109 protein-coding genes, 3 pseudogenes and 1 riboswitch (1 of these 113 cut by a window edge) are annotated in these 114,376 nt (G+C 69.5%); of the genes and pseudogenes, 54 read left to right on the top strand and 58 right to left on the bottom strand.

The features are described 5' to 3' along the window. The 6 genes from aroB to IE307_RS39490 all read right to left on the bottom strand — a co-directional run. Nucleotides 1-716 carry the 5' portion of a 3-dehydroquinate synthase gene (aroB, locus tag IE307_RS39515; RefSeq protein WP_191304596.1) on the bottom strand. The gene continues 394 nt to the left of window position 1, outside the view, so the window shows 716 of its 1,110 coding nt (coding positions 1-716); its start codon is at nt 714-716; the stop codon falls past the left edge of the window. Beyond that, the gene (locus tag IE307_RS39510) at nt 713-1,219 is read right to left on the bottom strand and encodes a shikimate kinase (RefSeq protein WP_191304595.1); all 507 of its coding nucleotides are present in this window, start codon (nt 1,217-1,219) and stop codon (nt 713-715) included. Before IE307_RS39510 ends, aroB begins: the two co-directional genes overlap by 4 nt. Next, on the bottom strand, nt 1,216-2,415 hold the full coding sequence (gene aroC, locus IE307_RS39505; protein WP_191304594.1) for a chorismate synthase: 1,200 nt from the start codon (nt 2,413-2,415) through the stop codon (nt 1,216-1,218). The genes IE307_RS39510 and aroC overlap by 4 nt, the downstream gene beginning before the upstream one ends. 13 nt (nt 2,416-2,428) lie before the next feature. Continuing rightward, nucleotides 2,429-2,881: a prepilin peptidase gene (locus IE307_RS39500; RefSeq protein ID WP_191304593.1), complete on the bottom strand. Its 453-nt coding sequence runs from the start codon at nt 2,879-2,881 to the stop codon at nt 2,429-2,431. Between the two features lie 86 nt (nt 2,882-2,967). After that, on the bottom strand, nt 2,968-3,423 hold the full coding sequence (locus tag IE307_RS39495; RefSeq protein WP_191304592.1) for a PTS sugar transporter subunit IIA: 456 nt from the start codon (nt 3,421-3,423) through the stop codon (nt 2,968-2,970). Then, nucleotides 3,420-3,656 carry a PTS sugar transporter subunit IIB gene (locus IE307_RS39490; protein WP_030481793.1) on the bottom strand — a complete coding sequence of 79 codons (237 nt, stop codon included), beginning with the start codon at nt 3,654-3,656 and terminating at the stop codon, nt 3,420-3,422. The genes IE307_RS39495 and IE307_RS39490 overlap by 4 nt, the downstream gene beginning before the upstream one ends. A 111-nt stretch (nt 3,657-3,767) precedes the next feature. On the opposite strand from IE307_RS39490, the gene IE307_RS39485 reads away from it, so the two are divergent. From IE307_RS39485 to IE307_RS39475, 3 genes are read left to right on the top strand one after another with little or no spacing between them, the layout of a single operon-like run. After that, nucleotides 3,768-4,523, top strand: coding sequence for a GntR family transcriptional regulator (locus tag IE307_RS39485; protein WP_191304591.1), 756 nt, complete (start codon nt 3,768-3,770; stop codon nt 4,521-4,523). Then, nucleotides 4,520-5,800 (top strand): PTS transporter subunit EIIC, encoded by a 1,281-nt coding sequence (locus IE307_RS39480; RefSeq protein WP_191304590.1) that lies wholly within the window; start codon nt 4,520-4,522, stop codon nt 5,798-5,800. The genes IE307_RS39485 and IE307_RS39480 overlap by 4 nt, the downstream gene beginning before the upstream one ends. A gap of 30 nt (nt 5,801-5,830) precedes the next feature. Then, nucleotides 5,831-6,097, top strand: a complete 267-nt coding sequence (locus tag IE307_RS39475; RefSeq protein WP_191304629.1) for an HPr family phosphocarrier protein — start codon at nt 5,831-5,833, stop codon at nt 6,095-6,097. A 198-nt stretch (nt 6,098-6,295) separates the two neighbouring features. Here IE307_RS39475 and IE307_RS47145 read toward each other — a convergent pair. Continuing rightward, a pseudogene (locus IE307_RS47145) lies at nt 6,296-6,628 on the bottom strand (phosphatase PAP2 family protein); the annotation flags it as partial. Nucleotides 6,629-6,889: 261 nt separating this feature from the next. On the opposite strand from IE307_RS47145, the gene IE307_RS39470 reads away from it, so the two are divergent. The 3 genes from IE307_RS39470 to IE307_RS39460 are packed head-to-tail and all read left to right on the top strand — an operon-like array spanning nt 6,890 to nt 9,299. Further along, nucleotides 6,890-7,564 (top strand): response regulator, encoded by a 675-nt coding sequence (locus IE307_RS39470; protein ID WP_191304589.1) that lies wholly within the window; start codon nt 6,890-6,892, stop codon nt 7,562-7,564. Next, complete coding sequence (locus tag IE307_RS39465; protein WP_191304588.1) at nt 7,561-8,907, top strand: ATP-binding protein; 1,347 nt, start codon at nt 7,561-7,563, stop codon at nt 8,905-8,907. Before IE307_RS39470 ends, IE307_RS39465 begins: the two co-directional genes overlap by 4 nt. Beyond that, nucleotides 8,904-9,299, top strand: a complete 396-nt coding sequence (locus IE307_RS39460; RefSeq protein ID WP_191304587.1) for a hypothetical protein — start codon at nt 8,904-8,906, stop codon at nt 9,297-9,299. Before IE307_RS39465 ends, IE307_RS39460 begins: the two co-directional genes overlap by 4 nt. On the opposite strand, the gene IE307_RS39455 is transcribed toward IE307_RS39460, so the two are convergent. From IE307_RS39455 to IE307_RS39420, 8 genes are all read right to left on the bottom strand, one after another. Next, entirely contained in the window at nt 9,296-9,796 is a 501-nt protein-coding gene (locus IE307_RS39455; protein ID WP_191304586.1) for a DUF6985 domain-containing protein, read from the bottom strand. The two genes, IE307_RS39460 and IE307_RS39455, sit on opposite strands and share 4 nt — an antisense overlap. A 230-nt stretch (nt 9,797-10,026) precedes the next feature. Continuing rightward, nucleotides 10,027-10,842 (bottom strand): shikimate dehydrogenase, encoded by an 816-nt coding sequence (locus IE307_RS39450; protein WP_229905521.1) that lies wholly within the window; start codon nt 10,840-10,842, stop codon nt 10,027-10,029. Continuing rightward, nucleotides 10,842-12,074, bottom strand: coding sequence for an endolytic transglycosylase MltG (gene mltG, locus IE307_RS39445; RefSeq protein WP_191304585.1), 1,233 nt, complete (start codon nt 12,072-12,074; stop codon nt 10,842-10,844). The genes IE307_RS39450 and mltG overlap by 1 nt, the downstream gene beginning before the upstream one ends. After that, a complete protein-coding gene (gene ruvX, locus IE307_RS39440) occupies nt 12,071-12,559 on the bottom strand; it encodes a Holliday junction resolvase RuvX (RefSeq protein WP_191304584.1) in 489 nt (162 codons plus the stop codon). Before ruvX ends, mltG begins: the two co-directional genes overlap by 4 nt. Continuing rightward, complete coding sequence (alaS, locus tag IE307_RS39435; RefSeq protein WP_191304583.1) at nt 12,546-15,215, bottom strand: alanine--tRNA ligase; 2,670 nt, start codon at nt 15,213-15,215, stop codon at nt 12,546-12,548. The genes ruvX and alaS overlap by 14 nt, the downstream gene beginning before the upstream one ends. A gap of 38 nt (nt 15,216-15,253) precedes the next feature. Beyond that, nucleotides 15,254-15,541, bottom strand: coding sequence for a hypothetical protein (locus tag IE307_RS39430; protein ID WP_191304582.1), 288 nt, complete (start codon nt 15,539-15,541; stop codon nt 15,254-15,256). Next, on the bottom strand, nt 15,538-15,930 hold the full coding sequence (locus IE307_RS39425) for a DUF948 domain-containing protein (protein WP_191304581.1): 393 nt from the start codon (nt 15,928-15,930) through the stop codon (nt 15,538-15,540). The genes IE307_RS39430 and IE307_RS39425 overlap by 4 nt, the downstream gene beginning before the upstream one ends. 93 nt (nt 15,931-16,023) lie before the next feature. Next, nucleotides 16,024-16,518, bottom strand: a complete 495-nt coding sequence (locus IE307_RS39420; protein WP_191304580.1) for a DinB family protein — start codon at nt 16,516-16,518, stop codon at nt 16,024-16,026. Between the two features lie 130 nt (nt 16,519-16,648). On the opposite strand from IE307_RS39420, the gene IE307_RS39415 reads away from it, so the two are divergent. Beyond that, nucleotides 16,649-17,227, top strand: coding sequence for a GNAT family N-acetyltransferase (locus IE307_RS39415; RefSeq protein WP_191304579.1), 579 nt, complete (start codon nt 16,649-16,651; stop codon nt 17,225-17,227). On the opposite strand, the gene IE307_RS39410 is transcribed toward IE307_RS39415, so the two are convergent. From IE307_RS39410 to IE307_RS39400, 3 genes are read right to left on the bottom strand one after another with little or no spacing between them, the layout of a single operon-like run. Continuing rightward, a complete protein-coding gene (locus IE307_RS39410) occupies nt 17,224-17,859 on the bottom strand; it encodes a maleylpyruvate isomerase N-terminal domain-containing protein (protein ID WP_191304578.1) in 636 nt (211 codons plus the stop codon). The genes IE307_RS39415 and IE307_RS39410 overlap by 4 nt on opposite strands. A gap of 19 nt (nt 17,860-17,878) precedes the next feature. Continuing rightward, on the bottom strand, nt 17,879-18,265 hold the full coding sequence (locus IE307_RS39405) for a RidA family protein (protein ID WP_191304577.1): 387 nt from the start codon (nt 18,263-18,265) through the stop codon (nt 17,879-17,881). Between the two features lie 30 nt (nt 18,266-18,295). Next, nucleotides 18,296-19,645, bottom strand: a complete 1,350-nt coding sequence (locus IE307_RS39400) for a replication-associated recombination protein A (RefSeq protein WP_191304576.1) — start codon at nt 19,643-19,645, stop codon at nt 18,296-18,298. Nucleotides 19,646-19,682: 37 nt separating this feature from the next. On the opposite strand from IE307_RS39400, the gene IE307_RS39395 reads away from it, so the two are divergent. The 6 genes from IE307_RS39395 to IE307_RS39370 all read left to right on the top strand — a co-directional run bounded on the left by IE307_RS39395 (nt 19,683) and on the right by IE307_RS39370 (nt 25,206). Then, nucleotides 19,683-20,261, top strand: coding sequence for a uridine kinase family protein (locus IE307_RS39395; protein ID WP_229905520.1), 579 nt, complete (start codon nt 19,683-19,685; stop codon nt 20,259-20,261). A 70-nt stretch (nt 20,262-20,331) separates the two neighbouring features. Next, nucleotides 20,332-21,342: a DUF7847 domain-containing protein gene (locus IE307_RS39390; RefSeq protein WP_229905519.1), complete on the top strand. Its 1,011-nt coding sequence runs from the start codon at nt 20,332-20,334 to the stop codon at nt 21,340-21,342. Continuing rightward, nucleotides 21,329-21,928 carry a DUF4129 domain-containing protein gene (locus tag IE307_RS39385; RefSeq protein ID WP_191304574.1) on the top strand — a complete coding sequence of 200 codons (600 nt, stop codon included), beginning with the start codon at nt 21,329-21,331 and terminating at the stop codon, nt 21,926-21,928. The genes IE307_RS39390 and IE307_RS39385 overlap by 14 nt, the downstream gene beginning before the upstream one ends. Then, a complete protein-coding gene (locus IE307_RS39380; RefSeq protein ID WP_191304573.1) occupies nt 21,925-22,956 on the top strand; it encodes a DUF4350 domain-containing protein in 1,032 nt (343 codons plus the stop codon). The genes IE307_RS39385 and IE307_RS39380 overlap by 4 nt, the downstream gene beginning before the upstream one ends. Beyond that, nucleotides 22,953-23,915 (top strand): AAA family ATPase, encoded by a 963-nt coding sequence (locus IE307_RS39375; protein WP_191304572.1) that lies wholly within the window; start codon nt 22,953-22,955, stop codon nt 23,913-23,915. Before IE307_RS39380 ends, IE307_RS39375 begins: the two co-directional genes overlap by 4 nt. 1 nt (nt 23,916) lies before the next feature. After that, a complete protein-coding gene (locus IE307_RS39370; RefSeq protein WP_191304571.1) occupies nt 23,917-25,206 on the top strand; it encodes a DUF58 domain-containing protein in 1,290 nt (429 codons plus the stop codon). 155 nt (nt 25,207-25,361) lie between these two features. Here IE307_RS39370 and IE307_RS39365 read toward each other — a convergent pair whose 3' ends face one another. Continuing rightward, nucleotides 25,362-26,369 (bottom strand): stage II sporulation protein M, encoded by a 1,008-nt coding sequence (locus IE307_RS39365; protein WP_191304570.1) that lies wholly within the window; start codon nt 26,367-26,369, stop codon nt 25,362-25,364. A gap of 19 nt (nt 26,370-26,388) precedes the next feature. On the opposite strand from IE307_RS39365, the gene IE307_RS39360 reads away from it, so the two are divergent. Beyond that, on the top strand, nt 26,389-27,117 hold the full coding sequence (locus tag IE307_RS39360; RefSeq protein WP_191304569.1) for an RDD family protein: 729 nt from the start codon (nt 26,389-26,391) through the stop codon (nt 27,115-27,117). Here the strand turns inward: IE307_RS39360 and IE307_RS39355 are convergent. After that, the gene (locus IE307_RS39355; RefSeq protein ID WP_191304568.1) at nt 27,114-28,013 is read right to left on the bottom strand and encodes a phosphotransferase; all 900 of its coding nucleotides are present in this window, start codon (nt 28,011-28,013) and stop codon (nt 27,114-27,116) included. The two genes, IE307_RS39360 and IE307_RS39355, sit on opposite strands and share 4 nt — an antisense overlap. Then, nucleotides 28,013-28,429 carry a nuclear transport factor 2 family protein gene (locus IE307_RS39350; RefSeq protein WP_191304567.1) on the bottom strand — a complete coding sequence of 139 codons (417 nt, stop codon included), beginning with the start codon at nt 28,427-28,429 and terminating at the stop codon, nt 28,013-28,015. The genes IE307_RS39355 and IE307_RS39350 overlap by 1 nt, the downstream gene beginning before the upstream one ends. 74 nt (nt 28,430-28,503) lie before the next feature. On the opposite strand from IE307_RS39350, the gene IE307_RS39345 reads away from it, so the two are divergent. Next, entirely contained in the window at nt 28,504-29,019 is a 516-nt protein-coding gene (locus IE307_RS39345) for a TetR/AcrR family transcriptional regulator (RefSeq protein ID WP_229905518.1), read from the top strand. Here IE307_RS39345 and IE307_RS47140 read toward each other — a convergent pair. The 4 genes and pseudogenes from IE307_RS47140 to IE307_RS39330 form a co-directional block, all read right to left on the bottom strand. Beyond that, nucleotides 28,998-29,786: an energy-coupling factor ABC transporter ATP-binding protein gene (locus IE307_RS47140; RefSeq protein ID WP_229905527.1), complete on the bottom strand. Its 789-nt coding sequence runs from the start codon at nt 29,784-29,786 to the stop codon at nt 28,998-29,000. The two genes, IE307_RS39345 and IE307_RS47140, sit on opposite strands and share 22 nt — an antisense overlap. Further along, nucleotides 29,775-30,368 (bottom strand): annotated as a pseudogene (cbiQ, locus tag IE307_RS47135) (cobalt ECF transporter T component CbiQ); the annotation flags it as partial. The pseudogene cbiQ and the gene IE307_RS47140, both read right to left, overlap by 12 nt. A gap of 41 nt (nt 30,369-30,409) precedes the next feature. Continuing rightward, a complete protein-coding gene (locus tag IE307_RS39335) occupies nt 30,410-30,694 on the bottom strand; it encodes a PDGLE domain-containing protein (protein ID WP_191304564.1) in 285 nt (94 codons plus the stop codon). After that, nucleotides 30,691-31,377 (bottom strand): energy-coupling factor ABC transporter permease, encoded by a 687-nt coding sequence (locus IE307_RS39330; RefSeq protein ID WP_191304563.1) that lies wholly within the window; start codon nt 31,375-31,377, stop codon nt 30,691-30,693. The genes IE307_RS39335 and IE307_RS39330 overlap by 4 nt, the downstream gene beginning before the upstream one ends. Before the next feature lie 206 nt (nt 31,378-31,583). On the opposite strand from IE307_RS39330, the gene IE307_RS39325 reads away from it, so the two are divergent. After that, entirely contained in the window at nt 31,584-33,782 is a 2,199-nt protein-coding gene (locus IE307_RS39325) for a glycosyl hydrolase family 95 catalytic domain-containing protein (protein WP_229905517.1), read from the top strand. Between the two features lie 51 nt (nt 33,783-33,833). Continuing rightward, nucleotides 33,834-35,183: a pyridoxal phosphate-dependent decarboxylase family protein gene (locus IE307_RS39320; RefSeq protein ID WP_191304561.1), complete on the top strand. Its 1,350-nt coding sequence runs from the start codon at nt 33,834-33,836 to the stop codon at nt 35,181-35,183. A gap of 586 nt (nt 35,184-35,769) precedes the next feature. Here the strand turns inward: IE307_RS39320 and IE307_RS39315 are convergent. Next, on the bottom strand, nt 35,770-36,450 hold the full coding sequence (locus IE307_RS39315) for a MarR family winged helix-turn-helix transcriptional regulator (protein ID WP_229905516.1): 681 nt from the start codon (nt 36,448-36,450) through the stop codon (nt 35,770-35,772). A 196-nt stretch (nt 36,451-36,646) separates the two neighbouring features. Here IE307_RS39315 and IE307_RS39310 point away from each other — a divergent pair, with 196 nt between their 5' ends. The 7 genes from IE307_RS39310 to IE307_RS39280 all read left to right on the top strand — a co-directional run bounded on the left by IE307_RS39310 (nt 36,647) and on the right by IE307_RS39280 (nt 45,457). Then, nucleotides 36,647-37,996 carry a glutamine synthetase family protein gene (locus IE307_RS39310; protein WP_191304560.1) on the top strand — a complete coding sequence of 450 codons (1,350 nt, stop codon included), beginning with the start codon at nt 36,647-36,649 and terminating at the stop codon, nt 37,994-37,996. Between the two features lie 10 nt (nt 37,997-38,006). Further along, nucleotides 38,007-40,493 carry a DEAD/DEAH box helicase gene (locus tag IE307_RS39305; protein ID WP_191304559.1) on the top strand — a complete coding sequence of 829 codons (2,487 nt, stop codon included), beginning with the start codon at nt 38,007-38,009 and terminating at the stop codon, nt 40,491-40,493. Nucleotides 40,494-40,704: 211 nt separating this feature from the next. Beyond that, nucleotides 40,705-40,992, top strand: a complete 288-nt coding sequence (locus IE307_RS39300) for a hypothetical protein (RefSeq protein ID WP_191304558.1) — start codon at nt 40,705-40,707, stop codon at nt 40,990-40,992. Between the two features lie 245 nt (nt 40,993-41,237). Next, entirely contained in the window at nt 41,238-42,131 is an 894-nt protein-coding gene (locus IE307_RS39295) for a LytR/AlgR family response regulator transcription factor (RefSeq protein ID WP_191304557.1), read from the top strand. After that, on the top strand, nt 42,128-42,529 hold the full coding sequence (locus IE307_RS39290; RefSeq protein WP_191304556.1) for a DUF485 domain-containing protein: 402 nt from the start codon (nt 42,128-42,130) through the stop codon (nt 42,527-42,529). The genes IE307_RS39295 and IE307_RS39290 overlap by 4 nt, the downstream gene beginning before the upstream one ends. After that, nucleotides 42,526-44,268 (top strand): sodium/solute symporter, encoded by a 1,743-nt coding sequence (locus IE307_RS39285; RefSeq protein WP_191304555.1) that lies wholly within the window; start codon nt 42,526-42,528, stop codon nt 44,266-44,268. Before IE307_RS39290 ends, IE307_RS39285 begins: the two co-directional genes overlap by 4 nt. 13 nt (nt 44,269-44,281) lie before the next feature. Continuing rightward, entirely contained in the window at nt 44,282-45,457 is a 1,176-nt protein-coding gene (locus IE307_RS39280; protein ID WP_191304554.1) for a sensor histidine kinase, read from the top strand. A gap of 664 nt (nt 45,458-46,121) precedes the next feature. On the opposite strand, the pseudogene IE307_RS47130 reads toward IE307_RS39280, so the two are convergent. Further along, nucleotides 46,122-46,520 (bottom strand): annotated as a pseudogene (locus IE307_RS47130) (transposase); the annotation flags it as partial. A 674-nt stretch (nt 46,521-47,194) separates the two neighbouring features. Between IE307_RS47130 and IE307_RS39270 the strand changes: the two are divergent. The 3 genes from IE307_RS39270 (at nt 47,195) to IE307_RS39260 (ending at nt 50,232) form a co-directional block, all read left to right on the top strand. Further along, nucleotides 47,195-48,013: a metallophosphoesterase family protein gene (locus IE307_RS39270; RefSeq protein WP_191304552.1), complete on the top strand. Its 819-nt coding sequence runs from the start codon at nt 47,195-47,197 to the stop codon at nt 48,011-48,013. Beyond that, nucleotides 48,010-48,669, top strand: a complete 660-nt coding sequence (locus IE307_RS39265; RefSeq protein WP_268250460.1) for a 4'-phosphopantetheinyl transferase family protein — start codon at nt 48,010-48,012, stop codon at nt 48,667-48,669. The genes IE307_RS39270 and IE307_RS39265 overlap by 4 nt, the downstream gene beginning before the upstream one ends. 84 nt (nt 48,670-48,753) lie before the next feature. Further along, the gene (locus IE307_RS39260) at nt 48,754-50,232 is read left to right on the top strand and encodes a glutamate-cysteine ligase family protein (RefSeq protein ID WP_191304551.1); all 1,479 of its coding nucleotides are present in this window, start codon (nt 48,754-48,756) and stop codon (nt 50,230-50,232) included. 42 nt (nt 50,233-50,274) lie between these two features. Here the strand turns inward: IE307_RS39260 and IE307_RS39255 are convergent, their stop codons facing one another. Beyond that, a complete protein-coding gene (locus IE307_RS39255) occupies nt 50,275-51,963 on the bottom strand; it encodes a cellulase family glycosylhydrolase (protein WP_229905515.1) in 1,689 nt (562 codons plus the stop codon). Between the two features lie 146 nt (nt 51,964-52,109). On the opposite strand from IE307_RS39255, the gene IE307_RS39250 reads away from it, so the two are divergent. The 4 genes from IE307_RS39250 to IE307_RS39235 are packed head-to-tail and all read left to right on the top strand — an operon-like array spanning nt 52,110 to nt 56,158. Continuing rightward, complete coding sequence (locus tag IE307_RS39250; RefSeq protein WP_191304550.1) at nt 52,110-53,171, top strand: ATP-binding protein; 1,062 nt, start codon at nt 52,110-52,112, stop codon at nt 53,169-53,171. After that, nucleotides 53,168-54,781 carry a vWA domain-containing protein gene (locus tag IE307_RS39245; RefSeq protein WP_191304549.1) on the top strand — a complete coding sequence of 538 codons (1,614 nt, stop codon included), beginning with the start codon at nt 53,168-53,170 and terminating at the stop codon, nt 54,779-54,781. The genes IE307_RS39250 and IE307_RS39245 overlap by 4 nt, the downstream gene beginning before the upstream one ends. Next, on the top strand, nt 54,781-55,449 hold the full coding sequence (locus IE307_RS39240) for a DUF3800 domain-containing protein (protein WP_191304548.1): 669 nt from the start codon (nt 54,781-54,783) through the stop codon (nt 55,447-55,449). Before IE307_RS39245 ends, IE307_RS39240 begins: the two co-directional genes overlap by 1 nt. After that, on the top strand, nt 55,442-56,158 hold the full coding sequence (locus IE307_RS39235; RefSeq protein ID WP_191304547.1) for a class I SAM-dependent DNA methyltransferase: 717 nt from the start codon (nt 55,442-55,444) through the stop codon (nt 56,156-56,158). The genes IE307_RS39240 and IE307_RS39235 overlap by 8 nt, the downstream gene beginning before the upstream one ends. On the opposite strand, the gene IE307_RS39230 is transcribed toward IE307_RS39235, so the two are convergent. The 7 genes from IE307_RS39230 to IE307_RS39200 all read right to left on the bottom strand — a co-directional run bounded on the left by IE307_RS39230 (nt 56,130) and on the right by IE307_RS39200 (nt 60,646). Next, nucleotides 56,130-56,912, bottom strand: coding sequence for a hypothetical protein (locus IE307_RS39230; protein WP_191304546.1), 783 nt, complete (start codon nt 56,910-56,912; stop codon nt 56,130-56,132). The genes IE307_RS39235 and IE307_RS39230 overlap by 29 nt on opposite strands. A gap of 78 nt (nt 56,913-56,990) precedes the next feature. Continuing rightward, on the bottom strand, nt 56,991-57,329 hold the full coding sequence (locus IE307_RS39225; protein WP_191304545.1) for a condensation domain-containing protein: 339 nt from the start codon (nt 57,327-57,329) through the stop codon (nt 56,991-56,993). A gap of 11 nt (nt 57,330-57,340) precedes the next feature. Continuing rightward, nucleotides 57,341-57,907, bottom strand: coding sequence for a TIGR03086 family metal-binding protein (locus tag IE307_RS39220; RefSeq protein ID WP_191304544.1), 567 nt, complete (start codon nt 57,905-57,907; stop codon nt 57,341-57,343). Further along, complete coding sequence (locus IE307_RS39215) at nt 57,907-58,317, bottom strand: type III secretion system chaperone family protein (protein WP_191304543.1); 411 nt, start codon at nt 58,315-58,317, stop codon at nt 57,907-57,909. The genes IE307_RS39220 and IE307_RS39215 overlap by 1 nt, the downstream gene beginning before the upstream one ends. Next, on the bottom strand, nt 58,242-58,949 hold the full coding sequence (locus IE307_RS39210; RefSeq protein WP_229905514.1) for a DUF998 domain-containing protein: 708 nt from the start codon (nt 58,947-58,949) through the stop codon (nt 58,242-58,244). The genes IE307_RS39215 and IE307_RS39210 overlap by 76 nt, the downstream gene beginning before the upstream one ends. An 81-nt stretch (nt 58,950-59,030) precedes the next feature. Beyond that, nucleotides 59,031-59,771 (bottom strand): SDR family NAD(P)-dependent oxidoreductase, encoded by a 741-nt coding sequence (locus IE307_RS39205; protein ID WP_229905513.1) that lies wholly within the window; start codon nt 59,769-59,771, stop codon nt 59,031-59,033. A 17-nt stretch (nt 59,772-59,788) separates the two neighbouring features. Then, complete coding sequence (locus IE307_RS39200) at nt 59,789-60,646, bottom strand: LysR family transcriptional regulator ArgP (RefSeq protein WP_191304622.1); 858 nt, start codon at nt 60,644-60,646, stop codon at nt 59,789-59,791. 99 nt (nt 60,647-60,745) lie between these two features. Here IE307_RS39200 and IE307_RS39195 point away from each other — a divergent pair, with 99 nt between their 5' ends. From IE307_RS39195 to IE307_RS39185, 3 genes are all read left to right on the top strand, one after another. Then, nucleotides 60,746-61,294, top strand: coding sequence for a LysE/ArgO family amino acid transporter (locus tag IE307_RS39195; protein WP_191304621.1), 549 nt, complete (start codon nt 60,746-60,748; stop codon nt 61,292-61,294). 197 nt (nt 61,295-61,491) lie between these two features. Next, a riboswitch (cobalamin riboswitch) is annotated at nt 61,492-61,704 on the top strand. Between the two features lie 106 nt (nt 61,705-61,810). Beyond that, complete coding sequence (locus tag IE307_RS39190; RefSeq protein WP_229905512.1) at nt 61,811-64,168, top strand: ribonucleoside-diphosphate reductase subunit alpha; 2,358 nt, start codon at nt 61,811-61,813, stop codon at nt 64,166-64,168. 53 nt (nt 64,169-64,221) lie between these two features. After that, nucleotides 64,222-65,208, top strand: a complete 987-nt coding sequence (locus IE307_RS39185) for a ribonucleotide-diphosphate reductase subunit beta (protein ID WP_229905526.1) — start codon at nt 64,222-64,224, stop codon at nt 65,206-65,208. Here IE307_RS39185 and idi read toward each other — a convergent pair. Then, the gene (gene idi / locus IE307_RS39180) at nt 65,194-65,778 is read right to left on the bottom strand and encodes an isopentenyl-diphosphate Delta-isomerase (protein WP_191304542.1); all 585 of its coding nucleotides are present in this window, start codon (nt 65,776-65,778) and stop codon (nt 65,194-65,196) included. The genes IE307_RS39185 and idi overlap by 15 nt on opposite strands. Before the next feature lie 112 nt (nt 65,779-65,890). On the opposite strand from idi, the gene IE307_RS39175 reads away from it, so the two are divergent. Continuing rightward, complete coding sequence (locus tag IE307_RS39175; protein WP_191304541.1) at nt 65,891-66,079, top strand: MbtH family protein; 189 nt, start codon at nt 65,891-65,893, stop codon at nt 66,077-66,079. Between the two features lie 13 nt (nt 66,080-66,092). On the opposite strand, the gene IE307_RS39170 is transcribed toward IE307_RS39175, so the two are convergent. Both IE307_RS39170 and IE307_RS39165 read right to left on the bottom strand, forming a co-directional pair. Further along, the gene (locus tag IE307_RS39170) at nt 66,093-67,385 is read right to left on the bottom strand and encodes a YVTN family beta-propeller repeat protein (protein ID WP_191304540.1); all 1,293 of its coding nucleotides are present in this window, start codon (nt 67,383-67,385) and stop codon (nt 66,093-66,095) included. 35 nt (nt 67,386-67,420) lie between these two features. Further along, on the bottom strand, nt 67,421-67,915 hold the full coding sequence (locus IE307_RS39165) for a GNAT family N-acetyltransferase (RefSeq protein WP_191304539.1): 495 nt from the start codon (nt 67,913-67,915) through the stop codon (nt 67,421-67,423). Nucleotides 67,916-67,994: 79 nt separating this feature from the next. Here IE307_RS39165 and IE307_RS39160 point away from each other — a divergent pair, with 79 nt between their 5' ends. Together IE307_RS39160 and IE307_RS39155 are read left to right on the top strand one after the other, a co-directional pair. Continuing rightward, nucleotides 67,995-68,486, top strand: a complete 492-nt coding sequence (locus IE307_RS39160; protein ID WP_229905511.1) for an RNA polymerase sigma factor — start codon at nt 67,995-67,997, stop codon at nt 68,484-68,486. Further along, nucleotides 68,479-69,342, top strand: coding sequence for a hypothetical protein (locus IE307_RS39155; protein WP_191304537.1), 864 nt, complete (start codon nt 68,479-68,481; stop codon nt 69,340-69,342). Before IE307_RS39160 ends, IE307_RS39155 begins: the two co-directional genes overlap by 8 nt. On the opposite strand, the gene IE307_RS39150 is transcribed toward IE307_RS39155, so the two are convergent. Then, nucleotides 69,327-70,586, bottom strand: a complete 1,260-nt coding sequence (locus tag IE307_RS39150; protein ID WP_191304536.1) for a serine/threonine-protein kinase — start codon at nt 70,584-70,586, stop codon at nt 69,327-69,329. The genes IE307_RS39155 and IE307_RS39150 overlap by 16 nt on opposite strands. A gap of 135 nt (nt 70,587-70,721) precedes the next feature. Here IE307_RS39150 and IE307_RS39145 point away from each other — a divergent pair, with 135 nt between their 5' ends. Beyond that, entirely contained in the window at nt 70,722-71,678 is a 957-nt protein-coding gene (locus IE307_RS39145) for a magnesium transporter CorA family protein (protein ID WP_191304535.1), read from the top strand. Nucleotides 71,679-71,685: 7 nt separating this feature from the next. Further along, complete coding sequence (locus tag IE307_RS39140) at nt 71,686-72,453, top strand: enoyl-CoA hydratase/isomerase family protein (RefSeq protein WP_229905510.1); 768 nt, start codon at nt 71,686-71,688, stop codon at nt 72,451-72,453. Between the two features lie 868 nt (nt 72,454-73,321). On the opposite strand, the gene IE307_RS39135 is transcribed toward IE307_RS39140, so the two are convergent. Further along, nucleotides 73,322-73,777 carry a DUF4231 domain-containing protein gene (locus IE307_RS39135; RefSeq protein WP_229905509.1) on the bottom strand — a complete coding sequence of 152 codons (456 nt, stop codon included), beginning with the start codon at nt 73,775-73,777 and terminating at the stop codon, nt 73,322-73,324. 35 nt (nt 73,778-73,812) lie between these two features. Between IE307_RS39135 and IE307_RS47700 the strand changes: the two genes are divergently transcribed. Next, nucleotides 73,813-74,541: a PIG-L deacetylase family protein gene (locus tag IE307_RS47700; RefSeq protein WP_191304534.1), complete on the top strand. Its 729-nt coding sequence runs from the start codon at nt 73,813-73,815 to the stop codon at nt 74,539-74,541. Further along, nucleotides 74,538-74,951: a hypothetical protein gene (locus IE307_RS39125; RefSeq protein WP_191304533.1), complete on the top strand. Its 414-nt coding sequence runs from the start codon at nt 74,538-74,540 to the stop codon at nt 74,949-74,951. Before IE307_RS47700 ends, IE307_RS39125 begins: the two co-directional genes overlap by 4 nt. Here the strand turns inward: IE307_RS39125 and IE307_RS39120 are convergent. Together IE307_RS39120 and IE307_RS39115 are read right to left on the bottom strand one after the other, a co-directional pair. Continuing rightward, nucleotides 74,948-76,243 (bottom strand): UDP-glucose dehydrogenase family protein, encoded by a 1,296-nt coding sequence (locus IE307_RS39120; RefSeq protein ID WP_191304532.1) that lies wholly within the window; start codon nt 76,241-76,243, stop codon nt 74,948-74,950. The two genes, IE307_RS39125 and IE307_RS39120, sit on opposite strands and share 4 nt — an antisense overlap. Next, a complete protein-coding gene (locus IE307_RS39115) occupies nt 76,243-77,574 on the bottom strand; it encodes a glycosyltransferase family 4 protein (RefSeq protein ID WP_191304531.1) in 1,332 nt (443 codons plus the stop codon). Before IE307_RS39115 ends, IE307_RS39120 begins: the two co-directional genes overlap by 1 nt. Before the next feature lie 111 nt (nt 77,575-77,685). Between IE307_RS39115 and IE307_RS39110 the strand changes: the two genes are divergently transcribed. From IE307_RS39110 to IE307_RS39095, 4 genes are read left to right on the top strand one after another with little or no spacing between them, the layout of a single operon-like run. Beyond that, entirely contained in the window at nt 77,686-79,701 is a 2,016-nt protein-coding gene (locus IE307_RS39110; RefSeq protein WP_191304530.1) for a glycosyltransferase, read from the top strand. 3 nt (nt 79,702-79,704) lie between these two features. Further along, on the top strand, nt 79,705-81,528 hold the full coding sequence (gene asnB, locus IE307_RS39105; protein WP_191304529.1) for an asparagine synthase (glutamine-hydrolyzing): 1,824 nt from the start codon (nt 79,705-79,707) through the stop codon (nt 81,526-81,528). Between the two features lie 53 nt (nt 81,529-81,581). Beyond that, nucleotides 81,582-82,787, top strand: coding sequence for an MFS transporter (locus IE307_RS39100; RefSeq protein ID WP_191304528.1), 1,206 nt, complete (start codon nt 81,582-81,584; stop codon nt 82,785-82,787). Continuing rightward, nucleotides 82,784-83,728 carry a TolB family protein gene (locus IE307_RS39095; protein WP_191304527.1) on the top strand — a complete coding sequence of 315 codons (945 nt, stop codon included), beginning with the start codon at nt 82,784-82,786 and terminating at the stop codon, nt 83,726-83,728. The genes IE307_RS39100 and IE307_RS39095 overlap by 4 nt, the downstream gene beginning before the upstream one ends. 45 nt (nt 83,729-83,773) lie before the next feature. Here the strand turns inward: IE307_RS39095 and IE307_RS39090 are convergent, their stop codons facing one another. Then, nucleotides 83,774-84,931 carry a right-handed parallel beta-helix repeat-containing protein gene (locus tag IE307_RS39090; protein WP_191304526.1) on the bottom strand — a complete coding sequence of 386 codons (1,158 nt, stop codon included), beginning with the start codon at nt 84,929-84,931 and terminating at the stop codon, nt 83,774-83,776. A 357-nt stretch (nt 84,932-85,288) separates the two neighbouring features. On the opposite strand from IE307_RS39090, the gene IE307_RS39085 reads away from it, so the two are divergent. From IE307_RS39085 to IE307_RS39070, 4 genes are all read left to right on the top strand, one after another. Next, complete coding sequence (locus tag IE307_RS39085) at nt 85,289-86,044, top strand: hypothetical protein (protein ID WP_191304525.1); 756 nt, start codon at nt 85,289-85,291, stop codon at nt 86,042-86,044. Between the two features lie 5 nt (nt 86,045-86,049). Further along, the gene (locus IE307_RS39080) at nt 86,050-87,402 is read left to right on the top strand and encodes an O-antigen ligase family protein (RefSeq protein WP_191304524.1); all 1,353 of its coding nucleotides are present in this window, start codon (nt 86,050-86,052) and stop codon (nt 87,400-87,402) included. Between the two features lie 124 nt (nt 87,403-87,526). Continuing rightward, nucleotides 87,527-88,948 (top strand): lipopolysaccharide biosynthesis protein, encoded by a 1,422-nt coding sequence (locus IE307_RS39075; protein WP_191304523.1) that lies wholly within the window; start codon nt 87,527-87,529, stop codon nt 88,946-88,948. Beyond that, the gene (locus IE307_RS39070) at nt 88,945-89,727 is read left to right on the top strand and encodes a glycosyltransferase family 2 protein (RefSeq protein ID WP_191304522.1); all 783 of its coding nucleotides are present in this window, start codon (nt 88,945-88,947) and stop codon (nt 89,725-89,727) included. Before IE307_RS39075 ends, IE307_RS39070 begins: the two co-directional genes overlap by 4 nt. On the opposite strand, the gene IE307_RS39065 is transcribed toward IE307_RS39070, so the two are convergent. The 11 genes from IE307_RS39065 to IE307_RS39015 form a co-directional block, all read right to left on the bottom strand. After that, nucleotides 89,709-90,764 (bottom strand): acyltransferase family protein, encoded by a 1,056-nt coding sequence (locus IE307_RS39065; RefSeq protein ID WP_191304521.1) that lies wholly within the window; start codon nt 90,762-90,764, stop codon nt 89,709-89,711. The genes IE307_RS39070 and IE307_RS39065 overlap by 19 nt on opposite strands. Then, nucleotides 90,751-91,797: a glycosyltransferase family 2 protein gene (locus IE307_RS39060; protein WP_191304520.1), complete on the bottom strand. Its 1,047-nt coding sequence runs from the start codon at nt 91,795-91,797 to the stop codon at nt 90,751-90,753. Before IE307_RS39060 ends, IE307_RS39065 begins: the two co-directional genes overlap by 14 nt. A gap of 16 nt (nt 91,798-91,813) precedes the next feature. Beyond that, nucleotides 91,814-95,845: a DUF4082 domain-containing protein gene (locus IE307_RS39055; RefSeq protein WP_191304519.1), complete on the bottom strand. Its 4,032-nt coding sequence runs from the start codon at nt 95,843-95,845 to the stop codon at nt 91,814-91,816. 215 nt (nt 95,846-96,060) lie between these two features. Further along, entirely contained in the window at nt 96,061-96,594 is a 534-nt protein-coding gene (locus IE307_RS39050; RefSeq protein WP_229905508.1) for an acyltransferase, read from the bottom strand. Nucleotides 96,595-96,604: 10 nt separating this feature from the next. Further along, nucleotides 96,605-97,711, bottom strand: a complete 1,107-nt coding sequence (locus tag IE307_RS39045) for a DegT/DnrJ/EryC1/StrS family aminotransferase (RefSeq protein ID WP_191304517.1) — start codon at nt 97,709-97,711, stop codon at nt 96,605-96,607. A gap of 37 nt (nt 97,712-97,748) precedes the next feature. Next, entirely contained in the window at nt 97,749-98,399 is a 651-nt protein-coding gene (locus tag IE307_RS39040; protein WP_191304516.1) for a NeuD/PglB/VioB family sugar acetyltransferase, read from the bottom strand. After that, nucleotides 98,396-99,502: a DegT/DnrJ/EryC1/StrS family aminotransferase gene (locus IE307_RS39035; RefSeq protein ID WP_191304515.1), complete on the bottom strand. Its 1,107-nt coding sequence runs from the start codon at nt 99,500-99,502 to the stop codon at nt 98,396-98,398. Before IE307_RS39035 ends, IE307_RS39040 begins: the two co-directional genes overlap by 4 nt. Before the next feature lie 276 nt (nt 99,503-99,778). Continuing rightward, the gene (locus IE307_RS39030) at nt 99,779-100,777 is read right to left on the bottom strand and encodes an NAD-dependent epimerase/dehydratase family protein (RefSeq protein ID WP_191304514.1); all 999 of its coding nucleotides are present in this window, start codon (nt 100,775-100,777) and stop codon (nt 99,779-99,781) included. Beyond that, on the bottom strand, nt 100,777-101,814 hold the full coding sequence (locus tag IE307_RS39025) for a Gfo/Idh/MocA family protein (RefSeq protein ID WP_191304513.1): 1,038 nt from the start codon (nt 101,812-101,814) through the stop codon (nt 100,777-100,779). Before IE307_RS39025 ends, IE307_RS39030 begins: the two co-directional genes overlap by 1 nt. Further along, on the bottom strand, nt 101,814-103,307 hold the full coding sequence (locus IE307_RS39020; RefSeq protein ID WP_191304512.1) for a sugar transferase: 1,494 nt from the start codon (nt 103,305-103,307) through the stop codon (nt 101,814-101,816). The genes IE307_RS39025 and IE307_RS39020 overlap by 1 nt, the downstream gene beginning before the upstream one ends. 378 nt (nt 103,308-103,685) lie before the next feature. Continuing rightward, on the bottom strand, nt 103,686-103,901 hold the full coding sequence (locus IE307_RS39015) for an RNA-binding S4 domain-containing protein (RefSeq protein WP_089926200.1): 216 nt from the start codon (nt 103,899-103,901) through the stop codon (nt 103,686-103,688). Between the two features lie 90 nt (nt 103,902-103,991). On the opposite strand from IE307_RS39015, the gene IE307_RS39010 reads away from it, so the two are divergent. Then, the gene (locus tag IE307_RS39010; RefSeq protein ID WP_191304511.1) at nt 103,992-104,675 is read left to right on the top strand and encodes a DUF2306 domain-containing protein; all 684 of its coding nucleotides are present in this window, start codon (nt 103,992-103,994) and stop codon (nt 104,673-104,675) included. A 277-nt stretch (nt 104,676-104,952) separates the two neighbouring features. Here the strand turns inward: IE307_RS39010 and IE307_RS39005 are convergent, their stop codons facing one another. Genes IE307_RS39005 through IE307_RS38995 form a run of 3 tightly spaced genes read right to left on the bottom strand, consistent with a single transcriptional unit; the run spans nt 104,953 to nt 107,318 of the window. Continuing rightward, a complete protein-coding gene (locus tag IE307_RS39005) occupies nt 104,953-105,369 on the bottom strand; it encodes an SLATT domain-containing protein (protein ID WP_191304510.1) in 417 nt (138 codons plus the stop codon). Then, nucleotides 105,366-106,568, bottom strand: a complete 1,203-nt coding sequence (locus IE307_RS39000; protein WP_191304509.1) for a DUF4231 domain-containing protein — start codon at nt 106,566-106,568, stop codon at nt 105,366-105,368. Before IE307_RS39000 ends, IE307_RS39005 begins: the two co-directional genes overlap by 4 nt. 54 nt (nt 106,569-106,622) lie before the next feature. After that, entirely contained in the window at nt 106,623-107,318 is a 696-nt protein-coding gene (locus IE307_RS38995; protein WP_191304508.1) for an HAD family hydrolase, read from the bottom strand. A gap of 36 nt (nt 107,319-107,354) precedes the next feature. On the opposite strand from IE307_RS38995, the gene IE307_RS38990 reads away from it, so the two are divergent. The 4 genes from IE307_RS38990 to IE307_RS38975 all read left to right on the top strand — a co-directional run bounded on the left by IE307_RS38990 (nt 107,355) and on the right by IE307_RS38975 (nt 113,359). Next, complete coding sequence (locus tag IE307_RS38990) at nt 107,355-108,740, top strand: SDR family oxidoreductase (RefSeq protein ID WP_191304507.1); 1,386 nt, start codon at nt 107,355-107,357, stop codon at nt 108,738-108,740. Between the two features lie 118 nt (nt 108,741-108,858). Beyond that, nucleotides 108,859-109,521 carry a non-homologous end joining protein Ku gene (ku, locus tag IE307_RS38985; protein ID WP_191304506.1) on the top strand — a complete coding sequence of 221 codons (663 nt, stop codon included), beginning with the start codon at nt 108,859-108,861 and terminating at the stop codon, nt 109,519-109,521. Between the two features lie 231 nt (nt 109,522-109,752). Then, a complete protein-coding gene (locus IE307_RS38980; RefSeq protein ID WP_191304505.1) occupies nt 109,753-112,620 on the top strand; it encodes a DEAD/DEAH box helicase in 2,868 nt (955 codons plus the stop codon). A gap of 133 nt (nt 112,621-112,753) precedes the next feature. Then, complete coding sequence (locus IE307_RS38975) at nt 112,754-113,359, top strand: LPXTG cell wall anchor domain-containing protein (protein WP_191304504.1); 606 nt, start codon at nt 112,754-112,756, stop codon at nt 113,357-113,359. 89 nt (nt 113,360-113,448) lie between these two features. Here the strand turns inward: IE307_RS38975 and IE307_RS38970 are convergent, their stop codons facing one another. Next, nucleotides 113,449-114,198: a PIG-L family deacetylase gene (locus tag IE307_RS38970; RefSeq protein ID WP_191304503.1), complete on the bottom strand. Its 750-nt coding sequence runs from the start codon at nt 114,196-114,198 to the stop codon at nt 113,449-113,451. Between the last annotated feature and the right edge of the window lie 178 nt (nt 114,199-114,376).

Here is a 114,376-nt window from a genome sequence, read left to right as displayed (position 1 = left end):
CGCAGGTTCGACTCGCGCAGGTCGGTCGTGACGACGTCGGCCTTGATCTGGACCTTGCGGCGGACCAGGTCGGCGAGCACGTCGCCCGTCGGGTCGAGGGCGGCCCGGGGGTCGGCCTCGATCAGGTCGAGGATGACCGGGTCGGCGATGAAGCCGCCCTTCACGATCTCGGCCATGCCCGCGATGAGTTCGTTGCGCGGCAACGTTTCCAGGGTGGCGAGGTCGACGAAGATGGCGTCCGGCTCGTAGAACGTGCCGACGAGGTTCTTGCCCGCGTCGGTGTTGATGCCGGTCTTGCCGCCGACGGCCGCGTCGACCATGCCGAGCAGCGTCGTCGGGATGTTGACCAGGCGCACGCCGCGCATCCACGTGGAGGCGACGAAACCGGCGAGGTCGGTGACCGCGCCGCCGCCGAGGCCCACGACGACGTCGGAGCGCGACAGGCCGATCTTGCCCAGCACGTCCCAGCAGAAGCCGGCGACGGCCAGGTCCTTGCCGTCCTCGGCGTCCGGGACCTCGACGCGGTGGGCGTCGACGCCCACGGCCTTGAGCTCGTCGACCAGCACCTTCGCCGTCTCGGCCAGCGTCGGCTGGTGGACGATCGCGATCTTGGCCGTGGCCGAGAGGAACTCGACGATGTCGCCGAGCAGGCCGCGGCCGATCACGACGTCGTAGGGCTTCTTCGCGGCGACCCGGATGCGCACGGGCTCGGTCATGCTTGCTCTCCCTTGATCACCGCGTCGGTCACCTGGTCGGGGTCGAGCGAGTCCGTCAGGACCTCGATCGTCGCGACCTCGCGGTACAGCGGCAGGCGCGCGTCCAGCAGCGCCTTGAACGTGGCGCGCGGGTTGATGCCCGTCAGCAGCGGGCGGTTGGCCGCGAGGCCGGTGCGGCGCACGCCCTCGGCCATGCCCACGTTCAGGAACACGACGGTGTGCCCTCCCAGGCGTTCGCGGGTGGTGGCGGACAGCACCGCTCCCCCGCCCAGCGCCAGCACGCCCTCGTGCTCGACCAGCGCCTTGGCGACCGCTTCCTCTTCCATGGCGCGGAAGGCGGGCTCACCGTCGTCGGTGAAGATGTCGGAGATGGGCTTGCCGGCCAGCTCGACGATGTCCGCGTCGACGTCGCGGAACGGCAACCCGAGCCGCGCCGCCAGCAGCTCGCTGACGGTGGTCTTGCCCGCTCCGGGCGGGCCGACCACGACGTAGCGGGGGCTCACATGCCCTCCCAGCGGGCTTCCAGCGCCTTGAGGTACGCGTGGGCGTTGCGGCGGGTCTCGTCCAGCGAGTCGCCGCCGAACTTCTCGAGCGCCGCCTCGGCCAGCACCAGCGCCACCACGGACTCCAGCACGACACCGGCGCGCGGCACGGCGCAGACGTCCGAACGCTGGTGGATCGCGACGGCGGGCTCACCGGTGCGGACGTCCACGGTGGACAGTGCGCGCGGAACGGTCGAGATGGGCTTCATGGCCACGCGGGCGCGCAGGATCTCGCCGTTGGTGATGCCGCCCTCGAGGCCGCCTGCACGGTTCGAGCGGCGCGTCACGCCGACCGGTCCGCTGCCGCGGTCGATCTCGTCGTGCGCCTGCGAACCCCACCGGCGAGCCGAGGTGAAGCCGTCGCCGATCTCCACGCCCTTCATCGCCTGCACGCCCATCAGCGCCGCCGCGAGGCGCGCGTCGAGGCGGCGGTCCCAGTGCACGTGCGAGCCCAGGCCCGGCGGGAGCCCGTAGGCGAGCACCTCGATCACGCCGCCGACCGTGTCACCGGCCTCCTTGACGGCCTCGACCTCGGCGACCATCGCCTCGGTGCCGCGCGGGTCGAAGCACCGCACGGGCGACTCGTCGATCGCGGCCAGGTCGTCGGGTGTGGGCAGACCGGCGTCCTGAGGCGTCTCGGCCCCGCCGATGGACACCACGTGGCTCACGATCTGCACGCCGAGCAGCTGCTGCAGGAACTGCCGGGCGACCGTGCCCAGCGCCGTGCGGGCCGCGGTCTCCCGTGCGGAGGCGCGCTCCAGCACCGGACGGGCCTCGTCGAAGCCGAACTTCTGCATGCCCGGCAGGTCGGCGTGGCCGGGACGCGGGCGCGTCAGGGCCTCGTTGCGGCCGGTGGTCTTGAGCAGGCTCGGGTCGACCGGGTCCGGCGACATGACCGTCTGCCACTTGGGCCACTCGGAGTTGCCGATCGTGACCGCAACAGGACCGCCCTGGGTCTTGCCGTGGCGCACGCCGCCGAGGATCTCGACCTCGTCCTGCTCGAAGCCCATGCGGGGCGAGCGACCGAACCCGAGCCTGCGGCGCCCGAGCTGGGCGACGAGGTCCTCGGTGGTCACCTCCACCCCGGCGGGCATGCCCTCCAGGACGGCGACGAGGGCGGGGCCGTGTGACTCTCCAGCGGTGATCCAGCGCAGCACGTTCACAATCCTTTCACAACGTCGTCAACGCCCAGGTGGCGGCCAGCAGGCCCGGTCCGTGCGGCACCGCGCGCCTGCGCCGGAGCGCGGCGACGGCCAGGGTCACCGCGCTCGACAAGATCGCCGCAGGTAAGAGCGCCGGCAGCGGCAGAGCGGCGCCGAGACCGAACGCGAGCTTCACGTCCCCGCCGCCCATGTAGGCGGGCCGCAGCCGCCGCACCAGGAGATGCGCGCCACCGAAGACGAGCGCCGAGAGCACCGCGGCTCCCAGCCCGGGCAACCGCGTCAGGAGCAGCGCGGCGCCCAAAGGGAGGGTCAGCGCGTCCGGCAACCGGTGGTGCCGCAGATCGATCATCGCGAGCACGATGCCGAACCAGGCCAGCAGGAACGACGAGGGTGGAGCGTCCAGGACGGCGGCGACCGTCCACAGGGAACCCAGCGCAGACGCGAGCAGGACCGTGGTCATGGAGACCACGGTCCTGCTCGGCACGACTCAGTACAAATTCCGGCCTGTCACGAACGGACCGTTCACGACAAGGCTTCGAGCACGGTTCAGCGGGACCAGTCGAACAGGGCGTCGTTCGCCGCCACGTCCACGTCCTGCGCCAGGTCGGCGAGCGCCTCCGCCGACGCGTCCAGCGCGATGACCGGGCAGATCGGCGCGAACCCGGCCGCCTCGACCTCGGCCGGGTCCCACGTCACGATCTTCTGACCGGCCTGGACCTGCTCGCCCTTGACGACGTGCAGCTCGAAGCCCTCGCCCTTGCGCTTCACGGTGTCGATGCCGAGGTGGACCAGCACGGCCGCCCCTTCACCGTTGGCGACCACGAACGCGTGCGGGTGCAGCGTCACGACGGTGCCGTCGAGCGGCGAGACCACATCGGCCTTCGATCGAAGCGGCTCGACGGCCACACCGGGGCCGACCATCGCCTGCGAGAAGACCGGGTCCGGAACCGCGGAGAGCGCGACCGCCCGACCGGCGACGGGGCTGCCGACGCGGACGCTCACAGCAGGTCCTCGATGTCCGACGCGATGGTGTCCGCCTCGGGTCCGACGACGACCTGGACGACGTTGCCGGAACGCATGACTCCGTGCGCTCCCAACGCCTTCAGGGCCTTCTCGTTCACGACCGAGCCGTCTTCGAGCTCGCACCGCAGGCGGGTGATGCAGGGCTCGATCTCGATGATGTTGTCCCGGCCACCCAGCGCCTCGAGGATCTTCTGAGCCTTCTCGTCAGCCACGTTCGTACCTCTCGTTCCCGTAACAGCGGTTGACACCCGCTCGGTGCGCGGAGCATTCTCCCGCACCAACTGGTCTAGACCGGAAAGTACCACTAGCGAGGAGGTGACCGAGTGAACGAGATCGTGGAGGGGCCCAAGCCCAAGCACGCGCAGCTGCGCGAGATCCTGCGGAGGCTGGCCGAACAGGAACTCGCACCCGGTTCACCGATTCCGTCCGAGCGCGATCTGGCCGAGCGGTACGGAGTCTCTCGCATCACCGTGCGGGCCGCAGTCGGCCAACTGGTCGCAGACGGCCTGCTCACGCGGGCCAAGGGCCGTGGGACGTTCACCGCCAAGCGGCGCTACGACCTGCAGCTCTTCCTGGCCTCGTTCACCTCGGACATGAAGTCGCGCGGGGTCGAACCCAGCACCGAGGTGATCAGCTGCAACCAGGCGGCACCCGGCGCGAAGGCCTCGCTGGGCCTGGAGGCCGACGAGTACGCGTACCGCGTCGTGCGGCTGCGCAAGGCCGACGGGGCCCCGTTGGCGCTCGAGGCCGGCTGGTACAGCCCGCACATGCTTCCCGAGCTCGACCGATGTGACCTGACCGGATCGATCTACGAGATCATCGCGACCCGGTACGGAATTCAGCTCGACCACGCGCGGCAGACCGTGTGGGCCGAGACCGCCGACGCGGAGACCGCGAAGGCGCTCGACGTCCGCAAGGGCAGCCCGCTCCTCGTGTTCAGGAGGGTCGCCAGCTCCGACGGGCGGCCCTGCGAAGACGTGACCTCCTGGTACCGGGGCGATCTCTACCAGGTGACCATGCAACTGGACCGGACCGTCCCGGGTACCGGACCCAACTCCGCCAAGGGAGGAACCCGATGAGCACGGACGCCGCAACCGGTGGTCGTGAGATCAAGGGCCTCGCCACGTTGCAACGCTTCGGTCGCAGCCTCATGCTGCCGATCGCCGTGCTGCCCGCGGCAGGCCTGCTGCTCCGCTTCGGTCAAGACGACCTGCTGGGCAAGGACGGTCTCGGCTGGAACGCCGTCGCCTCGGTGATCGGTGCGGCGGGCGACGCGTTGTTCGCGAACCTCGCCCTGCTGTTCGCCGTCGGCATCGCCGTCGGCTTCGCACGGCGTGGCGACGGTTCCACGGCGCTCGCCGGCGTCGTCGGCTACGTCGTGCTGACCAACGTCTTCAAGGCCATGTCGCCACTGGTCCTCGACCAGCCGACCGACCCGGCCGCGAAGCCCGAGGTCATCAACTACGGGGTGCTCGGCGGCATCGTCGTCGGCATCCTCTCGGCGCTGCTGTGGCAGAAGTACCACCGCATCAAGCTGCCCCCGTACCTGGCCTTCTTCGGTGGCCGCCGGTTCGTGCCGATCATCGTCGCCGGTGTGATGGTGCTCGTCGGCGTCCTGCTCGGCCTGGTCTACCCGTGGTTCGACGCGGGCCTGACCGCCATCGGTGAGTGGGTCACGGGCAGCACGATCATCGGCGCCTTCATCTACGGCGTCGTCAACCGCCTGCTGATCCCGCTGGGTCTGCACCACATCGTCAACAACGTCGTGTGGTTCCAGTTCGGCGAGTTCAACGAGAAGACCGGTGACATCCCGCGCTTCCTCGCGGGCGACCCGACCGCCGGCACGTTCCAGACCGGTTTCTTCCCGATCTTCATGTTCGCGCTGCCCGCCGCCGCCCTGGCGATCGTGCACACCGCGCGTCCCAGCCAGAAGAAGATCATCGCCGGCATCATGGGCTCCGCCGCCCTCACCGCGTTCATCACCGGTGTGACGGAGCCGCTCGAGTTCGCGTTCATGTTCGTGGCGTGGCCGCTGTACCTGATCCACGCGGTGCTGACCGGTACCTCGCTGGCGATCTCGAACGCCCTGGGCGCCCACGACGGGTTCTCGTTCTCGGCCGGTGCGATCGACTTCATCCTGAACTGGAACATCGCGCAGAAGCCGTGGATGCTGATCATCCTCGGACTCGTGTACGCGGCGATCTACTACTTCCTGTTCCGCTTCGTCATCACCAAGTGGAACCTGAAGACGCCGGGTCGCGAGGACGACGAGGCACCCGAGGCCGACGAGAGCGTCGTCGGCAGCACCGGTGACACCGCGGTGCGCGAGACGCGCACCCGCAACGACCAGCAGTAAGCACAACCAGCTCTACCGGGAGGAACCATCATGGCCGAGCGACGGGTCACCGTGGCCAGCAAGGTCGGACTGCACGCCCGGCCTGCCGCACTGCTGGCGAAGGCCGCCGCGGACCAGCCGGTCACGGTCAGCATCGCCAAGGACGGCGGCGAAGCCGTTGACGCGGCGAGTGTCCTGGGTCTGATGACCCTGGGCGCCATGCATGGTGACGAGGTGGTGCTCACCGCCGAGGGGGACGGAGCGGATGCCGCTCTGGACGCCATCGCCGGACTGATCGCCACCGATCACGACGAGTGATCCCGGTCGTGAGCGGTCCTGGTCACCCCGACGGCCGAGACCGCTCACGACCCACCCGAAGTGCAGCACCACACCCGCGGTCACGACGCCGGCGAGAGTCGGCGGCGTGACCTGCGGGTGGCTCACCACCAGCCAGACACCGCCCACGGCCAGCACGGGCGGCACGAGAAGTCCCGCGGTCCACTTGCGCAGCAGCAGGAACGCGAGCGTCGAGACCAGCAGCGCCGCGCCGAGCGTGTCGCTGAACCGGTGCCAGCCGAGCGACACCGTCTCCGCCGCGACCGCCCCCGCGCCCAGCGCCCCGGGCACCGCCACGACCAGCGCGAACCGCTTCGGCACCGCCATGGTCACCGCGATCACCGACGCCACCGCCGCGGTCGTGTGTCCACTCGGGAAGCTGTTGTGCACCAGCACGGCGTCGTCGTCCAACGGCGGCCGCACGAGCACGTAGAGCTTCAGGACCTGCGCCCCCAGCACCGAACCGCCGAGCAGCACCAGCGGCGGGAGCGACTTCGTGCGCGCGAAGAGCATCACGAGGACGGCGGCGACGAGAATCGCCATGTCCACGTTGGACGCCCACGACCGTTGCAGTGACAGCTCCGGCAACGCGGCGTTCTCCGCCTTCTGCCCGAACGACGTCCACACCAGCGCGAAGTACGTGAAGAGGAATCCCAGCAAGCTTCCGGCCATGCGTTCGAGACTCCGTGCGCCGGTCTACGGGAACGTCCACGCCATGTCATGGTTCCGCTACAGATCGGGCGCCGGTGCCGTCTCCCGCCGATAATGGATCTCGTGGCGACGGTCCTGCTGGTGGAAGACGACCCCTCGGTGCGGGAAGGACTCGGGCTCGCGTTGCGCCGCCAGGGGCACGAGGTCCGGGCGGCGGGAACGGGCGAGGAGGGCGTCGAGAAGCTCCGCGAGTCCCGCCCCGACATCGTGGTCCTCGACATCATGCTGCCCGGCATCGACGGCTTCGAGACGTGCCGCCGGATGCGCACGCACGCCGAGGTGCCGATCATCATGCTCACCGCGCGCGGTGACGACTTCGACGTGGTCGCGGGCCTGGAGGCGGGCGCGGACGACTACGTGGTCAAGCCCGTCGAACCGCGCGTGCTGGAGGCCCGCATCCGCGCTGTGCTGCGGCGCACCGTCGCCGAGCCGTCGTCCGTCGAGCGCCACGGTTCGCTGCTGATCGATCGGGCGGGGCTGCAGGTGCTCAAGAACGACGTGAAGGTCGCGCTGACCCCGACCGAGCTGAAGCTGCTGCTCGAACTCTCCCGCACCCCCGGCCGGGTGCTGACCCGCCAGCAGATCCTCGAGGCCGTCTGGGAGCACGACTACCTCGGCGACTCCCGGCTCGTCGACGCGTGCGTGCAACGCCTGCGCGCGAAGATCGAGGACGTGCCCTCCGACCCCGGTCACATCCACACTGTGCGCGGCTTCGGGTACCGCTTCGGCCCGCGATGAGGTCGTTGCTGCGCGGCCTGCGGCCCCGGCTGATGGCCGCGTTCCTGCTGCTGACGCTGCTGGGCGCGGTGGGAGCGGCGGGCGCCTCCTACGCGACGGCGCGCACGTTGCTGCTGGAGGACGCGCAGGACGGCTTCATGAACCCGCTGGTGAGCGACGTCCGCGACTACGCGGACCGGCTGACGGTGCCGCCGGCGCAGCAGGACCTGGACGACTTCGCCACGTACCTGCGCGGCTCGGCGGTCGTGCTGTACGAGGACCTGCGGTCCCGCAACGGGCCCGACCCGTCGTTCATCCCCGCCGAGATGCGGGAGATGCTCAAGACGAGCAGGACGACGCTCTGGCAGCGCCGCACCGACCTGACCGACCCGTACGTCGTGGTCGGCATCCCGTTGCTGCGCGCGGACGGCACGCCGACCGGGGTGGAGGTGTGGGCCCTGCAGTACCTGAGGGGCCCGCAGACCGCGATCGACAGCTTCTCGACCGCGGCGTGGGTGGGCGTCAGCCTCGTGCTCCCCCTGGCCCTGGGCCTCGCGCTCTTCACGGCCCGCGGCGTGCTGCGCCCCGTCCGCCGTCTCGGAGCCGCCGCCCGCGCGCTGGGGTCCGGCCGGCTGGACACCCGAGTCGACGAACGCGGCTCCGACGAGCTCGCCGACCTGGCCCGCACGTTCAACCGCGCCGCCGAGCAGCTGGAGGCCTCCCAGGCCGCCTCCCGCCGGTTCGTGGCCGACGTGTCGCACGAGCTGCGCACCCCGCTGACGGCGATGAACGCCGTGACGGGCGTGCTGGACGAGGACGCCGACACGTTGCCACCCGACACGGCTGTGGCGGCACGCCTGGTCTCGGCCGAGACCCGCAAGCTCACCCGCCTGGTGAACGACCTGATGGAGATCTCCCGCTTCGACGAGGGCCGCAACCTCCTCGAGCTGGACGACTGGGACATCGGCACGGCGGTCCGCGACACGCTGGCGGCCCGCGGCTGGGCCACGTCCGTCGAGGCCTCGCTGCCGGAGGGCGTGGTGGCCCGCGTCGACCGCCGCCGCCTCGACGTCATCGTCGCGAACCTCGTCGGCAACGCCCTCAAGCACGGCGGCGTGCCGGTCCGCGTGACCGTGCGGCCTGGGACCATCGAGGTGGCCGACCACGGGCCGGGCATCTCCCCCGAGTCCCTCCCGCACCTCTTCGACCGCTTCTACAAGGCAGACACGGCCCGCTCCCGTTCTGAGGGCAGCGGACTGGGATTGGCGATCGCATGGGAGAACGCACGCCTGCACGGCGGCACCATCGAGGCGGCCAACGCGCCCTGGGGCGGCGCGGTCTTCACCTTGCGCTTGCCCTCGTGACCCTCACTGCCTGCGGCATCCGGCCGACACCGGTCCTCACCGGGGCCGAGGCGCCCACGGTCTCGTCGCGCTCGCTGACCATCTTCCTCGTGAAGCCCGAAGGCGACGGCCTGGTGCGCCGGACCCGCGAGTACACCGGCAGCGTCGACATCACGACCGCCATGAACCTGTTGCTGGCCGGGCTCACCGACGAGGAGAAGAAGCTCGGCCTGACCACCGAACTGCCCGCCACGGCGGGCAAGGCGGTCGCCGTGCTGGACGTGATCGTGATGCCCGAGGACGTGAAGCCGCCGGACACCAAGTGGGGGCTGTTCCAGGTGCACTGCACGGCTCTGGCGAGCCGGGCGACGGTGGCGGGCGTGGCACCGGTGCAGGGCGGGTTGTGTCCTTAGAAGCGTTCGTAGAGAACGTCTGCGTCGTTGGTGAGGTGACCGTCGTACGGGCCGACCTTCGTCACGCGCGCGCCGTCGCGGAACACGACCTGAAGGCCGTGCTCGACCTCCCACTCGCACTCGGCTTCGAGCGAGACGTAGACCGGCTCACCCTCACCATCGCGGCTCACCGTGACCTCGTGCCGCGCGAACGTGACGTGGTCCCAGACCTCGGCGGGCCCGGCGATGCGGGGGAAGTCGTCCAGCTCGTCGCCGAAGATCTCGCCCATGTGCCGGTAGTAGTCGAAGACCGCGGGCGCGGCGGCGTCCAGCGCCGTGCGGTCCAGCGCCAGGAAAGCGCGGACGGCCGCGTGGAACTCCTCCGGCGCCGGGTCGTCCGCGTAACCGTCCACGTGGAACGGAAGGGAGACGCCACCGAGGACGGAAACCGGGATCGGCGCGCTCACCAGGCTTTCGTACTCGTCCTCGGTCACGGTGCCGAGCCCAGGGATCTCCACCGGGCCATTTTAGGAGGCGGGGCGCACTGGCGGCCGTGGTGCCGGACCGGACGGCCCACGCGCCCAAGCGGAGCCACCCGGCAGGCACACCCGTGCGCCCCACCTACCGGTGCCCCGCAAGAACACCGGCATGCGCTGACTCCGGCCGAGTGGCACATCGTCCGCAGCCAAACAAGACACGCGCAGACAATCACACGCGTGGCGCCGGGCGGTATTCCACAGAGGATGATCTAGCCGAAAGTTACGGCGGCCAGCGCCGACCGCATCACGTCCTGCGGCGCGGGCATGCCGGTGAACTGCTCCACCTGCCCGAAAGCCTGGTGCAGCAACATGTCCAGTCCGGTGGCGAGCCTGGTCCCGGAGGCCTCCGCCGCCGCGGCCATCGGCGTGGGCCACGGGTGGTAGATCACGTCCAGCACGTACGGCGCCTTGGCCAGGTCGGCGGCCAGGGGCACGGTGGCCTCGGCGGGCACCGTCGACACCACCACGTCCGAGGCGCCGGCCAGCACACCCAGGTCCACAGAGGACAGTTCGAGGACCTCGACCTGGACGCCGACCCGGTACGCGGTCTCCAGGGCCTCCCCCGCACGCGAGGGATCGCGCACCACGAGGGAGGCGGAGGAGATGCCGAGCACGGCGAACCCGGCCAGGGCGGCCGTAGCCGTACCACCGGCGCCGACCACCAGACCGTGCGTGCCGCCGGAGAAGCCCTTCTCCCGCAACGCCCCCACCACACCGTCGACGTCGGTGCAGTCGGCGTGCCACTCGGAACCGTTGCGCACCAGCGTGTTCGCCGCCCCGACCGCCGAGGCCCTCGGGGTCACGACGGACGCGAACGCCAGCGCGGCCCGTTTGGTCGGCATCGTGCACGAGAGGCCGGCCCATTCCGGGCCCAGCGACGACACCAGTGCGGGGACGTCCGCCTCGGAGCACTCCAGCCGGGTGTACTCCCAGTCGAGGCCCAGCGCGGCGTACGCGGCGTTGTGCAGCACGGGAGAAAGGGAGTGCTCGATCGGCGAACCGATCACCGCCGCCTTGCGCACCACTAGTAGACGCCCTCCCGCTGGGCCTTCTTGTCGTTCGCGTCGTGCTCCTCGAACGTGTTCGCGAAGCACGAGTTGCCGTTCTTGTCGCACTTCACGAAGTACAGGATCTCGCCGCCCTCCGGCTTCATCGCGGCGGCGATGGCCTGCTGCGACGGTGATCCGATCGGGGTCGGCGTCAGCCCCTTGTTCTTGTAGGTGTTGTACGGCCCGTCGGCGCCGCGGTCCTCGTCGGACGTGCGGATGTGGGGCTGGTTGTTCTTGTAGTTGATGGTCGAGTCGAACTGCAGCGGCATCGTCTGCGGCAGGTGCTTCAGGCGGTTGTAGATCACCTGGGAGACCTTGCTGAAGTCCGGCTCGATCGCTTCCTTCTCGATCAGCGACGCGATGACCAGGACCTGGTACGGGCGGAAGCCCGTGTTCACCGTGCCACCGGGGATGCCGGCGCCCTGGAGCTTCTGCGCCGAGGACACGATGACGCTGCGGAGCAGCTCGACGGCGCTCACGCCCGGCTTGACCTGGTACACGCCGCGCATGATCAGGCCTTCGAGGCGGAACTGCGGCTCGGCGGCCTTCACGTCCACCAGCGCCCAGTCCGGGACGCCGAGGGCGACCGGGTCGGTCTGCTCGGCGGCGGCCTTGATCTCGTCGGCGCTCAGGCAGACCTTCTGGCCGTCCTTCTCCGTGCAGCTCGCCGCGGCGAGCTGGGAGTAGATGCCGGGGACGGTCTTGCCGTTCGCCTGGATGTCGGTGAGCTTCAGGCCACCGACGATCTGGACGGCGGGGACGCGCGTCTTCGGGTCGATCATGCGGGCCACGGCGTTCTGGCCCGACATCTTCGTCTTCATCAGGTAGAAGCCGGGCTGGATCGACGTCACGCGGGCGTCGGTCTTGCCGGCCTCGACGAAGGCGCGCGCGGAGGCGACGACACCGTTGTCGTACAGGGTGGACGCGATCTTGCTGATCACGTCGCCGTCCTGGACCTCGACGATGGCGTCGGTCTCGCCGCTGCCCGCGTAGTCGTCGAACGACCCGATGCCGCGCAGCTCCTTGTAGCCGTAGTACGCACCGCCCAGGCCTCCGGCGAGGACCAGCGCGACGACGAGCCACAGGACCGTCTTCTTGCGCTTCTTCGCCTTCGCCCTGGCGTTGTCACGCTCACGGTCGCGCTTTCTGACCGGGCGTCGCTCATCAACTTCGGGGTCGGTGAACAACCCGAGATCGTCGCCGCTCACGCCTCGTCCTTTCGGGCGGACACCGAACGTGCCCGTGCGTCCAGCCAAGATTGCAGGATCTCGACAGCAGCAGCCTGGTCGACCACGGCACGCTGCTTCTTGCCCTTCACACCGCGCTGCGCCAGCACCCGGCTCACGACGACCGTCGTCAGACGTTCGTCGCTGAGCCGCACCGGCACGGGGGCGATGCGTCCGGCCAAGGCGGCAGCGTACGCGGTGGCCGCCTCAGCTGCGGGGCCGTGCCTGCCTGCCAATGTCTTCGGTAAGCCCACCACGACCTCGACCACGTCATGTTCGGCCACGAGACGTACGAGCTCGGTGAGGTCCGAGCCACGCTTCTCGTCACGCTGCAGGGTAACCAGCGGAGTCGCCAGAAACGCACTCGGATCGCTGAGAGAAATTCCCACCCGAACCGATCCGACGTCGACGCCGAGCCTCCGTCCGAGGCCCGGGTCGCCGACATCAGGGAAGTCAGTGCTGCTCAAGCACCTTGTCCAGTTCGTTCGTGAGGGCCGTGACGGCCTCCGGAACGCCGGCCGGGTTCGTGCCGCCGCCCTGGGCGAGGTCCGGCTTGCCACCACCGCGGGCGGCGATGGCCGGGCCGAACACCGGGACGAGCTTGCCGGCGGCCAGGCCCAGGTCGCGGGCGGCGGCCGTGGTGGCCACCACGAAGCTGACCTTGTCGCCGTCGACCGAGAACAGGGCGACCACACCGGGCTTGTTCCCGAGGCGGTTGCGGACCTCACCGCCGAGGGTGCGCAGGTCGTTGCCCGACACGCCTTCGAGGCCGAGGGCCACGAGCGACAGCCCGCGGATGTCGAGGGCCTTGTCGGCGAGGGCGCCGGCGTTGCCGAGCAGCTCGGCGGCGCGGACCTTCTCGAGCTCCTTCTCGGCGGACTTCAGCCGCTCGACGAGCGACTCGATCCGCTCGGGCAGGCCCTCGGAGCCGACCTTGAGCATGTCGGAGAGGTTCTGCACGATGGCGCGTTCCCTGGCGAGGAATCGCATGGCCTCGATGCCGACGTAGGCCTCCAGGCGGCGCACGCCGGAACCGACCGACGACTCGCCCAGCAGGGTGATCGGGCCGATCTGCGACGAGTGCTCGACGTGGGTGCCACCGCAGAGCTCGCGCGACCACGGGCCACCGATCTCGATGACGCGCACGGTCTCGTCGTAGGTCTCGCCGAACAGGGCGACGGCGCCCATGTCCTGGGCACCGGCCATGTCCGTGTAGACGATGCTGACCGGCAGGTCCTTGCGCACGGCGAGGTTCGAGACCTCCTCGATCTCGCTGCGGGCCTCAGTGGACAGGCCACCGGTCCAGGCGAAGTCGAGGCGCAGGTAGCCGGGCTTGTTGTACGAACCGCTCTGCAGGGCCGACGGGCCGAGCACCTGGCGCAGGGCGGCGTGCACGACGTGCGTGCCCGAGTGGCCCTGGCGGGCGCCGACGCGCCACTCGGGGTCGACGCGGGCCTCGACGTGCTCGCCCTCGGCGACCTCGCCGGACTTCACGCGCACCTGGTGCACCCACAGCTTGCGGGCGACCTTCTGCACGTCGAGCACCTCGAGCTCGGCGTTGCCGGTGACGATCGTGCCGGCGTCGGACTCCTGGCCACCGGACTCGGCGTAGAGCGGCGTGCGGTCGAGGACGACCTCGACGATGTCGCCCTCACGAGCCGACTTGACCCGAGCGCCGTTCAGCACGATGCCGCGCAGCGTGGCCTCGGAGGCGAGCTCGGTGTAGCCGGTGAACTCGGTCGGGCCCTGCTCCAGCAGCTCGCGGTAGACCGACTGGTCGCCGTGGCCGGTCTTCTTGCCGGCGGCGTCGGCCTTGGCGCGGGCGCGCTGCTCGGCCATCAGCTTGCGGAAACCGTCCTCGTCGACCGTCAGCCCGGCCTCGGAGGCCATCTCCAGCGTCAGGTCGATCGGGAAGCCGTACGTGTCGTGCAGCTGGAAGGCCTTGTCACCGGGCAGCGTGGCGCGCCCGTCGGACTTCACCTCGGCGGCGGCGCCCTCGAAGATCCGGGAACCGGCGTCGAGCGTGCGCAGGAACGTGTCCTCCTCGGCCTTGAGCACCTGCTGGATGCGGGCGAACCCGCTGACCAGCTCGGGGTAGGCCTCGCCCATCGAGTCGCGGACGACCTCGGCGAAGATCTGCAGCACCGGCTCGTTCACGCCGAGCAGGCGCGAGGAGCGCACGATGCGGCGCAGCAGGCGGCGCAGCACGTAGCCGCGGGCCTCGTTGCCGGGCGTGACGCCGTCGCCCACGAGCAGCACACCGCTGCGGGCGTGGTCGGCGATGACGCGGAAGCGGACGTCGTCGACCTCGTTGGTGCCGTACTTGCGGCCGGAGAGCTCCTCGGCCTTGTTGATGACGGCGCGGACCAGGTCGGTCTCGTAGACGTTGTCGACGCCCTGCAGCAGGTAGGCGACGCGCTCGACGCCCATGCCGGTGTCGATGTTCTTCGACGGCAGCTCACCGATGACCGGGTAGTCCTTCTTGGCACCACCCTCGCCGCGGATGTTCTGCATGAAGACGAGGTTCCAGATCTCCAGGTACCTGTCCTCGTCGACGACCGGGCCGCCCTCTTTGCCGTACTCGGGGCCGCGGTCGTAGTAGATCTCCGAGCACGGGCCGCACGGGCCGGGGACGCCCATCGACCAGAAGTTGTCCTCGACGCCGCGGCGCTGGATGCGCTCGAGCGGCATGCCGGCGACCTTCTGCCACAGCTCGATGGCCTCGTCGTCGGTCTCGTAGACGGTGACCCAGATGCGCTCGGGGTCGAAGCCGTAGCCACCGTCGTCCTGGGAGTTGGTGATCAGCTCCCAGGCCAGGCGGATGGCGTCTTCCTTGAAGTAGTCGCCGAGCGAGAAGTTGCCGGCCATCTGGAAGAACGTGAGGTGGCGCGTGGTCTTGCCGACCTCGTCGATGTCCGGCGTGCGCACGCACTTCTGGATGCTCGTCATCCGCGGGGCGGGCGGCGGGGCCTCGCCGAGGAAGTACGGCTTGAACGGCACCATGCCGGCGTTGACGAACAGCAGGTTGGGGTCGTCGAGCAGCAGCGAGGCGCTGGGGATGTACTTGTGCCCGGCCTTTTCGAAGTGCTCGCGGAAACGCTTGATGATCTCGTGGGTCTGCACGGGAAGTTCCTTGGTCTTTCAGAAGTTGTCAGGGCGCGTCAACGAGGCGAACGGGGCTCGTGCTTTCCGTTCGCCCTGGGCGCTCGACGCCCCGGCGTGAAGCCCGTCTGACGTTCCACGGTCTCCTGCAACTCCTGTTCCCGCTCGCTCATGCCCGCGCGCACCTCGGCCCCGAAGGAACCGATGGCGCCCGCGAGCTCGCGCAGGCCTTCACCCACGTTAGCGCCGATGCCCGCGGGAGTCGCCTGCTTAGTCACCTCGGCGGCCTTCTTCGCGGCGAAGAGCCCGGCGGCGGCACCCAGGCCGAACCAGAAGAGGCGGCTCATCGCGAACCCCGCTTCGGGCGGCGCTTGGTGTGCTTGTTGGGCTGCTCGGCCGCCTTGCGGCGGGCCTTGACGGCCTTGCTCACGCCGTAGGACAGCGCGGCGGCCTTGACCAGCGGACCGCCCAGCGTGGCGGTGAACAGGCTGGTGAGCGCGGAGACGTTGCCCGTGACGGCGCGCGCGTTGGCGGTGATGCCGTCGACGCGCTCGAGCTGGGTGTTCACGTGCGTGAGCGTCGTGTTGGCCTCGGTGAACAACGGGTCCGTGTTCTCGTGGGCCTTGCGCATCGCGATCGTCGCCTCGTCGAAGAAGCGCGCGGCCTTGAAGGCCGGGATCGCCAGCAGCAGCACGAGCAGCACGAAGGCACCGGCGGCGAGCCACCCTGGCGACACAGATCCTCCTGGTGAACAGGCGTTCGGGCTTGGATGCGAGTGAGGTTACCGGGTGGGTCCGACACCCACATGAGGGGCATCATCCGTTGATCTTCAACGACCCGTCGCGCCGTCGATCTGCTCGCGCAAGATGTCGGCATGGCCCGCGTGACGGGCGGTCTCGGCGGTCATGTGCGCGAGGACCCACCGCAGGGACTTCGGCACGCCGTCGACCGGAACCACCGTGAGCGCCTCGGGTCCGGCCGCGGCCCCGATGACCTCGTTGCTCTCCGCGATCGCGGCGCGGTAGTCCTCGACCACCTCGGTCGCGGGGCGGTCGCGCGGCACGGCCATGTCGAGGGCGTCCTCCGCCGGCTCCTCGCCGCCGCCGACCACGTGGGTGAACCAGAAGCGCTCGACCCCGGCGAGGTGCGCGACCAGTCCGAGGATCGAGGTGCCGCTGGGGACCAGCACCTCGCGCAGCTGCTCCTCGGTGAGCCCTCCGGCCTTCTTGAGCACGCAGTGGCGCTGGAACTCGAGGAACTCGTGGGCGACGGCGAGTTCACCGGTGTCGACCCTGGGGACGGGTTCGCGCTGCGTTTCCTGCATGGCGGGAAACGTACGGGACAGCTCATTGACGCACGGCCGTCACAGGCTGTGAAATACCCGTCACACAGGGCTTGACATCGGCGGCCCTGCGGCATGGAGTAAGGCAACCCTAAGCACTGCAGGAGGCCTCGTGAAGCCGGTGTCGCACCTGGACTCCTACCGGCCGCAGATCATGGCGGGCGCGCCTCCGGTCCCGGAGCTGTCGACGCCGTGGGACGTCCGCGTCGCGCGTTCGGACGGCTACGACCTGCACCTCGTCCACCGCTGGAACTCCGCGCCGCACGTGGCGGCGTTCTGGCGGCAGGCCTGGACGCTGCCCCGCTGGGAGCAGGAGCTCCAGGCGCACCTGGGCGGCGACGACGTCCGGCCGTTGCTGATCAGCTGGCACGGCCGCCCGGTGATCTACGCCGAGGTCTACCGCGCGGCCCGGCACGCCGTCGCCGGCTGCTACCGGGCCCGGCCGCACGACCTCGGGCTCAACCTCGCGGTCGGCGAGCTGGCGATGACCGACCGCGGTCTCGTGCGGGCGCTGCTCCCCCGGCTCACCGACGCGCTGTTCGAGGCCGACCCGCACTGCACGCGGATCGTGCTGGAACCGGACGTGCGCAACACCCGCGCCATCCGGTCGTTCGAGGCCGGCGGGTTCGTGGCCGCGGACGAGATCATGCTGCCGGGCAGGGTCGCGCTGCTGATGGTGTGCAAGCGCTAGAACGCGGTGATGTCCTGCGGTGCGCGTTCCTTGCGGCTGAGCGCGCGCACCAGGTCGACCGCGCGGTGCTTGTTGAGCGCCATGCGGGTCAGCAGGTCGACGACCGTCTCGTTGACCCGGCGCGGGAACTCGGGCGTCTCCACGCCGACGCTCACCGCGAGGTCGTCGGAGTGCACGACGAACTCCATCAGCCGGCTGACGAGGTACTCGTCCAGCGGCACGGCCCACGGGCCCCAGTGCGGCATGCGCACGCCCCGGTCCTCCACGCCGGGCAACGACTTCTCGAGTTCCCCGAGCACCTGCTCGAACCGCGCGCACAGGTCGTCCCGCCCCTCGGCCGCCAGCTTCTCGCCGCCGGCGCGGATGCGGGTGTGGAACTCGGAGCCGACGTCCAGGTCCGTCCACTTCGCGCGCTCGTAGTGCTCCATCAACGTCACGACCGGTTCGTCGCCCGCGGGCGCGGAGATCATCGACGGCAGTGGCAGCGCCTGGTAGGCCAGGTGGCCGGCGAGGCCGCTGACCCCGAACTCCGGCAGGGCGCTCGGCCGGTCCCAGTGCAGACCGACCTGCTCGTGGCGCAGGAGGTCCAGGGCGATCCGGGCGGTGGTCAGGAAGTCTTCTCTGATCGTCACCTCGCCGAAGCTACCGAGTTCACCCGGCGGCGATCACCTCGATTTCCACCAGCCAGTCGCTGACCAGCGTGGTGGCGACGATCGCCGTCGTCGGCACCGCCCTGCCGCCCAGCGCGGCCACCCGCGCGGCCGCGTTGGCCTCGGCGCAGGACGGGTCGCGCAGGTAGCTGGTGAGCCGGACGACGCTGTCGACGGTCATCCCCGCCGACGCGAGGATCGCGCGGAGGTTGGACCAGATCAGGTCGAGCTGCTCGGCCAGGCCGGCCCCGGGGTTCCCCCGCGGGTCGAGGCCCATGGTGCCCGAGACGAACAAGAACCGTTGCGCGCCACGGACCTCCATGGCGTGCACCCAGTCGCCACCCGTCGCGTAGACGCCGTCAGCCGGGTCGTGCGGCACGAGTTCCATGCCTCGATCATGCGCGGACGGCCAAGCGAATTACTCGCCCCGGATCACCCGGCGCAGGCGCGGCAACCGTTCCGCGAGGGCGCGTTCGCCGCCGCGCCCGGTCGGCTCGTAGTAGTCGCGGCCCACCAGGTCGTCCGGTGCGTACTGCTGCGTGAGCACGCCCTCCGGCACGTCGTGCGGGTACCGGTAGCCCTGCGCGTTGCCCAGTTTCGCCGCACCCGCGTAGTGGCCATCGCGCAGATGCGCGGGCACGGAACCGATGGCGCCCTTGCGCACGTCCTCGATGGCGCCGTAGATCGCGGTGGTGACGGCGTTCGACTTCGGCGCGGTGGCGAGGTGGATCGTGGCCTGCGCGAGGTTCAGCGCGCACTCGGGCAGGCCGATGAGCTGCACGGCCTGAGCCGCCGCCACGCACGTCTGCAGCGCCGTCGGGTCGGCCATGCCCACGTCCTCGCTGGCGTGGATCACCAGGCGCCGCGCGATGAAGCGCGGGTCCTCGCCCGCCTCGATCATCCGCGCGAGGTAGTGCAGTGCCGCGTCGACGTCGGAGCCGCGGATCGACTTGATGAACGCCGACGTCACGTCGTAGTGCTGGTCGCCGTCGCGGTCGTAGCGCACCGCCGCCTTGTCCACAGTGGACTCCAGCAGCGTCAGCGTGATCACGCCGTCGTTCGACGCCACCGCCGAGTCCGCCGCCGCCTCCAGGGCCGTCAGCGACCGGCGGGCGTCACCGCCGGCCAGGCGGATCAGGTGGTCCTCCGCGTCGGGCTCCAGCACGACGGACCCGCCCAGGCCGCGTTCGTCGGACACCGCGCGCCGGATCACCGACCGCACGCCGTCGTCGGTCAGCGACTTGAGCTGCAGCACGAGAGAACGCGACAGCAAGGGCGACACGACCGAGAAGAACGGGTTCTCCGTGGTGGCCGCGACGAGCAGCACGATCCTGTCCTCCACAGCGCCCAGCAGCGCGTCCTGCTGCGTCTTGGAGAACCGGTGCACCTCGTCGATGAACAGCACGGTCGACTCGCCGGACCGGACCAGGCGGCGCCGGGCCTCGTCGATGACGGCCCGCACCTCCTTCACGCCGGCCGACAACGCGCTCAGGGCGACGAACCGGCGGCCGGTCGCCTTGGACACCAGCGTCGCGAGGGTCGTCTTGCCGGTGCCGGGAGGGCCGTAGAGCATCACGGACGCCGGGGTGGCGCCCTCGACCAGGCGGCGCAGCGGCGCGCCCGGCCCGAGCAGGTGGTCCTGGCCGACGACCTCGTCCAGCGCGGCCGGACGCATCCGCACGGCCAGCGGGGCGTTGGCCGCGATGCGCTCGGCCTTCTCCTCGTCGGTCGCGCCGAAGAGGCCCTCGTCGAACAGACCTTCGCTCATGCGTTCGAGCCTAAGTCATGTGCGAGGATCGCGTTCCGTGCCCATCCCTCGTGCCGTGCTGCTCGCCGGACCCTCCGGCTCAGGCAAGTCGACACTCGCCGCCCACCTCGGCTGGCCGGTCCTGCGCCTGGACGACTTCTACCGCGACGGCGACGACCCGCTGCTGCCCCGCGACGAGCACGGCAGGGCCGACTGGGACGACATCGGCTCGTGGAACGCCGACAAGGCGTTGCAAGCGGTCATCGAACTGTCGGAGACCGGCAAGGTGGAGGCGCCGGTCTACTCCATCAGCGAGGACCGCGCGGTCGGCACCCAGACGATCGAGCTCGGCGACGCGCCCGCGTTCATCGCGGAGGGCCTGTTCGCGGACCTGCTGGTCCGGGGCGCCCGGGAGGCCGGGGTGCTCAGGGACGCGATCGTGCTCGCGCCGAGCCCGCCCGTCACGTTCGTGCGCCGGTTCGCCCGGGACGTCGCCGAGGCCCGCAAGCCGGTCCCGACGCTGGTCAGGCGCGGTCTGCGGTTGATGCGCGAGCAGCCTCAGGTGGTCAAGAGGTGCGTGAGCGCCGGTATGCGGCGCACGACACCGTCCAAGGCGCGGACCGAGCTCGTTTCGTGATCGTGTTGCCGAGTGGCTGTGGGCCTGATCTGGCAAGATGCCGCTCACACCACGACCGGGGGTAGCCGAGATGTCCGAAACGCCCGGCTGGTCGTCACCCGACCAGCCTCAGAACCAGCCGCAGCAGCCCGGCCAGCCGCAGTACGGCCAGCAGCCGGGGCAGCAGTACGGCTACAACGCACCGCCGCCGCCCGGAGCCGGCCCGACGATCAAGCCCGGTGTGATCCCGCTGCGCCCGCTCGCGGTCGGCGAGATCGTCGACGGCGCCATCACGACGATGCGCCGCTACCCGAAGCTGATCATCGGCGCGGCCGCGATCGTCGCGGCCGTCACGCAGATCGTCGGCCTGCTGGCGCAGCTGCCGTTCCTCGACGACCTCACCAGGGTCGCGACGCTCGACCCGAACACGGTCACGCAGGAACAGGCGATGGACCAGCTCGCGAGCACCCTCACCGGGATCTTCACCGGTGCGTTCCTGAGCATCCTGCTGCTGTTGATCGGCACCGTCTTCCTGTCGGGCTTCATCACCGTCATCGTGGGTCACGCCGTGCTCGGCAAGCCGGTGACGTTCCAGCAGGCGTGGGAGGAGTTCAAGCCGCGGCTGCTCCCGCTGCTCGGCGCGACGCTGCTCTCCGGCCTCGTGATCACCGTCGGCCTGATCCTCTGCGTCGTGCCCGGTGTCTGGCTGTGGGTGCTGTTCGCCCTGGTCACGCCCGCGCTCGTGCTGGAGCGCTGCGGCGTCACGGCCGCGTTCGGCCGCTCGAAGAAGCTCGTGGACGGCGCCTGGTGGCGCACGTTCGGCATCCTGCTGCTCACCGTCGTGATCGGCTGGGTGATCAGCTGGATCATCAGCCTCCCGTTCGGTCTGCTGGGCGCCGCGACGACCGGCTTCTCCGACGACCCGACGGCGGCGCTGAGCGTGGGCTCGCTGGTCCTGTCGACGATCGGCGCGATCATCGCCTCGACGATCACGCTGCCGTTCAGCTCCGCGGTCACCGTGCTGCTCTACGTCGACCGCCGCATGCGCTCCGAGGGCATGGACATCGAACTCCAGCGGGCCGCAGGGCATGGCGGCCTCTGACGTACCGGTAGATCTCGGCCGCGACGAGGCGAGGGAGGCGGCCGTCCGGGAGCTCAGCGACCCGGCGTACGTCTCCGACGACCCGAACCCGCTGGAACGCGCCATCGACTGGGTGCTGACCCGCCTCGGCGAGCTGTTCGCCGGGGCGGGTGGCATGAGCGGCATCACCGCGCTCACGATCGCCGTGGCCGTGGTGGTGCTGGCCGTCATCGTCTTCAGGCTCCGCGCCGGGCGCACCGGCCGCGTGCTGCGGTCGGGCGGCAAGGTGTTCGGCACCACCGTCCTGACCGCCGCGGAGCACCGCGCCGCCGCCGAGAGGGCCGCGGCGGCGGGCGATTTCGCCGAGGCCGTGCGGGAACGCTTCCGCGCGGTGGTACGGGAACTGGAACACCGCGGCGTGCTCGACGCACGGGCCGGGCGCACCGTGGACGAGGTCGCTTTCGAGGCGGGCACCGCACTTCCGGTGCTCGCCGACGACCTGCGCGGAGCCGCCGTGCAGTTCGACGACGTCTGGTACGGCGGCAGGCCCGCGACCGCCGAGGGGTACCAGCAGCTGGTGTCCGTGGACGGCAAGGTGCGCGGATGACGGCGGTCTCCCCCGACGCCCGGCGGATCTGGACGGCCGCGCGCGGCCCCGTGCTGATCGGTGCGGTCATCCTCCTCGCGGCGGTCGTGATCGCGTTGCTGCGCGGCAGCGGCGAGGGCGGCGCGCTCGACCCCCGGTCGTTCCGGCCGGAGGGCAGCCACGCGGTCGCCGACCTGCTGGAACAGAACGGTGTGCGGGTCGAGCTCACCGACAATGCGTCCTCTGTGGACGGTGCGACGCTGTTCGTGCCGCAACCGAACCTGATCGACCCGGAACGCCTCGCGGACCTGAGCCGCCGCGCCTCCGCGACCGTGCTGCTCGCGCCGGCCACCGGGGTGGCGCGGCTGGAGCCCGAGACCCGTCAGCCGGGGTGCCCGCTGGCGGACAGGGCCGGTGCGGCGACCATGGGCGGGTTCGTCTACGAGGGCGAACTCCGGTGCTACGACTCGACGTTGGTGCGCACAGGCACCGTGACGACGATCGGGTACGGCGGCATCTTCACCAACCGCGACATCGACTCCGAGGGCAACGCGGCGCTCGCGCTGTCGTTGCTGGGTCAGCACGAACGGCTGGTCTGGTACGTGCCGTCGGCGGCGGACCGGTCGCAGCAGAAGTCGCTGACCGACCTGGTCCCGGACGGCTGGAAGTTCGCCGCCCTGCAACTCGGGATCGCGGTCGTGCTGATCGCGCTGTGGCGGGCGCGCCGGCTCGGCCGGGTGGTGCCCGAACCGCTCCCGGTCGTGGTGCGCGCCGCCGAGACCGTGGAGGGCAGGGCGCGGCTGTACCGCCGGTCGCACGCCGCCTCGCACGCCGCCTCCGTGCTGCGCCAGGCGACCCGTGACCGGCTGGCGCCGCTGCTCGGGGTGCCGCCGGGCGAGGACCCGTCCGAGGAGATCGCCCGCAGGACTTCGCGACCCGCCGCCGCGGTGCGGTCGCTGCTCTACGACACCGGGCCGGTGGACGACCGGGGGCTCGTCGCGCTGGCTGCTGAACTGGACGCTGTGGAGAACGAGGTGCGCAAGGGATGACGGCAGTGGTCACCACCGAGGAAGCCCGCACGGCGCTCGTGGCGTTGCGCGCGGAGATCGGCAAAGCCGTGGTGGGCAACGACGCCGCCGTGACGTCGCTGATCCTCGCGTTGCTGTGCAAGGGACACGTGCTGTTGGAGGGTGTTCCGGGCGTCGCGAAGACGTTGCTGGTGCGTGCTCTCGCGCGCGCGTTGGACCTGTCGACGACGCGTGTGCAGTTCACGCCGGACCTGATGCCCGGCGACCTGACGGGGTCGCTGGTCTACGACTCGCACAACGCCGCGTTCTCGTTCCGCGAGGGCCCGGTGTTCACGAACCTGCTGCTGGCCGACGAGATCAACCGGACGCCGCCGAAGACGCAGTCCGCGTTGCTGGAGGCCATGGAGGAACGGCAGGTCTCCGCCGACGGCAAGACGCGGCCGCTGCCGTCGCCGTTCATCGTGGTGGCGACGCAGAACCCGGTCGAGTACGAGGGCACCTACCCGTTGCCCGAGGCGCAGCTCGACCGGTTCCTGCTGAAGGTGACGATGCCGATCCCGGCGCGGGAGCACGAGATCGACGTGCTGACCCGGCACGCGTCCGGGTTCGACCCGCGTGACCTCTCCTCGTTGAACGCCGTCGCGAGTGCGGCTCACCTGGAGGCGGGTTCGGCGGCTGTGCGCGCGTTGACCGTGGCGCCCGAGGTGATCGCTTATGTGGTCGACGTGTGCCGTGCGACTCGTCAGTCCCCCGCCGTGCGTCTGGGCGTTTCTCCGCGTGGCGCAACGGCTCTGCTGGCTGCCGCACGCGCGTGGGCGTGGCTCTCGGGCCGTGACTACGTGACGCCGGACGACGTGAAGGCGCTCGCACGGCCCGCGTTGCGGCACCGGCTGGAGCTGCGGCCGGAGGCCGAACTGGAGGGCGTGACGGCGGACGGCGTGCTGGACGGCGTGCTCGGCGCTGTTCAGGTGCCGCGCTGACGTGGCGCTCACGGGTCGCGCGGGCCTGCTCGCGCTCGTAGGGGTTCTCGTCGTCGGGCTTGTTCTGCCGTCGTGGCAGGGGATCCTCGTCGTGTTCGCCGTGCTGCTGGCGTGTGTCGCGGTCGACTTGTCGTTGGCCGCGGGTGTCCGGCGGTTGACGTTCTCGCGCGCGGGAGCGATCTCTGTGCGCACGGGCGAGCCTTGCGCGGTGCAGCTGACGGTGCACAACCCCGGGCGTCGGTTGCGTGGCGTCCTTCGGGACGGATGGGCGCCTTCTGCCGGTGTCGTGGACGACCGGGTCGCGGTGGACGTGCCTGCTGGTGGCTCGCGTGTGTTGTCCTTCGAGCTACGGCCCGTGCGGCGCGGTGATCGTGTTTCTGATCGTGTGACCGTGCGTTCCTACGGTCCGTTGGGCGTTGCGGCACGGCAGGGTTCGCACGTCGTGCCGTGGACCGTGCGCGCGTTGCCGCCGTTCCACAGCCGCCGTCACCTTCCACCCCTGCTGGAACGCCTGCGCGAACTCGATGGACGCCGTGCGTCGTTGATCCGTGGTGCGGGCACGGAGTTCGACTCGCTGCGCGCGTACGTCATCGGTGACGACGTGCGGTCCATCGACTGGCGTGCCTCGGCTCGTTCGTCCGACGTCGTGGTGCGCACCTGGCGGCCGGAGCGCGACCGCCAGGTGACGATCGTGGTCGACACCGCCCGCACCTCGGCGGCCCGCGTGGACGGCGCGCTGGGTGGCCTGCCGCGCCTCGACACGTCGATGGACGCCGCGTTGTTGTTGTCCGCCTTGGCATCGCAGGCGCGTGACCAGGTCGACTTCCTGGCGTTCAGCCACAAGGTGCGCGCCTCGGTGCCGAGGGCCACGCTGCCGGTCCTGGTGCAGGCCATGGCACCGCTGGAAGCCGAACTGGTCGAGTTCGACGCCCGCGCCGCCGTCGCCGAGGTCCTGCGCCGCTCCGGCCGGCGTTCGCTGGTCGTGCTGCTGACGTCGCTGGAACCGTCGGTCGAGCACGGTCTGCTGCCGCTGCTGCCGGCGCTGGCCTCGCGGCACCACCTGCTGATCGCCTCGGTGGCGGACCCGGCCGTGCACGCCATGGCCGCCGGGCGTGGTGACCTGGAAGCGGTCTACTCGGCCGCCGCCGCGGAACGCACTCTGGCCGAGCGACGCCGTCTCACCGCGTTGCTCGCACGGCACGGTGTCGACGTCGTGGACGCACTGCCCGATGACCTGCCACGCGCTCTCGCGGACCGCTATCTCTCGCTGAAGGCCGCGGGCAAGCTTTAGGGCCTGCGTCGAAGTCTGATCCGCGACAGCCGGGCCCTAGGCGGCCCCCGGCGGCACGGCCGGATGGCCCACATACAACACCGGTACGCGGGCCATCCGGCCGCACCACCAGGAACCCACCTCAAGCGCGACTGCCATCGAATTCGGCACAGACCCTAAACGGCGACGGGCGCGACGTCCTCACGTTCGCTCGCGTCCACGTCACCGGTCTCACCCTGCCGCGCGGCCCGGCGCCCGATCACGAAGACGTAGAGCAGGAACAGCACTTCGGCCACCACACCGATGCCGACACGAGCCCACGTCGGCAGCCCGGACGGCGTCACGAACCCTTCGAGCACACCGGACACCAGCAGCACCACGACGAGCCCGAGCGCCACGGCCACGACCGATCGTCCTTCCGCGGCAAGGGCTTGGGCGCGCGTCCGCTTGCCGGGGTCGATCACCTGCCACCCCAGCCGCATCCCGATACCGGCCGCCACGAACACCGCCGTGAGCTCCAACAACCCGTGCGGCGCCAACAGCCCGAGGAACAGCCCACCCCGCCCCGCGCCGAACATCAGCCCGATGCCGACGGCGACGTTCAGGGCGTTGGTGAAGAGCAGGTAGATCGGCGGAATCGCGAACAGCACGCCGAGCAACAGGCACGCGGCGGCGACCCAGGCGTTGTTCGTCCACACCTTCGCCGCGAACGACCCGGCGGGATCGCTGGAGTAGTAGGACTCGTACCCGCCGCCGGCCTTGGTCATCTCGCGCAGCTCGTCCGGCGCGGCGATGGACGCCTGCACGTCCGGGTTGGTCGCGATCCAGGCCGCGACGAGCCCGGTGACCAGGTAGAACGCGAGGCCGGCCGGCACCCACCAGCGCCAGCCGAGGTAGATCGCGGCGGGCAGCCGGTGCGTGAAGAACCGCGTGAAGGTGCGCCAGGCCGGGGTGTGCGTGCCCGTGAGCACCGACCGCGCCTGAGCGACCAGCGACGAGAGCCGTTCGACCGTGGCCGGGTCGGGGGTCTGGCTGCGCACGACCGACAGGTGCGTCGTCACCCGCTGGTACAGCTCGATCAGCTCGTCGGCCTCGGCGCCGCTGAGCCGCCCGGACCGCTTGACCAGCGCCTCGAGCCGCTGCCACGACTCGCGGTGGCGATCGATGAACACGTCCAGATCCACGATGGGTCACACTATCCGCGTGGGGGACCTAGTCACGGGTGAAGCGGTAGTTCTGGACCTGCGCGTCGCACAGCTCGCCAGCAGGGCGGTCGCGTTCGCGTTCGACGTGGCCGTGCAGTTCGGCCTGCTGGTGCTCGTGTTCGTGCTGGCACCGGTCGACATCGACAGCGCGCTGCAGTCGGCGCTCGCGATCTCGCTGCTGATCGTCGTGATGATCGGCTACCCGACCGCCGTCGAGACGGCCACGCGCGGCCGTTCGCTGGGCAAGCTCGTGATGGGCCTGCGCGTGGTGCGCGACGACGGCGGCGCCATCCGCTTCCGCCACGCCCTGGTGCGCGCGCTCGGCGGCTTCATCGTCGACTTCTGGGTCCTCGGCCTGGGCGGCGCCATCGCGCTGTTCGTCTCCCTGTTCTCGGAGAAGGGCAAGCGGGTCGGCGACTACCTCGCGGGCACCGTCGTGATCCACACGCGCGTGCCGAAGCAGGAGGTGGAGCTCGCCACGATGCCGCCGCAGCTCGCGGAGTGGGCGTCCGGGCTCGACCTGTCGCAGCTGCCGGAGGACCTGGTGCTGGCGGCGCGGCAGTACCTGAGCCGGTACCACGAGTTGAGCGAGCAGGCCCGGTGGGACCTGGGGTCGCGGCTGTCGGACGACGTGGGTGCGGCGATCCGGTCGCCCCGGGTCGAGTACACGCATCCGCACCCGTACCTGTCGGCGGTGCTGGCGGAGCGTCGTCGTCGAGCGAGTTAGGCGTTCGCCAGGCGGAGCCGCTCCTCACCCTGCTGCCGCACGGCGTCGAGCGACACCGGAGCATCGCCGTGCAGCGCCTCCCAGCGTGCGTTGTGCACGGCGGTCCACAAGCTCGCGGCCCACGCGACTTCCTTCTCCTCCACGGAGAACGCACGCCCGCGCAGCTCCTGGTAGGCCTCGATGAACGCCGCCGAACTCCCCACGGGCACCAGCCCGGGCGGTGACGCGCTGGCGAACGCTCCGGAGGCCGCCCCCACGAGAGCCGCTTCCGGTTGCCACGCCAGGCTGTCCCAGTCGTGCACGGCCAGCAACGCGCCGTCCTGCCAGCTCAGGTTCTGCGCCTCGAAGTCCGCGTGGCCCAGCACGCACGGCAGATCGGTGGCCAGCAAGCGCTTCCGCACCCGCAACGCCGTGTCGGTCACGAACGGCGGCACCGCGCTCTGGTCCCGCGCGTCGAGGAAGTCGATCGCCGGCCACGGTCCGGGGTCCGCGTGGTCCCACCTCGCCCAGCGCGGGGCAGGCAGTGGCGGCGGCACGGTGACCTCTTCCAGCAACGCCATCAGCCGGGCGAACACCTCCGCGTAGCGCCGGGCGACGGCAGGAGAGGAGCCCGGCAGCATCGAGCCGCCGGGCAGCGCGTCCTCGGCGTGCACGGCCAGTCCGTCCACGACCACGACCGGCGTCAGAGGACGTGGACAGGGAAAGCCCCGGGACGCCAGCGCGGTCTGCGCCGCCAGGCACGACGACGCGCGGCCGTCGTCCTGGCGCGTCTTCACGTAGACCTCGCGCCCGTCCGCCAGGCGCACGCCGAAGACCGAGGAGATCGAGACGCGCTCGTAGAACACCTCGGCCGCCGCGCTCCCCAGTTCGGCGGAGCACCAGGCGGACAGGTCCATCAGACTCCCAGCAGTTCCGTCAGCAGCAGCGGGTTCATGTAGTCGTCGTAGCGGACGATCTCGCCGTCGCGCAAGTGGATGATCGCGACGGCGGTGAAGGTGTAGTAGTCCTGCTTCACCTTCGACCAGCCGCGGTGGGTGGTCTCGGCCACGGCCACGTCCGGGTCGTTGGTGCGCCAGCACTGCGTTTCGACGCTCCGCACCTCGATCTTGTCCCGCACGGAGGCTCCGCGGAGTTTGCCGAAGTACGCGCGGATCTCCTCGCGGCCCTGGATCTCCGCCGGCTGGTGGTGCGTCGGGAACCGGTAGGCCATGATCCCGTCCTCGGCGAAGAGGTCGGCGAACTGGCCGTGCGTCTCCTCCCCCGCCACCATCCTGCGGACGTGTTCGACGATCTGTTCGGGCGTGCGTGCCATGTCGTCTCCCCAAGTAGAATCGGAACGGTGACCCCGGTTAGGACGATACGGAACGCACGCCCCGGTTGGCAACGGTGAGGGCGGACGCGGCGCGCAATCGCGCGAAGGTGCTGGAAGCGGCACGGGAGCTGTTCGCGGAGCAGGGCTTCGAGGTGCCGCTGGACGAGATCGCGGCCCGCGCGGAGGTGGGGCCGGGAACGGTCTACCGCCACTTCCCGACGAAGCAGGCGCTGTTCCAGGCCGTCACCGAGGAACGGGTGGCCGCGATGATCGCCACGGCGGGCGAGCCGTCGAACGATCCGGGTGCGGCGCTGTTCGCGTTCCTCGGCCGGATGGCCGACGAGGCCGCGGTGAAGCGCGACCTGTCCGACGCGATCACCGTGCCGACCGAGCTGCGCAAGTCGATGCAGGCGGCGATCGGCACCCTGCTCACCGACGCCCAGCAGGCAGGAGCGGTGCGTGCGGACATCACGGCCGTGGACCTGGTCGCGTTGATGAAGGGACTCATGCAGAGCATGCAGGAAGGCGCGAATCCCCAGGTGTTGCTGGAGATCGTGCTGCGCGGCCTTCAGTCGAGCCGGAAGCCGTAGGGCAGTTCGAGGCGGTGGCGCGCCAGGAGCGCCGCGTCGGCGAGGATCTCGCGGGTCGGGCCGTCCGCCACGACCACGCCGTCGTCGACCAGCACGCTGCGGGGGCAGATCTGCAGCGCGAACGGCAGGTCGTGCGTGACCATGAGCATGGTGGGCGCCAACGAGAGCAGCAGTTCGGCGAGTTCGCGGCGGGCCACCGGTTCGAGGTTCGCCGAGGGCTCGTCCAGCACCAGGATCTCCGGCGCGCACGCCAGCACCGTGGCCAGCGCGACGCGACGGCGTTGACCGCCGGACAGGTGCAGCGGCGAGCGGTCCGCCACGGACTCCATCCCGACCGCGCTCAACGCCTTCCGCACGCGGGAGTCCACATCGGACATGCCGAAGTTGCGCGGCCCGAACGCGACGTCCTCGGCGACCGTCGGGCAGAACAGCTGGTCGTCGGGGTCCTGGAAGACCAGTCCGACCCGGCGGCGGATCTCGCGCAGGTTCTTCTTCGTCACGTCGAGCCCGGCGACCGAGATCGAACCGGAGCCGCCGGAGAGGACTCCGTTGAGGTGCAACGCGAAGGTGGTCTTGCCGGCGCCGTTGGGGCCGAGCACCGCGACGCGTTCGCCGCGCTCGACCCGCAGGTCGACGCCGAACAACGCCTGGTGCCCGTCCGGGTAGGCGAAGGCGAGCTTCGAGACCTCCAGCGCGGGCGCGGCAGCGACCTCGGCAACGACCGCCGCCGACCCTCCCGGGCTTCCCGTCCAGCCGCGCGACACCATCGCGAGGTGCACCCTCTCTCCGCGTTCGTAGGACCGGATGAACAACGTGCCGACCGACCGCGCCACCGCGCCCGCCTGCCACAGGAACCGCGGGTCGTCACCGCGTGAGATGCGGGCGACGCGCATGCGTTTCGCCTCTCCCACGACGACTTCGCCGTACCGGAGCATCAGCGTGGCGATCATGATGAGCGGTGCCGGCACGCGCAACGTCTGCAGGCCTCGCAGCAACTCCCCCGGCGCCGTCGTGGCGGCCAGGGTCAGGCTGATCAGGACGCCCAGGGTGCCCTTGGCGAGGATGTTCCAGCCCGCCAGCGAGCCCTCCACCGACACGGACAGGCCGAGGAAGTCGGTGCGCGGGTCCGTGCCGAAGATCGGCAGCAGGAACGCGAGCACCACGAACGGCGTCTCGATCACCGCGCGCTTCACGAACCACAGCGGGGGAACCCGCGCGACGAACCACACCGCGACGACCACCAGCAGGTAGACGCCGAACAGCGGGAACCACGTGCGGGGAGTGGCCACGACGCCCAGCACCGCCCCGAACGCCACGAGGATCTTCACGTGGGGCGCGAGGCGGTGCACCGGCGAGTCGCCGGCGTGGTGCAGGACGTCGTGGGCGCCGCTCACTGCGCGTCGGACTTCTTGCGCAGCACCCAGAACAGGCCGAACGACAGGGCCAGCACCACGACCACGCCGAGCACGCCCGCGAGGCCGGTGAACTTGTCGTCGCCGCCGAGCGCGTAGTCGGCGAACGTGCTGCCGGAGAACGGGTGCTCCTGCGCGTGCTCGGCGATGCCGGTGTCCTCGACGGTCTTGTCCAGGCCGTCCGGGTCGCCGGACGCGAAGTACGACAGCACTCCCGCGATCAGCAGCGACACGAACGCGAACCCGATGAAGAACTTCCTCACGACCGCACCTCCAGCGGCTTGGTGTTGCCCTTCAGCAGGTAGACGAGGTCGGGCCGGATCGACGCGACCGAGGTGACCGTGACGGCGGTGATCAGACCCTCGCCGATGCCGATCAGCGCGTGCAGGCCCCACATCAGCAGCGCGACCTTGCCGATCTCCACGCCACCCGCGCCGCCGATCGCGTACTCGACGATGAAGCCGGTGGCGGCGACCACGGTGTTGACGAACGCGGAGATGAACGCGACGGCCGCGAGACCGCCCTTGCCCTTCTCGGCGAACTTGCGCAAGGCGATGGCGACGACGAACCCGGTCGCCGTGCCGATCAACGCCATGTTCGTGACGTTCGCACCCAGCGCCGTCAGGCCGCCGTCCGCGAACAGCAGCGCCTGCACCACGAGCACGATCGTGACGCAGAGCGCGCCGACCCACGGACCGACCAGGATCGCGGCGAGCGCGCCGCCGAGCAGGTGCCCGGAGGCGCCGGGCAGGATCGGGAAGTTGATCATCTGGACGGCGAAGATGAACGTGGCCACCAGGCCCGCCATCGGCGCCGTGCGGTCGTCGAGGTCCGCACGGGCCTTGACCAACGCGAAGCCGACGCCCACCGCCGCTACGACGAGGAAGACGATCGACACCGGCGCGTTCAGGAGACCGTCGCTCATGTGCATGGCAACAGGTGACATGAGCCGAGACGCTAATTGCCATTCCCCCGCTGTGGCCAGGGTTGTGCAACAACATTTGGCTCACACATCTGTGTCAACGCTCAAGCACCGCGCTAGTCATCGGATGACTTCTCGGGTTAGATCCGTTCCGCCGCCGCCACGGCACGGAGGGACGAACAGTGACAGAGCTGTCGCGCAGAACCTTTCTGTACGGAACTGGCGCGGCCGTGGGGGCTTCCGCACTCAGCGCGGGCACCTCGGTCGCGGCACCGGCGATCCCCGAAACATCGGGTCACAACGTGCACCGGGACGTGGTCCGCGACGCCCGGATGGAATGGAGGCGGCTACCGGCGAATTGGGGCGATAGTCCCTTTCTCGCCAACGGTTTCCTCGGCGTGCAGGTCTACGCGGGCCGCACCGCGAACGAGCTGAAACTCATGTTGAGCCACTCCGAGGTGCAGGACCAGCGCGATCACTGGGAGGCCGCGGTCGGCCTGTCCCGGCTGCCGATCGGGTACCTGACCCTGCAGTTCGCCGGCGCGATCACCGCCGTCGACTGGACGCTCGACCTGTGGAACGCCGAGCTCACGGGCTCGGTGACGACGACTCAGGGCAGCGCCACGTTCACGATGCTCGTGCACAACTCGCGCAGCACGTTCCTCGCGTCGGTAAGAGGTGACGTGACCTGGGGTTTCCAGCCGCTGGAGTCGTCGACGACCCGGCAGATCCGCAGGCCGGCGGACTACACGGCCAACCCCGCGCCGACCCTGGGCACCGCCAACGGCGTCTCCTACGCCGCACAGCCGCTGCTCGCGGGCGGTGGCTACACAACGGCCTGGCAGACCCGCAACGGCCGTTTCGCGGCCCACGTGGCGTACACACACCCTGCGAACACGCATACGTCCGACGCGATCCGCGAGGTGCGTCAGGCGCTGGCGATCCCGTTCGAGGTCCTGACGCTGCAGCATCGTCGCTGGTGGAACGCCTACTTCGCGAAGTCGCTGGTCTCGGTGCCGGACAAGCTCGTGCAGCGCTTCTACTGGTTGCAGCTCTACAAGATGGCCGCGGCGACGCGCGCGGACGCGCCCGTCATCTCCGAGTGGGGCCCGTGGTTCCCCGAGCAGGGCAACAGCTGGACGGCCGTCTGGTGGAACCTCAACGTCCAGATCTCGTACCCGCTGGTCAACGGCTCGAACCACCACGAGCTCGACGCGGTGACGACGACGTTGAAGCGGTTCGAGCACAACCTCGAGCTCAACGTGAACCCGGCTTACCGCGACGGCAACTCGTACGCGATCTGCCACCCCGGCGACCGCACGCTGCGTTCGGGACCGCGCTACTGCGGCGTTCCGGGCGTCGCGCCGAACGACCATACGGGCAATCTTCTGTGGGCCTGCCACAACGTCTGGCTCGGCTACCGGCACACGATGGACAAGAAGATCCTCAAGGACGTCCTCTTCCCCATCCTGACGAAGGCGGTCAACTACTACGCGCGGTTCCTCGTCGAGGGAACCGACGGCAAGCTGCACCTGCCGGAGACACGCTCACCGGAGTACGCGAACGCCACGGACACGACGTACGACCTCTCGCTCATCCGCTGGGGCGTGCGCACGCTGCTGTCCATCGAGGAGAACGCCCGCTGGCGCGACATCGCGAACCGGCTCGTGCCGTACCACCTGGGTCCGGACGGCGCGTTGATCGGCAAGGACGTGGCGCTCAACGACTCGCACCGCCACTTCTCGCACATGCTGTGGTTCTACCCGCTGCGCGAACTGACGTACGACATGCCGGAGCACCGCGCCCTGATCGACAGGACGTTCGACCACTGGGTGTCACGTCAGCAGGCGTGGGCGGGCTACAGCTACGGCGCCGCCTCCGCGATGGCGTCGGCGATAGGCAGGCCCGAGGAGGCCCTGTCGTTCCTGCGCCACTTCCTCGACCGCAAGCCGGTCGGCACGAACGCCGTGCTCACCGAGAACACCTTCTACCGCGAGGGCGGCAACCTCGCGATCGAGTCGCCCCTGATGTCCGCTCAGGCCGTGCTGGAGATGATGGTCCAGTCGCACAACAACGTCGTACGCGTCTTCCCGTCTGTTTCGTCCACATGGGCCGATGCGTCCATCTCGTCGTTGCGCACGCAAGGAGCGTTCCTTGTGGACGCTTCGCGCTCCGCCGGACGCACCGACTGGGTCAAGATTCATTCCGAGGCGGGCTCGCCTTTGCTTCTGGAGCACGGAATAACGGGCGACATCGACGTCCGCGACACCTGGGGACGCCGCCTGGACCACAAAATTCGTGGCTCCGCCGTCGAAATCCCGCTTCGCCGAGGTCAGAGCGCCATCATCTCCCGCCGCGGCACACGCCCCGACGTCTCAGCACGTGATGTGAAAGCCAACGGCTCGTCTTCGCGCTGGGGTCTGCCGTAACGTCCAAATTCGAACATCAGGACGTGCGTGGCAACGAGTGGGGTGTGCGCGGTGGATCTTCAGCACTGGCTCAACGAGGCGCTGGCCAACCACGAGAAGTGGACGGCCGAGTACGGCGCCTTCACACCCCACTCGTCCCTGCAGGTCGACCCGGCCCTCTTCGGCTCGGCACTGGCCGAACTCCAGGACCGCCTCCGCGACAACTACCCGTTCTTCCACCCCCGCTACGCGGGCCAGATGCTCAAACCCCCGCACCCGGCAGCGGTCGTGGGCTACCTCTCGGCCATGCTGATCAACCCGAACAACCACGCCCTGGACGGCGGCCCCGCCACCGCGGCGATGGAACGCGAGGTCGTCTCCGACCTCGCCACCATGTTCGGCTACGACGACCAGCACCTCGGCCACCTCACCTCCAGCGGCACCATCGCGAACCTCGAAGCCCTCTTCGTAGCCCGCTCACTCCACCCGACCCGCGGCGTCGCCTACTCCTCCGAGGCGCACTACACCCACTCACGCATGTGCGGCGTCCTCAACATCGAGGGCCACCCCGTCCCCGTGGACGGCCTCGGCCGCATGGACCTCGACGCCCTGGAAGACCTCCTGAAGACCGGCAAGGTCGGCACAGTCGTGGTCACCCCGGGAACCACCGCTCTGGGCGCCATCGAACCGGTACACCTCGTGCTGGACGTAGCACGCCGCTACGACGCACGCGTGCACGTGGACGGCGCATACGGCGGCTTCTTCACCCTGCTCGCAGGCACAGACCTGGCCCCCGAACCCTGGCAGGCCATCGCACACTGCGACTCCGTGGTAGTCGACCCCCACAAACACGGCCTGCAACCCTACGGCTGCGGCGCAGTCCTCTTCCGAGACGCTTCAGTAGGCCGCTTCTACCTCCACGACTCCCCGTACACGTACTTCACGTCCGACGAGATGCACCTGGGCGAGATCAGCCTCGAATGCTCCCGAGCCGGCGCAGCGGCAGCAGGCCTCTGGCTGACCCTCCGCCTACTCCCCCTGACCCGCGAAGGCCTGGGCGAAGTCCTGGCAGCCGGAAGGCGAACGGCCGTCCGCTGGGCCTCGATGATCCGCGATTCCGACTCCCTGGAGCTCTACCAGGAGCCCGAACTGGACATCGTCACGTACTTCCCGCGCACGACCCCGCTGACGCTCTCCGCGATCGACACCGCCTCGCACCGCGTGATGGACACCGGCATGAACGCCCCCGTAGACCCGATCTTCCTGAGCGTGGCAAGGGCCTCGAAGTCGGCCTTCGCAGCCAGGCACCCCGAGGTCACCGCTGACGCGGACGGCGCACGGGTGCTCCGCAGCGTGCTGATGAAGCCGGAGTCCGAGGACTACCTCGACACGCTCCACGCACGGGTACTAAGCCTGCTCTGACCAGCCAAAACAGGCGAAGCCGAAGGCAAGCCACCAGCCGCCAGCGGCAATGGCGAAGCCGAGGCGTCCCTCCCGAACCACAAGGCCAACGGCGAAGCCGAGGCACCCAGGCCGCCAACGGCAATGGCGAAGCCGAGGCGTGTGAACCTCTACCGCCCTAGTAAGCGTATGAGGTGACGTGCCGTGTCAACGCAACCAAGCACGCATGCGATTGGGGCTTGACTTTGGGTGCGAGACGCTACCCTCTCACGCTCGGCCGGGCGCTTTTCAGCCCGGCTTTTACCGGCCGACCAGCGTCTCGCAAGGGCCCCGAAGTCAAGCCCCAATCGCAGTCGTCGCGCAGCGGCGACAAAACGACCCGTCCGTCACGACCCAACGCAACCACCAACGCAAGGCGACGAACCGCCAAGCAACGCGACCACCCCCGCTGGAACCGGCACCAACCCACCCAAGCCGACCCGCACGATCCCAACACGATCCGAGCACCAACACCCCAGGTCAGGCCCAGCCCCTCTGACCAACCAGACCAAAAAACAACGCCGAAATGGGCGACCCACCCACGTGAGTCGCCCAACATGACGCAGCCTCAGCCGTGCTTGGCCCGCCGACCGGACCGCCGAGGCGGCAGCACCGTGTCCCCGCGCAGATCCAGCCGCCGCTGCTCCCCGTTGGCCTCGAGATGCGTCACCATCCGGCGCAACATCTCAGCCAGCGACTGAGCCTCAGACGACTCCAGCGGATCCGAGACGAACACCTCTTCCTCGTTGAACTTGGGGAAGAGGTCGGCCATCAGTTCTTCACCCTCGGGGGTGAGCCGCAGAACCGCCAGCCGCCCGTCGGTCGGGTGCCCGAGACGCTCCAGGAGCCCCCGCGACTGCAGCGTCTTGGCGACGCCCGTCAGGGTCCCCTTGGAGATCCCGGCCTCCTCGGCCACGTAGCGCGTCTCCATCTCGCCCCAGATCCACACGACCCAGAGCACGACGAAGCCGGTCCAGGTCAGATCGCTGGTGCGCAGCACCGAGTTCTCGAGGTGCTGGCGGATCGCGGTGGCGGCGCGGTGGATGTTCGACACCGCCGCCATCTGCTCGCGATGCAGCGGCACCGCGCCGAGCTTGGCCTGGACGGCTTTCTCGGTCTCGGCAATCGTGTGGTGACCAGACAACTCAAAGTCTCCCGTGCTCGAGCTCAGGTGTTCCCGGCACAATACTTGCGGTTCCGAACTATGTCTGTGATGTGGTGCGAGTCGATCCGCAACCTCTTTGATCACGATCCCACATCGTGCATGATCTCGTGACGGTCGTCACCCGTCCAGTTACGGACTGTTGCCCCGTGGTGGACGATGAGTGTGGAGCCCCGACGGGGACCAATGGTGGTCTTTGCTCCACGGACGGGTCGATAGCGTTTTCCCCTCGACGTTATCCCCTCCGCGCCAGCGACACACTGTGCCGGAAAGGTAGTTCGACGTGGTCGGTGAACAGGTGACACGGGAGCTCGCGTCGAGACTCGGCGAGGACGGGATCGACGTGGTGCGCGTCGTCTTCCCGGACCTCCTCGGCACCGACCGGGGCCGCGACGTGCTGGTAGAGCACCTACCTGCGGTTACGCAGCGGGGACTGTCGTTCTGCCGGGCCGTGTACAGCACGACGCCGGGCGGCAAGACCACCGAGAACGGGGGTGTGCTCGACGCCGGGCTGCCCGACGTGATCGTGGTCCCCGACCTCGACACACTGCTCCCGATCCCGTGGGAGCCGGGCGTGGCGTGGTGCATCGGCGACGCGGTGAGCCCCGCCGACGAAAGACCTGTCGACGAGTCGCCGCGGCAGGTGCTGCGCCGGGCGCTGGAGATATTCGAGACCACCGGGCTCTCGCCGGTCATCGGGCCCGAGCTGGAATATTTTCTCTGCGAACCGGACGAAGATCGCCCGAACGGGTGGCGGCCTTACTGCGACGAGCCCGGCAACGTGTACGCGACCGGCCGCCGGGGTGATTCAGACGGTCATCTGTTGAGAACTCTTCGCACGCTCAGCAGCGCGGGGCTGCAGACGACCGGCGGCAACCACGAGTACGCCGGTGGGCAGTTCGAGATCAACCTCGTGCATTCGCCCGCGATGGACGCGGCCGACCGCGCGTTCCGGTTCAAGACGAGCGTCAAGGAGCTCGCGAGGCGGGAGGGCCGGCTCGCGACGTTCATGGCCAAACCATTCAACGACGGCGGCGGCAGCGGGTTCCACCTGCACCTGTCGTGCCACGAGAAGGACGGGCGCAACGCGTTCCAGGGCTCGGGCACGTCGAGCGGCCTGTCGGACGAGGCGCGCTGGGCCATCGGCGGCATCCTCAAGCACGCCCCGGCGCTGGCCGCGCTGCTCAACCCCACGGTCAACTCCTACAAGCGGTTCGGGCCGGACTCGCTCGCGCCGTGGCTGATCGACTGGGGTCTCGACAACCGCAGCGCGATGCTCCGGGTGCCGGCCGAGCGCGGCGAGACCACCCGGCTCGAACTGCGGCTCGGGGACGCGAGCGCGAACCCCTACCTCGGCATCGCGGGCCTCATCGCGGCCACCTACCTGGGCATCCGCGACCAGATCGAGCCGCCGCGGCCGTCCGCCGGGTACGGCTACGACCCGTCCAAGGCCCCGACGCTGCCCGCCACGCTGCCGGACGCCCTCGCCTACCTGGAGGAGGACACGGCGATGGTCGACGTGCTGGGCAAGGACTTCGTGCGGTCCTATGTGGACTTCAAGTGGGAGGAGGTGGCCCGGTTCCAGCGGTTCGTGACCGACTGGGAGTTCACCGAATACGCGTACCACCTATAGTTCACCTGCGATGACTGCACTCACGGACCGGCTCACCTCGATCGCCGACGAAGACGAACTGTTCGACGCTTTCTCCCACTGGGCGACCGAGCGCGGCCTGGCGCTGTACCCGGCGCAGGAGGAGGCGGTCATCGAGCTCGTCTCGGGGGCCAACGTCATCCTCAGCACCCCCACGGGGTCGGGCAAGAGCCTGGTGGCCATCGGCGCCCACCTGGTCGCGATGGCGGCCAACCAGCGCAGCTTCTACACCGCGCCGATCAAGGCCCTGGTCTCGGAGAAGTTCTTCGCGCTGTGCGAGGTGTTCGGGCCGGAGAACGTCGGCATGATGACCGGCGACGCCAGCGTCAACGACCAGGCGCCCATCATCTGCTGCACCGCGGAGATCCTCGCGAACATCGCCCTGCGCGACGGCGCCACGGCCGACGTCGGCCAGGTCGTGATGGACGAGTTCCACTTCTACAGCGAGCCCGACCGCGGCTGGGCCTGGCAGGTGCCGATCGTCGAGCTGCCGCAGGCCCAGTTCCTGCTCATGTCGGCGACGCTGGGCGACGTCTCGTTCTTCGAGAAGGACCTGACGCGCCGCACCGGCAGGCCGACGGCGGTGGTCCGCTCGGTGCAGCGCCCGGTGCCGTTGAACTTCCAGTACGTCTCCACGCCGTTGCACGAGACGATCGAAGACCTGCTCCACGGCCGTGAGGCGCCGATCTACGTCGTGCACTTCACGCAGGCCGCCGCGCTGGAGCGCGCGCAGTCGCTGATGAGCGTCAACGTCGCGACGAAGCCGGAGAAGGAGGCCATCGCGGCGAAGATGGGCAACTTCCGGTTCTCGTCGGGGTTCGGCAAGACGCTCTCCCGGCTGGTCCGGCACGGCATCGGCGTGCACCACGCCGGCATGCTGCCCAAGTACCGCCGCCTGGTCGAACAGCTCGCGCAGGCGGGTCTGATGAAGGTCATCTGCGGCACGGACACCCTCGGCGTCGGCATCAACGTGCCGATCCGCACGGTCGTGTTCACGGCCCTCTCGAAGTACGACGGCACGCGCACGCGCATCCTCAAGGCGCGTGAGTTCCACCAGATCGCCGGACGGGCGGGCCGCGCCGGTTACGACACCGTCGGCACGGTCGTCGTGCAGGCGCCCGAGCACGAGGTCGAGAACATCAAGGCGCTCGCCAAGGCGGGCGACGACCCGAAGAAGCGCCGCAAGGTCGTGCGCAAGAAGGCCCCCGACGGGTTCGTGTCGTGGAGCGAGTCGACGTTCGAACGACTCGTCGGCGCGGAGCCCGAACCGCTGACCTCGAGCTTCCAGGTCTCGCACGCCATGCTGCTCAACGTCATCGGCCGCCCGGCCGGTGGCGCGTTCCAGGCGATGCGGCACCTGCTCGAGGACAACCACGAGGACCGCCCGAAGCAGCTCAAGCACATCCGCCGCGCCCTCGCGATGTACCGGGCACTGGTCGCGGCCGGTGTCGTGGAACGCGACGGCGACGACTTCCGCCTCACCGTCGACCTCCAGTTCAACTTCGCGCTGAACCAGCCGCTGTCACCGTTCGCGCTGGCCGCCGTCGAACTGCTCGACCGCGAGGCGCCCGGCTACGAGCTCGACGTGCTGTCGGTGATCGAGTCGATCCTGGACGACCCGAGGCAGATCCTGGGCGCGCAGGAGCACAAGGCGCGCGGCGAGGCCATCGGCGCGATGAAGGCCGACGGCATCGAGTACGACCAGCGCATGGAGCTGCTGGACGAGGTCACGTACCCGAAGCCGCTCAGCGAACTGCTCGAGGCCGCGTTCCTCACCTACCGCCGCGGCCACCCGTGGGTCGGCGACTACCACCTGTCCCCCAAGGCCGTCGTGCGCGACATGTACGAGCGCGCGATGACGTTCACGGAGTACGTGGCGTTCTACGGCCTGGCGCGCTCCGAGGGCCTCGTGCTGCGCTACCTGGCCGACGCCTACAAGGCGCTGTCGCAGACGGTGCCGGACGAGGCGAAGACCGAGGAGCTCAACGACCTGATCTCGTGGCTGGGCGAGCTCGTCCGCCAGGTCGACTCGTCGCTGATCGACGAGTGGGAGAAGCTCACCAACCCGGACGCACCGGTCGAGGAGGTCCGCGTCGACCTCCCGCCCGCCGTCACCCGCAACGTCCGAGCGTTCCGCGTCCTGGTCCGCAACGCGCTGTTCCGCCGCGTGGAGCTGGCCGCGAAGCGCGACTGGTACTCCCTGGGCGAGCTCGACCACGAGTCCGGCTGGACGGCCAAGGAGTGGATGGACGCCCTCGACCCGTACTTCGAGGAGCACTCGCACATCGGCGCGGGCCCGAACGCGCGCGGCCCGGCGTTCCTGATCATCAACGTCGAGCGCGAGCGCTGGGTGTGCCGGCAGATCTTCGAGGACCCGGCCGGGGACAAGGACTGGGGCTTCAACGCCGAGGTCGACCTGGCGGCGTCCGACGAACTGGGCGAGGCGGTCGTGACGATCACGGACGTCGGCCGCCTCTGAGCGCCGCCGTCCCGCACCGCGAGGCACCGCACGCGATCCCCTCGGATCGGCTCGACGACGAAGTCACCTGATCGTCGTATCAAGCCGGGACCGGCGAACGCCCCAGTTGAGACGCCCTGTGCGATCGATTGACCGGTCGCCGGTCCTGGGGCAACATCAGGGCGCTGGACTGCAGCGGAAATGTCTGACGCGGTCCGACTGGAGGAGTGAAGTGGACCCGGCACTGGACGCCTTGCGCGACCGGCTGGCAGAGATCGTCGCGTCGCCGCCGGACAACACCGAGGAGCTCGTGGACGCGCTGAGCGGTCTCGCCAAGCTCTCGAACCAGTGGTCGGAGGCGATCCAGGCGCTGCGCGCGCCTACCCGCAGACTCGTCGGCCCGGCCGCCGCCGCCTCCGTGAGCGTCGCCGCCCGGCGGGCGGAGGAGTCGTTCATCGAGCTGGAGATCACGCTCGGTGACGCGCTGGCCGCCCAGCCTCGGGCGATCCGGCAGTCCTGACACCCGATCGGAGGGTTCCGGCACGTCGCCCACCTGGCGGATGATGCGGCCGAACGGGTTCACGGGGTGGGGAGGGGTGCTCGCTGTGCACACGCCCCGCAACCGGACCCCCGCCACGGGTCACCCTCCGTGAGGGGGCATGATCGCGTATCCGACGCCCTCGGCTCACCTGGCGCGCGATGACCGAGCGTGGTCCAATCGCGCCACGTGAGGATCGGCCGTACACAGTTTGGACTCGATCTCGAATGACCTCAGGTCTGCCCTGCCCCATCTGCGAGGGGCCGGATCGACGTGGCAGCCTCGAGCGCTCTCTGCGGGTGCTCGCCGTCGACGACGAGGCACCGGCGCTGGAAGACCTCACTTATCTGTTGCGCTCCGATCCGCGCATCGCCCACGTGGAAGCGGTCACCGACGCGACCAAGGCGCTGCGGGTGCTGCACCGCGCGATGGACGCCGGTCAGCCGTTGGACGCCGTGTTCCTCGACATCCGCATGCCTGGGCTCGACGGGCTCGACCTCGCCCGCGTGCTGTCGCGGTTCGCGCAGCCGCCGCCCGTCGTGTTCGTGACGGCGCACCAGCAGCCCGCTGTGGAGGCGTTCGAGCTCAAGGCACTCGACTACCTGCTCAAGCCCGTACGCCAGGAGCGGCTCGCCGAGTCCGTGCACCGCATCGTGCACGAGGTCTGGGACTCGAAGACCGCCACCGAACCCACCACCCCGGCCCCCGCGCCGCCCTCGAACTCCACGCCGCCGGAGATGGGGGACGAGGTCATCCCCGTCGAGCTCGGCGGCGTCACGCGGTTCATCCGCCTCGCCGACATCCGGTACGTGGAGGCGCACGGCGACTACGCCCGCCTGCACACCGCGACCGGCAGCGGTCTCGTCCGCGCCGCGCTGAACGGTCTCGAGGAACGTTGGCGCAGCGCCGGTTTCGTCCGCATCCACCGCAGCCACCTGGTGTCGCTCGGCCACATCGACGAGCTGCGCCTGGAGGAGGGGCACCTGAGCGTCACGATCGGCGGCGCGGTGCTGCCGGTCAGCCGCCGGCACGCGCGGCACCTGCGGCAGCTGCTCGTCCGCCGTGCGCGGCCCACGCCCGTCAACGGTGCTGTGCAACCGAGGAACGGTCTCGGGTCGTGACGACGCCGCCACCTCCCAGGCCGGACCCCAAGCCGACCCAGCGCGTGGTGGTGACGAGCCCGCGCACGCGGGCGCCCCGTGCGCGCCGGCCGTACTCGGGCACGCGGGAGATCAACGAGCAGAGCGAGCTCGGCGCCGTGTACATGCGCACGCTGATCCGGGCGCAACGGCGGCTGGGCCTGTCGGTGTGCCTGGTGACGTGCGGCGCGCTCGGCCTGCTGCCGCTGCTGTTCGCGATCGAACCCGACCTGGGCAAGTTCCGGATCCTCGGGCTCGGGCTGCCGTGGTTCCTGCTGTGCGTGGCGACGTTCCCGATGCTGCTGCTGGCCGGGTGGTTCTACGTGCGGCAGGCGGAGCGCAGTGAGCGCGAGTTCGCGGAGCTGGTCGAACGTCCATGACCAGTGGTTACGCCATCGTGGCGGTGGTGGTCGTCGCACTGGGCACGATCCTCGTCGGCACCTACGGGCTCCGCGTCTCGCGCACCACGTCCGACTTCTACGTCGCCTCGCGCACCGTCTCGCCGTGGTGGAACGCGTCCGCGATCGGCGGCGAGTACCTGTCGGCGGCGTCGTTCGTCGGCATCGCCGGGCTGATCTTCGCCTACGGGCCGGACATGCTGTGGTTCCCGGTCGGCTACACCGCCGGGTACCTGGTGCTGCTGACGATGGTCGCGGCGCCGTTGCGGCGGTCCGGGGCCTACACGCTGCCGGACTTCGCCGAGGCCCGCTTCCGTTCACGGGGTGTGCGCGCGGTCGCGTCGATCCTGGCGCTGGCGATCGGCTGGCTGTACCTGTTGCCCCAGCTGGAAGGCGCGGGCCTGACGCTGAACACGGTGACGGGCGCGCCGGACTGGGTGGGCGCGCTGATCGTCACGGCGGTCGTGACGGCGAACGTGATGTCCGGCGGGATGCGGTCGATCACGTTCGTGCAAGCGTTCCAGTACTGGCTCAAGCTCACCGCGATCACCGTGCCGATCCTGTTCCTGGTCGTCGTGTGGCAGGTGCACGGCGCCAGCTCGCTGACCGAGCCGGAGTTCCCGGCGTTCCGGCAGGACACCGAGGTCTCGTTCCAGCGGCAGACCACGATCCACGTCGAGGAGTCCGTGCTCGTCAGGGGCACCGGCGAGGTCGACGGCGTGCGCGTCGGGGACTCGGGCCTCGTGCTGACCGAGGGCTACCACCGCATCGTGCAGGGCTCGGAGCTCACGTTCCCCAAGGACGCACCGGTCCCCCATCTGTCCACAATGGCGCACAACACCAACGAGATGTGGTCGCTGCCGATGTCGAGCGGCGCCGACTTCCCGTTGTACGGCGCGTATTCGCTCATCATCGCCACGTTCCTGGGCACCATGGGCCTGCCGCACGTGATCGTGCGCTTCTACACCAACCCCAACGGCACCGCGGCGCGCCGCACGACGTTGATCGTGCTCGGCCTGCTGTCGTTCTTCTACCTGATGCCCCCGATCTACGGCGCTCTCGGCCGCGTCTACACACCCGAGCTGCTGATGACCGGTCAGACCGACGCCGTGGTGCTCGTGCTGCCGACGCGGATGATCGACGGCATCGGCGGTGAGCTGCTCGGCGCCCTGGTGGCGGGCGGTGCGTTCGCGGCGTTCCTGTCCACCTCGTCGGGCCTGGTGGTGTCGCTCGCGGGCGTGCTCTCGCAGGACGTGCTGCGGCTGGGCGGTGTGCGCGGGTTCCGGATCTCCACGGTGCTGGCGGGCCTCGTGCCGCTGGCGATGACGTTCGTCTCCACCGGCATGCCGGTCGCGGACATGGTCGGCCTCGCGTTCGCCGTCGCCGCGTCGTCGCTGTGCCCGTTGCTGATGCTGGGGATCTGGTCGAGCCGCATCACGACGGTCGGCGCCATCGCCGGCATGCTCGCGGGCGGTGTGCCGGCCCTGACCGCGGGTCTCGTCACGATGTTCACCGACACCGGCGACGCCTGGTACGAGGTACTGCTCTCCCGCCCCGCCGCGTGGACGGTCCCGCTCGGCTTCAGCGTGATGTACGTCGTCTCGCTGCTCACCCAGCGGCACGTGCCACCGGGCGTGCAGCGCACGATGGTCAAGCTCCACGCGCCCGAGAACCTCGGGCTGGACGGCTCCGGCCCCTCGTCGGCCGACGAGCGAAGCTGAGAAGGACGCGCCGATGCAAGACTTCCTCACCGCAGCCGCGATCCTCGTCGTGGGTGGAGCGGCCGTCCTCGTCCTGTGGCGAGGCACGCGCAACAAGCACCAGCTCTCCACCGAGGCCCAGCGCGTCACCTACGAGACGCTGCACACGGCTTGGTCCGCCGCTCCCCCGCTGCGCGCGGGCCTCGTCCCCGACGCGGCGAAGAAGTCGGCCCGGCACCTGCGCACGCTGCTGGACACCCCTGCCCTCGCCCTGACCGACGAGACCGAGGTCGTGGCCTGGGAGGGCGTCTCCGACCACCACGCGGCCGACGCCATGACCCAGGCCGAGGACGTCTTCCTGACGGGCCGCACCCAGGCCTTCGACATCGGCTGCTCCGAACCGAACTGCCCGATCAACTGCGCGGTGGTGGCCCCCCTGACGGTCGAGGGCCGCGTGGTGGGCACCCTCGCCGCCTACTCCCGCGAGGCCTCCGCGGGCCTCGTCCGCGCCACGAACCAGGTGGCCCGCTGGGCCGCGGGCCAACTGGAACTGGCCGAACTGGACCGCTCGCGCACCCGCCTCGTCGAAGCCGAGGTCCGCGCCCTGCGAGCCCAGATCTCCCCGCACTTCATCTACAACTCGCTGTCCGCCATCGCCTCCTACGTCCGCACGAACCCGGAACGCGCCCGCACCCTGCTCCTGGACTTCGCGGACTTCACCCGCTACTCCTTCCGCCGCCACGGCGACTTCACCACCCTCGCCGAGGAGCTCCGCTCGATCGACCAGTACCTGGCCCTGGAACGTGCCCGCTTCGGCGAACGCCTGAAGGTCACCCTCCAGGTAGCGCCCGAGGTGCTCCCGGTGACCGTCCCGTTCCTCTGCCTCCAGCCCTTGGTGGAGAACGCCGTCCGCCACGGCATGGAGGGCAAGGTGGAGCCAGGCCACATCCAGATCTACGCCGACGACGGCGGCGCCGAGGCCCACATCACCATCGAGGACGACGGCATCGGCATGGACCCCGAAAAACTCCGCCGCACCCTGGCCGGCCAGGTCGACGAGTCGGCAGGCATCGGCCTCGGCAACATCGACGAGCGACTCCGCCGGGTGTACGGCGACGAGTACGGCCTGGTCGTGGAGACGGCGTGCGGCCTGGGCACGAAGATCACCGTGCGGGTGCCGAAGTACCACGCGGGGATCAGCGACATGTGAGACCGCCCGCCCGCTGGACGACGCGCAAGGGCTGGACTGTGGGGGCGGGCTGGCTGAGCGGGCCAAGCAGGAGCGGGCCAGATAGGGCTGGCGGGGCCGGGAGGGCGTGCGGGGAGAGCTTGGCGGGGCAGGCGAGACGCGGCGGGCGCAGCTAGGTGGCGCGCAGGGCAGAGCAGGCCGAGCCGCCGAGCACCAACCGCAATGGCGAAGCCGAGGCGTCCCTCCCGAACGACAAGGCCAACGGCGAAGCCGAGGCACCTGGCCGCCAACGGCAATGGCGAAGCCGAGGCGTGTGACCCTCTACCGCCCTAGTAAGCGTATGAGGTGACGTGCGGTGTCAACGCAACCACGCACGCTCGCGATTGGGGCTTGACTTTGGGTGCGAGACGCTACCCTCTCACGCTCGGCCGGGCGCTTTTCAGCCCGGCTTTTTCCGGCCGACCAGCGTCTCGCAAGGGCCCCGAAGTCAAGCCCCAATCGCAGTCGTCGCGCAGCGGCGACAAAACGACCCGTCCGTCACTGCCTGAGCAACCACCAACGCAAGGCGACAGTCAGCACGCCAGGCGACCACCCCGCTGGAACGCAACGCACCCACAAAACAAAACGCCGGAGCCACCCTTCCTCAGGATGACCCCGGCGAAACCAACAGGCGTCAGCCAGCAGCCTTGGCAGCCCGACGATCCGCAGCATCCAACACAGCCCGGATCCAGTCGATCTCCTCAGTCCCACAAGCCCCTTCAGCAGCAGCCCGCCGCAACCGAACCCAAAGCCCCAAATCGGTCCACTCCTGGAACCGCCGATGCACCGTGGGCACAGTCACCCCAAAAGACGCCGGCAAATGCCGCCAAGCACACCCAGAAGACAACACGAACACAATCGCCGTGAACACAGCCCGGTTCGACACCCGCCCACGCCCACCCCCCTGCCGACGCACCTTGGCCGGCGGGATCAGCGGTTCAACAACAGCCCACAAACCAGCCGGCACCAACCGGGCGGAGAGCTGCTCGATGACGTCACCGCGGCCGGGCTCCACGCTGGTCTCGGGCCACGCGGACGTGCGCATCCACGAGTCGGCGCGCGTCACGTCGGCGGGCCGGGGGTCCTGGCGGGCGGACTCGGCGCGCTGGCGGGAGCGGAGCAGGGTGGCCAGGGCGGTGTCCTCGGCCGTGGTGCGGCGCTGGGGGACCGCGTAGGTCTGACCGTGGCGTGCGATCTCGGCGCCCACCGTGCGGCGGAACGACGGGTTCGCCGCGAGGCGCGGGTCCACCGGCTGGCCGTAGCGGACCGGGTTCTGGCCCACCGGCGCCTGGCGCGGGGGGATCTGCCCGGTCGCCGGGCGCGGGGCGCCATACGCCGCCGGTCGGCTCACCGGCGTCTGGCCCGTGGCCGCCTGGCGTGTGGGCGCGGGCTGACGGGGCGGGACCTGGCGCGCGAGGCGCGGGTCCGGGGTGCGAGCGAACTGCGAGTCGGTCATCGTGTGGTCCTCCGCCAGGACTTTTCCGCCAGGTGACAGCGCTCACAGTAAGAAGGTGGTCACTGAACAGGTAAGTGGGCGAGACGTGAAAGGCGATGAACGGGCCTGCGGTGGCGATGCGCGGCTCACCCTGTTGAGACGAGTGGCGCACTGTCTGCGACGAACGGATAACCGGTCGTGGTAACGCTCTCACGATCGAGTGAGAGCGCGGTCACGCGGCGGCGGTGATCGCGCTCCGTTGACGCCGGAAGTACCGTCGAGGCGTGAAGCTCTTGGCCACCAGCGACCTGCACGTCTCCTACCAGGACAACCGCGACGTCGTGGAGGCGATCACCGCCCCGGACCCGGCTGACTGGCTGATCATCGCCGGGGACATCGCGGAGAAGTTCGAGTCCATCGAGTGGACGCTGACCAAGCTCCGCCCGCGGTTCGCGGAGGTGATCTGGTCTCCGGGCAACCACGAGCTCTGGACCACCAAGGACGACCCGAACCAGTCACGCGGCGAGGTGCGCTACAAGCAGCTCGTGGAGCTGTGCCGCAGCCTCGGCGTGATCACTCCCGAGGACCCGTACGTGACGTTCCCCGGCGAGAACGGGCCGGTGACCGTCTGTCCTCTTTTCCTCGGGTACGACTACTCCTTCCGGCCGCAGGGCGCCACGGACGTGGAGTCGGCCCTCGCCATCGCGCACCAGGCCGGCGTGGTGTGCACCGACGAGTACTTCCTGCACCCCGACCCGTACCCGTCCCGCCAGGCGTGGTGCCAGGCGCGCGTGGCGGAGACGGAGGAGCGGCTCAGCCGGGTCACCGGCCCGACCGTGCTGATCAACCACTACCCGCTCGTCCGCGACCCCACGTTCGTGCTGCGCTACCCGGAGTTCGCGCTCTGGTGCGGCACGGAGCTGACCGCCGACTGGCACACGAGGTTCAACGCCGTGGAGATGGTCTACGGCCACCTGCACATCCCCCGCACGACGCACTACGACGGCGTGCGCTTCGACGAGGTCTCGCTCGGTTATCCGCGCGAGTGGAAACCGCGCGGCACCACCCGGGTGAAGCTGCACGACGTGCTTCGGGAGTCGTGACCGTGCTCGAACAGCTCCTCCCCCCGCCCATCGCCGCGGTGGAGCGGTACGACGACGCCGAACCGGTCGAGCTCTTCCCCGAGGAGGAGGCGCAGATCGGCAACGCCGTCGCCAAGCGCCGGTTCGAGTTCGGCACGGTCCGCGCGTGTGCCCGCGAGGCCATGCGGCGCCTCGACGTCGCCCCCGCCGCGATCCTGCCGGGCCCGAAGCGCGAACCGCTGTGGCCGGAAGGTGTCGTCGGCAGCCTCACGCACTGCCAGGGCTACCGGGCGGCGGCGCTGGCCAGGGCCTCCGACTTCGCGACGATCGGCATCGACGCCGAACCGCACCAGCCCGCGCCGGACGGCGTGCTGGGCGCGATCGCGATCCCGGCCGAGCTCGACAGGATGCCCGGTCTTCGGGCCGCCGACCCGAAGATCTGCTGGGACCGGTTGCTGTTCAGCGCCAAGGAGAGCACCTACAAGGCCTGGTTCCCGGTCACGCGGCGGTGGCTCGGGTTCGAGGACGCGGACATCACCCTCGGCGCCGACGGCACGTTCCACTCGCGCATCCTGCTGCCCGACAGCCCGATCACCGGGTTCGACGGCCGCTGGCTCGTGCAGGGCGACGTCCTCGTCACGTCGATCGCCGTGCCCGCGGGAGGTCTGTCCGTTTAGTTCCGGAACAAGACACACGAGTGTCGGATTGATCAACCATGGTGCACGATGGTGGGGTGAACCCTCGACCGCCGGGAGGCCACCATGGGCGAGGACGTCGCGAAGCACGAGTTCACGCGCGAGGACCGCACGCGGTACCGCACCAAGGTGCGCCGGTGCCTCGACGTGTTCGCGAGGATGCTGCGTGAAGCCCGCTTCGACTTCGAGAGGCCGATGACCGGTCTCGAGATCGAGATCAACCTCATCGACGAGAACGCCGATCCGGCGATGAAGAACCACGAAGCCCTGAAGGTCATCGACGACCCGGACTTCGTGACCGAGCTCGGCCAGTGGAACATCGAGATCAACGTCGCCCCGCGCAGGCTCGCGGGCGGCGGCATCACCGCGTTCGAGGAGACGGTCCGCCGCAGCCTCAACGACGCCGAGCAGAAGGCCCGCGAGGTCGGCGCGCACATGGTCATCAACGGCATCCTGCCGACCCTGCGCTCGAGCGACATCTCACCGGACCTGCTGTCGGGCAACCCGCGCTACGCGCTGCTCAACGAGCAGGTGCTGGCCGCGCGGGGCGAGGACCTGCAGATCTCCATCGACGGCGTCGAGCGCCTGCACCTCACGGCCAGCTCGATCGTCCCCGAGGCGGCCTGCACGAGCACGCAGCTGCACCTGCAGGTCAGCCCCGAGCAGTTCCCCGCCTACTGGAACGCCGCCCAGGCCATCGCGGGCGTGCAGGTGGCGGTGGGGGCGAACTCGCCGTTCTTCCTGGGCAAGGAGCTGTGGCGCGAGACCCGCATCGCCTTGTTCCAGCAGGCCACTGACACCCGCGGCGACGAGCTGAAGGCCCAAGGCGTGCGGCCGCGCGTGTGGTTCGGCGAGCGGTGGATCAACTCGATCTTCGACCTGTTCGAGGAGAACGTCCGCTACTTCCCCGCGTTGCTGCCCATCACCGACGACGAGGACCCGCTGGCGGTGCTCGACAAGGGCGACACGCCCTCGTTGAGCGAGCTGAAGCTGCACAACGGCACCATCTACCGCTGGAACCGGCCGGTCTACGACGTCGTGCGCGACCGCCCGCACCTGCGCGTGGAGAACCGCGTGCTGCCCGCCGGGCCCACGGTCGTGGACACGCTGGCCAACGCCGCCCTGTACTTCGGGCTGGTGCGCGCGCTGGCGGAGGACGAACGTCCACTGTGGTCGCAGATGAGCTTCCAGGCCGCTGAGGAGAACTTCAACGCCGCCTCGCGCAACGGCATGGACGCGCAGATGTACTGGCCGGGCGTCGGCACGGTGCCGGTGGTCGAACTGGTGCTGCGCCGGTTGCTGCCACTGGCGCACGAGGGCCTCATCCGGTGGGGCGTCGACTCGTCCGAGCGGGATCGTTTGCTGGGCGTCATCGAGCAGCGGTGCCTCAGCGGCGTGAACGGCGCCACCTGGCAGGCCCGCGAGTTCCACCGGCACTACGACCACACGCACATGGACCGCGCGGACGCGTTGCGCACGATGCTGCGGACCTATGTGGATCTGATGCACGCCAACGAACCCGTGCACACCTGGCCGCTGACGTAAGAAGACGGGGTGTGACCGCACGCGGTCACACCCCGTTCCAGCTCAGGAAGTCGGGAAGTTGTCCGGCGTGCGGATGCGCTCGCGCACCCAGACACCGGCCGGCTTCAGGACGTTCGTGCCCGCGAAGGTGGTGCCCGAGCAGGTGCCGGTCTTGAACACCGCCCCCGTCAGGCCGTCGTCGGAGAAGTTCCAGTTGGCCCACGAGATCTTCTTGCGGGCCATCAGGTCGACGTACTTCTGCGACATGGTGAAGTCGTTCGAGCCGCCACCGGACGCCGCCTGCGTGCCGAACTCGGTCACGAACACGGGGACCTGGCTCGACACCTGGTCCAGGACGCTCACGTACTCGTCGCGGTGGGCCTGGGCGTAGAAGTGGAACGAGTACATGAAGTTGGTCGCGTTGACCCTGTTGTTCAGCACCTCGGACGGGCTGTCGCCGTCGGAGTGGCCGAACGTCGACCAGCCGTTCGTGCCGGAGACGATGAGGCTGTCCGGGTCGATGTTCCGGATGACCGGGATCATCTGCTCGGCGTAGGACTTGACCCGCGACCACGACGTGCCGTTGGGCTCGTTCGCGATGTCGTAGATGATGTTGGTCTTGTCCTTGTGCCGGTTGGCGATCTCCGTGAAGAACGTCTTGGCGCGCGCCAGGTTGTAGTTCGGGTCGCCGGGCGAGAGCTGGTGCCAGTCCACGAGGACGTAGATGCCGCGACGAGTGGCTTCCTCGATGTAGCCGTGCATCAGGTCGGTGAACTTGCGGGGGTCGGTCTCGTACCCGTCCTCCTGGATGTACATGGCGACGCGGATGAAGTCCGCGTTCCAGTCGTTCACCAGGGCGTCCCACCACTGGGACTTGGAGCACTGGTGGTACCACTGGATGCCGTGCGTGCTCATGCCGCGCAGCTGGATCGGCTTGCCGTACTGGTTGCACAGCTGCACACCGCACACGCGCAGAAGGCCGTTGATGTCGTGCGGCCTGGTGCCGCCGGGAGTGCCCGGCTGGGTGCGCACCGAGAGCGAGTTCGACGCCCCGGACAGGTTGCCCGCCGCGTCCCGCGCCTGCACGGTGAACGTGTACGAGGTGTCCGGCGTGAGCCCGGAGACGGTGTGCGTGGTGCCGGTCGCCGTCTGCCCGTTGGACAGCACGTAGTCCGTCACGCCCACGTTGTCCGTGGACGCGTTCCACGCCAGCGTCACCGAGGACGCGGTGGTGCCCGTGGAGCGCAGGCTGCCGGGAACCGAGGGTGCCACGGTGTCCGGCGTGCCGCCGCCCTGGGCGTCGACGTCCACGCGGTCCAGGTTCGGGCCGCCGTTGGACGTCGTCGCGACCGTCTTGATCTTGTTGGTGCCTGCCTTGAGCGTGATCGAGGTGGACTTGGTGGTCCACGACGTCCACGCGCCCGTGCTCGGGAACGACAGCTGACTCGCGACCACCGAGCCGTTGACCGAGATGTCCATGGGGCGGTTGGCCGTCTGGCCGTTGGCGAACCGGAACGTGAGGTTCGCCTGGCCGGCGGCCGTAGCGTTCACGGTGAACTCGACGGAGCTGCCGACCTCGTTGTCGTAGTTCACGAAGCCGGAACCGGTGAAGCCGGCGTGGTTCGACTCGACGAGGCCGTTCGAGATGGTCGCGGTCTCCGCCTGGTACTGGACCGGGGCGGCGACCGCGACGGCCGGGACGACGGACAGCGCTAACGCTGCCGGGACGACCAACAACAGGGATCTGGGCACGGGGTGCCTCCTGTGTAGGGGAACAGCAGGGCGCGGCGGCGATTTAGTTAAGAAGGTTTCCTAACAGATCACAGCACTAGACCACTGCCCGTGTCAACAAATTCGGGCGACCGGAACAAGTGGGATGAGGCATCCTCGACCACCTGATGCGATCCACAGTCACCGTGACACCAGCACAGCTCCCGGAGGTGCTGCTGCACGTCGCCGTAGTCCGGCCGGTCTTCCTCTGGGGAGCACCGGGTATCGGCAAGTCCTCGCTCGTCCGCAAGTTCGCCACCGAGCTGGGCCTGGAGTGCGTCACGCTGCTGGGCACGCAACTCGCGCCGGAGGACCTCATCGGAGTTCCGGAACTGGTCGGTGGCCGTTCCCGGTTCGCCCCGCCGGAGTCCATCGCGCGGCACGACCCGTACTGCCTGTTCCTCGACGAGCTGAACGCCAGCTCCCCCGAGGTGCAGAAGGCGTTCTACTCGCTGATCCTCGACCGGCGCATCGGCTCCTACGAGCTGCCGAAGGGCTCGATCGTGATCGGCGCCGGCAACAGGGCGGTCGACAACGCCCTGGCGCGCCCGATGGCGTCCGCGCTCGTGAACCGCATGATCCACGTGCACCTCACGGCCTCCGCGCGCGACTGGCTGGCGTGGGCGCGCGAGAGCCACATCCACCCGTGGGTGCTCGAGTACCTGACGCAGCGCCCGGACCACCTGTGGAGCGCGGCGCCGAAGGTCGAGGAGACTTTCTCCACGCCGCGTGGCTGGCACATGCTGTCCGACGCGCTGCACTCGTTCGGCGACGACATCTCCGAGGACCTCCTCGGCGTGCTCGCGTTCGGCACGGTCACCGCGAACCACGCGTCGATGTTCAAGGCGTACGTGAAGACCGTGCGCAACGCGTACGGGCTCGAAGCCGTGCTGCGCGGGGACACCCGCTGGCCGTCTGCACCCGCCGACCGCGACCTGCTGTACTTCCTGGCCGAGGCGTTCCGCGCACGGCTGGTGAAGGAACTGCCGCACGACAAGGCGCACGCGCCCGCGGCGGACAAGCAGCTGGCACACCGGGGGAAGGCGCTGCTGCTGGAGCTGGCCGAGCTGTCGCTGGAGATCGCGCAGATGGTGATCGCGGCCAACGACGACGGCAATCCGGTGCTGCCCGCGTGGTTCCTCGTCGAGGTCACCCGCGACCTGCCGCGGCTGGTGGCCGCACGCGCATGAGCAGGCGCGGGAAGGCGCACGTCGACCCCGCCGCGCTGGCGTTCGCGGCGGCGGACAGGCGGATCAACGAGCATCCGCTGTTCGCCGCCCTCAGCACGTACGTGCGCCGCCTGTCCGAACACCCGTGGGCGGACGTTTCGCTCGACGGCCTGCTGTACGCCCACCCGAAGCGCAGGGCGACCGAGGACGAGTGGGCGTGGGTGTTCGCGCATTGCCTGCTGCACCTGGGTTTCAGCACGTTCTCCTGCGACGACGTGCTGGACTTCCAGCCTGCGCTGAAGTTCGGCAGGCGGCCCGAGTCGTGGGATCCGGGCCGGTGCGTGCGCGGCGGGGAGTCGAAGGACCCGGAGAAGTGGGCGAACCGGTTCGCCGCCGGACTGTCCAACGCCGCCGTGGCCGCGATCGACGTGGCGGGCGGCGCGCGGTCGTCGTTGTCCGACACGCGACCGGTGAAGACGGAGTGGCAGCTCGCCCTGGGCTGGTTCGTGTCGCACTACCCGCTGCTCGGCGCGCTGGCTTCGACCATGACGGTGGTGGCGGACGCGGAACTGGCTCGGGGCTGGGACATCTCGATCGCGGCGGTGTCCACGGCGTCGGCCGAGATCTACGTGAACCCGCTGGCGGGCTTGACGAAACCGGAGTGGCGGTTCGTGCTCGCGCACGAGATGCTACACGCCGCGCTGCGCCACTGCGACCGCGCCGGCGGGCGGGACCCGTACCTGTGGAACGTCGCCGCGGACTTCGTGGTGAACGGCTGGCTGGTGGAGATGGGCGTGGGATCGCCGCCTTCCGGGGCGCTGCACGACCCCGGGCTGCGCGGACTGTCCGCGGAGTCGGTCTACGACCGGATCGCGGTGGACCTGCGGCGGTACCGGAAGCTGCTGACGCTGCGCGGTCACCACCAGGGCGACCTGCTCGGCGAGCCGTTGCGCGGACCGGCCGACTTCGCCGACCTCGACGAGTTCTACCGGCGTGCGTTGCTGACGGGGCTGAGCTATCACACGTCCGCCCGCGGACTCCTGCCCGCCGGGCTGGTCGAGGAGATCCGCGCGCTGGAGCACCCGCCGCTGTCGTGGTACGCCCAGCTGGCGCGGTGGTTCGAGGAGTTCGTTCCCGCGGTGGAGAAGCGGCGCTCGTACGCGCGTGCGTCGCGGCGGCAAGCGTCCACTCCGGACATCCCGCGGCCCGGCTGGGTGCGGCCGGAGTCGCTGGAGGCGCGGCCGACGTTCGGCGTCGTGCTCGACACGTCCGGCTCGATGGACCCCCGTGTGCTGGGCAAGGCGCTGGGCGCGATCGCCTCCTACGCCGCGGCACGTGACGTGCCCGCCGCTCGCGTGGTTTTCTGTGACGCGATGGCATATGACGCCGGATACGTGCCCGTCGAGGACATCGCGGGCCGGGTCGAGGTGCGCGGGCGCGGCGGCACGGTGCTGCAGCCCGGCATCGACCTGCTCGAACGCGCCTCCGACTTCCCCTCCGCCGGACCGGTCCTGGTCATCACCGACGGCGGCTGCGACGTGCTGCGGATCCGGCGCGAGCACGCGTTCCTCGTCCCGGCGGGCGCGCACCTGCCGTTCCGCCCCCGCGGCCCGGTCTTCCGGATGTCCTGATGGAGATCGCCTGCGACGAGTCGGGGTCCGAGGGCGAGAAGCTCGTCGGCGGGGTCACCGCGGTCTTCGCGCACGCGGCCGTGCGGTTCTCGCACGAGGACGCCGCGGCGTGCGTCGAGTCGTTGCGGGAGATGATCAAATCGCCGGCGCTGGAGTACAAGGCGAACCACCTGCTGCGGCAGAAGAACAGGTGGGTGCTGCTGTGGTTCCTCGGCCCCGACGGCCCGATGGTCGGGCGCGCCCGCGTGCAACTCGTGGACAAGCGGCGGTTCCTGGCCTCGCGGGTGCGGGCGGAGTTCGGCTCGGTGACCGGGCCGCTGGAGCTCTACAACGACCTCCTGCGCGCCCGAGGCCCGCGCGGCGCGCTGGATCCCCTGTTCCCCGCCATCCTGCGGGCCGTGGCCCAGTGGGGCGGGCCGGTGTCGATCGTGCACGACCAGCAGCTGTCGCTGACCGTCGGACGGATCCGGCAGCTGCAGGAGATCGCGCCGCGGTTGCGGAGCCTGACGCTGGCCGACTCCCAGCACGACGCCCGCGTGCAGGTGGCCGACTTCCTGGCCGGGATCGCCCGGCGCGTCGCCGAGGAGGAGCTGAACGGGCGCCCGGACAGAGAGGTGATCGAGTTGCTGATGCCGTTCGTCGTCGGACCGGGGATGTGGCATGCCTGACGCGCTCTTCGCGGACCCGCGGCTGGCGCGGCTCTACGACGCGTTCGACGGGCCGCGCGACGACCTGGACCCGTACCTGTCGATCGCCGCCGAGCTCGGAGCGTCGAGCGTGCTGGACGTCGGCTGCGGCACGGGGTGCTTCGGCACGCTGCTGGCCGACGCCGGGTTCACGGTCGTCGGTGTCGATCCCGCGCTCGCGTCGGTGGACCTCGCGCGGGCCAAGGACTCCAGGGTCAGGTGGATCCACGGCGACGCCACTTCCCTGCCCCCGCTGCAGGTCGACCTCGCGACGATGACCGCGAACGTGGCGCAGGTGTTCCTCGGCGACGACTGGGAGGCCACGCTTCGCGGTGTGCGTGAGGCGGTGCGGCCGGGCGGGCACCTGGTGTTCGAGTCGCGACGGCCGGAGGCGAGGGCGTGGGAGGACTGGGCCGCGCCGACGACCCGTGTGGTCGACGGCGTGGAGGAATGGCGCGAACTGCTCGGCGTCGACCTGCCGTTCGTGTCGTTCCGCCACACCTACCGCTTCGGCGACGGCACGGAGATCGCCTCGGACTCGACGCTGCGGTTCCGCTCGCGCGCCGAGATCGAGCAGAGCCTGGTGGCGTGCGGGTTCGAGGTCGTGGACGTGCGCGACGCCCCGGACCGGCCGGGGCGCGAGACCGTGTTCGTCGCGAGGGTCAGCGCGGAGCCGGCTTCCACACGATGACCTGGAGGGTGAGCTTCCCTCTGGGCCCCTTGTCGACGACCTTGATCCACGCGACGTTGTTCTTCTTGGACGTCGTGCACACCGCGAACTCGCCGGCCTTCACGTCGTCGATGTTCCAGCGGGTCTGGGAACCGCGCTTGGCCTGCGTCTCGCAGGCCTGTGCCGTGGGCTGGGTGAGCGGCGCCTCGGCGATGTACTTGCCGCCGTAGGAGAGCCTGAAGTCGTTGGCGCAGTTCGTGATCGTGGCGTTCTCGTAGTTGGGCGCGAGCTCGTCGATGTCGAGCGTGCCCTCGATGCTGGTGGAGCAGAAGGTGCCGCCCAGCGTGAAGTCCGTCAGGTCGTGCAGTACCGTCAGGTTCGACCCGTCGCCCGCGGGAACGGGAGGGGCGAGCGAGGAGTTCGGCGCGCTGGGCGTGCCAACGGGGACCGGCGCCGTCGACGCCGTCGCCGGTGTCGTGGTGGGCGCGGTGTCGGCGAGGGTGCCGAGTCTCGTCCTGGGCAGGACCACGGTGATGGTGATCGCGGCCCCGACCGCCAGCACGATCGCGACCGCCATCCAGATCCGGATCCTCTTGCGGGACTGCTTCAGCTCGCGGTCGAGCGCGAGCCGCAGGAGGGTGTCGGCGGTCTGCGAGTCGCTCTCGCCCCGCACGTGACCGACCTGCCGCACCACGTCGTCGGCGTCACCCTGACGCATCGCCTTCTGGACCTGGTCCAGCCGGTCCGAGAGGTACTGCTCGTCATCTCCGGGCACGGGCACCACGGTGGGGCACGACGAGCTGGCCCGTGGAGCGTTCGCGCCAAGTGGCCACTAATTGGCCGCGAACCCGGGTCAGCTGACGAGTGCCGGTTGCTTCCAGGCCTGCACCAGCCACGGCAGGACGCGCGGCAGCCGGTCGGCCACGATGTCGTGCAGCACCAGCACCATCCGGCCGGAACGCGCGGGTCCGGCGTCGAGCCAGACGACGTGCATCAGGGCGCCGGACCGCAGGTCGAGCCCCGCTTCCGCCTCCGCGAGGGCCGCGGGGGTGGCGGCGACGGGGTCACTCACCTCGTGGTGCGCGAAGCCGGAACGACACAGTTCAGGATGTAGTTCCACCAGGGACTCCATGGCGGCGGCGAGACGTCCCACGCCCAGCCCTGCCCGAACCTGCACCGTAATGGCTCTCACGTTAGGAGAGCCTAACCTAGTCTCCACCCGGGATTCCGCCCACTGAGTCCCAGGACACGGTCGAGAAGTGGCGCATTCGGGTCGACCTCGACCGCGGCCCCGAAGAGCGAGCCGTCGCGGTCGTCCGGGCCGATCGACGACACGAAGCCGTGGACGACCTGGAGCAGGCCTTCCTCGACCTCGAACGGCTGTCCGGTCGCCCTGGCGACGTCCCAGCCGTGCAGGACGATCTCGTCCAGCGCCACGGCGGCCGCGACCTCACCAGGCAGGTCGACGCCTCCGGCGCGGGTCATGCCCTCCCACGCCTGCGGCGCACGCCAGGCCTGCGCGAGCTCGTCCAGCCGCGCCGGGATCGACTCGCGGAAGTCGAGCGGCAGCCGGGCCGCGTCGCCGGTGCCGGCCCCCTCCAGCGGGGTCTTCCGCGCCGCCATCGTGAACGCGACCGACAGGCCGTTGACGTGATCGAGCAGATCACCGACGGTGTAGTCGGGGCACGGGGTCGGCGCCTTCAGGTCGCCGTCCCGCACGCCGCGCACCACCTCGGCCAGCTGCGTGGCCGCAGGAGTCAGGTCGAACATCAGTACCCGTCGCCTCCCCAGAACTGTTCTTCCAGCGTGTCCGCGGTTCCGGCGAGCAACTGCAACGGGTCGGTGAACTCGTGGATGTCGAGGTCCTTCAACGGCAACGAGTGCCGGACCACGACGTGCTCCCCCATGATCGCGAGACCGCACGCGACGGTGGAGTGGCCCACCTCCTCCAGCACCGCGCGGAGGTCCACCTGCGACGCCAGCCCGCACGGGGAGGCGATCTGCACCCACTCGTGCATCTTGTCGAGCACTTCCCGGACGATGATCACGACCTGCGTGCGGTCGTCCTCGTCCTCCTCCACGTCCCCGAAGGTGAAGAGGATCCTCAGTTCCTCGCCATTGTCGTGGACGACGTCGTACTCGGCGCGGACGTAGTCCGCGAGGTCTCCCCAACTCGCCATGGCGCAACCCTACTGGCCGAGATGGCCCAGAGTCCGACGACGAGCACGGCGCCGACCTCGGCGACGAGCAAGATCCTCTCGATGTACCCCAACGGGAACACGCGCCACCACCGAACGTCCGAGACCACACCCAGCGCAATGGCGTAGAGCAGCGGCATGAATGCGACAACGCTCAACAAACCGGACGCCATCGTCCATCTGGCGTGTCGCCCCCACACGCGGTCCTTCAGCCACGGCCGCGCGAGCGCGATGATGGCGATCGGCAGGCTGACGAACGCGACCATGCTGCCGAACCGGTGGATGCTGCCGCTGAGCTCGTTGGTGCCCATCGCCCAGTTCGTCTTGGGGAACGCCACCACGAGGAACAGGCCGGCCGACCACAGGGTCAGCGCGATCGCCCCGGTGGACCGCCACCTCGTCAGTCCCTTGTGCACCAGCACGGCGAGGATCGCGAGCGAACCGACGGCCAGCAGCACCACCGCGATGTCGAACACGGGGCGGTAGTCGCCCAGGGCGTACTCGCTGATCGTGCGGCGCAGCGGGCCGACGGTCAGGTCGAGCAGACCCACCATGGCCACCGTGACGACGACGGCGAGCGAACCGCCGGTGGCGACTAGACGAGGTATCAGCACATAACGGACAACGCCCCGGCGAGCCCCCGGGGTTCCTTGGGTTCAGCAACCCGACAGGTTCCGGCGGGCTTTCCGACAGGATCAGCTCAGGATGCTCCCGCACGAGATGTTGACCTGCGCCCCCGTGATCGTGCGGCCCCAGTCCGACGCCGCGAACACCGCCGCCCTGCCCACGTCGTCGAGCGTCGCGGCCCTGCCGAGCGCGGTCTGGCCGACGATGTCGGGTTCGACCTGGTCGCGGAACGCCTCGGGGACGGACTCGGGGATGCCGCCGGTCTGCAGCGTCACCGCCCTGATGCCGTGCGGCCCGAGCTCGGCCGCGAGCTGGCGGCGCATCGCCTCGACCGCGTCGAACGCCGTGACCAGGCCGCCGAGGCTCCAGCGCCGGTGCACCTGCCCGTCGCCCGTGCCGCCGAAGAACAGGAGGACGCCGTCCTTCTGCCTGATCATGTGCCGGGCGGCGGCGCGGGCGGTGAGGAACTTCGACCGGACGTTCGTGACGACCGGGCTGAGGTAGTCGTCGACGCTCATCTCGTGCAGGGGCGTGCCCTGGACGTCGTTGTCGGAGATGACGTTGACCGAGATGTCGATCCGCTCGAGCGTGGCCGCGTGCTCGTCCACGCTCCGCTCGTCCAGGGCGTCGACCACGGCGTACCTGGCTCCGAGCTCGTCGGCCTTGGCCTTGAGGGAGGCCTCGGTGCGCGCGGCCAGGTGGACCTCGGCGCCCGCCTGCAGGAACGCCCTGGCGATCGCGCCGCCGATCGTGCCCGCGCCGTAGATGACTGCGGTCTTCCCGTTGAGGTTCATCGGTTCGCCGGTCATGCGAACGAGGCTAACTCCTAGCGGAGCGCGTCGCCCGCTTCCGCCGCCACCGCGGCCGCCACGGCGTTGAGCGCGGGCGAGTCGAGCTTCCACTGCTGCCAGTACAGCGGCACGGAGATCGTGCGGCCCGGCGCGAGGTCGGTCAGCCCCTCCTGCAGTTGCTGCGGCGGCACCATCCCCCATCCCAGGCCCGCCACGATCGCCCGCACGTACACCTCGGACGACGGCACGTAGTGGCGGTGCTCGGACGCGCCGCGGCCCCGGGTCAGGGTGCGCACGAACCGGTCCTGCAGGTCGTCGTTGCGGTCGAACACGACGACGGGGGCCTGGGGCAGCCAGGACTTCAGGTGCCCGTCCTCGTTCCGGTCGATGAACGACCTCGAAGCCATTGCCGCGTAACGGATCTCGCCGAGCTTGGTCACCGAGCAGCCCGCCACGGGTTCGCGGGACGACGTGACCGCCGCCATCACCAGGCCCTGCCGCAGCAACGCCGTCGTGTGGTCCTGGTCCTCGCGGTGCAGGTCGAACGAGATCCTGAGCTCCGGCGGGACCCGTTGCAGGGCGGGCAGGAACCACGTGGCGAGCGAGTCGGCGTTCACCGCGATCGGCACCCTCACGACCGCGGTCTCCCCCAGCGCCGCGTCGAGGTCCTGGTCCAGGGCGAGCAGTTGCCGACCGTACCGGACCAGCACCTCACCGGACGGCGTCAGCCGCACCGGCCGTGCCCGCACCAGCAGCACACGTCCTGTCCGTTGCTCCAACGCCTTGATGCGTTGCGAGACAGCGGAAGGGGTGACGTGCAACGCGGCGGCGGCAGCGTCGAACGTGCCCGCGTCGACGACCGCGAGCAGCGTGCGCACCAGGTCCAGATCCATCACGAGCGCTAATGCTACGTAAGAATCTGTAGCTGGTCTCATCAGAGACGCGTAAATACCGTTGAGCCCGTGACAGACCTGCTGCTCGGCTTCGGCACCATGATGACCCTCATCATCGCGATCGGAGCGCAGAACGCTTTCGTTCTGCGCCAAGGGCTTCGACGTGAAGCGGTCGCGAAGGTCGTCGCCGTGTGCGCCATCTCGGACGCGATCCTGGTCGCGGTGGGCGTCGCCGGGTTCGGCGCGATCGTCGAGGCGTTCCCCGCGGCGATCACCGTCGCGGCGGTCGTCGGCGGCCTCTTCCTGCTGGGGTACGGGTTCCTGGCGGCGCGCAGGGCGGTCACCCCGTCCGCTCTCGACGCCGGGACGGCGACCAGCAGCCGGCCCGTGCTGACGGCCCTCGCGCTGACGTGGCTCAACCCGCACGTCTACCTCGACACGCTGCTCCTGCTCGGCTCGATCGCGGCCGGCCGCTGGCTGTTCGGCGTCGGCGCGGTGACCGCGAGCATCACCTGGTTCGTCGCGCTCGGCTTCGGCGCCCGCCTGCTCAGCCCGCTGTTCGCGAAGCCCCGCGCCTGGCGGGTCCTGGACGGGCTCATCGCCGCCGTGATGATCACTCTCGGGGTGACCCTGATCGCCGGGTCGTGATCATCACCAGCACCGCCGCGACGGCCAGGACACCGCACACCACCGGTGCCGACGGTCCGACGAAAAGGGACGTCGAAGCGAGCCCCGCGCTGACCAGAGCACCGATGACGGCCCGAGGCCGAAGATCACCCACGTTCGTGACCCTAACTCACGACACGCGCATGTTGGGTGGTGATCCAGACCCCACCACCACATGTAGTATCTGCCGCGCTGGTGGTTCACCGACTCGGCTCAACCTGGTCGGTGAGGCAAGAGGGAACCCGGTGAAAATCCGGGACTGCCCCGCAGCGGTGAGTGGGAACGAAAGCCGTCAACGAAGCACTGGGTCCGGCGGACCTGGGAAGCGACGGCCGGTAGGCGTTGGAAGTGCGCCCACGAGTCCGAAGACCTGCCACTGGTGTGCGCGCAAGCCTGCGCGCACGACACGGTGCCCCGAGGGAGGGCAGCTGTGTGCACCAGTGGTGTCCACTGGCGCGCGCATGCGTTCTCCCCGGGCTCGGCTCGCGAGGAGAGAGCGTGCCCGACCGCCTTTCAGTGGTCATCAACGAGGCTTGTGCCGACCTGCCCAACGCGTCGGCCGAGGCGGTTCTGGCCGAGACCAAGCGCAACCTGTACAACGGGATCACCGACACCGAGCTGGCACTCGCGCCGATCATGGCCGCCCGCACGATGGTCGAACACGACCCGGACTACTCCTACGTCAGCGCCCGCCTGCTGCTGGACAAGCTGCGCGCCGAGGCCTGCGGAACCCCCCTGTCGCACGCCGAGATGACCGAGCGCTACCCGACGTACTTCGCCTCGTTCGTCCGCGACGGCATCGAGTTCGGCCAGCTCGACCCGCGTCTCGCCGACTTCGACCTGGCCCGCCTGGGTGCCGCGCTCCAGGCGGATCGCGACCTGAACTTCCAGTTCCTGGGCATGCAGACCCTGTACGACCGCTACTTCCTGCACCACGACGACCGCCGCTACGAGCTCCCCCAGGCGTTCTTCATGCGCGTCGCCATGGGCCTCGCCCTGGAGGAGGACGACCGCGACGCCCGCGCCGTCGAGTTCTACGAGCTGCTGTCGTCGTTCGACTTCATGTGCTCCACGCCGACCCTGTTCAACTCCGGCACCACCCGCCCGCAGCTGTCGTCGTGCTTCCTCACCACCGTGGACGACGACCTCGCCGCGATCTTCCACGGCATCAGCAACAACGCGCTGCTGTCGAAGTTCGCCGGCGGGCTCGGCAACGACTGGACCCCGGTGCGCGGGATCGGCGCGCACATCAAGGGGACCAACGGCAAGTCGCAGGGCGTGGTGCCGTTCCTGAAGGTCGCCAACGACACCGCCGTCGCGGTCAACCAGGGTGGGCGCCGCAAGGGTGCTGTCTGCGCGTACCTCGAGACCTGGCACATCGACGTCGAGGAGTTCCTCGACCTCCGCAAGAACACCGGCGACGAACGCCGCCGCACCCACGACATGAACACCGCGAACTGGGTGCCGGACGAGTTCCTGCGCAGGGTCCGCGCGAACGGTCAGTGGACGCTGTTCTCCCCCGACGAGGTGCCGGACCTGCACGACGCGTTCGGCACCGAGTTCGCCGAGAAGTACCGCGCCTACGAGGCGAAGGCGGACAACGGCGAGATCAAGGTCTTTCGCCGGCTGCCCGCGGTCGACCTGTGGCGGCGCATGCTCACGATGCTGTTCGAGACCGGTCACCCGTGGATCACGTTCAAGGACCCGTGCAACCTGCGTTCGCCGCAGCAGCACAACGGCGTGGTGCACTCGTCGAACCTGTGCACCGAGATCACGCTGAACACCACGATCGACGAGGTCGCGGTCTGCAACCTCGGCAGCGTCAACCTCGCGCAGCACGTCACCGAAAGCGGCATCGACCACGCGCGGCTCGAGAAAACCGTGCGCACGGCGGTGCGGATGCTCGACAACGTGATCGACGTGAACTACTACACGATCCCGGAAGCCAGGAACTCCAACCTGCAGCACCGGCCGGTCGGCCTGGGCCTGATGGGTTTCCAGGACGCGCTGTTCACGCTCGGCACGCCGATGGCGAGCGAGGAGGCCGTCGAGTTCGCCGACCGCTCCATGGAGGAGATCAGCTACTACGCCATCGAGGCGTCCGCGGACCTCGCGGCCGAGCGCGGCGCGTACCGGTCGTTCGAGGGATCGCTGTGGTCGCGGGGGATCCTGCCGATCGACTCGGTCGAGATCCTGGCCGCGACGCGGGCCGGGGACGAGCTGCAGCAGGACCGGGAGTCCACGATGGACTGGGCGCCGGTGCGCGAGAAGGCTCGCAGGGGCATGCGGAACTCGAACGTCATGGCGATCGCGCCCACGGCGACCATCGCAAACATCACCGGTGTCAACCAGTCGATCGAGCCGTTGTACCGCAACCTGTACGTGAAGTCGAACATGTCCGGTGACTTCACCGTCATCAACCCGGACCTGGTGCGGGCGCTCAAGCAGCGCAAGCTGTGGGACGAGCAGATGATCTCGGACCTGAAGCTGCACGACGGCAGTCTCGGTGCGATCGACCGGGTGCCGCCGTACCTGAAAGCCCTGTACGCCACGGCGTTCGAGGTCGACAGCTCGTGGCTGATCGAGGCCGGGAGCAGGCGGCAGAAGTGGATCGACCAGGCCCAGTCGCTGAACCTCTACCTCTCCCAGCCGAGCGGCCGCAAGCTCGACGAGCTGTACCAGCTGGCGTGGTTGCGCGGGTTGAAGACCACGTACTACCTGCGCACGCAGAGCGCCACGCACGTGGAGAAGTCCACGTTGCAGGGCACGGACGGCAAGCTCAACGCCGTCTCGCCCGTCGCCGTGACCGACCCGAACTGCTCCATCACCGACCCGGACTGCGAGGCCTGCCAGTGACCGAGAACCTCATCGAGGCGGGCGCCGCGCGTGTCTCCGTCGACGACAAGGCGATGATCAACTGTCGCGCGGACGTCAACCAGCTGCTGCCGCTCAAGTACCACTGGGCGTGGGAGAAGTACCTGGCGGGCTGCAACAACGCGTGGATGCCGACCGAGGTGTCCATGCAGGCCGACATCAGCCTGTGGAAGTCGAAGGACGGCCTCACCGACGACGAGCGCCTGATGATCAAGCGCAACCTCGGCTTCTTCGCGACGAGCGAGTCGTTGGTGGCGAACAACATCGTGCTCGCGGTGTACCGGCACCTGACGAACCCCGAGTGCCGCCAGTACCTGCTGCGCCAGGCCTTCGAGGAGGCCGTGCACACGCACACGTTCCAGTACATCTGCGAGTCGCTCGGCCTCGACGACGGCGAGCTGTTCAACATGTACCGGGAGATCCCGTCCATCACGGACAAGGCGGCATGGGCGCTGCAGTTCACGCAGCACCTGGAGGACCCGGAGTTCAGGACCGGTACGCCGGAGATGGACCAGGCGTTCCTCAAGGACCTCGTGGCGTTCTACGTGGTGTTCGAGGGAATGTGGTTCTACACGGGGTTCGCGCAGATCCTGTCGCTGGGCCGGCGCAACAAGATGGTCGGCGTCGCCGAGCAGTACCAGTACATCCTGCGCGACGAGTCGATCCACCTGAACTTCGGCATCGACGCGATCAACCAGATCAAGATCGAGAACCCGCACCTGTGGAACGACGTGTTCCAGAAGGAGGTGCGGACCATGCTCGCGGAGGGCTGTGAGCTGGAGATCGCCTACGGCCGCGACACCATGCCGAACGGCATCCTGGGCCTCAACTCCGAGCTGTGCGAGCAGTACATGCGGTTCATCACGAACCGCCGCTGCGCACAGCTCGGCCTGGAGCCGGTGTGGGAGCAGACGGAGAACCCGTTCCCGTGGATGTCGGAGATGATGGACCTGAAGAAGGAGAAGAACTTCTTCGAGACCCGCGTCATCGAGTACCAGAACGGTGGCTCACTGGAGTGGTGAGAGCACCACTGCCTTAGGCAGCCCGGCCCGGTCCGCGACAGGCCACGCCAGCGGATCGGGCCCGAGCTCCACGAGCTCGGCGACCTGCAGGCGGGACCACGGCGAGATCTCCCGAGTGCCGTCGAGCACGGATGCGGCGAACTCGGCCCACGGCACGCGTTCGGTCGAGTCGACCTCGTCGGGGTTCGGCGAGGGGTCGTCGTCGCAGAGCACCCGGAACACCGGGCACATCTCGTTCTCGACGATCCCGTCCTGGACCGCGCGGTAGCGGAAGGCGGGCAGCAGCAGTTCGGGGGCGGAGCACTGCATGCCGAGCTCGTCGCGCAGGCGCCGCAGCACGGCCTGCGCCATGTCCTCCTCCGGCAACGGGTGGCCGCAGCAGGTGTTGGTCCACAGACCGGGGAACGTCTTCTTGTGCAACGCGCGGCGGGTGAGCACCGTGTTGCCGGCCGAGTCGAAGACGTAGCTGGAAAACGCCAGGTGCAGCGGGGTGTCCGCGTGGTGCACCACGGCCTTGTCCTCGACGCCGATGGCCGAACCGTCCTCGGCCAGGAGGACCACCTGTTCCACAGTCACACCACCACGTAATCACACGCGGTCCAAGATCGGGAACCGGGCGTCCGGGTGAGAGCTCGAGCGCGGAGTGAGCCGGGCCCGAGGTGGCGCGGGTCACCCTGGGGGCATGACTTCCCCGATCGCTCAGGCTCACACCATGTTCCTGGTGCTGGTCAGCCCGTCGGGCCGGTACTCGATCTGGCCCGCGGTGCTGCAGGTGCCCGCCGGCTGGCGCGTCGTGCACGGAGTCGCGTCCAGGCAGTCCTGTGCGGACTACGTGGACGCGCTCCGGGCAGGCGTGCTGCTGGCCGCCTAGCGGCGGCTTCCGATCAGAGCAGGCGGATGTACCCGTGCGACGAGGCGCCGCCGTGCTCGTTGTTGCCCGCGTACGAGGCCGTGAAACCCTGCAGCAGGGTTGCCAGACCGACCAGCAGCGGCACCTGGGCGTCGCAGGTGGCCTTGCCGGACGCGTTCGTCGTCGCGGTGCAGAGCGGGTTGCCCTTCACCGTGCGGAAGACGACCTGCTGACCGGCGACCGGTGCCCCGGTGTGCTTCTCGGTGAGCGTGGCGTTGATGCCGCGGACCGTGAAACCGAGGAGCCGCAACTGCAGCTGGGCGGTGCCGGACGCGAGCTTCGACGCGGCGGGCGGCACGAAGTTGATCGCGATGCCCACCGGGCGCTGGCCGACGGCGATGGCGCCGGTGACCGTGCCGGACGCCGTGTCGATGACCGACACGGAGTTGCCGTCGAAGTTCGTGACGTAGGCGCTCGCACCGTCCGGCGTGAGGGCCACGCTGATCGGGCGGTCGCCGACGGCGATCGTCTGCGTTTCGGTCATCGTCGCGAGGTCCACGACGGACACCGAGTCGGACTGGCTGTTCGTCACGTAGCCGCGGGTCCCGTTCGGCGCCAGCGCGATGCCGTGCGGCGTGATGCCGACGGCCGCGGTGCCGACGACGGCGCGCGAGGCGACGTCGATGGCGGAGACGCTGTTCGAGAGCTTGTTGACCACGTACATCCGCGTGCCGTCCGCCGACCCCGCGATGGCGGTCGCCGCGCTGCCGACGTCGATCGAGGCGGCGACGGTGTTGGACGTCGTGTCGATGACCGAGACCTTGCCCGCTCCGGTGACGTCGTGCGTGACGTAGACGGCCGAGCCGTCCTTGGTGACGACGACGCCGTCGGGGTTCGTGCCGACGGCGACGGTCGCGGTGACCGTCAGCGTGGCCGTGTCGACCACGGACACCGTGCCGCCCAGGTAGTTGGTGACGTAGACGAAGCCGCCACCGGGGGCGACCGCGACGCCGGCCGGGAGGGTTCCGACGGGGATCGCCTTGTCGACCGTGTTGGTCGGCGTGTCGATGACCGTCAGCGTGTTGTGCTGGGAGTTCGTCACGTAGCCGCGGGTCCCGTCGAACGCGACCGCTGCCATGTACGGCGAGTTGCCGCCGCTGTCAGCGATCGTCTCGGACACCGCGTTCGTGGCCGTGTCGATCACCGACACGCCGCCGCCGTTGTTGGCGACATAACCGAGGACCCGGCCGGCGGGTGCTGCCTGGGCCGGGGTCACCACCAGTGCCGCGGTGACGGCGACAGCCGCCACCAGTGGACGCAACCGCATGTTCAGTGCCTCCTGCGCGATTCATCCCGACCTGCTCAGGACATCGCGGAAGGACGAGCGGGCGTTAGCCTCTTCAGCCGCTTCTCGAACCAGTGGTCGGCGTACTCGGCGTCGTTGTACGGCTCGATCTCGGCGAAGCCGTGCTTGGCGTACAAACCCCTTGCCTCCACCAGGTCTTCGCGCGTGTCGAGCCTCAGCACCGTGACGCCGCGCTCGAGAGCTTGCGCCTCCATCGCGGTGAGCAACGCGGACGCGGCGCCCTGCCCGCGGAACGGCTCGCGCACGAACATCCGCGTCAGCTCACCGACATCGCCGGACAGGAACCGCATGCCCAGGCAGCCGACATCGTCGCCATCGCGGGAGACGACGAGGAACACCGGCACGTCGTGGTCCTGCTCGTCACGTTCGTACGCGTCGATCTCCGCGTCGCCGGCGGGCCGCCCCCAGTAGCGGCTGATCATCTCGGCGTTGTACTCGCGGTTGAGCGGCGAGCGCGCGGCGTCGGCGGCCCTCACGGTCCAGGTGGTCATGAGACCATCATCAAAAGGCCGTCCACTGTGATTCAGATCACTGCAACACCGGTGCCGCGGGGAGCCAACTGGGGTCGTGATGTTCGCGGAGCTGTTCGACGAGCACGCCCACCCGTTGCACAGATACCTGGCGCGGCGGGTCGGCCTCGACGTGGCTGACGACCTCGTCAGCGAGACCTTCCTGGCCGCCATGCGCGGGAAGGAGGGCTACGACCCGGAGAAGGGCAGTGTCGTCGGCTGGCTCTACGGCATCGCGACGAACCTGTTGCGGGGCCACGCCAAACGCGAGACGCGCCTGCTGCGCACCGCCGAGCGGTACGGCGTCGACCTCGGTGTCGCCGAGTCGCTGGAGCACACGGTGATCACCCGCGTCGACTCCCGGTCGCACCTGCGCCGGATCGCGCGCGAGCTGGCCAGGATGCCCGAGATCGACCGCGACCTGGTGCTGCTGGTGTCGCTGGCCGGACTGACCGTGCAGCAGGCGGCGGAAGCCCTCGACCTCAACCCCGGAACCGCCCGGTCCCGTCTGCACCGCCTGCGCGCGAAGCTGAAGGAAGTGGAACATGCGTGACGTGCTGGACGACGACCTCGCCGAGCTGTACCCGGTGCCGGACAGCGACGACGTGCGCCTCGCCCGGTTGCGCGAGCAGCTGTTCGCCGAGAAGCCCCCGGCACCCTCGCGGCGCTGGGCCGGCATCGCGGCCGCGGTCGCGGGAGTGGTGATGATCACCGGCCTCGTGGTGTTCGTGCGCCCTGAGCGGTTCACCCCCGACGTCGCCGAGATGCCGACCGCGCCGGCCACCTCCCTCTCCGAGGCGGCGACGTTGCTGGAGCGCTCGCAGCCGCGGGGCAAGTACCGGCACATCAGGTACGAGACGTGGGAGACGTACTCCGCCGTCGTCGACGACGTCAGCACCGCCATGCAGTCGGAGTTCCTCGTCGAGGTCTGGCTGCCGGTCGCCGACGGGCAGCCGGTGAGGACCGACCGCAAGCCCACCGGCCGCACGCGGGTGGTCCCCGGTGTCGAGCCGACCCCCGAGTTCAGCGTCAGCAGCGTGTACACGGGCCCGCTGATCTGGCGCACGGTCTGCCCGACCACCCCGTGCTTCGAGACGAGCCTGCTCAACCCGCTGAGCCTGGATCCGGGTGGCCCGCTGAGCAGCGCGTCGGCGGCGTTGCTCTCGCCGTTCACCACCAACGACAAGAAGGCGGCGCTCTACCGCCAGCTCTCCGCCGTCGCCGGAGTGCGCTACGACAACGGCAAGGTGTCCGCCGACGGCAGCAAGGCGTCGTTCACCCTCGACCCGTCGACGGGCCTGGTCACCGGGTACGAGGAACGGCAGGTCACACCCGGCGCGCTGCCGGCGGGCACCGTGCTGCTGTCGACCTCGATCACCTACGAGTGGACCGATCAGCGGCCGTCGTAGGACCTCGGCAGGTACCAGGCCAGGGCGGCGCGCAGCTCGGCGACGTCGCGCTCGCGCCGCCTCCTGGTGCGTTCGTGGGCGACCGGGAACACCCGCACACCGCCGTGGTGCGCGCCGAAGAAGCGGCGCGGCGCCGGGTCCTTCAGCCAGACGACGACCCACGGCCGTTTCTTGTGCGGCACCACGCGCACCCGTGCGAGCTCGTACCACCAGTACTGGTGGAACTTGCCGTTGCGCGTGGTGGCGATGCCCTCGCGGCTGATCTCGATGACGACCTTGCGGCGCGCGGCGGCGCTGAAGTACCGCACCGCGCGCACGAGCAGCACGCAGAACGCGGCCAGGGCCAGCAGCTGCGTGGCGCCGTTGGCCTGCGCGGCCGGGTCGGCGATCGCGGCGGCGAGCAGGGCCACGGCGAGGTTGAGCACGCCCCACGCCACCGGCACGAACCGCGACGTCGAGAACGTCGCGGCGGCGGGCGTCATGGGCGCGGGCAGTTTGGTGGTCGACGGCTTCGGCGTGACGACCTGCGCGAGCATGCGCGTCACCTCGGCCGGTTCCGGGCGCTTGGCCGGGTCGCGGTGCATGCACCTCTGCACCAGCGGCCGCAGCGGCTTGGGCACGCCGTCGATGTCCGGCTCGCCGTGGGCGGCCTTGTAGAGCAGCGTGGCCGTGGGGCCCTCGCCGAACGGGCCCTTGCCCGTCGCCGCGTAGACCAGCACGGCGCCCAGGGCGAACACGTCGCTCGGCGAGGCGACCTCCTGGCCGGTGATCTGCTCGGGCGACAGGAAGCCGGGCGTGCCGAAGACCATGCCGGTCTCCGTCAGCGCGGTGTGCTCCATCGCGCGGGAGATGCCGAAGTCGATGACGCGCGGCCCGTCGGCGCCCAGCAGCACGTTCGACGGCTTGAGGTCGCGGTGGACGAGACCCGCGCGGTGGATCGCGGTGAGCGCCTCGGCCAGACCTTCGGCGAGGCGTCTCAAATGGTGCTCCGGCAACGGCCCGTGCCGTTCGATGGCCTCCTGGAGCGTCGGGCCGGGCACGTACTCCGTGGCCATCCACGGCCGCGGCGCGCGCGTGTCGGCGTCCACGACCGCCGCCGTGCCGGCGCTGCCGACCGCACGGGCCATCTGCACCTCGCGGCGGAACCGCTCGCGGAAGCGCGGGTCGTCGGCGAGCTCGGCGCGCGCGACCTTGACCGCCACCTGGCGTCCGTCGCTGCCTTGTCCCAGGTAGACCGTTCCCATGGCACCACGACCAAGCCTGCCCAAGAGCAGGTAGTCCCCAATGCGTTGTGGTTGGTCCACCTTCACCGGATCGAGGGTAGCGGGAACTCGGGCCGAAACCTCACATCTGAGTAGATCTACGTATCGTTGTCACCCATGGGTCGGACGCGCTTGTACCGCAACGGCGAACTCGTCGACTCGGACTTCCCGGTCGCCGACGTCGCACAACACCTCCAGGACGAGTCCGCGATCGTGTGGTTCGACCTGTGCGCGCCGTCGGAGGAAGAGACAGCCCTGCTCCGCGACGAACTGGGCCTGCACGAACTCGCGATCGAGGACGCGTTCTCCGAACGCCAGCGCCCGAAGGTCGACCGCTACCCCACCCACCTGTTCCTTTCCGTCTACGCGGTCCAATACGCCGATCACGAAATCAAGACGTGCGAGATCGACGTCTTCGTGGCGCGCAATGCGCTCGTGACGGTCCGCGAGAGCGAGGAATACGACCTCGCGGGCGTGCAGCGCCGGTGGGACAGCGCGCCCACGCTGGCGTCATCAGGCATCGGCTTCCTCCTGCACGGCCTCCTCGACGACGTCGTGGACGGCCACTACGCCGCGGCCCAGCAGCTCGACGACGACATCGAGACCCTCGAGGACCGCATCTACGACGAGAAGCCGCACGTGGGCCGCAAGGCGCTGCAGCTGCGCCGCGCCCTGGTGCAACTGCGGCGTGTCGCACTCCCGATGCGCGAGGTGCTCGGCTCGCTCCTGCACCGCGAACACGAACTCGTCGACGACGCGATGATGCCGTACTACCTGGACGTGAAGGACCACACGCTCTTCATCGCCGAACTGACCGAGTCGATGCGCGAACTGGTCACGAACCTGCGCGAGGCCGAGGTCGCCGTCCAGGGCAACCGCCTCAACTCGATCATGAAGAAGGTCACCAGCTGGGCCGCCATCATCGCGGTGCCGACAGCCATCTCGGGGTACTACGGCATGAACGTCCCCTACCCCGGCTTCGAGCAGAAATGGGGCTTCTGGGTCTCCACGCTGGGTATCTTCGGCCTCTCCTACTTCCTGTACGTGATGTTCAAGCGCCGCGATTGGTTGTGAACCACCCTTGAAGATCCACCTGACCCGCCGCGACGAGCTCGCGATCATCACGATCGACGCGCCCCCGCTCAACCTGTACTCCCTGGACCTCGACGCGGAGTTCCACGAGGCCCTCGACGACCTCGGCGACGCACGAGCCCTGCTCATCAACGCCACGGGCAAGGTCGTCTCAGGCGGCGTCGACGTGTCCCTGTTCGCCGCCCAGGAGTACCGCGACGAGGCACAACAACTCTTCGACCGCATGCTCGTCCTTCCCCAACGCCTCGCCGCACTCCCGATGCCCACCGTCTTCGCCGCCCACGCCCTCTGCCTGACCTGGGCGTTCGAACTGGCCGTGGCCTGCGACCTCATCGTCGCCACCCCCTCAGCCCGCTTCGGCCTGGTGGAGAAGGTGGTGGGCCTCACCCCCACCATGGGCGGCACCCAACGCCTGGCCGCCCGCGCAGGCGTGGGCCGCGCCAAGGAGTTCGTCATGACCGGCGACCTCTACGACGCCACCACCCTCGAACGCTGGAACGTCGTCAACCGCGTCTTCCCCGACGACGGCTTCGCCCTGGCAGCCGAGGAGTTCGCCCTCACCCTCGCCACCGGCCCCACCCGCGCACACGCAGCCACCAAACAGGTCCTCGCCCACTACGAACACGGCGGCGTAGCAGAGGCCGACGCCCACATCACCACGATCGCTTCGGGCCTGTACGAGACCGAGGACCTGCCCCGCGCCGTGCACAGCTTCCTCACGGACGGCCCAGGCCGCGCCCACTTCACAGGCCGCTGACCTCCCGCACCACCGCAACGCCGAAGCCAAGCCCCGCACCACCGCAACGCCGAGCCCCACGCCACCGCCACCGGCACGCGCACCGGGAACGGCAGCGACACCGGCACGAGCACGGGCACCGGCACCGGCACCGGCACGAGCACGGGCACGGGCACCGGCACCGGCACGAGCACTGGCACGGGCGCTGCCAAGGTTGTTGGGTAGGGACGCCTCGGCTTCACCGTTGCCGTTGCCGTTGCCGTTGGCGGCCGGATGGCGTGCCTCCGGCTTCGCCCCTGGTGAGCGAGGAGAGACGCCCCGGCTTGGCCATTGCCGTTGGCGGCATGGGCTCGGCGTCGTCATTGCTAGCTGTGCGGGGAGGGACGGCTCGGCATTGCCATGACGGTGTGGGCCGGTGCCGGTGCCGGTGCCGTTGGGCGAAGCCGAAGGCGAGCCACCAGCCACCAACGCCAATGGCGAAGCCGAGGCGTCCCTCCCGAACAACAAGGCCAACGGCGAAGCCGAGGCACCCAGGCCGCCAACGGCAATGGCGAAGCCGAGGCGTGTGAACCTAGTCCGGCTGGTCAGCGTATGAGGTGACGTGCGGTGTCACCGCACCCACGCACGCTCGCGATTGGGGCTTGACTTTGGGTGCGAGACGCTACCCTCTCACGCTCGGCCGGGCGCTTTTCAGCCCGGCTTTTACCGGCCGACCAGCGTCTCGCAAGGGCCCCGAAGTCAAGCCCCAATCGCAGTCGTCGCGCAGCGGCGACAAAATGACCCGTCCGTCACGACACACGCAACCACCAACGCAAGGTGACGAACGCACGGCACCCAACCACCCCGCTGGAACGCAACGCACCCACCCAACCCGACCCGCGAAAGCCCCCTACCCGTTATCCCGAAACTTCAGCCACCGAGAACTCAACGAATCCCAAATCTCCTGATACCGCTCAAACATCTCCCGAACCCGCTGAACATCAACCTCATCAGCCGGAGTGGACGCCACGTAATACGCAAGATCATCCTCCAACCGATGAAACCGATAGCTAGCCTCCTCCATCAACACCCACAACGACCGCCAAGCAAAAAACGGCTCCAAAGCGGACACCACAGTCACCACCGCCACCAAAGCGAACGCCGTCCCCGTCCAGGGATCGAGGTTCTGCAGGCCGAGGATGATCGTCGACACCGCCGAAAGCACCAAAGTGGTCAGTCGGACAGTTACGGACTTCCACCTGAACCGCTGCTTGCGCGAGCGGGCGTAGGCGTGCCCCCGGGAGATCTGTCCCTGGAGGTGCTGTGCGAGTTCGAGCGGCTTCAAGCCGGACGGCAAGTCGGTCACGGGCGAGACAATAGTTTCGAGGTACCTTCCCCCGCGTGCAGTTCGATGGACCGAGAACTTTGCTGGCCGTCCACGCTCACCCCGACGACGAGTCGCGGTCGACCGGAGGAATCCTGGCCCACTACGCCCGCCAGGGCGTGCGGATCGTCCTCGTCACGTGTACCGGTGGCGAACTGGGTGACATGTCAGGTGGTGCGAAACCCGGCGAGTTGAACCACCACCCGCAGGCGGTGGCGGCCCGAAGGCGGTCGCAGCTCAACGCGGCGTGCGACGTGCTGGGGATCACGGACCTGGAACTGTTGGGGTACCACGACTCCGGTGAGACGGGTGAGGTGCCGCCGGGGGCCTTCTGCTCCATCCCGGTCGAGACGGCGGCGGGCCGGCTCTCCGCGTTGATCGAGCACTTCCGGCCCCAGGTGGTCGTGACGCACAACCACCACAACCCGCACCAGCACCGCGACCACGTGCACGCGGCACGGGTGGCGCACCACGCGGTGAAGGAGACCGGGATCCCGGCGAAGCTGTACCTGGAGTCGCACGACAGCCTGGCGACGACCACCGTCGACACGTCGCACGTGGCGGACATCAAGCGCAAGGCGTTGTACTGCTACGAGAGCCAGTCGCTCATCGGGAAGCTGACGGCGCAGCAGCGGTTCGCGGCGGAGTCCTACATCCGCGCGATCGACACGACGGACGCGCCGTTGCCCGAGACCGACCTGTTCGCCGGGATCACCCACCACGGACCGGACCTGCCGCGGTGGTGAGGACTCTGCTGGTCGTGCTCGCGGACGACATCTCGGCCACGGCCGCGACGCTCGCCCTCTACGCGGGCCGGGGCGTCAGAACCGTGGTGCACAGCCAGAACGAGGAAGTCCGGCAGCGCGCCGCACTGCTCGGCGTCGCGCACGTGGAGACGGCGGACCCGTACGACCTGATCAAAACCTACGAGCCGCAGGTGGTCGTCTGCGACCACAACGGACCGCTCAGGGAGACCAAGCTGGCGGTGTACCGCACGGGCATCCCCGACAAGTTCTACCTGACCGCCACCGAGGGCGCGACCGTCGTCGAAAACGGGGCGCACGCCGCCCAGGACCACTACTACCGGGACCTGGACAGGACGAACGCCCCGTTGCCGGAGAACGACCTGTTCGCCGGACTGTCTGAAAAGGACTAACGGCGCCCGAGTGACGTGCAGGTCAAACCGGCCCGGCGCAGGACGTCCGGGTCCAGGAGGTTCCGCGTGTCGACGACGACGGGCTGCCGCACGGTCTCGGCCAGGCGGGACCAGTCCAGCGAGCGGAACTCCGGCCACTCGGTCAGCACGACGAGCGCGTCGACGTCCTTGGCCGCCTGGTACGGATCGTCCACAACGGACACCGGGCCCAGGTCCGAGCCGCCGGTCAGCGCCGGGTCGTAACCGACGAGCTCCGCGCCCGCCTGCTTGAGCAACGCCGCCACGGCCAGGGCCGGCGAGTCGCGCAGGTCGTCGGTGCCCGCCTTGAACGTCAGGCCCAGCAGGCCGAGGCGCACGTGCGACAGCGAGCCGCCGCGCTTGCCGGTGACGGCCAGGCGGACCTTCTCGACCATGCGCTGGCGCTGCCGCTCGTTGGTGTCGATCGTGGCGCGCAGCAGGCGGAACTCGAAGTCGGCGGCGTCCGCGACCTGGAGCATCGCGTGCGTGTCCTTGGGCAGGCACGAGCCACCCCAGCCGGGGCCGGGGTTCAGGAAGGCCTGACCGATGCGCTTGTCGTAGCCCATGCCCTCGGTGACGTCGGTGATGTTCGCGCCGAGCCGCTCGCACAGCTCCGCCACCGCGTTGACGTACGAGAGCTTCATCGCGAGGAAGCAGTTGGCCGCGTACTTGACCATCTCGGCGGAGGCCGCGTCGGTCAGCACCGTCGGCGCGCCCAGGCGTGCGTACAGGGCGGCCACGCGCTCGGCGGCGTCCTGCTGGTCGCAGCCGACGACGATGCGGTCGGGGTTCAGGAAGTCGTGCACGGCCGAGCCCTCGCGCAGGAACTCGGGGTTCGAGACGACGGCGACGTCGTCGCGGCGCAGCAGTTCGGCGGTGCGGATCGAGGTCCCCACCGGCACGGTCGACTTGTTGACGATCACGGTGCCGGACGGCAGCAGGTCGCGCGTCTCGTCCACAACGGACTCGACGGCCTGCAGGTCCGCGATGCCGCCGACGCCCATGGGCGTGGGCACGCAGAGGAAGACGACCTCGGCGTCGGACACCGCGGCCGACGCCCCGAGGACGAACGACAGGCGACCGGAGGCCAAACCCTCGGCGACGAGTTCGGCAAGACGCGGTTCGAGGATGTCGACCTCACCGCGCGAGAGCCGCTCGACCTTCGAGGCGTCGACGTCCGCGCACACCACCCGGTGACCCAGCGACGCGAGGCAGGCACCGGTGGTCAGACCGACGTAGCCGGTGCCGACGACAGCGATCCTTCTGACGAACATCATTCTCCCGTTCGGGTCACGGCGAACGCGCGGAGCACGGCGTCGTCGCTCACGTCGATCATCTTGTTGCCCCACTGGTCGGTGCCCGCGCCGAGCTCGGGCCTGCCGTCGGGGAACGGGCCGCGCGAGGCGAAGCCGGTGAGCCCGTCGAACACGGCCACGTAGTTCTCGGCCTGGGGCCGCCAGTCGAGCACGGCCTCGCACCGGCGCCTGCCCTCGAAGCCGAGGCGCGCACGGCGTTCCGCGTCGTCGAGCAGGTCGAGCAGCGACGTCGTGAAGCCCTCGACGTCACCCGGTTCGACCAGCACGGCGCACTCGCCGGCGGACACCACGGTCTCCTGCAGCCGGTACGTGACGACCGGCAGCGCGTAGGCCATGTACTCCATGGTCTTGTTCATAGTGGACACGTCGTTCAAAGGCGACAACGGATCCGGGCCCAGTCCGACCGAGGAGGTCGACAGGTAACGGGTGATCTGTTCGGGTCCAACCCGTCCGGTGAACTCGACGTACGGATCGAGTCCCCAGGCGCTGGCCTGCTTCTTCAGGTCCTCGAGGCAGTCGCCGAAGCCCAGCAGGGCGAAGCGGACGTCGGTACGGCCGCGGTCGAAAACAACTCTCCGTGCGACTTCGAGGACGCCGTCGACGCCGTCCTGCGGTCCCATGATTCCGAGATAGGCCACCAGGTGTTTGCCGCCGCGTCGGAGTTCGTCCACGCCTTCGACAGGCCGCATCACGGTGGTGTCCGGGCCGGAGCGCACGACGGTGGTGTGCTCGGGCGGCACGTCCCCGCGCGTCCACGCGATCTTCTGGTACGAGGTGTTGGTCGACGTCACCCGGTTGGCCGTGCGGAACGTGCGGCGCTCCAACCACTTCAAGATCCGGTACTGCGCCTTGCCCGCGATCCCCTTGGGCTCACCGAAACGAGACAGGAACACCTCGGGGTTGAGGTCGTGGTGGTCGAAGACGAACTTCACACCGCCGAGCCGCCACAGCAACGCCAACGCCCAGTACGTGTCCGGCGGGTTGCACGCCTGCATCACGTGGAACCGCCTGCGAGCGCGGACCTTCACGCTCAGCAACGCCGTGCGCACCCAGCAGTACAGGAATTCCCACGCATAGCCCAGCGCGCCCTCCGCCTGGGGCGGCGGAGCGTACTTGTACAGGTGCACTCCGTCGAGCAGTTGGTAGGCGGGATCACCCGGACCCTTGGGGCAGATCACCGAAACCTCGTACCCGGCGTTGGTGAGGGCGCGGCATTCCAGCCACACCCGCCGGTCCAGCGGCACGGGGAGGTTCTGCACGATGATCAACACGTGCGGCGATGACGTCACGCTCTGGTTCTCGTTCCGGAGGGCGAAACGGTTACACCTTGGCCGATCGTCGTAACGGAGGTTGCAATGCGCTCGATGTAGGCGCAGAGGCCCGAAAAGCGAGGAGCGGTTGTGGAGCGGTCACCTGTCGCGGTGGTCATCGTCACGTACCAGAGCGAACAGGTCATCGCCGGATGCCTGGACTCGTTGCCGGACGGTGTGAAAGTGATCGTCGTCGACAACGCTTCGACCGACGGCACCGTGGAGGCCGCCACCCGCCCCGGCGTGGAAATCCTGCGCAGCCAGGTGAACGGCGGCTACGCCGCAGGCGTGAACATGGGCATCAAGGCCGCCGAGGGGTACGACGTCCTCGTGCTCAACGCCGACATCCGGTTGCACCCGGGGGCCTTGGACACGCTCCGCGCCGCCGGCAAGCCGATCGTCGTGCCCCGCCTCGTGGACGAATCAGGCGCGCTGTCGCTCTCGCTGCGCCGCAAGCCGAGTGTCGCCGGCGCGTTCGCCGAGGCGTTGCTCGGTGGCGGGCGCGCGGGCGCGATCGGTCTGGGTGAGACGGTCACCACCGAGCTGGCCTACCAGGGAGCGCACGCCGCCGACTGGGCCACGGGCTGCGCATGGCTGATCACCAGGGCGACCATCGACAAGCACGGCCTTTTGGACGAGCGCTACTTCCTCTATTCGGAGGAGACCGAGTACATGATGCGGGCGGGCGGCGTCTGGTACGAGCCGCGCGCCACGATCACGCACATCGGCGGCGAGGTCTCCACGAACGCCCGGCTGTGGTCGATGCTCACCGCGAACAAGGTCCGCCTGCACCGCGAACTGCACGGGCGTTTCGCCGCTTTCCTCATGTGGCTCGCCATGGTCGCGAACGAAGGACTTCGCGCTGTGTCGCCGAAGCACCGCACCGCGTTGAAGGGGCTCTTCGGAATGCGCCGCTGGCCGGAGGAAGTGCCCTCCGAGGGGCCGAGCTACCTGTGCTTCTCGGCGCAGGACTGGTGGTACCACAACCGGGCGCACTCGGACTTCCAGCTGCTGCGCCGCGTCGCGAAGCACCGCAAGGTGTTGCTGGTCAACAGCATCGGGTTGCGGATGCCGTCGCCCGGCAAGAGCACGCAGTTCCTGCGCCGGATCCTCCGCAAGGCCATGAGCGTCGCGAAGCTGGTGCGCCGCCCGATCGAGGACACGCCGAACTTCTACGTGATGACGCCCGCTCCCCTGCCGTTCTACGGCAAGCCGTGGCTGCGCAAGCTCAACTCGGTCCTCGTCCGCACCCAGGTGAAGGCGGTCTGCTTCTTCCTGCGGATGGGCACGCCTGTGGTCGTCGCCACGATTCCCACGGCGTGGGACGTGGTCGAGCCGATGAGGACCCAGGGCCTGATCTTCAACCGCTCCGACCGGCACTCGGCGTTCCCCGAGGCCGACCAGGGCGCCATCGCCGCGCTGGAGAACCAGCTGCTGTCCAATTCGGACACCGTGCTGTACGTGTCGAGGGCGCTGCAGGAGGAGGAGTCCCGGCTGACCGGTGACCGTGCGCACTTCCTCGACCACGGCGTGGACGTCGACCACTTCACCCGCCGCACCGGACTACCGGCGGACATCGCGTCGATCCCCGGCCCGCGCATCGGTTTCTTCGGCAGCCTCGACGACTACCTCGTCGACTTCGACCTCATCGAGAAGGTCGCGCAGGAGTTCCCCGACGCGTCGGTCGTGCTCATCGGTGACGCCACCTGCTCGATGGAGCGTTACGACCGGTACCCGAACGTGCACTGGCTGGATTTCCGCTCCTACGACCAGATCCCCGGTTACGGCTCCGGGTTCGACGTGGCGCTGATGCCGTGGCTCGACAACGACTGGATCAAGCACGCGAACCCGATCAAGATGAAGGAGTACCTGGCCCTGGGCCTGGCCGTCGTGTCGACGGACTTCCCCGAGGTCGAGCGGTACGGCGACGTCATCCGGATCGCCCGCGGCCAGGCCGACTTCATCGACCAGATCCGCCTCACGCTCAAGGACGGCGGCCTGAAGACCCCGGCCGAACGCCGTGCGGCCGTGCTGACCGCGTCCTGGGACTCCCGTGCCCGTGAGCTCATGCAGATCGCTGAAAAATCCGCTTCCGGGGAGCGCTAGGACATGTGCGGCATCGCAGGAATCAGGCGGTTCGACGGCACGCCCGTCTCGCGCGAGGTGCTCGCCGAGATGGCGAAGCGGCTGCACCACCGCGGCCCCGACGACAGCGGGTTCTGGGCGGACGGCCCGATCGGCTTCGCGCACACCCGGTTGTCGATCATCGACCTCGCCGGGTCGCCGCAGCCGATGGCGGGCGCGTCCGGCACCACGCAGATCGCGTTCAACGGCGAGATCCTGAACTACCGGCAGCTGCGCGGCGAGCTCACCTACCCGTTCCGCACGAACGGCGACACCGAGGTCCTGCTGGCCCTGTACGAGCAGCACGGGCCCTCCGCGGTCGCCCGGCTGCGCGGCCAGTTCGCCTACGCGGTCCACGACGCGAAGACCGGCGAGACGCACCTGTTCCGCGACCGCCTCGGCATCCTGCCGCTGTACTACTACTCCGACGCGGAGATGTTCGCGTTCGCGTCCGAGATCAAGGCGCTGCTGCCCGCGATCGGCGCGGCCGAGGTCGACCACGAGTCGCTGCACGACTACCTGGCGCACCGCTCGGTGCCCGCGCCCCACACGCTGGTCAGAGGCGTCCAGAAGGTGCCGCAGGGCCACCACCTGGTCGTGTCCGCCGACGGACGGGTGCGGACCGAGCCCTACTGGGAGCTGCCGCGCGAGTCGGAGATCCGCAAGGTCACCCCCGAGGAGGCAGTGCGGCTCGTGGACGAGGCCCTCACGGCCTCTGTGCGCGACGCTCTGGTCGCGGACGTGCCCGTCGGCGCCTACCTGTCCGGCGGCGTCGACTCGTCGCTCATCACGGCCCTGGTGGCGCGGGAGCGGGGTGACGCGGAGCTGCACACGTTCTCCGCGGGCTTCGGCGACCCGCGCGTGGACGAGATCCACCACGCCGAGAAGGTCGCGAAGCTCGTCGGCAGCCGGCACCACAACGTGATCGTCACCGCCGACGACTTCCGCGACAGCTGGGCCAAGCTCTCCTGGCACCGCGACGCGCCGCTGTCCGAGCCCGCCGACGTGGCCGTGTTCCGCCTCGCCGAGCTGGCCCGCAGGGACGTGAAGGTCGTGCTGTCCGGCGAGGGCAGCGACGAGCTGTTCGGCGGCTACCCCAAGTACCGCTTCGCCCAGGCCACTCGGTTCGCCGGAGTCGCACCCTCGTTCGCACTGAGACGCCTGGAAAAGGCCTTACCGGCGTCCAAGGCACGGCTCGGCATCGCCCTGCGCGCCATCGCCGAGCCCTCCTACGCCGAACGCATGCGCGGCTGGTTCGCGCCCTTCACGGTGTCCGAACGGGCAGAGCTGCTGGGCGGGCCGGCGACCAGGTCGGTGCTGGCCCCGTACGAGAACGGGCGCGGGGACGCGTTGCGGCGCATGCTCTACGCCGACTCGCACACCTGGCTCGCCGACAACCTGCTCGAGCGCGGCGACCGCATGTCGATGGCCGCCTCCCTGGAGCTGCGGCCGCCGTTCCTCGACCACCGCGTGGCCGAGCTCGCGTTCTCGTTGCCGAGCAACGTGAAGGTGCGCGGCGGCACGACCAAGTGGGTCGTGAAGGAGGTGGCGCGCCAGCACCTGCCCGCCGACATCGTCGACAGGCCGAAGTCGGGTTTCAAGGTGCCGCTCGACGCGTGGTTCCGCGACGGCCTGCGCGACATGGCCTACGACCTGCTCACCGGTCCCACGTCGTTCGTGGGCAAGACCTTCGACCGCGCGGCCGTCCGCGCGCTGCTCGACGACCACTCCTCCGGGGACCGCAACGAGCAGCCCCGCATCTGGACGCTGCTCTCGCTCGAGGTGTGGCACCAAACGCTCAGCTGGTAGGACGGCACATGAACAGGGATTTCTCGTTCGTTCCCAGGGCAGGTGGGTGACCCGTGTACGTCGCCTCCTCCCGCCCCGCCGGCACCGACTTCCGCAAGCGGTTGCCCGGCACGGTCTTCGCGCTCGGCACGGTCAGCCTGCTGACCGACATCTCCTCCGAGATGGTCACCGCCTTCCTGCCGGTGTACCTGCTCTTCACGCTCCAGATGAGCTACCTGCAGTTCGGTCTGCTCGACGGCATCTACACCGGCGCGACCGCCGTGCTGCGGCTCGTCGGCGGGTACGTGGCCGACAAGGCCAACCGCCACAAGACCGTCGCGCTCGCCGGCTACGGCCTGTCCGCCGTCACGAAGCTGGTGTTCCCGGCCGTCGGCGCGTCCACGTTCGGCATCGGCTCCGTGCTCGCGGCCGACCGCGCGGGCAAGGGCGTCCGGTCCGCGCCGCGCGACGCCATGATCTCGCTCGCCACCCCCGCCGACTCGCTCGGCGCGGCGTTCGGCGTGCACCGGACCATGGACACGATCGGCGCGCTGCTCGGTCCACTCGCGACGTTCGCCCTGCTCGCCTGGGTCACCACGCACCCGGAGCCGGTGTTCGTCATCAGCTTCTGCTTCGCGCTGCTCGGCGTGATCGTGCTGGCGTTCTTCGTGCGCCAGCCGCCGAAGACCGAGAGCACCCGCACGGTGTCGGTCAAGCGGTCGCTCGGTCTGCTGCGCGAGGCGGGGGTGCGCCGCACCACGATCGCCGCGGCCGTCCTCGGCTTCGCCACGATGTCCGACGCGTTCGTGTTCGTGATCCTGCAGAAGGTCTCCGGGCTGAGCCCCATGTGGCTCACGCTCATGCCGGTCGGCACCGCGCTGGTCTTCCTGCTGGCCGCGACACCGCTGGGCGCGCTCTCGGACCGGATCGGCCGCTGGCGGATCTTCTTCCTCGGCCACGTGCTGCTGCTCGGCGCCTACGCGCTGCTGCTGGGCCCGGTCACCGGCTGGCTGCTGGTCGTGGCGGTGCTCCTGCTGCACGGCCTGTTCTACGCCGCCACCGACGGCGTCCTGATGGCGCACGGCGCCACGATGATCGACCCGGAGCTGCGCGCGTCCGGACTGTCCATGATCCAGACCGGTCAGGCGCTGGCCCGTCTGCTCTCCTCCATCGGATTCGGCCTCATGCTCACGTTCCTCAGCTTCGCCACGTCCGTCCTCATCGGACTGTGCGCGCTGCTCGTCTCGCTCGTCGCCGTCCGCGTGCTGGTGAAGCCGTGAACCGCCGGCTCACGGGCGTGATCGCCATCGCCGCCGTCGTCGTGTTCGGCATCGCGTACGTGGTGTGGACGGTGAACAGACCGAGTTCCGCCTCGTCCGGCAACTCGTCCACCGCGGGCCTGAAGTTCGTCGAGCAGAGCGACGGCCGCAACACCGTCGACGAGCTCGCGCCCGACGGCGCGCGCACGACCGGATCGCTGAAGTGCCAGCGGTTCTACACCTCGGCCGGCACGACCTCGTGCCTGCGGCTGGCCGGGCCCGGCCCCACCTACGAGCTCGCGGTGCTGGACTCGTCCGGCACCGTGGTCAAGACGGTCGGGCTGCCCGGTGTGCCGAGCCGCACTCGGGTGTCGGACTCGGGCAAGGTCGTGTCGTGGACCGTGTTCGTCACCGGTGACTCGTACCTGGCGCCGGGCGGCTTCTCGACCCGCACCGGCTACCTGAACCTGGACGACGGCACGGTGGTGGAGTCGCTCGAACACTTCACGGCCTTCGTCGACGGCGCCCAGCGCGCGCACGAGAACTTCAACTACTGGGGCATGACGTTCGCCGACGACGACCGGACGTTCTACGCCACGCTCGGGTCGGGCAACCAGACCTGGCTCGTCAAGGGTGACGTGAAGACCCAGGAGCTGCGCACGATGCGCACCAACGCCGAGTGCCCGTCGCTCTCCCCGGACGGCAAGCGCGTGGCGTACAAGAAGCGCGGTGGCACGCTCGGTGCGTGGCAGCTCTTCGTGCTGGAGCTGGACAGCGGCAAGGAGACGCGGCTGCCCGGCACCGACGGCCTCGACGACCAGGCGGCCTGGCTCGACGGCACCACGCTGGCCTACGCGAAGGTGCCCCAGGGCCAGGCGCCCGCGATCTACGCCTCGGCGGCCGACGGGACGGGCGAACCCCGCGTGCTCGTGGAGTCCGCCTCGTCACCGTCGCCGCGCTAGCAGGGGGCGTGGCCCGCGTCGTCGCGAACCACGCCCCCGACTGGGCTAGCTCGGCTTGTTGACCGCCTTGCCGGAGTCGGCCACGTTGTTCGACCACGCGGTGATGCCGACGTTCTTCTCGACCAGGACCTCGCCCCAGCCGCCGGTGGTCGGGCCGAACTTGTTGTCGGTCACCACAGCACCGCTGATCGGGCCCTCGAGCCGCATGATGTAGCCGCCGCCGGCCAGGAAGTTGCCGACCACCTGCAGGTTCGACGCGCCTCCGCCGCCGGGCTGCACGAAGACGGCGCCGTTCTGGTGCGTGCCGTCGTAGGCGACACCGTCCGGGCCCTCGATGTCGATCCGGTTGTTGCGGATGATCAGGTCCGGGCCGCCGTAGCTCTGGATGCCGTCGTTGTGCGTGTTGTTCGGGTAGGAACCGATCCGGGCCAGGTCGTGGATCCAGTTCTGCTCGATGAGGCTGCGGCCGGGGCCGTTCTGGATGCCGTCCGGCGTGCCGGAAATGTCGTTCCTGCGCAGCGTCATGGTCGAGTCGCCGTGGACCGCGCCATTGCCCCAGGTGTTACCGGGGGTGTCGCCCGCCTTCCAGCGCAGCGTCGAGTCGGAAATGTCGAGATGACCTTTCAGACCGAGCACCGCGGACTGGCTGGAGCGGTTTCCCTCGACGATGGAATTGCGGATCGTGAGGGTGCCGCCGCCCTGGAAGGTGATTCCACCCTTCACGGAAACACCGTCGAGAACGAGCTCGTTCGCCACGACCTGGAGCTGACCGGCGTTCCACTTCGTGCCGGCGGGGGCGTTTCCGGGGCCGTCGATGACCTTCAGCGCGGCGGCGTCGCCGCGGAAGCCGACGGAGCCGGGCGCGGGAACGGTTCCGGCCCCCGGAGCGCCGACGGGCGGTGCCGGCGGTCTGGCCGGGCCCCCCGTCGCCTTGGGCGTGGTGGTCGTGGTGGTCGTGGTGGTCGTCGTCGGTGCCGCGGAGCTGCTGCTCGGCGCGGCGCTCGACTCGGACGTGCTGCTACTGGGAGTGGCCGGGTCCGACGTCGGCGCTGACGTCGGCAACGCGACGTCCTTGCCGGAACCGCAGGCGGCGGTGAACGCGAGAACGCCAGCAAGTGCGATGGACGCGGCGTACGGCTTCCTGCCTGCCGAGAACCGGGCTGACCTCTCCGAGCGCGCCGACCTGATCAGTCGTGCGGACATGAGTTCCTTTCGAAATGGACTATTTCGTCCCCCATGCACCCGTGGGCGTGCGACGGCCCATCGGACGGCGGTCACCCTAGACACAGTCACGCGCAGATCTCAACACGATCACGAAAAATGGAACTGAGCGATATAAGAATCATGAATGCCATGACGACGCACGGTGACGAAATGGTGCGACATCGCAACCGCCGGCGGCGCATCCTAGCTCTGGCACCACCGGGACACCAGGGTCGTGCGCCACCGGTCTCGCTGGCATCCCAGACAGCGGACCGAGGGTTGATCACATCCTGTAACAACGACCAGCAGGACGTCGATCTCCTATTCAGTTGGGGTCACTTCTCCGTTGGGACGCGGATGGATTTGTGGAAGACGATTCTGGTGCTGCTGCGACGCTGGTATGTCGCGGTGCCGGTCTTCGTCGTTTCGTTGGGACTCGCGGGTGCGGCCTACGCGGCCGTGCCACTGCGCTGGGAGTCGTCCGGAACTGTCGTCCTCACCACACCCGCCTCCGGCGCGAGCAGTGAGGCGGCCAAGCAGCGCGGGCTGACCAACCCGTTCCTCGCGTTCGACATGAGCCTCGGCGTCACCGCCGCGATCCTCATCCAGAACATGAAGGCGCCCTCCGTGCAGGAGGAGCTCGGGGTGGACGGCGAGGACTCCACCTACGAGGTCACCGGACCGGAGATCGGCACGCCGTTCATCCACGTCGTCGCCGAGTCGACGACCAAGGAGGGCGCGTCGGAGATCGTCAAGCGCGCGCTGGAGCGGATCAACAAGGACCTCATCGACCGGCAGACCGCGCTGCAGGCTCCGCCGAGCACGTTCATCCTGGTCGAACCGGTCGCGCCGCCCACGGAGGCCGAACCGCTGCGGGGCGGCAAGCTGCGCGCCACGGGTGCCGCGCTGGTGCTCGGGTTCGCCGCGATGCTGACCGCCGCCTACGGGCTGGAGAGCTGGTCGCTGTCGCGCAAGCGCAAGCGCGAGGCCGAGGAGCGCAAGACCCGTTCGGCCACGCCGGGCGGCACCACCCCGCCCGCCGAGCAGAAGAACTGGTCCGAGCCGACCATGCGGATGGAGCCGGCCAAGACCGGGTCCAAGCCTGCGCGGTGAGACCGGTGCGCCTGTCGTCGCGGGGGGTCGTCCTCCCGCCGCAGGAACTGAACGGGCCACGCAGGTACGGCAGGGTCGACGGGGCGACGCTCGGCTGCTTCTTCGCCCTGTCGCTCACGATCATCCCGGCACGGCTCATCTTCAAGGGGCTGCCGCTCGCGCTCACCCCGGCGATGCTCATCGGTCTCTTCATGGGCGTGCTGTGGTTCTGCGCGCAGATGGTCGACACGCTCGGGGTGGCCAAGGGCCGCAACGCCGTGCGCACGTCGATGTTCCTGTTCGCGCTCTCGCAGGTCGCGACCTTCGGCTACTCGACCTACAGCTGGCTGCCCAACGACGAGCTCAAGGCGACCGACCGGACGTTCATCACGATGATGGCGTTCGTCTGCGTCGGCATCGCCGTGTGCGACGGCGTCCGCGGGCTCGCGCGCATCGACCAGGTGCTGAAGTTCCTCGTCAGCGGCGCCACGTTCATGGCGGTCGTCGGCATCCTGCAGTTCCTGATCGCGTTCGACCTCACCCAGTACCTGATGTTCCCCGGCCTGAAGCTCGCCGGTGAGATCTCGTTCGTGCTCGACCGGGCTGGTTTCCGCAGACCCGCGGGCACCGCCGAGCACCCCATCGAGTTCGGCGTGGTGTGCGCGATGGCGGTGCCGCTGGCGCTGCACTACTCGTTCCGCGCGATGGACTACGGCGGCAAGCACTGGCGCTGGTGGACCTGCACCGCGATCCTCGGCCTGGCGGCGACGCAGTCGTTGTCCCGCTCGGCGATCCTCGGTCTTTCGCTCGCCGGGCTGATCCTGATCCCCCACCTGCCCAAGGGCCGCCGCTGGAAGGCCGTCGTCGCGGTCCTCGGGTTCGTCGCGGTGCTGCGCGTGGCGGTGCCCGGACTCGTCGGCACGCTGATCGCGTTGTTCACCAACATCGGCATCGACCCGTCGATCGACAGCCGCGAGCGCGGCATCGACCGCGCCGGCGAGGAGATCGCCGAACACCTGTGGCTCGGCCGCGGCCTGGGCACCTTCCTGCCGACCAAGTACGGCTACCTGGACAACCAGTACCTCGGCACGATGGTGATGGCGGGCATGGTCGGGCTCGCCGCGCTGATCTTCCTGTTCCTCGCGGCCGGGTACGCGGCCATGCGGGCGCGGATCACCTCCGACGACCCGAAGGTCCGCGACCTCGGCGTCACGCTGGCGGCGTCCCTCGCCGTCCCCGCGGTCTCGGCCGCGACGTTCGACCTGCTCGCGTTCTCGGTCGCGACCGGGTTCGCCTTCCTGCTCATGGGCGCCAGCGGAGCCCTGCTCCGAGCCGTGCGCGAAGAGAAACGACTCAGAGGGGTGCTGGTTCTGCCATGACCACCACCGGTGACAGCGCGCACCACAGACCCGGCACACCCCGACCGTCCTGTTGCCGGACACCAGATCCGTTGCGACGAAGCCTTTCGCGCGCCGGAGTCCGCGCCCGCCAGGAGGTGGGCGCATGACCGCCACCGTTGGCAGCAAGGTCGGCAAGGGCGCGTTGTGGAGCCTGCTCAACAACGTCGTGCTCCGCCTGGGCGTGCTGGTCTCCGGCATCGCGCTCGCCCGCATCCTGTCCCCCGCCGACTACGGCGTGTTCGCCGTCGCGCTCGTCGCGATGACGTTGCTGCAGGCGTTCAACGAACTCGGTGTCAGCCTCGCGCTGGTGCGGTGGGAGAGGGACGTCCGCGAGTTCGCGCCGACGGCGATGACGATCGCGGTGGCCAGCAGCTCGACCCTGTACGCCATCACGTTCTTCGCGGCGCCCGCGTTCTGCGAGGCGATGGGCAGCCCGTCCGCTGTGGGCGTGCTGCGGGTGCTGTGCCTGGCCGTGGTGCTCGACGGCGTCGCGGTCGTCCCCGCCGCCATCCTGAACCGCGAGTTCATGCAGGCGCGCCGGTTCTTCACCGACTTCGCGGCGTTCTCGGTGACCACGTCCATCACGATCACCATGGCGCTCAACGGGTTCGGCCCGATGAGCTTCGCCGTCGGGCAGATCGCGGGCAACGTCGTGTCGGTGACGATCTACCTGATCCTGTGCCCGGTGCGGATCAAACCGGGCTGGGACAGGACGATCGCGCGGGAGCTCGTCGCGTTCGGCCTGCCGCTCGCCGGGGCGAGCCTGCTGGTGTTGTCGGTGACGAACGTCGACAAGATCGCGATCGGCGCGCTCACCGACGAGGTCACGCTCGGCCTGTACCTGATGGCTTTCAACCAGTCGAGCCTGCCGCTGCAGGTGTTCTCCGAGGCGGCGCGGCGCGTGTCGCTCGCCGGGTTCTCCCGGTTGCTCGACGACCGGCAGAAGCTGGAGGACTCGCTGGCGCGGGGGGCGGGGCTGCTGATGGCGGCCACGATCCCGGTGTGCGTGCTGCTCGCCTGCTACGCCGAACCGATGCTCTCGTTCGTGTACGGCGAGAAGTGGACTGGTGCGGCCCAGGCGCTGCAGATCCTGGCGTTGCTGGGGCTGGTGCGGGTCGCGCTGTTCATCGGTTACGACCTGCTCGTCGCGTTCGACTCCAACCGCCAGCTGCTCGGCCTGCAGGCGTTGTGGCTGGGCGCGATGCTGCCGACGCTGCTGCTCGGCACGCACCTCGACGGCATCCGCGGCGCCTCGCTCGCGCTGCTCGCCGTCGCCGTGCTCGTCATGGTGCCGGCGTTCGCGATCGTGTTGCGGCGCAAGGGGCTGCGGCTCGGCTCGACGATGAGGGCCTGTCGCAGGCCCGCGATCGGCGGGGTGCTGATCGCCCTGTCCTCGGTCGTGGTCTTCGAGTTCGTCGAGGGATCGTTCGCCCTGCTCGCCGTCGGCGGGCTCGTGGCACTGGCCGTCTACCTGCCCGTCGTGTACCCGATGCGCGCGATGCTTCCCGGGAGATCCTCATCATGAACCGCAACAAGGTCTCGGCCACCGCGCGCAAGGCGCTGCGGGACGCGTTCGGCCTGTGGCCGTTGCACGAGGCCAAGAACAACGTCGTGCTCGGAAGGCACGTCGGCAAGCTGAGGCGGTTCGAGGACGACGAGGTCCACCGGCTCGGCCCGGCTCGGCCCCAGGCGCTCGTCGCGACCGTCATCCCCACCTACAGGCGTCCCGAACTGCTCGTGGACGCGGTGAACTCGGCGCTCGCGCAGACCGTCACCGACCAGGTGGTCGTCGTGGTGGACGACGGAGCGGGCCTGCCCGCGCTGCCGGACGACCCGCGGCTGCACGCGGTCGGCCTGTCGCGCAACACCGCCGTGCTCGGCCTGGTCCGCAACGTCGGCATCCGGCTGACCGACTCGAAGTACATCGCCTTCCTCGACGACGACAACACGTGGCGCGAGGACCACCTCGAACTGGCGCTGGCCGGCCTCGAGAAGGGCCCGGACGTCGTCTACACGGCCGTGGAACGCCGCCGCGCCGACGGCACCGTCCTCGACGTGCTGACGCGGGAGTTCGACCGCAGGTCGTTCCGGGACGGCACGCCGTACGTCGACGCGAACTCGCTCGTCGTGCGCCGCTCCCCCGACGTGCTCTTCAGCAGGCTGCCGCGCACCAAGGCGACCCTGCCCAAGGAGGACTGGGAGTTCGTGCACCGCCTGGCGAAGCGGCACGCGGTCGAGCACGTGCCGCAGCCCACCGTGCGCTACCTCGTCAACGAGGCCAGCTACTACACCGCCTGGGACTGACGGGTCAGCAGCCGGAACGCCGGTTTCTCGACGAACCGGTACAACAGCCAGGCCAGCAGCAGTGACACCGCGAACATGAGGGCGGCGGGGACGACCGCGGGCATCCCCGTCACGCCCAGTTCCTCGAGCCCTTCGGCGACCGTGCGGATCACGAAGTGGTGCACCAGGTAGAAGGCGAACGACACCTCGCCGAGCCACACCACCGGCCGCGACCGCCACGGTGATCGCGTCCCGTCCACATCGGACACCGCGACCGCCGCGATCAGCAACGTCAGCGGCACCACCGTCACGGCGACGAAACCGAACGTGCCGGGCACGTGCGCGGACCCGAAGTACGCCACCAGCACCAGTGCGGAGGCCGGCAGCGGCCGCAGCCCGATCCACTGCCCGGACATCACGATCCGCGCCACCACCATGCCCAGCGCGAACTCCAGCACGCGCGTCACCGGGAAGACGTACACGAACCAGTACTCGACCTGGGGTGGGAACAGCATCGCCACCACGGGAACCAGGGCCACTCCCGCCGCGAGGGCTCCCGCGAGCCACCAGAGCCTGGTGACGCGCGAGATCCACCGGATCAGCAGCGGGAAGGCCAGGTAGAACGCCGCCTCGCAGGAGAGCGACCACGCCGGGGTGTTCACCGCGAAGTACACGCTCTCCGCGGGAACCCACGCCTGCAACAGCAAAGCGCCCAGCGCCACGGACACGCCCGAGACTTCGTGCGCGCCGAGCACCACGAGTCCGAGCAACGCGACGAACCAGGCGACGACGTGGTTCGGGTAGATCTTCGCGGCCCGGCGGCGCCAGATCGACGTCGCCGCCTGCCCCGGCCGCGCCGACCACGTCAGCACGAACCCGGACAGCACGAAGAAGAAGCTGACGCCGATGGCGCCGGGCCCGAACAACAGGCCCATGGCGCCTTCGGCGGGTCCGCCCCTGAACAACCCCAGAGCGTTGAGGTGGAAGCCGAACACCGCGAGGGCCGCGACGAAGCGCAGCCCTGTCAGCGACGGCAGACGACGGTCAGATGCCCTCACGTTTCCACTGCCTCAGCCGGTACGTCTGCCGCAGCCGGCGAGCGGCCGCGGTGAGCACCAGTGGGCTGAGCGCTCTGCAGGCGCGCACCCCGAGGCGTTGGCGGAGGCGGAGCGTGTGCCACTCGGGCAGCTTGTCGGCGCCGTCGAACGCCTTGCGGGCGAACTCGACGAGCTCCTCGACCGGTTCGGCGTCGACCCGGCCCTTGTCGTAGGCGCGGCCGGCCCGGCGCAGCGCGTCCTTGGCGAGGACCCGCCGCACCCGCTGCTCCATCGGCGCCACGTCGCGCGTGGTGCCGTCGGCCCGGTCCAGCAACGCTTCGTAGGCGGCGAGGCGTTGCTGCAAGTCGCGTACACCTGACCCAGCGTAGTAGTTCACCGACATGTTGTTGCCGTGAACGCGGTAGTACGCCTGATCGACATCGCGGAGGTAGCCGACGTCGGCGTGCAGCGCGAACCGCATCCACATCTCGATGTCGCCGGTGTGCGGCAGTGCCGGGTCGTAGCCGCCGATCTTCTGCTGCAACTTGGTGCGCACCACCACCTCAGGAGAGGTGATGCACCCGTCGCCCAGCTCGAACCGGCGGCGCAACCACTTCTCGCCGTCGTAGACGATCCAGCCCTGCGACTCCGTCCGCGCGTGCGGGTACGGATCGCTGCCGTCCCAGTGCAGCGGGCGGCCGTAGACGAACCCCACCGAAGCGTGCTCGTCCATCAGATCGGCCGCCCGCTTGAGGGCACCGGGGGTGAGGGCGTCGTCCGCGGACAACAACGCGCAGTAGTCCGCGGACGCCCAGTCGAGCAGGCCTTCGTTGTAGGTGGCGATGTGACCCTTGTTGGTCTCGTGCTCCCAGACCGTCACCCGGCTGTCCGCCGCGGCGAGTTCCCTGGCGACGTCGGCACTCCCGTCACGGGAGCAGTCGTCGATCACCAGCACTCGCACGTCCACCCCTGGTTGTTCCAGGACGCTGCGGACCGCGCCGGGCAACACCGAGCCGTACTTGTAGCACGGGATCACCACATCCACCGAAGACACTGCTCTTCACCCTCCCCTAGTTGTCGAACACGGCGTCGACCCAGTAGTTGGTACCGCCGCCGCTGTCGCTCGGCATGACCCCGCCCGAGCCGTACCGGTAGACGCCGTTGGGCGCCGGCGCGGTGTGGGCGGGAGCGGACAACGGGCCACGCGTCTTGCTCTCGTTGAAGTAACCGGTCGTGTAGCCGTAGTAGCCCGCGTTGGAGTGGAACGACACCACGTAGGAGGTGCCCGCGGTCACCGCGACGGGACTGGAGAACGTGAGCGTCTGCCAGCCACTGCCGGTCTCGTTGCTGAACGTGCCGGTGGCGAGCTGCTGGCCCGTGGAGGACCACAGCGTGCCGGTGTGCGTGCCGGTGTCTCCCACCGACTTGTAGAACCGGACACCGGTGATCGAACCGTTGGTCGACGGCGTGATCCTCGTGCCGAGCTCCACCGGCGAGTCGATCGCGGTCACCGCCGGGGCGTCCACAGCGCGGAACAGGGTGCACGGGCAGGCGCCCGCCGCTCCGGTCGTGAACGTCCAGGTGTGCGGTGCCGGCATCGAGTTGCCCTGCAGGTCGGTCGCCGACACCGTGACGGTGTAGGACGTGTTGCCCGCGAGGTCCGCGTTGGGCGCGAAGCTCGCCGCCTTGCCGTCCGGCGTCACGCGCATCGTGCCCGCGACGGTGGCGCCGTTGGTGACCTTGACCGTGAGGCTGACCGACTCGGCGTCGACCGGTTCGTTGAACGTGGCCGTCACACCGTTGCCGGTGGGCACGCCGGTCGCGTTCGCCTGCGGGTCGCGGTTCGTCACGGTCGGCGGCGAGTTGTCCGCGCCGTCGGTCACGACGACCGGGTCGACCCAGTAGTTGGTGTCGTTGTAGGAGTTCGACGGGAATCCGCCGCCGTACTGGAAGACGCCCTGACCACCGGCGGCCGCCGAGGTCGGCGCGGTCACCACGCCACGCCCGGCGCCCTTGTTCGCGAAGTACCCGCCGTCGGCCGCGTAGTGCCCGGTCGGCGTCCGGTACGACACGACGTAGGTCTTGCCGGCCTGGATCTGCACGCCCTGCGCGAACGTCAGCGTCTGCCAGCCGGTCGCCGTCTCGTTGACGAACGTCCCGGTGGCGAGGCGCGTGCCGTTGGCCGCGTAGAGCGAACCGGTGTGCGTGCCCGTGTTGGCGGCCGACTTGTAGTAGCGGACACCGGTGACGACCGCGTTGGAGGAGCTGATGAACTTCATGCCCAGCTCGACGTCACTCGGATCGTTGGTGTCGCTGCTGTTCGGCACCGCCTGCCCGAACACCGTGCAGGGGCAGGGCGCCGGGCCGGCACCGGTCGTGAAGTTCCACGTCCTGGGCTGGGCGAGCGCGTTGCCGTACCCGTCCGTGGCGCTGATCGTCGCCGTGTAGGACGTGTTGGGCAGCAACAGGTTCGTCGGCGTGAACCGCACGACGTTGTCGTTCGTGCTGCTCGTTCCCGGCACCTGGGTCGAGCCCTGGTTGAGGGTGAACGACACGCTCGACGGGTCGACCGGCTCGGAGAAGGTGACCGCCACGTCCTGGTCGGTGTGGGCACCGGTGCCGTTGACCGCCGGGTTGCTCGAGCTCACCGTCGGCGGGTTGTTGTCCGCGCCGTCGGTCGTGACGATCGCGTCGACCCAGTAGTTGCCGCCGTTGAACGTCGAGTCCGGGAAACCGGAGCCGTAGCGGAACACGCCGTTGCCGCCGGAGGTCTCCACCGACGGGGCGGTGACCGGGACGACGCCCGCGCCCTTGCCGTTGAAGTAGCCCGCGGTGAAGGCGTAGTGCCCGGTCGTCGTCGAGTACGACACGATGTAGGTCTGCCCCGCGCGGACGCCCACCGGCTGGGCGAAGTTCAGCGTCTGCCACCCGCTGCCGGACTCACCGGAGAACGTGCCGGTCGCGAGGCGCTGGCCGGTCGAGTTCCACAGCGAACCCGTGTGGGTGCCGGTGTTGGCGGCCGACTTGTAGAACCGCACGCCGGTGACGTTCGCGTTGACGGACGTCTTGATCTTCATGCCGAGCTCGATCGCCGACGTGTCCCCACCGTCCACAGTGGGCGGTGTCTGGTTGCCGAACACCGTGCACGGGCACTGCTGAGCGCCGACGGTGAGGTTCACCGTGACGGTCGACCCGAGGTTGGCGTTGTCGTCGGACGCGCGCACCTTGATGGAGGCGGGGCCGAGGTTCGACGGCGTCCACGGGTAGGTCCACGTGGAGGTGCCGTTGGCGCGGCGCCACGTCGAGCCGCCGTCCAGCGACACCTCGACCGCGCCGACCTTGCCGCCGCCCGCGTCGACCGCGGTGCCGGAGATCGTGTGCTGCGTGCCGGCCGGGACCGTGGAGTTGGCCGCCGGGTTGGTGACGGTCACCACCGGACCGGCCGTGTCCGTGCTGCGCACCGCGATGGTCAGCGGTGAGCGCAGGTTCTGCGGCTGGACGTTCATGTCCGCCAGCACGTTGACCGTCGCCTGCTGCATCGGCTGGCTGGTCGGTGTGGTCGTCGGAGCGCCGTAGGGGTAGAGGTGGTCGCCGTCGAGGCCCCACGACCACTGCACGGTGCCGGCGCCCCACACCAGCGCGCGGCTGGTCTGGTCGCGGTAGAGCACCATCTTGTGGGTGGCCGGGCCGCCGCCGTAGAAATGGCCGTTGTCGAGCAGCAGCTGGCCGTCGTCGACCGTCACGGTCGTCTCGGACAGCGGCACGGCGCCCGGCGGGCGGTAGTTGTTGTCCGGGTCGACGTTCCACTCGTAGCCGAGCGTTCCGGCGGGGAGCGTCGTCGTGGTGGTCGCGGTCGCCAGGGGTGTGTCACGCCAGAAGCGCATCTTCCCGTAGGCCGGCGGCACCTGGATGGCGTCCGCGCGGTAGCCGTTGACCATGAACAGGGTGCCGGTGATCGCGTTCTCCGGCTTGCCCGCGTCGCTGGGAGGCGACAGGCGCGGGTCGCGCCACGTGCCGGTCCACTCGGGGCTCGGGTCGAGCTTCGCCAGCGGGACGGCCTTCGTCTCCTTGTAGCAGACGAGGGTCCGGTACGCGGTGTGCGAGGGGTCGATGCTGTTCTCGAAGCGGGTCTTCCAGAACCACTCGTTGCCCGACATGAACATCATGTTGACGCCGGCCGCGCGGGCCTGCTCGATGCCCGTGCGCTGCGCGGCGTTCACGTACTCGTCGTGACCCGACGAGACGTACACCTTGTGGTTGCGCACCAGCGCGGGGTTGCGGGTGACGTCCACACCGGACAGGTAGGAGACGTTGTAGCCGTTCTTCTCCAGCCAGCGCACCAGCGGGTACTCGGCGTTGAGGAAGTTGGCCGTGCCGCCGTTGCGGTAGGGGCGGTTGTAGCTGACCTTGTAGGCGCGGCCGTCGGACGAGCCGGTGAAACCGCCCTCGTAGAGGTTGAACTCGTTGACGTTCGGGCGGTCGCCGTACTTGTTGTACGCCTGCCACGTCTGGTCGGAGGTCTGCACGACGATGTCCGACGTGGACGAGTCGTTGCGCACGACGAACGGGTACTGGCTCGCGCCGGCTTCCCCGTCCTCGCGCACGAAGTTCGCGACGTAGAAGCCGGGAACCGTGTTCGTCGGCAGGTTCCAGCGCGCCGACACGGCCCAGTTGCCGCAGTCGACGAGGCCGACGTTGCCGTCGTAGGCGCAGAAGGGCTGGCTCTGCGGCAGGGAGACGATCGGGTTCAGCGTCGTGACGCGCCGGGCACCCTCACCGTTCTTGTAGTACCCCAGCCGCAGGATCTCGACCTTGTAGTTGTTGCTCGGGGTCTTGATCTTGAAGTTGAGCTGCTCCCCCGGCTGCACGCTGGTCGCCGTGGCGAATCCCTCGATGTCGCCGTACGGAGACTCGATCCACCACTCGTCCTTCGGGGTGCCGTCCTGCGAGTTCTCGCAGACGATCATGTTGTTCGGTGGATCACAGGGGCCCGCCGTGGCGCTGCCCGAAAGGCCGACGACGAACGTCGCGGCCATCGCGCCCACAAGGACGCCTCCCCAGACCTTCTTGGCTACACGAATCCTGTGCGCCGGTCTGCCCATCACGTGCCTCCATAGGCCCTACGCCGTTTGCTTTACTTTCGGCCATACACCTCGCAACGTTACGAAATTTGGTGTATACCAACGCATCTCACTGTCAGTGCCGTCCGGATCACCGTCGAGCGACGGAAACCGCCCTCCGGCCCGGCCGTCAACTTCCTTGTGTCACAAGCCGTTCACCGTCAGTGCTCCCCCTCGGCCGAGACCGAAGAGGACGGTCAGGTGGCGACCAGCCCGTCACCCGACTTCTGGTAGGCCTTGCCGCACACGCAGGTCAGGTCCTCGGCGAGCCGTTCCCCGCACTCGCAGACCCAGCCGCGGACCTTGGCGGGGTTGCCCGCGACGAACGCGTGGGCGGGCACGTCCTTCGTGATCACCGCGCCGGCGGCCGCGAACGCGTGCTCACCGATCTTGGTTCCACACACGACGGTCGTCCCGGCACCGAGCGTGACGCCGTTCTCCACGCGCGTGGTCAGCAGGGCCTCCGGGCCCTTCTTGATGTGCGCGCGGGGCCTCAGGTCGTTGGTGAAGACGACGTTGGGGCCGAGGAACACGTCGTCGCCGACCGAGACGCCGTCGAAGAGCAGCACGGCGTTCTTGACCGTGACCCGGTCGCCGAGGACGACACCGCCCTCGACGAACGCGTGGTCGCAGATGTTGCAGTCGGCGCCGACGACGGCACCGGGCAGCACGTGGGCCCACGCCCAGATGCGCGTGCCCTCGCCGACCGAGTCGCTTTCGTTGAGCCCCAAAGGATGAACGCTAACCATGGAGCGCCACCGCCTCCTTCAACACAGCGGCGACGCGCGCCTGCTGCTCGTGGGTGATGCCGGGGAACAGCGGCAGGGACAGGATCTCGTCCGCCGCCAGCTCGGCCACCGGGTAGCCCTCGGGCCGGCCGTACTTGGCGAACGCGCCCGTGCGGTGCACCGGCGTCGGGTAGTGGATGCCCGCGCCGACACCGTTCTCGTTGAGGTGCTTCAACACCTCGTCGCGGTGGTGCACGCGCACCACGTACAGGTGCCACACGTGCTCGTTGCCGTCCGCGGTGCCCGGCAGCCGGACCTCGGAGACGTCGGCGAGCAGTTCGGCGTAGGTCTCGGCGGCGAGGGCGCGCTCGGCGTTCCAGCCGCTGAGCTGCTTGAGCTTCGCGCGCAACACGACGGCCTGCAGCGTGTCGAGGCGCGAGTTGAAGCCCAGTTCGGGGTGCGAGTACTTCTTGTCGCTGCCGTGGTTGGCGAGCAGCCGGAGCTTGCGGGCCACGTCCTCGTCGTCGGTGACCACGGCGCCCGCGTCACCGAACGCGCCGAGGTTCTTGCCTGGGTAGAAGCTCGTGGCCGCGGCGATGCCGAACCCGCCCATGGAGGTGCTGTCGTGCGTGGCGCCCTGGCACTGCGCGGCGTCCTCGACGATCTTCACGCCGTGCTGTTCCGCGATCGCGCGAATGGCCTTCATCGGCGCCAGCTGCCCGAACAGGTGCACCGGGACGACGGCCTGGCACCGGGGCGCGACCTTCTCGAACTCACCCGGGTCGAGCAGCAGGTGCGCCGGATCGACGTCGACCGGCACCGGTACCGCGCCCGCGCGCACCACGGCCTCGGCCGTGGCGACGAAGGTGTTGGCGGGCAACGCGACGTGGTCACCGTCGCGGATGCCGGCGGCGCGCAGGGCGAGCTCCAGGGCGTCCGTGCCGTTCGCGACGCCGACGCAGTGCGCGGTGCCGGTGAACGCGGCGAACTCCTCCTCGAACGCCGTGACGTCCGGGCCGCCGATGAACGCGGTCTTCGCCAGCACCCTGGCGAAACCCTCCTCGACCTCAGCGGCGACGCGGTCGCGCTGCAGGCCGAGATCGACCAACGGGATGTTCACAGCAATTGCCCTTTCGTTCGCTTCCTCGTCGTGGGGTTCACACCCTCACCCCCAGTTCTCGCGCGGGCACACCGGCCCAGGTCTCATCAGCCGGAACGTCCTGCAGCACCACGGATCCCATGCCCACCAACGCCCGCGCGCCGATCGTCAGGCCTTCCCGCACCAGCGCCCCCGAGCCGACGTAGGCGGATTCGCCGACGCTCACACCACCGGCCAGCGCGGCACGGCCCGCCAGGGTCACCCCGTCCGCGACGGAGTCGTCGTGGGTGAGCAGCACGTGCGGCATGGCCAGGACGAACCGCCCGACCCGTTGTGGTGCGGTGATCACCGCGCAGGCGAACAGCATCGTGCCCGCCCCCAGCTCCACCCCGGCCGCGACGCTCGCCCGGGGGTGCACGAGGGTGGCGTAGCGCTCGTCGTCGAACCCGAGCCGCTGCGCGATCTTGACCCTGCTGTCCCTTCGCGCGGGGTTCGCCGTGCAGATCAGCACCTGCGCGTCGGGGTGGGAGCGGACGAGCTCGACCGGTCCGAGCACCTCGGCGCCGTCGACCACGGTGCCGTGCTTCTCGGGCGCGTCGTCGAGCAGTCCGAGCACGTCCCACGTCGGGCGCACCTCGTTCACCGCGGCGATCGTCGCCAGTGCCTCACGTGCAAGGCCTCCGGCACCGATGAGCAGCAGCGGAGTCATCGCGATTCACACGCCAGCTCGAGCGCGTCGACGACCTGTTCCTGCTCGGCCGCGGTCAGCTCGTGGAACAGCGGCAGGATCAGCGTCCGGCTCGTCAGGCGCTCGGTCACCGGCAGCGGCGCGTGCGGGTGGCCGGCGTACGCGGGCTCCAGGTGCGACGCCATGATCCCGCGCCGCGCGGACACCCCCTTGGCCGCCAGCCGGTTCAGCACCTCGTTGCGGTCGACCGGGCAGTCCTGGGGCAGCTCCACCCAGAACGACTGGTAGTTCGTGGTGCCGTGGGACGGGTCCGCCACCGCGCGCAGACCGGGGATCCCGGCGAGCAGCTCGTGGTACCGCGCGGCCAGCTCCCGGCGCCGCGCGATGATCGCGTCCAGGCGGCCGAGCTGCACCAGGCCGACCGCCGCCTGGATGTCGGTCATGCGGTAGTTGAACGCCGTCTCGAGGTACTCCTCCAGCACGACACCGCCGCCGGCGTGGCGATCGGCCGCGCTGACGCTCATGCCGTGCTCGCGCAGCCTCCGCGTGCGCACCGCCCACTCGGCGTCGTCCATCGTGAGCATGCCGCCCTCACCGGTGGTGAGCAGCTTGCGCGGGTGGAACGACCACGCGGCCAGCGCCGCGCCCTCGCCCACCGGCGCACCGCGGTAGGTCGACCCGGCCGCGCACGCGGCGTCCTCGACGATCGACAGCCCCATCGAGGCGAAGGACTCGACGTCCGCGGGCACACCGCCCTGGTGCACCAGCACGACGGCGCGGGTCCGGGGCGTGACGACCGCGGCCACCGTCTCGGCGGTCAGGTTGCCCGTCTCCGCGGACACGTCGGCGAACACCGGAGTCCCGCCGCAGTACCGCACGGCGTTGGCCGTGGCGATGAACGACAACGATGGCACGACGACCTCGTCGCCGGGGCCGATGCCGAGCAGGTGCAGCGCGAGGTGCAGGCCGGTGGTGCACGACGACACGGCGACACCGTGCGCGGCGCCGACCCGTGCCGCGAAGGCCTCTTCGAAGCTCCGCACCCGAGGCCCCTGCGCGACCCAGCCGGAGCGCACGGCCTCGGCGGCGGCCTGGGCCTCTTCCTCGCCCATGAGCGGTCGCATCACCGGGATCATCGACGGCCCCCAACGGAACTCTGCGCGGACACGGGAACTCCCCTTTTCGGTGGCACTGCGTGGTGTGGTCGCGCCGAAGACGCTCCACAAGGGACGTCGGGGCACGACCACGGCTCGTTACACGTCTTCAGGTCGTCGAGCAGAACGAAGCCCAACGGGCGCAACGACTTCCGAACGCCCGTTCTGCTCGCACGAGGGTGCGGCGGGGCGCCCAGCCGACCTGGGGGTGTCAGCGGGCGCCGCCGCCGCGGCTTCGGGTGTGGCTCAGGCGGTCTGTGCGGCGTCCCTCTCGGCACGCCACCACGCGACGAGGTCGCGCAGTCCGCCGTCCATCTCGATCTCGGGCTTCCACCCGAGCTCGGTGGCCGCGAGGCTGATGTCGGCGAGCCGGCGCGTCACGCCGTTCACCTTGCGCTCGGGGCCGTGCTCCAGCGGCAGGTCGGAGTCCATCGCGGCGAGCAGCGCGAGGGCGAGCTCCTTGAGCGAGGTCTCCTTCGAGGACGCGATGTTGTACACCGCGTCCGTGACCGGCGCCTTGGCCGCGAGGATGTTGGCGCGTGCGATGTCGTGCACGTGCACGAAGTCCATCGTCTGGGCGCCGTCGCCGAAGATGAGCGGCGACTTGCCGTCGACGATGCGCTCCATCCAGCGGATGAGCACCTCGGTGTACAGGCCGTGGACGTCCATCCGCGGGCCGTACACGTTGAAGTAGCGCAGCGCCACGTAGTCGAGGTCGTACATGGCCTTGAAGCTGCGCAGCATGCCCTCGTTGAACGCCTTCGCGGCGCCGTAGAAGGTGTCGTTGTTGTACGGGTGGTGCCGTTCGTCGGTCGGGAACGACTCCGCGAGGCCGTAGACCGAAGCCGACGACGACGCGATGACCTTCTTCACCCCGGCGGCCGCGGCCGCCTCGATGACCGTGAACGTGCCGTCGACCAAGCACTCGAGCGCGAGACGCGGTTCCTCGGCGCACTGGGTGATGCGGATGGCGGCGAGGTGGAACACGAGGTCCATGCCCTCGGTCAGCTCCCGCACCAGTGCCTTGTCGTTGATGTCGCCCTCGACGATGCGCACGACACCGGACTCCAGGGCGGACGCCAGGTTCTCGCGGCGGCCGCGCACGAAGTTGTCCAGCACGACGACCTCGGCCGCACCGGCCTCGACGAGCTGGTCCACGACCGACGACCCGATGGTTCCAGCGCCGCCCGTCACGAGCGCGCGCTGACCGGTGATCGGCTGGGCCAATTCCTTCTGGGCCGACATCAAGAAACCCTGCCTTCGACTTGTTGTACGGGAACGAAAAGCCCGCCGGAGCGCAGCGACTCCGACGCCGCCTCCAGCACCGCCAGCACGCGCAGCCCCGCACGACCGTCGGTCAGCGGCGCCCGCTTCTCGGTGATGGACGCGGCGAACTCCGCCATCATCGTGCGCAGCGCCTCGCGTTCCACCAGCGCCGGAGCGACCATGTCGCCGGTGCGGTAGGAGATCTTCTGCTGTTCCACGGAACGGTCGACGCCGCGGTCGTAAATGGACAGTCGCTGCGCCGGGTTGTTGTCGTCCCACACGACCGTGCGCTGCGAGCCGCCGATGACCATCGTGCGGATCTTGGTGGGCGACAACCAGTTCACGTGCACGTGGGTGATCGCGCCGTTGGACAGCCGGACCGTGAGGTGGCCGACGCACGCGACGCCCGCGCCGATCGGGTCCGAGCCGTGCGCCGCGACCTCCACCGGGTGGACGTCGTCGGGCAGGATCGCCTCGAAGATCGACAGGTCGTGCGGCGCCAGGTCCCACAGCACGTCCACGTCCGGCTGCACCAGACCGAGGTTGATGCGCACCGAGTCGATGTACTGGATGTCACCGAGCTCGCCGCCGCGGATGATCTGGCGCAGGTGCTGCACCGACGACGTGTACGCGAAGGTGTGGTCCAGCATCAGCGTGAGGCCGCGCTGTTCCGCGGTCTCGACGAGCTTGAGGCCGTCCTCGAAGGTGGCAGCGAGGGGCTTCTCCACGAGGACGTGCTTGCCGGCCTCCAGCGCCGCGAGCGCGACGGGCAGGTGCGTGGCGGCGGGGGTGGCGATGGCGACGGCGTGCACCTCGGGGTCGGCGAGGACCTCGTCGAGCGAACCTGTGGCGCGCACGGTGGAGTACTGACCCAGCACGCGCTGAGCCTTCTCCACGTCGAGGTCGCACAGGTGGCGCAGGTGCAGCGCCGGGGTGGCCTGGGCGTTGCGAACGAGGTTCGGCCCCCAGTACCCGGCGCCGATGACGGCGAGTCCGATCACGTCTTGGTTCCCCATCAGTAAGCCCCCTGTCCGCCGAAGACGGCGCGGAAGGTCTTCCACATGATCACGAGGTCGAGGGCGAGCGACCAGTCCTCCACGTAGCGCAGGTCGAGGCGGACCGACTCCTCCCACGAGAGGTCGCTGCGTCCGCTCACCTGCCAGAGGCCGGTGAGGCCCGGTTTCACCAGCAGGCGGCGCCGCACGTCCGAGGAGTACTTCGCGGTCTCCTCCGGCAGCGGCGGGCGCGGGCCGACGAGCGACATGCTGCCCGAGATGACGTTGAACAGCTGCGGTAGCTCGTCGATCGAGTAGCGGCGCAGGAACGTGCCGACCTTGGTGATGCGCGGGTCCTTCTTCATCTTGAACAGCACGCCGTTGCCCTCGTCGACCGCGGCGAGCCTGGTGCGCAACGCGTCGGCGTTGGTCACCATCGTGCGGAACTTGATGATCGTGAACGGCACGCCGGTCTTGCCGACCCGCTTCTGGCGGTAGAAGACGGGACCACGGCTGTCGATCATCACGAACGCCGCGACGGCGAACATGAGCGGTGCCAACGCGATCAGGAGGGCGAACGCTCCGACGCGGTCGACGACCTCCTTGACCAGACGGCGGAACCCGCTCAGTGCCGGTTCGCTCACGCGCAGCAGCGGCATGCCGAGCACGGCGCTCATGTGCAGTCGCGGGCCGGCGACGTCCATGAGACCGGGCGACACGACCATTTCGGCACCGGAGCCCTCGAGCGCCCACGCGAGCTGCTGGAGACGGCGAGGTGTCCAGTAGGCGTCGGGTGTGACGGCGACGATGCGGTACCCACCGCGGCGGACGTGCTCGGCGAGCTCGCGCAGCTGGCCGACGACGGGCACGCCGTCGACATCCGTGCCGGCGCGGCCGCGGCCGTCGATCGTGCAGATCGCGTCCACGCGCCAGCCCAGGTGGGCGACGCGCTTGGTGCGGTGGATGAGGTCCTCGACGGTGTCCAGGTTGCCGGCGGCGAGGACCGAGAGCAGGTAGCGCCCTTCTTTGCGGCCGCGGTGCAGCGGGCGGCGCAGGAGGTAGCGCATGGGGAACGCGAACAGGGCGATCGCGGGTACTACGACGAAGATCCACAGGCGGGCGCCGGGGATGTCGACGGCGAGCGCTCCGAGGCCGAGCGCCACGACGGCACCGAACAAACCCCGGCCGAGTCTTCGGAACTCCTCGGCTCCCTGGCCGAGCACCGCCGGCTGCCACACGCGGTTGATCGCGAGCGAGCCGACGACTAGGACTACTGTGAGTATGTCCAGCAATGCAAGGGAAAGCGGCCCGAAGGCGGTGTGCCGCATGCTCATGACGGCACCGACGGCGACGACGACCAGGGCAATGGTCAGCACGTCGGCGGTGATCACGGCATAGCGGTAGCGGCTTTCCCAACGCGCTACGGGTGGGTGGGTCTGTCTGCGTTCCGACAGCGTATTGAGCGTGGAGCGCAGCCCGTCAACGTCACGGGCAGCGCGGACCTGCTCACTCATCGTTCTGATCTCCCCGGCTCAGCGGCGATTTCGGACGTGCACGTACACGCAGGTCACCCCGAGGACCTTGATTCTCAGATCTGGCGCGCGCTTCGGTCGTGCCACATTCGGGCTCGGCAGCCGAAGCTCGCAACCGGTGATTCGCACGTTCCGGCATCGGCGTTACAGACCCTGGAAAAAAGTTTCCCCGGTGACCGAATACCGGACGTGACGCGCGTCTCACCACCTGGAAACCGTGGCGAGGCAAGACGATTCCTCATGTCCAAAAGGGACATAGGCGTGTCGTATGCCGCGAGGTAATGGCTCAGAACAGGTCTTCAGGCCCTAGTCTGATCGTCTGCGATTGTGCATGTACTTACCGCTGAACGGAGTAACGAGCTACGGCCGCACGGAAATGCGCACTTCGTCACTGTTGACGACCACTACGTCACCGTGCCGCAGCTGCGCACCGCGTCGCAGCTCCACAGCGCCGTTGACGTGGACTTCTCCGTCCTCGATGAGCTCCTTGGCGTGCCCACCGTCCTCGGCCAGCTGCGCCAGCTTGAGGAACTGCCCTAGCCTGATCGGCTCTTCGGAGATCTCGACCGTCCGCATGAGTCACATCATCCCAGTAGGGCGCTCCCCACCGCTCGCTCGGGGGCGCACACCAGCGCGTTCGAGTGAAGCCGTTGACACGCTTGAAGTATGAAAACTTCGTGGGGGTACACCGCCTGGTTGGCGGTGTCGGGATTCGCCTGCGTCGCGATAACGATCTTCGCGGCGAGCGCGTACGTGACCCTGGACATGAGCCAGTCGAGGCCGCCGCTGCACGGAGCGGTGCATTACGGCCTTCTCGTCGCGCACATATTCACCGGAACGGTTGCGGTCCTGGCGGGTGTCTCGCAGTTCTGGCCGGGCCTGAGAGCCCGCCATCCGCGCGTGCACCGGGTGACGGGGCGCGTCTACTTCGCGGCGGTGCTGCCGTCGTCCGTGCTCGGCGTGGTGTGCGCACAGCTGTCGCTGGCCGGCCTGGCGTCGTCGGCGCCCCTGACGGTCCTGTCGGTGCTGTGGTTCGTCAGTGCTGTTTACGGCCTGAAAACAGCGAGGCGGCGCCAGTTCGGCGAACACCGCATCTGGATGATCCGCGGTTTCGCACTCACCGGCGCCGCCATCACGGGTCGCCTTTGGGGCCTCGCACTCGGCGCAGTGATGCCCGACGGGGACGGGCTGCTGATCTTCGCCACCGCGAACTGGCTGTCCTTGGTGGTGAACCTGCTGGTGGCCGAGTGGTGGATCCAGTCTCGGGGTTACACCCGGACCTTGCCCTCCGTGGCGCTGAGGCCCAGCATCTCGAGCAAGTCGGCGCAGTCGAGCGCGTCCGTGGCGTGACAGGCCACGGTGCGTGCCGCCTTGCTGTTCTGAATCGTGCTGTGCTCCTTTTCCAGAGCCTTGGCCTCGGCGAAGGTGCCGGTTTCGGGCTCGGCGATCGCGGGACGCGCCCAAGTCATGTCGTGCCTGCTTCCGCATCGGGGGATGTGGTCATCATGACAAGTGGGTGACCGAAACACCAGAACTTGTGCTTACCGTAATCGATCACCCACACAGCGTGTAACTGTGGGAGCGCTTTCTTCCTACGCACTGCAAACGATTTTCGGCACTTTTCGACTTACCTGCCGTACCTGAGCACGGACTCCACTTCGGTCACGAATGCGACCAGCCGTTCGTCGTCCACGTCGTCCGGCGTGGGACCGTCCACCGCGAGCCGTTGCAGCGCAACGGAAGTGGTGGCGCTCTCCCGCGCCAGGCGGCGGAAGCCGAAAGTCGCCTCGTACAACGACATCGCGGTGCCCAGTGCGGCCAGAGTCGTTGCGGCGAAACCCCACAGGGCCCTGCGCGGTCCGTCGGCCATCCCCACGGCGGCCGCGGCGGCCGCGGCGATGAAGAAGGCCGCGGCCAGTGCGACGGTCCACGTGCGGGCGCGCGAGAAGCGCTTGCGGGACCGCTCGAAGTGGTCGAGGCGGTCCTGGAAGCGGTGGCGCAGATAGGCTTCCACGAACTGGGCCTGGCGTTGCTTGTCGCTCATGTCCTCACCACCTCGTGCTTGCGGTTGCTGACGGCGGCTTCCAGATCCGCCACCTTGTCCTGGCGCTCTTCCTCCGTGGCCGGCGCGACGGAGGCGAGGTGCGCGAAGTACAACGCCCGCAGGCGTTCCGCGCGCGAGCGGGCGGTGAGGTACTTGTCGAGCGACTCGCGCTTGCGCGCCACGATCGTGATGGCCGCGGCGAACGCACCGCCCGCCACGACGAGCACTCCGGGCCACGGCGTGTCCTTGAGCCACGTCTGCAGTGCCGCGAACACCGTCGTCGTCAGGCCGCCCACGATCGCGAGCACGGCCATGAGCCGGTAGCGGTTCTGCTCGACCTCGGCCTCCGCGTCGAGCTCCTGGAACGCCGGTGCGACGACCTGGTTCGCGTCGTGGATGGCGTCGGCGAGCAACGGGTACGCCACGACGAAGCCGGGGTCCACGAGCGGACGCGCCTCCGGTGCGCGGTACCGCACCTTGGGCAGGATCCGCGGCGGCTTGACGGGCTTCTCCTTGCCCAGCAACCGGTCCAGCGCGGTGACGGCCTTGCCGGCACCCTCGTCGACGTGGACGATGAAGATCTTGCCGCTGCGCACGAGCACCGCGAGGTCACCGGTGAGGTCCCCCGTCGCGATGCGGTCCGCGAGACCGCCGGTGCCCGCGAGCACCAGCAACGGGTTGTCGCCGCTGAGGTGGTCGACGACCTCCTTCTCGTTCTCGCCTCCGACGACGAGGGCGATGACCGGCTTCTTGTTGCGCACGGCCTCGATCGTGCGGAACAGCACCGGTGTCGCGTCCGTCCACTCCGAACCGGGCACGACGACGGCGATGCTGTGGTTGGGTTCCAGCGCCACCTGACCGTTGGTCGAGGCCTCGGTGAGGTCGTGCACCTTGCTGCTCGGCGCGACGCCGATCACGACGGGCCAGCGCTGCTCGCACGCCTGCAAAGCCATGCCCAGCAAGTGGACAACGCCTCGGTCGGTGCCTTCGGTGACGAACACGGCGCCGTGGCGCGCCGCGGTCACGACGACGGATCTGAGCACCGGCAACAACTTCGCGGCGAGATCCGTCTCGATGTCTTGTGTGGAGCCGAAGACCGAGATCACCGTGCGTCCCCGGGGCAAGCCGAGGGCCTTGGGTTTGATGTCGGCGTCCGGCTGGGACAGCCGTTTGACTGTCGGGCCGCCTGCTGTGGGCATGCCGCGCACCATAACGCCGTGATCGATCGGAGGCCAGGGCCGTTCAGACCCGTCTCAGGCCGCCCACACGCTCCTGGCCAGCTCTTCCAGGTCGCTCAGGTCGTCCATCACGATCTGGGCTCCCGCCCGGTGCAGGTCGTGGCGCGAACTGCGCCCCGTGGCCACCGCGACGAGCCGCACACCCGACTTGGTCGCCGCGTACACGTCGTGCGGGGTGTCACCGATGAGCACGACCTCGTCCCGCGCGAACGGGCGGATGTGCCGCGCGCGTTCACGGGCGAACGCGACCAGTTCGGCCCGGTCGGCGTGGTCGTCGCCGAACGCGCTGACGTCCCAGTCGACGAGGTGCGCGAGGCCGAACTCCTCCAGCTTGACCAGCGCGACGCTCCTGAGGTTCGCGGTCAGCACGCCCTGGTGCACGCGCGGGTCGTCCGCGAAGTGCTCGAGCGCCCGCAGCGCGCCGGGCAGCACCTCGCCGTGGCCGGGCAGCTCGGCCCGCCTCGTCTCGAAGGAGTCCGCCAGCGCGTCGGCCAGCTGCCGCGACGCCTCCCGCGTGTGCTCGATGCCGTGCTGCCTCAGGGTCTCCTCGATGATGTCCAGCTCGGTGCGCCCGCCGAGGTCCACGGGCCCCTGCAACTCCCTGCCGAACGCCGTCTGGAACGCGTGGCGGTACATCAGCCCGCCGAAGCCGCGCGCCGAGATCAGCGTGCCGTCGATGTCCCACAGCACCAGCAGTTCAGGCCCGGTCACCGGACCACCACCCCTCGCCCCGTAAAATGCCTGCTCATGACCTCGATCGACCCCGCAGAGCTGGAAGTCTGCCTGCGCGTGCTTGCCCAGGTCGAGGACCTGCCGGCGGAACACGACGACGCCGTGCGCGTCCGCCGGGCCACCGCGAAGATCTTCAAGGCCGCGAAGAAGTTCCGCAAAACCGAGCGCAAGGCCGCCATCACGGCCAACGACCGCGCCGTCACCGCCCTGACGGCCACCGGGTCGCCGGACCGCATCGACGACGAGACCCAGGGCCTGCCCCTCGTGTCGAACGCCCAGGGCGCCACCGCGGGCACGCTGCTGCGCGCGCGTTCCTGCTACACGTGCCGCAAGAGGTTCGTCGAGGTGGACGCCTTCTACCACAACCTCTGCCCGGAGTGCGCCGCGTTCAACCACGGCAAGCGCGACGCCCGCACGGACCTGGCCGGTCGCAACGCGCTGCTGACCGGCGGCCGCGCGAAGATCGGCATGTACATCGCGCTGCGCCTGCTGCGTGACGGCGCTCACACCACGATCACCACCCGGTTCCCCAAGGACGCGGCCCGCCGGTTCGCCTCGATGCCCGACGCCGAGGACTGGATCGACCGGCTCAAGATCGTCGGCATCGACCTGCGCGACCCGTCCCAGGTGCTCGCGCTGGCCGACGAGGTGGCGTCCCGCGGCCCGCTGGACGTGCTCATCAACAACGCCGCCCAGACCGTGCGCCGCTCCGCCGGCGCCTACACGCCACTGGCCCACGCCGAGCACGAGGAGCTGACGGGAGACGCCCGCCGCCCCGAGCTGATCTCGTTCGGCGGTCACGGCCAGCTCGCCCTGCCCGGCACCGCCGTGCCCGAGGCGCACTCGGTGACGACGCTGGCGCTGATGGCGGGCTCCAAGGACATCGACGCGGGCGGCCTCGTGCCGGACACCGCGGCGACGAACTCCTGGATCCAGAACGTCGACGAGGTCGACCCGGTCGAGCTGCTGGAGGTGCAGCTGTGCAACTCCACGGCGCCGTTCCTGCTGATCTCCCGCCTGCGCGCCTCGATGGCCAAGTCGTCGTACCGCCGCAAGTACGTGGTGAACGTGTCGGCGATGGAGGGCCAGTTCTCCCGCGCCTACAAGGGTTCCGGGCACCCGCACACGAACATGGCCAAGGCCGCGCTGAACATGTTGACGCGCACCAGCGCCGAGGAGATGCTGCAGGCCGACGGCATCCTGATGACCGCAGTCGACACGGGCTGGATCACCGACGAGCGCCCGCACCCTCTCAAGCTGCGACTGGCCGACGAGGGCTTCCACGCCCCGCTGGACCTGGTCGACGGCGCGGCGCGGGTGTACGACCCGATCGTGCGCGGTGAGGCCGGCGAGGACCTGTACGGCTGCTTCCTGAAGGACTACGCGCCCTCCCCCTGGTAGCCCTTCTGAGTGACTTTCGTCGGAAACACGCGTCCGGGACACCTGTCGGACGCGTCCGAACGAGGCCTCTCACCAGTTCATATGCTTAGTTGAACACCTGTTCGAGTACTCATTTGTCATGAGGACAGTGTGGCGGGGAGCACTTCGGTTCGGGATGGCGACGATGACGGTGCGGCTGGTCTCGGCGGCCACCGAGCACCGCAGCAAGGTGCACCTCGTGCACCGCGAGGACAGCGGCCGCGTGCGCCACCAACAGGTGTGCGGTGAGTGCTCGTTGAGACTCACACCGGAGGACATCGGCCGGGGCTACGAACTCGACGACGGCCGGATCGTGCAGATAGATCCGGGCGACCTGCCGGCGCCGGAGGACGGCGTGATCGACGTGCAGCAGTTCGCGCCGCAGGTCGACGTGGACCCGGTCGCGTTGCACCGCAGCTACTACCTCGAACCGGACGACCTCGCCGTGCGCTCGTACGTGCTGCTGCGCGAGACCCTGGAGCGCACGAAGGCGGCGGCGATCGTCAAGTTCGCCTTGCGCGGCAAGGAGACCCTGGCCGCGATCCGGCCGCAGCAGGGGGTTCTGGTGCTGCACACGCTGTTGTGGCCCGACGAGGTCCGGGATCCGCACTTCGCGTTCCTGCACCGGGACACCGAGGTGCGCACCGGTGAACTGGCTGCCGCGGCGGCGCTGGTGCGGGCGCAGACACGTCCGTTCCGTGCGCACGACTACCCGAACACGCATCACGAGGCCCTGCTGCACCTGGTGGAGGCGAACGTCTGAGCCACTGCGGCAGGTGGAGCGCGGCCCGCGTATCGGGGATGAACGCGGGCCGCGCGCCCGTTTTCGCGCTGAGACTTCGGCGCTATCGCGTTGTTCGCAGTGCGGACGAGGCCCGATGCGGGTCGCGGTGCTCTGCAGCGTGTTCCTGGCGTGGCACGGCGCCGCCCTCGTGCCCGCTGGCAGCGCAGGTCGCCGCGTTTTCGTCGGTGCTGCTGACTAGCATCACTGCCCATGCTCGTCAGCCCGCCCGATCTCGTCGACCTGCTCGAATGTGAGCACCGCAGCCACCTCGCGCGGGACGAGCGGCGAGGCGACCCGTCCGACCTGCACCGCGAGGCCACCCGCACGGCCGAGGAGATGCGGTCCGGCGCGGACCTCGTCGCGGACGCCGTGTTCTTCGACGGCGTCTTCTTCTGCTCGGCCCAGACGCTCGTGCGCACGGCTGACGGTTACGAGCCGTGCGACGAGGCCGCCGACGCCACGCCGTTGGCCGTGTTGTCGCTGGTCGCGGCTGCTCGGGCGGTGGGTTCGGAGCGCGCGCACCTAATCGTCGACGGGCGCCGCACCTCGTTCCGCGTCGCCGACTTCACTCCCCTGCTGGACCGGCTGCTGACGCGGCTCGCGAAGCCCGGACCTGCGCCGACGCGGTCGTGGGGTGATGTGCGAGCGGCGTGCAACGGGTGCCGGTTCGCCCGTCACTGCGCTTCTGGCCGGGAGGAGGCGCGGGACCTTTCGCTGGTGGCCGGGTTGCGGACCGACCAGCGGCGGAAGCTGGTTTTGGTCGGCATTGACACGATCGACGCGCTTGCGGAGACCGAGGAGCGGCCCGCGACGCTGTCGCCCGCCTCGTTCGCCGCGCTGACCGCCCAGGCCCGGCTCCAGGTGCGGCAGGAGCGCACCGGTGAGATCACCTACGAGGTCGTGGCGCCCGAGGCGCTGGCGAACCTGCCCGAGCCCGCCGAGGACGACGTGTTCCTGGAGGTCGACGGCGACACGTTCCGCACTCCGGGGTGGGAGGGCACGTTCGCGGAGTTCGTGGAGCGCACGCCGGCCGGCACGGTCTACCACTTCGCGCCGCACGACCTCGCCGGGCGGGCCGCGCGGACGGCGACGCTGGAGTCCGAAGTGGACGAGCTCGTGCGGCGTTGCGTCGACCTCGGGGCGTTGACGCGCCGGGTGTTGCGGGTGTCCACACGGGAGTACACGCTGCCGGCGTTGAAGCCGCTGCTGGACGACGAGGTTCCGACCCGTGGTCTGCGGGACCTGTTGCAGGGCATCAAGGTCGAGCGCGAGATCGAGACCGCGGCGCCGCAGGAGCGCGACGAGGCGGCGCTGGAGAAGGCAGCTGAACGGGCGCGCCGGATGGCGGCGCTGACCGAGCCGTTGGTCGCACAGGGGCACGACCTGTTCGCGGCGACCGTCGGGTACCACCGGCGCGAGGCGAGTCCGGCGTGGGGTGACTACTTCCGGCAGGCCCTCGCGCCGATCTCCGACCTGGAGACGGATTCGAACTGCGCGGTGCCGATCACGCTCAGGGCCGACGACTGGGTGCCGCCGGCCGGCCGGGTCCGCACGCACAAACGGCAGGTGCACGCGCGGGTCGACCCCGAGCGCCCGCACCCGTTCGGCAAGGACGAGCAGGTCCGGTTGCTGTACCCCGGCAACGTCACGCGCAACGCCGTGGTGTCGGACGACAACCCGTACGAGCTGGTGCTGACCGAGAGCAACGCGGTCGAGCACGGCGAGATGCCGATCGCGGTGCTGCCGGGGAGCCCGGTGCCCGCGTCGCCGAAGGACGAGGCCGTCGCGGAACTGGCCGAGCAGGCCGTCGGGCTGTTGCCGCTGCTCCCCCGCAACCCCGGCATCGACCTGCTGCTGCGCACGCCGCCCGCGCAACCGCTGCCGCAGCACGACGACGTGGTGCAGGCCGTGATCAAGGCCGTCGACCAGCTCGACGGCGGCACGCTGGCGGTGCAGGGCCCGCCCGGCGCCGGCAAGACCTACCTCGCGACCAAGCTCGTGCGGCACCTGATCGACCAGGGCAAGACCGTCGCGGTCACCTCGACCTCGCACAAGGCCGTCGAGAACGTGCTGTCGAGCGTCGACCCGGACATCCCGATGGCCAAGCGTCCCAAGGGAAAGCCCGAGGAGGGCCTGCCGTGGGACCAGCCGAAGACCAACGGCGCGCTGGCGCAGTGGCGTGAGGAGCACCCGCAGGGCCACCTGGTCGGCGGCACGGCCTGGACGTTCTCCAACGCCGTGATCAAGGCGCAGCCGTTCGACGTGATGATCATCGACGAGGCCGGTCAGTTCGCGCTCGCCGACGCGGTGGCGGTGGGGACGGCGGCCCGCAACCTGGTGCTGCTGGGCGACCCGCAGCAGCTGCCGCAGGTGGTGCAGGGCGTGCACCCGCCCGGCTCGGACGCCTCCGCGCTGGGCCACCTGCTGGGTGACGCGGACGTGATCCCGCCGCACCTGGGCTACTTCCTGGCGGAGACGCGGCGAATGCACCCCGCGGTGTGCCGTCCCGTGTCGGAGCTCTCCTACGCCGGACTGCTCCATTCGCACGAGACGGCCGCGCACCGGTCGATCTCGGGCATCGAACCCGGGATCTACCTGCGCGAGGTCGACCACCGGCACAACATCACGTCGTCCGTCGAGGAGGCCGACGCCGTGGTCGACACCGTGCGCGCGATCGTCGGTCGCACTTGGACGGACAACGGCAAAACGCGCGAACTGACCGATGCGGACGTTCTCGTCGTGGCGCCGTACAACCTGCAGGTGCGGGTGATCCGGCGAAGGCTCGCCGATGCGGGGTTCACCGAAACTCGGGTGGGCACCGTGGACCGCTTCCAGGGCCAGGAGGCACCCGCCGTCATCATGTCCATGACGTCGTCGTCCACGGTGGACCTGCCGCGTGGCCTGGACTTTCTTTTGTCACGCAACAGATTGAACGTGGCGTTGTCGCGTGCCCAGACGCTCGCCGTGATGATCTGCTCGCCGAGGCTCCTGGACGCTGACGTGCGCGGTGTGGAGCAGATGAGGTTGGTCGCCGGCACGATCGGGCTAACAGAAAACATGCTGATCTACCCGTGGTGACACCGTAGCGTTGCCATATGGTGACCTTCTGAGTGCTCTGAGTTGTTAGCGTGACGCGGTTCACCCGGTCGGGTGATTTGGATAGTCAATGTGTGCTCGATCCGCCACGCATCAACGCAGAGCAGGAGTTTCCATGGCAAGCAGAGTTCTCGGCGCGCTTGCGGTGACTGCCACCGCGGCCCTCGCTTCGCTGGCACTGGCTACCCCGGCCAGCGCACACACCCCGGTGTCGTCAGCGGAGTGCGTCAAGGACAAGGCTGTGCTGAAGGTCAAGCTGACCCAGTACGCGGGCGGCAACAAGAACACCGTGCTGATCAAGGACGGCGACACGGTCCTGGCCGACGAGAAGTTCGGCCAGAACTGGGGCGAGAAGAAGTTCGAGGCCGATGGCACCGTCGCACACACGTTCACCATCAAGGTGACCGCGTCCGACGGCGAGAAGTACAACTACAACGAAACGCTCAAGACGCCGGCGTGCGTGAAGCAGACGCCGCCGCCGACCAAGCCGACCAAGCCGTCGGAGACGAAGCCCAGCGAGCCGACGTCCTCGGCTCCGGAGGCGCCCTCGTCCTCCGTGGTGCCGCCGTCGACCACCCCCGTCGCTCCCGCGGGCAGCGCTCCGGAACCGCCCCTCGCGGCGACCGGTGCCTCGCCGTTGTGGCTGCTGCTGTCGGGTGTGGGTCTCGTCGGTGCCGGTGCCGGCACCCTGCTGTTCCTGCGCCGCCGCCGCAGCGCGTGAAGTAGCTGAACGGAGAAACGGGGGCGGTCCTTTCGGGGACCGCCCCCGTTTCGCGTTCCAGCGGTCCAGTTTGCTAGAGGCCCAGTTTGCTAGAGGTCCAGTGACGTTGCCGGCTCGTGGCCCTCGCGGATGAACCACTCGGTGCCGAACGCGTGCGCGAACGTGGGTTCGTCCAGCGACAGGAAGAACGACTGCTCGGGGATCTGCGAGGCGTGTGCGCGCATCGCCTTCCGCTTCACCTCCAGGTACTTCGTGACGTCGACGCCGACGTTGATCTCCGACTCCGGTACCGCGCCCTCGGCCAGTTCCGGTGGCTCCTCGATGCCGGAGAGCTTGAACGCCTGGCGGAACTCCGACTCCCGCACCATCGCCTGGTAGACGGCCGGGGTGCCCGCGATCTCTGCGGCGCGCATGCCCACCCGGTGTGTCTGGATGTGGTCGGGGTGGCCGTAGCCGCCGAAGCTGTCGTAGGTCGTGAAGACCTTCGCGTTCTCTTCTACGAGGATGGCGGCTAGTTTTTGGGCCGCCTCTTCTACGTCTGCGGTCCAGAAGGAGCCGGGGTGGTCGTTGAGCTCGTCGCCCATCATTCCGGAGTCGCGGTAGCCCAGGAATTCCACTCGCGAGACGCCGAGGAGGTCGGCGGCGGCGTGGGTTTCGATCACCCGTCGCTGCCAGAGTTCTTCGCCGTCTTCCAGGAAGTCCGGGATTTCGCCGGCCTCGCCGCGCGTTGCGACGACGAGTACGACTCGGTGGCCGTCTTCGAACGCTTTGCGCATCACGCCGCCTGTGACGATGCACTCGTCGTCGGGGTGGGCGTGGAACGTCACCAGTGTGGCCATGGTTTTGACGTTACCCGTGGGGGTGATCTTTCAAGCGTGTGTGGGGTGCGGGTTGGGTGGGTTGGTGGCGGTTCCAGCGGGGTGGTCGCGTTGCTTGGCGGATGGTCGCCTTGTGTTGGTGGTTGCGTTGGGTCGTGACGGACGGGTCGTTTTGTCGCCGCTGCGCGACGACTGCGAT

The organism is Lentzea cavernae (assembly GCF_014653695.1).
GTDB lineage: Bacteria > Actinomycetota > Actinomycetes > Mycobacteriales > Pseudonocardiaceae > Lentzea > Lentzea cavernae.
Note: the sequence above shows the minus strand (reverse complement) of the source record. Positions and strands in the feature narration are given on the sequence as shown.

What these genes read in the sequence shown, in the direction of transcription:
- IE307_RS39070 (WP_191304522.1), top strand. Translation starts at nt 88,945, where the DNA reads ATGAACCGCAACAAGGTCTCGGCCACCGCGCGCAAGGCGCTGCGGGAC.
- IE307_RS39150 (WP_191304536.1), bottom strand. Translation starts at nt 70,586, where the DNA reads ATGGGAACGGTCTACCTGGGACAAGGCAGCGACGGACGCCAGGTGGCG.
- IE307_RS39420 (WP_191304580.1), bottom strand. Translation starts at nt 16,518, where the DNA reads ATGCAGGAAACGCAGCGCGAACCCGTCCCCAGGGTCGACACCGGTGAA.
- IE307_RS39145 (WP_191304535.1), top strand. Translation starts at nt 70,722, where the DNA reads ATGGGTCGGACGCGCTTGTACCGCAACGGCGAACTCGTCGACTCGGAC.
- IE307_RS38980 (WP_191304505.1), top strand. Translation starts at nt 109,753, where the DNA reads ATGCTCGTCAGCCCGCCCGATCTCGTCGACCTGCTCGAATGTGAGCAC.
- IE307_RS39480 (WP_191304590.1), top strand. Translation starts at nt 4,520, where the DNA reads ATGAGCACGGACGCCGCAACCGGTGGTCGTGAGATCAAGGGCCTCGCC.
- IE307_RS39205 (WP_229905513.1), bottom strand. Translation starts at nt 59,771, where the DNA reads ATGACCGGCGAACCGATGAACCTCAACGGGAAGACCGCAGTCATCTAC.
- IE307_RS39200 (WP_191304622.1), bottom strand. Translation starts at nt 60,646, where the DNA reads ATGGATCTGGACCTGGTGCGCACGCTGCTCGCGGTCGTCGACGCGGGC.
- IE307_RS39170 (WP_191304540.1), bottom strand. Translation starts at nt 67,385, where the DNA reads ATGCGGTTGCGTCCACTGGTGGCGGCTGTCGCCGTCACCGCGGCACTG.
- IE307_RS39390 (WP_229905519.1), top strand. Translation starts at nt 20,332, where the DNA reads ATGTCCGAAACGCCCGGCTGGTCGTCACCCGACCAGCCTCAGAACCAG.
- IE307_RS39350 (WP_191304567.1), bottom strand. Translation starts at nt 28,429, where the DNA reads ATGGCACGCACGCCCGAACAGATCGTCGAACACGTCCGCAGGATGGTG.
- IE307_RS39375 (WP_191304572.1), top strand. Translation starts at nt 22,953, where the DNA reads ATGACGGCAGTGGTCACCACCGAGGAAGCCCGCACGGCGCTCGTGGCG.
- IE307_RS39075 (WP_191304523.1), top strand. Translation starts at nt 87,527, where the DNA reads ATGACCGCCACCGTTGGCAGCAAGGTCGGCAAGGGCGCGTTGTGGAGC.
- IE307_RS39280 (WP_191304554.1), top strand. Translation starts at nt 44,282, where the DNA reads ATGCAAGACTTCCTCACCGCAGCCGCGATCCTCGTCGTGGGTGGAGCG.
- IE307_RS39500 (WP_191304593.1), bottom strand. Translation starts at nt 2,881, where the DNA reads ATGACCACGGTCCTGCTCGCGTCTGCGCTGGGTTCCCTGTGGACGGTC.
- IE307_RS39245 (WP_191304549.1), top strand. Translation starts at nt 53,168, where the DNA reads ATGAGCAGGCGCGGGAAGGCGCACGTCGACCCCGCCGCGCTGGCGTTC.
- IE307_RS39475 (WP_191304629.1), top strand. Translation starts at nt 5,831, where the DNA reads ATGGCCGAGCGACGGGTCACCGTGGCCAGCAAGGTCGGACTGCACGCC.
- IE307_RS39020 (WP_191304512.1), bottom strand. Translation starts at nt 103,307, where the DNA reads ATGAGTGAGCAGGTCCGCGCTGCCCGTGACGTTGACGGGCTGCGCTCC.
- IE307_RS39240 (WP_191304548.1), top strand. Translation starts at nt 54,781, where the DNA reads ATGGAGATCGCCTGCGACGAGTCGGGGTCCGAGGGCGAGAAGCTCGTC.
- IE307_RS38975 (WP_191304504.1), top strand. Translation starts at nt 112,754, where the DNA reads ATGGCAAGCAGAGTTCTCGGCGCGCTTGCGGTGACTGCCACCGCGGCC.
- IE307_RS39260 (WP_191304551.1), top strand. Translation starts at nt 48,754, where the DNA reads ATGGGCGAGGACGTCGCGAAGCACGAGTTCACGCGCGAGGACCGCACG.
- IE307_RS39085 (WP_191304525.1), top strand. Translation starts at nt 85,289, where the DNA reads ATGGATTTGTGGAAGACGATTCTGGTGCTGCTGCGACGCTGGTATGTC.
- IE307_RS38970 (WP_191304503.1), bottom strand. Translation starts at nt 114,198, where the DNA reads ATGGCCACACTGGTGACGTTCCACGCCCACCCCGACGACGAGTGCATC.
- IE307_RS39000 (WP_191304509.1), bottom strand. Translation starts at nt 106,568, where the DNA reads ATGCCCACAGCAGGCGGCCCGACAGTCAAACGGCTGTCCCAGCCGGAC.
- IE307_RS39005 (WP_191304510.1), bottom strand. Translation starts at nt 105,369, where the DNA reads ATGAGCGACAAGCAACGCCAGGCCCAGTTCGTGGAAGCCTATCTGCGC.
- IE307_RS39090 (WP_191304526.1), bottom strand. Translation starts at nt 84,931, where the DNA reads ATGTCCGCACGACTGATCAGGTCGGCGCGCTCGGAGAGGTCAGCCCGG.
- IE307_RS39305 (WP_191304559.1), top strand. Translation starts at nt 38,007, where the DNA reads ATGACTGCACTCACGGACCGGCTCACCTCGATCGCCGACGAAGACGAA.
- IE307_RS39215 (WP_191304543.1), bottom strand. Translation starts at nt 58,317, where the DNA reads ATGGCGAGTTGGGGAGACCTCGCGGACTACGTCCGCGCCGAGTACGAC.
- IE307_RS39400 (WP_191304576.1), bottom strand. Translation starts at nt 19,645, where the DNA reads ATGAGCGAAGGTCTGTTCGACGAGGGCCTCTTCGGCGCGACCGACGAG.
- IE307_RS39025 (WP_191304513.1), bottom strand. Translation starts at nt 101,814, where the DNA reads ATGGGGAACCAAGACGTGATCGGACTCGCCGTCATCGGCGCCGGGTAC.
- IE307_RS39015 (WP_089926200.1), bottom strand. Translation starts at nt 103,901, where the DNA reads ATGCGGACGGTCGAGATCTCCGAAGAGCCGATCAGGCTAGGGCAGTTC.
- IE307_RS39165 (WP_191304539.1), bottom strand. Translation starts at nt 67,915, where the DNA reads ATGACCACCTGGACCGTGAGGGCCGCCGACGCCGCGCGCTCGCCGCTC.
- IE307_RS39030 (WP_191304514.1), bottom strand. Translation starts at nt 100,777, where the DNA reads ATGTCGGCCCAGAAGGAATTGGCCCAGCCGATCACCGGTCAGCGCGCG.
- IE307_RS39040 (WP_191304516.1), bottom strand. Translation starts at nt 98,399, where the DNA reads ATGACTCCGCTGCTGCTCATCGGTGCCGGAGGCCTTGCACGTGAGGCA.
- IE307_RS39010 (WP_191304511.1), top strand. Translation starts at nt 103,992, where the DNA reads ATGAAAACTTCGTGGGGGTACACCGCCTGGTTGGCGGTGTCGGGATTC.
- IE307_RS39385 (WP_191304574.1), top strand. Translation starts at nt 21,329, where the DNA reads ATGGCGGCCTCTGACGTACCGGTAGATCTCGGCCGCGACGAGGCGAGG.
- IE307_RS39330 (WP_191304563.1), bottom strand. Translation starts at nt 31,377, where the DNA reads ATGTCACCTGTTGCCATGCACATGAGCGACGGTCTCCTGAACGCGCCG.
- IE307_RS39055 (WP_191304519.1), bottom strand. Translation starts at nt 95,845, where the DNA reads ATGGGCAGACCGGCGCACAGGATTCGTGTAGCCAAGAAGGTCTGGGGA.
- IE307_RS39380 (WP_191304573.1), top strand. Translation starts at nt 21,925, where the DNA reads ATGACGGCGGTCTCCCCCGACGCCCGGCGGATCTGGACGGCCGCGCGC.
- IE307_RS39220 (WP_191304544.1), bottom strand. Translation starts at nt 57,907, where the DNA reads ATGTTCGACCTGACTCCTGCGGCCACGCAGCTGGCCGAGGTGGTGCGC.
- IE307_RS38990 (WP_191304507.1), top strand. Translation starts at nt 107,355, where the DNA reads ATGACCTCGATCGACCCCGCAGAGCTGGAAGTCTGCCTGCGCGTGCTT.
- IE307_RS39235 (WP_191304547.1), top strand. Translation starts at nt 55,442, where the DNA reads ATGCCTGACGCGCTCTTCGCGGACCCGCGGCTGGCGCGGCTCTACGAC.
- IE307_RS39355 (WP_191304568.1), bottom strand. Translation starts at nt 28,013, where the DNA reads ATGGACCTGTCCGCCTGGTGCTCCGCCGAACTGGGGAGCGCGGCGGCC.
- IE307_RS39295 (WP_191304557.1), top strand. Translation starts at nt 41,238, where the DNA reads ATGACCTCAGGTCTGCCCTGCCCCATCTGCGAGGGGCCGGATCGACGT.
- IE307_RS39405 (WP_191304577.1), bottom strand. Translation starts at nt 18,265, where the DNA reads ATGGAACTCGTGCCGCACGACCCGGCTGACGGCGTCTACGCGACGGGT.
- IE307_RS39465 (WP_191304588.1), top strand. Translation starts at nt 7,561, where the DNA reads ATGAGGTCGTTGCTGCGCGGCCTGCGGCCCCGGCTGATGGCCGCGTTC.
- IE307_RS39155 (WP_191304537.1), top strand. Translation starts at nt 68,479, where the DNA reads ATGCGTGACGTGCTGGACGACGACCTCGCCGAGCTGTACCCGGTGCCG.
- IE307_RS47140 (WP_229905527.1), bottom strand. Translation starts at nt 29,786, where the DNA reads ATGGTGTCGCGCGGCTGGACGGGAAGCCCGGGAGGGTCGGCGGCGGTC.
- IE307_RS39175 (WP_191304541.1), top strand. Translation starts at nt 65,891, where the DNA reads ATGACTTCCCCGATCGCTCAGGCTCACACCATGTTCCTGGTGCTGGTC.
- IE307_RS39285 (WP_191304555.1), top strand. Translation starts at nt 42,526, where the DNA reads ATGACCAGTGGTTACGCCATCGTGGCGGTGGTGGTCGTCGCACTGGGC.
- asnB (WP_191304529.1), top strand. Translation starts at nt 79,705, where the DNA reads ATGTGCGGCATCGCAGGAATCAGGCGGTTCGACGGCACGCCCGTCTCG.
- IE307_RS39120 (WP_191304532.1), bottom strand. Translation starts at nt 76,243, where the DNA reads ATGTTCGTCAGAAGGATCGCTGTCGTCGGCACCGGCTACGTCGGTCTG.
- IE307_RS39430 (WP_191304582.1), bottom strand. Translation starts at nt 15,541, where the DNA reads ATGAGCCGCCTCTTCTGGTTCGGCCTGGGTGCCGCCGCCGGGCTCTTC.
- IE307_RS39160 (WP_229905511.1), top strand. Translation starts at nt 67,995, where the DNA reads ATGTTCGCGGAGCTGTTCGACGAGCACGCCCACCCGTTGCACAGATAC.
- IE307_RS39185 (WP_229905526.1), top strand. Translation starts at nt 64,222, where the DNA reads ATGATCAACTGTCGCGCGGACGTCAACCAGCTGCTGCCGCTCAAGTAC.
- IE307_RS39035 (WP_191304515.1), bottom strand. Translation starts at nt 99,502, where the DNA reads ATGCGACCGCTCATGGGCGAGGAAGAGGCCCAGGCCGCCGCCGAGGCC.
- IE307_RS39250 (WP_191304550.1), top strand. Translation starts at nt 52,110, where the DNA reads ATGCGATCCACAGTCACCGTGACACCAGCACAGCTCCCGGAGGTGCTG.
- ku (WP_191304506.1), top strand. Translation starts at nt 108,859, where the DNA reads ATGAGGACAGTGTGGCGGGGAGCACTTCGGTTCGGGATGGCGACGATG.
- IE307_RS39195 (WP_191304621.1), top strand. Translation starts at nt 60,746, where the DNA reads ATGATGACCCTCATCATCGCGATCGGAGCGCAGAACGCTTTCGTTCTG.